105 protein-coding genes, 1 tRNA gene and 1 pseudogene (1 of these 107 cut by a window edge) are annotated in these 111,957 nt (G+C 63.4%); 68 read left to right on the forward strand and 39 right to left on the reverse strand.

Annotated features, from left to right (window positions below):
• Positions 1-13 precede the first annotated feature (13 nt).
• Positions 14-487 (reverse strand): rhodanese-like domain-containing protein, encoded by a 474-nt coding sequence (locus AC0IPL_RS03620; protein WP_474272258.1) that lies wholly within the window; start codon positions 485-487, stop codon positions 14-16.
• 291 nt (positions 488-778) lie between these two features.
• Between AC0IPL_RS03620 and AC0IPL_RS03625 the strand changes: the two genes are divergently transcribed.
• Genes AC0IPL_RS03625 through selD form a run of 7 tightly spaced genes read left to right on the forward strand, consistent with a single transcriptional unit; the run spans position 779 to position 8,891 of the window.
• Positions 779-3,640: a monovalent cation/H+ antiporter subunit A gene (locus AC0IPL_RS03625; protein WP_474272260.1), complete on the forward strand. Its 2,862-nt coding sequence runs from the start codon at positions 779-781 to the stop codon at positions 3,638-3,640.
• A gap of 1 nt (position 3,641) precedes the next feature.
• Positions 3,642-3,995, forward strand: coding sequence for a Na+/H+ antiporter subunit C (locus AC0IPL_RS03630; protein ID WP_474272262.1), 354 nt, complete (start codon positions 3,642-3,644; stop codon positions 3,993-3,995).
• On the forward strand, positions 3,995-5,527 hold the full coding sequence (locus AC0IPL_RS03635; RefSeq protein WP_474272584.1) for a monovalent cation/H+ antiporter subunit D: 1,533 nt from the start codon (positions 3,995-3,997) through the stop codon (positions 5,525-5,527). Before AC0IPL_RS03630 ends, AC0IPL_RS03635 begins: the two co-directional genes overlap by 1 nt.
• On the forward strand, positions 5,524-6,021 hold the full coding sequence (locus tag AC0IPL_RS03640) for a Na+/H+ antiporter subunit E (protein WP_474272263.1): 498 nt from the start codon (positions 5,524-5,526) through the stop codon (positions 6,019-6,021). Before AC0IPL_RS03635 ends, AC0IPL_RS03640 begins: the two co-directional genes overlap by 4 nt.
• Positions 6,018-6,287 (forward strand): K+/H+ antiporter subunit F, encoded by a 270-nt coding sequence (locus AC0IPL_RS03645; RefSeq protein ID WP_474272264.1) that lies wholly within the window; start codon positions 6,018-6,020, stop codon positions 6,285-6,287. The genes AC0IPL_RS03640 and AC0IPL_RS03645 overlap by 4 nt, the downstream gene beginning before the upstream one ends.
• A 9-nt stretch (positions 6,288-6,296) precedes the next feature.
• Positions 6,297-6,695 (forward strand): Na+/H+ antiporter subunit G, encoded by a 399-nt coding sequence (locus tag AC0IPL_RS03650; protein WP_474272265.1) that lies wholly within the window; start codon positions 6,297-6,299, stop codon positions 6,693-6,695.
• A 30-nt stretch (positions 6,696-6,725) separates the two neighbouring features.
• The gene (selD, locus tag AC0IPL_RS03655) at positions 6,726-8,891 is read left to right on the forward strand and encodes a selenide, water dikinase SelD (RefSeq protein WP_474272266.1); all 2,166 of its coding nucleotides are present in this window, start codon (positions 6,726-6,728) and stop codon (positions 8,889-8,891) included.
• 140 nt (positions 8,892-9,031) lie between these two features.
• On the opposite strand, the gene mnmH is transcribed toward selD, so the two are convergent.
• On the reverse strand, positions 9,032-10,084 hold the full coding sequence (mnmH, locus tag AC0IPL_RS03660) for a tRNA 2-selenouridine(34) synthase MnmH (protein WP_474272267.1): 1,053 nt from the start codon (positions 10,082-10,084) through the stop codon (positions 9,032-9,034).
• 165 nt (positions 10,085-10,249) lie between these two features.
• Here mnmH and AC0IPL_RS03665 point away from each other — a divergent pair, with 165 nt between their 5' ends.
• Positions 10,250-10,771, forward strand: coding sequence for a MarR family winged helix-turn-helix transcriptional regulator (locus tag AC0IPL_RS03665; protein WP_474272269.1), 522 nt, complete (start codon positions 10,250-10,252; stop codon positions 10,769-10,771).
• A gap of 47 nt (positions 10,772-10,818) precedes the next feature.
• On the opposite strand, the gene AC0IPL_RS03670 is transcribed toward AC0IPL_RS03665, so the two are convergent.
• The 3 genes from AC0IPL_RS03670 to AC0IPL_RS03680 all read right to left on the reverse strand — a co-directional run bounded on the left by AC0IPL_RS03670 (position 10,819) and on the right by AC0IPL_RS03680 (position 13,640).
• A complete protein-coding gene (locus tag AC0IPL_RS03670; protein WP_474272270.1) occupies positions 10,819-11,508 on the reverse strand; it encodes an SOS response-associated peptidase in 690 nt (229 codons plus the stop codon).
• A gap of 61 nt (positions 11,509-11,569) precedes the next feature.
• Positions 11,570-11,878: a DnaJ family domain-containing protein gene (locus AC0IPL_RS03675; RefSeq protein WP_474272271.1), complete on the reverse strand. Its 309-nt coding sequence runs from the start codon at positions 11,876-11,878 to the stop codon at positions 11,570-11,572.
• 181 nt (positions 11,879-12,059) lie between these two features.
• The gene (locus AC0IPL_RS03680; RefSeq protein ID WP_474272272.1) at positions 12,060-13,640 is read right to left on the reverse strand and encodes a bifunctional metallophosphatase/5'-nucleotidase; all 1,581 of its coding nucleotides are present in this window, start codon (positions 13,638-13,640) and stop codon (positions 12,060-12,062) included.
• Positions 13,641-13,846: 206 nt separating this feature from the next.
• Here AC0IPL_RS03680 and AC0IPL_RS03685 point away from each other — a divergent pair, with 206 nt between their 5' ends.
• The 3 genes from AC0IPL_RS03685 to arsC are packed head-to-tail and all read left to right on the forward strand — an operon-like array spanning position 13,847 to position 15,584.
• Entirely contained in the window at positions 13,847-14,185 is a 339-nt protein-coding gene (locus AC0IPL_RS03685) for a DUF952 domain-containing protein (RefSeq protein WP_474272273.1), read from the forward strand.
• A complete protein-coding gene (locus AC0IPL_RS03690) occupies positions 14,182-15,240 on the forward strand; it encodes a quinone-dependent dihydroorotate dehydrogenase (RefSeq protein ID WP_474272274.1) in 1,059 nt (352 codons plus the stop codon). The genes AC0IPL_RS03685 and AC0IPL_RS03690 overlap by 4 nt, the downstream gene beginning before the upstream one ends.
• Positions 15,237-15,584, forward strand: coding sequence for an arsenate reductase (glutaredoxin) (gene arsC, locus AC0IPL_RS03695; RefSeq protein ID WP_474272275.1), 348 nt, complete (start codon positions 15,237-15,239; stop codon positions 15,582-15,584). The genes AC0IPL_RS03690 and arsC overlap by 4 nt, the downstream gene beginning before the upstream one ends.
• Before the next feature lie 29 nt (positions 15,585-15,613).
• On the opposite strand, the gene AC0IPL_RS03700 is transcribed toward arsC, so the two are convergent.
• The 3 genes from AC0IPL_RS03700 to AC0IPL_RS03710 are packed head-to-tail and all read right to left on the reverse strand — an operon-like array spanning position 15,614 to position 17,878.
• The gene (locus tag AC0IPL_RS03700; RefSeq protein WP_474272276.1) at positions 15,614-16,936 is read right to left on the reverse strand and encodes an MATE family efflux transporter; all 1,323 of its coding nucleotides are present in this window, start codon (positions 16,934-16,936) and stop codon (positions 15,614-15,616) included.
• 4 nt (positions 16,937-16,940) lie between these two features.
• A complete protein-coding gene (locus AC0IPL_RS03705; RefSeq protein WP_474272277.1) occupies positions 16,941-17,459 on the reverse strand; it encodes a PaaI family thioesterase in 519 nt (172 codons plus the stop codon).
• A complete protein-coding gene (locus AC0IPL_RS03710; RefSeq protein ID WP_474272278.1) occupies positions 17,456-17,878 on the reverse strand; it encodes a PaaI family thioesterase in 423 nt (140 codons plus the stop codon). The genes AC0IPL_RS03705 and AC0IPL_RS03710 overlap by 4 nt, the downstream gene beginning before the upstream one ends.
• A gap of 125 nt (positions 17,879-18,003) precedes the next feature.
• Here AC0IPL_RS03710 and AC0IPL_RS03715 point away from each other — a divergent pair, with 125 nt between their 5' ends.
• The 8 genes from AC0IPL_RS03715 to AC0IPL_RS03750 all read left to right on the forward strand — a co-directional run bounded on the left by AC0IPL_RS03715 (position 18,004) and on the right by AC0IPL_RS03750 (position 26,779).
• Positions 18,004-18,372 carry a MerR family transcriptional regulator gene (locus AC0IPL_RS03715; protein WP_474272279.1) on the forward strand — a complete coding sequence of 123 codons (369 nt, stop codon included), beginning with the start codon at positions 18,004-18,006 and terminating at the stop codon, positions 18,370-18,372.
• 325 nt (positions 18,373-18,697) lie between these two features.
• Positions 18,698-19,099 (forward strand): MerR family transcriptional regulator, encoded by a 402-nt coding sequence (locus AC0IPL_RS03720; protein ID WP_474272280.1) that lies wholly within the window; start codon positions 18,698-18,700, stop codon positions 19,097-19,099.
• Between the two features lie 60 nt (positions 19,100-19,159).
• Complete coding sequence (locus AC0IPL_RS03725) at positions 19,160-20,941, forward strand: acyl-CoA dehydrogenase C-terminal domain-containing protein (RefSeq protein WP_474272281.1); 1,782 nt, start codon at positions 19,160-19,162, stop codon at positions 20,939-20,941.
• 73 nt (positions 20,942-21,014) lie between these two features.
• Positions 21,015-21,227 (forward strand): hypothetical protein, encoded by a 213-nt coding sequence (locus AC0IPL_RS03730; protein ID WP_474272282.1) that lies wholly within the window; start codon positions 21,015-21,017, stop codon positions 21,225-21,227.
• A gap of 31 nt (positions 21,228-21,258) precedes the next feature.
• A complete protein-coding gene (locus AC0IPL_RS03735) occupies positions 21,259-22,407 on the forward strand; it encodes an acyl-CoA dehydrogenase family protein (RefSeq protein ID WP_474272283.1) in 1,149 nt (382 codons plus the stop codon).
• A 278-nt stretch (positions 22,408-22,685) separates the two neighbouring features.
• A complete protein-coding gene (locus AC0IPL_RS03740; RefSeq protein ID WP_474272284.1) occupies positions 22,686-23,318 on the forward strand; it encodes a glutathione S-transferase family protein in 633 nt (210 codons plus the stop codon).
• Positions 23,319-23,328: 10 nt separating this feature from the next.
• Entirely contained in the window at positions 23,329-24,540 is a 1,212-nt protein-coding gene (locus AC0IPL_RS03745; RefSeq protein WP_474272285.1) for an acetyl-CoA C-acetyltransferase, read from the forward strand.
• A 40-nt stretch (positions 24,541-24,580) separates the two neighbouring features.
• On the forward strand, positions 24,581-26,779 hold the full coding sequence (locus tag AC0IPL_RS03750; RefSeq protein WP_474272286.1) for a 3-hydroxyacyl-CoA dehydrogenase NAD-binding domain-containing protein: 2,199 nt from the start codon (positions 24,581-24,583) through the stop codon (positions 26,777-26,779).
• Between the two features lie 87 nt (positions 26,780-26,866).
• On the opposite strand, the gene AC0IPL_RS03755 is transcribed toward AC0IPL_RS03750, so the two are convergent.
• The 3 genes from AC0IPL_RS03755 to AC0IPL_RS03765 form a co-directional block, all read right to left on the reverse strand.
• Positions 26,867-27,532 (reverse strand): Hint domain-containing protein, encoded by a 666-nt coding sequence (locus AC0IPL_RS03755; RefSeq protein ID WP_474272287.1) that lies wholly within the window; start codon positions 27,530-27,532, stop codon positions 26,867-26,869.
• Between the two features lie 199 nt (positions 27,533-27,731).
• A complete protein-coding gene (locus tag AC0IPL_RS03760) occupies positions 27,732-28,397 on the reverse strand; it encodes a sulfotransferase family 2 domain-containing protein (RefSeq protein ID WP_474272288.1) in 666 nt (221 codons plus the stop codon).
• Positions 28,398-28,539: 142 nt separating this feature from the next.
• Positions 28,540-29,496, reverse strand: a complete 957-nt coding sequence (locus tag AC0IPL_RS03765; protein WP_474272289.1) for a DMT family transporter — start codon at positions 29,494-29,496, stop codon at positions 28,540-28,542.
• Between the two features lie 79 nt (positions 29,497-29,575).
• Between AC0IPL_RS03765 and AC0IPL_RS03770 the strand changes: the two genes are divergently transcribed.
• The 3 genes from AC0IPL_RS03770 (at position 29,576) to AC0IPL_RS03780 (ending at position 32,870) form a co-directional block, all read left to right on the forward strand.
• A complete protein-coding gene (locus AC0IPL_RS03770) occupies positions 29,576-31,204 on the forward strand; it encodes an AMP-binding protein (RefSeq protein ID WP_474272291.1) in 1,629 nt (542 codons plus the stop codon).
• A gap of 103 nt (positions 31,205-31,307) precedes the next feature.
• The gene (locus tag AC0IPL_RS03775; protein WP_474272292.1) at positions 31,308-32,318 is read left to right on the forward strand and encodes a hypothetical protein; all 1,011 of its coding nucleotides are present in this window, start codon (positions 31,308-31,310) and stop codon (positions 32,316-32,318) included.
• Positions 32,319-32,426: 108 nt separating this feature from the next.
• Positions 32,427-32,870, forward strand: a complete 444-nt coding sequence (locus AC0IPL_RS03780) for a PACE efflux transporter (protein WP_474272293.1) — start codon at positions 32,427-32,429, stop codon at positions 32,868-32,870.
• Positions 32,871-32,965: 95 nt separating this feature from the next.
• On the opposite strand, the gene AC0IPL_RS03785 is transcribed toward AC0IPL_RS03780, so the two are convergent.
• From AC0IPL_RS03785 to AC0IPL_RS03805, 5 genes are all read right to left on the reverse strand, one after another.
• On the reverse strand, positions 32,966-34,300 hold the full coding sequence (locus AC0IPL_RS03785) for an SPOR domain-containing protein (protein WP_474272294.1): 1,335 nt from the start codon (positions 34,298-34,300) through the stop codon (positions 32,966-32,968).
• 185 nt (positions 34,301-34,485) lie between these two features.
• Positions 34,486-35,118, reverse strand: a complete 633-nt coding sequence (gene upp, locus AC0IPL_RS03790) for a uracil phosphoribosyltransferase (RefSeq protein WP_474272295.1) — start codon at positions 35,116-35,118, stop codon at positions 34,486-34,488.
• Between the two features lie 75 nt (positions 35,119-35,193).
• Complete coding sequence (locus tag AC0IPL_RS03795) at positions 35,194-36,405, reverse strand: phosphopentomutase (protein WP_474272297.1); 1,212 nt, start codon at positions 36,403-36,405, stop codon at positions 35,194-35,196.
• Positions 36,405-37,715: a thymidine phosphorylase gene (locus AC0IPL_RS03800; RefSeq protein WP_474272298.1), complete on the reverse strand. Its 1,311-nt coding sequence runs from the start codon at positions 37,713-37,715 to the stop codon at positions 36,405-36,407. Before AC0IPL_RS03800 ends, AC0IPL_RS03795 begins: the two co-directional genes overlap by 1 nt.
• Positions 37,715-38,107 carry a cytidine deaminase gene (locus AC0IPL_RS03805; RefSeq protein ID WP_474272299.1) on the reverse strand — a complete coding sequence of 131 codons (393 nt, stop codon included), beginning with the start codon at positions 38,105-38,107 and terminating at the stop codon, positions 37,715-37,717. Before AC0IPL_RS03805 ends, AC0IPL_RS03800 begins: the two co-directional genes overlap by 1 nt.
• A gap of 572 nt (positions 38,108-38,679) precedes the next feature.
• Between AC0IPL_RS03805 and AC0IPL_RS03810 the strand changes: the two genes are divergently transcribed.
• Entirely contained in the window at positions 38,680-40,953 is a 2,274-nt protein-coding gene (locus AC0IPL_RS03810) for an NADP-dependent malic enzyme (RefSeq protein ID WP_474272300.1), read from the forward strand.
• Between the two features lie 73 nt (positions 40,954-41,026).
• On the opposite strand, the gene AC0IPL_RS03815 is transcribed toward AC0IPL_RS03810, so the two are convergent.
• Positions 41,027-42,010 (reverse strand): Hint domain-containing protein, encoded by a 984-nt coding sequence (locus tag AC0IPL_RS03815; RefSeq protein ID WP_474272301.1) that lies wholly within the window; start codon positions 42,008-42,010, stop codon positions 41,027-41,029.
• A gap of 357 nt (positions 42,011-42,367) precedes the next feature.
• Between AC0IPL_RS03815 and prpE the strand changes: the two genes are divergently transcribed.
• Positions 42,368-44,257 carry a propionate-CoA ligase PrpE gene (prpE, locus tag AC0IPL_RS03820; RefSeq protein WP_474272302.1) on the forward strand — a complete coding sequence of 630 codons (1,890 nt, stop codon included), beginning with the start codon at positions 42,368-42,370 and terminating at the stop codon, positions 44,255-44,257.
• 103 nt (positions 44,258-44,360) lie between these two features.
• Here the strand turns inward: prpE and AC0IPL_RS03825 are convergent, their stop codons facing one another.
• Positions 44,361-44,567 (reverse strand): CsbD family protein, encoded by a 207-nt coding sequence (locus AC0IPL_RS03825; RefSeq protein WP_474272303.1) that lies wholly within the window; start codon positions 44,565-44,567, stop codon positions 44,361-44,363.
• Between the two features lie 193 nt (positions 44,568-44,760).
• Here AC0IPL_RS03825 and AC0IPL_RS03830 point away from each other — a divergent pair, with 193 nt between their 5' ends.
• Positions 44,761-46,200: an amidase family protein gene (locus AC0IPL_RS03830; protein WP_474272304.1), complete on the forward strand. Its 1,440-nt coding sequence runs from the start codon at positions 44,761-44,763 to the stop codon at positions 46,198-46,200.
• A 331-nt stretch (positions 46,201-46,531) separates the two neighbouring features.
• Here AC0IPL_RS03830 and AC0IPL_RS03835 read toward each other — a convergent pair whose 3' ends face one another.
• Positions 46,532-47,293 (reverse strand): NAD kinase, encoded by a 762-nt coding sequence (locus AC0IPL_RS03835; protein WP_474272305.1) that lies wholly within the window; start codon positions 47,291-47,293, stop codon positions 46,532-46,534.
• A 170-nt stretch (positions 47,294-47,463) separates the two neighbouring features.
• Here AC0IPL_RS03835 and glyA point away from each other — a divergent pair, with 170 nt between their 5' ends.
• From glyA to AC0IPL_RS03850, 3 genes and pseudogenes are all read left to right on the forward strand, one after another.
• Positions 47,464-48,759, forward strand: coding sequence for a serine hydroxymethyltransferase (gene glyA, locus AC0IPL_RS03840; RefSeq protein ID WP_474272306.1), 1,296 nt, complete (start codon positions 47,464-47,466; stop codon positions 48,757-48,759).
• A gap of 291 nt (positions 48,760-49,050) precedes the next feature.
• Complete coding sequence (locus AC0IPL_RS03845) at positions 49,051-49,206, forward strand: hypothetical protein (protein ID WP_474272307.1); 156 nt, start codon at positions 49,051-49,053, stop codon at positions 49,204-49,206.
• A 35-nt stretch (positions 49,207-49,241) separates the two neighbouring features.
• A pseudogene (locus AC0IPL_RS03850) lies at positions 49,242-49,382 on the forward strand (DUF817 family protein); the annotation flags it as partial.
• Between the two features lie 201 nt (positions 49,383-49,583).
• Here AC0IPL_RS03850 and AC0IPL_RS03855 read toward each other — a convergent pair.
• A complete protein-coding gene (locus AC0IPL_RS03855) occupies positions 49,584-49,949 on the reverse strand; it encodes a hypothetical protein (RefSeq protein ID WP_474272308.1) in 366 nt (121 codons plus the stop codon).
• A 100-nt stretch (positions 49,950-50,049) separates the two neighbouring features.
• Between AC0IPL_RS03855 and AC0IPL_RS03860 the strand changes: the two genes are divergently transcribed.
• On the forward strand, positions 50,050-50,808 hold the full coding sequence (locus tag AC0IPL_RS03860; RefSeq protein ID WP_474272309.1) for an alpha/beta fold hydrolase: 759 nt from the start codon (positions 50,050-50,052) through the stop codon (positions 50,806-50,808).
• Here AC0IPL_RS03860 and AC0IPL_RS03865 read toward each other — a convergent pair.
• Complete coding sequence (locus AC0IPL_RS03865; protein ID WP_474272310.1) at positions 50,805-50,993, reverse strand: hypothetical protein; 189 nt, start codon at positions 50,991-50,993, stop codon at positions 50,805-50,807. The genes AC0IPL_RS03860 and AC0IPL_RS03865 overlap by 4 nt on opposite strands.
• Before the next feature lie 209 nt (positions 50,994-51,202).
• Here AC0IPL_RS03865 and AC0IPL_RS03870 point away from each other — a divergent pair, with 209 nt between their 5' ends.
• Positions 51,203-51,889: a hypothetical protein gene (locus AC0IPL_RS03870; RefSeq protein ID WP_474272311.1), complete on the forward strand. Its 687-nt coding sequence runs from the start codon at positions 51,203-51,205 to the stop codon at positions 51,887-51,889.
• Here AC0IPL_RS03870 and AC0IPL_RS03875 read toward each other — a convergent pair.
• Positions 51,866-52,597 carry a helix-turn-helix domain-containing protein gene (locus tag AC0IPL_RS03875; protein ID WP_474272312.1) on the reverse strand — a complete coding sequence of 244 codons (732 nt, stop codon included), beginning with the start codon at positions 52,595-52,597 and terminating at the stop codon, positions 51,866-51,868. The genes AC0IPL_RS03870 and AC0IPL_RS03875 overlap by 24 nt on opposite strands.
• Positions 52,598-53,385: 788 nt before the next feature.
• On the opposite strand from AC0IPL_RS03875, the gene AC0IPL_RS03880 reads away from it, so the two are divergent.
• From AC0IPL_RS03880 to AC0IPL_RS03890, 3 genes are all read left to right on the forward strand, one after another.
• The gene (locus tag AC0IPL_RS03880; RefSeq protein WP_474272313.1) at positions 53,386-55,134 is read left to right on the forward strand and encodes an ATP-binding protein; all 1,749 of its coding nucleotides are present in this window, start codon (positions 53,386-53,388) and stop codon (positions 55,132-55,134) included.
• A 395-nt stretch (positions 55,135-55,529) separates the two neighbouring features.
• A complete protein-coding gene (locus AC0IPL_RS03885) occupies positions 55,530-56,171 on the forward strand; it encodes an acyl-homoserine-lactone synthase (RefSeq protein ID WP_474272315.1) in 642 nt (213 codons plus the stop codon).
• Between the two features lie 643 nt (positions 56,172-56,814).
• Positions 56,815-58,908: a DUF6851 domain-containing protein gene (locus AC0IPL_RS03890; RefSeq protein ID WP_474272317.1), complete on the forward strand. Its 2,094-nt coding sequence runs from the start codon at positions 56,815-56,817 to the stop codon at positions 58,906-58,908.
• A 241-nt stretch (positions 58,909-59,149) separates the two neighbouring features.
• Here AC0IPL_RS03890 and AC0IPL_RS03895 read toward each other — a convergent pair whose 3' ends face one another.
• Positions 59,150-60,544 carry a pyridoxal phosphate-dependent decarboxylase family protein gene (locus AC0IPL_RS03895; RefSeq protein WP_474272318.1) on the reverse strand — a complete coding sequence of 465 codons (1,395 nt, stop codon included), beginning with the start codon at positions 60,542-60,544 and terminating at the stop codon, positions 59,150-59,152.
• A gap of 413 nt (positions 60,545-60,957) precedes the next feature.
• On the opposite strand from AC0IPL_RS03895, the gene AC0IPL_RS03900 reads away from it, so the two are divergent.
• Both AC0IPL_RS03900 and AC0IPL_RS03905 read left to right on the forward strand, forming a co-directional pair.
• The gene (locus tag AC0IPL_RS03900; protein ID WP_474272319.1) at positions 60,958-61,992 is read left to right on the forward strand and encodes an IS110 family RNA-guided transposase; all 1,035 of its coding nucleotides are present in this window, start codon (positions 60,958-60,960) and stop codon (positions 61,990-61,992) included.
• 325 nt (positions 61,993-62,317) lie between these two features.
• Positions 62,318-62,566: a hypothetical protein gene (locus tag AC0IPL_RS03905; protein WP_474272320.1), complete on the forward strand. Its 249-nt coding sequence runs from the start codon at positions 62,318-62,320 to the stop codon at positions 62,564-62,566.
• 95 nt (positions 62,567-62,661) lie between these two features.
• On the opposite strand, the gene AC0IPL_RS03910 is transcribed toward AC0IPL_RS03905, so the two are convergent.
• Positions 62,662-62,747, reverse strand: a tRNA-Leu gene (locus tag AC0IPL_RS03910).
• A 157-nt stretch (positions 62,748-62,904) separates the two neighbouring features.
• Positions 62,905-63,375, reverse strand: a complete 471-nt coding sequence (locus AC0IPL_RS03915; RefSeq protein WP_474272321.1) for an Lrp/AsnC family transcriptional regulator — start codon at positions 63,373-63,375, stop codon at positions 62,905-62,907.
• 123 nt (positions 63,376-63,498) lie between these two features.
• Here AC0IPL_RS03915 and putA point away from each other — a divergent pair, with 123 nt between their 5' ends.
• The 3 genes from putA to AC0IPL_RS03930 are packed head-to-tail and all read left to right on the forward strand — an operon-like array spanning position 63,499 to position 68,125.
• Positions 63,499-66,912, forward strand: a complete 3,414-nt coding sequence (gene putA / locus AC0IPL_RS03920) for a bifunctional proline dehydrogenase/L-glutamate gamma-semialdehyde dehydrogenase PutA (RefSeq protein WP_474272323.1) — start codon at positions 63,499-63,501, stop codon at positions 66,910-66,912.
• Positions 66,913-66,965: 53 nt separating this feature from the next.
• Entirely contained in the window at positions 66,966-67,736 is a 771-nt protein-coding gene (locus AC0IPL_RS03925) for a rhomboid family intramembrane serine protease (RefSeq protein WP_474272324.1), read from the forward strand.
• An 11-nt stretch (positions 67,737-67,747) separates the two neighbouring features.
• The gene (locus AC0IPL_RS03930) at positions 67,748-68,125 is read left to right on the forward strand and encodes a GFA family protein (RefSeq protein ID WP_474272325.1); all 378 of its coding nucleotides are present in this window, start codon (positions 67,748-67,750) and stop codon (positions 68,123-68,125) included.
• A gap of 106 nt (positions 68,126-68,231) precedes the next feature.
• Here the strand turns inward: AC0IPL_RS03930 and AC0IPL_RS03935 are convergent, their stop codons facing one another.
• A complete protein-coding gene (locus tag AC0IPL_RS03935; RefSeq protein WP_474272326.1) occupies positions 68,232-69,017 on the reverse strand; it encodes an inositol monophosphatase family protein in 786 nt (261 codons plus the stop codon).
• A gap of 200 nt (positions 69,018-69,217) precedes the next feature.
• Between AC0IPL_RS03935 and AC0IPL_RS03940 the strand changes: the two genes are divergently transcribed.
• Entirely contained in the window at positions 69,218-70,237 is a 1,020-nt protein-coding gene (locus AC0IPL_RS03940; RefSeq protein ID WP_474272327.1) for an NADP-dependent oxidoreductase, read from the forward strand.
• 97 nt (positions 70,238-70,334) lie between these two features.
• Here AC0IPL_RS03940 and AC0IPL_RS03945 read toward each other — a convergent pair whose 3' ends face one another.
• Positions 70,335-71,240, reverse strand: coding sequence for a LysR family transcriptional regulator (locus AC0IPL_RS03945; protein WP_474272328.1), 906 nt, complete (start codon positions 71,238-71,240; stop codon positions 70,335-70,337).
• A gap of 99 nt (positions 71,241-71,339) precedes the next feature.
• Here AC0IPL_RS03945 and metF point away from each other — a divergent pair, with 99 nt between their 5' ends.
• From metF to AC0IPL_RS03960, 3 genes are all read left to right on the forward strand, one after another.
• On the forward strand, positions 71,340-72,209 hold the full coding sequence (gene metF, locus AC0IPL_RS03950; protein ID WP_474272329.1) for a methylenetetrahydrofolate reductase [NAD(P)H]: 870 nt from the start codon (positions 71,340-71,342) through the stop codon (positions 72,207-72,209).
• Between the two features lie 62 nt (positions 72,210-72,271).
• Positions 72,272-72,751 (forward strand): PaaI family thioesterase, encoded by a 480-nt coding sequence (locus AC0IPL_RS03955; RefSeq protein ID WP_474272330.1) that lies wholly within the window; start codon positions 72,272-72,274, stop codon positions 72,749-72,751.
• Between the two features lie 90 nt (positions 72,752-72,841).
• Positions 72,842-73,360: a DUF2867 domain-containing protein gene (locus AC0IPL_RS03960; protein ID WP_474272331.1), complete on the forward strand. Its 519-nt coding sequence runs from the start codon at positions 72,842-72,844 to the stop codon at positions 73,358-73,360.
• Positions 73,361-73,422: 62 nt separating this feature from the next.
• Here AC0IPL_RS03960 and AC0IPL_RS03965 read toward each other — a convergent pair whose 3' ends face one another.
• The 3 genes from AC0IPL_RS03965 to AC0IPL_RS03975 are packed head-to-tail and all read right to left on the reverse strand — an operon-like array spanning position 73,423 to position 77,989.
• A complete protein-coding gene (locus AC0IPL_RS03965; RefSeq protein ID WP_474272332.1) occupies positions 73,423-74,502 on the reverse strand; it encodes a DUF2235 domain-containing protein in 1,080 nt (359 codons plus the stop codon).
• A complete protein-coding gene (locus AC0IPL_RS03970) occupies positions 74,480-76,777 on the reverse strand; it encodes a xanthine dehydrogenase family protein molybdopterin-binding subunit (RefSeq protein WP_474272334.1) in 2,298 nt (765 codons plus the stop codon). The genes AC0IPL_RS03965 and AC0IPL_RS03970 overlap by 23 nt, the downstream gene beginning before the upstream one ends.
• Before the next feature lie 54 nt (positions 76,778-76,831).
• Positions 76,832-77,989 (reverse strand): type III PLP-dependent enzyme, encoded by a 1,158-nt coding sequence (locus AC0IPL_RS03975; RefSeq protein WP_474272335.1) that lies wholly within the window; start codon positions 77,987-77,989, stop codon positions 76,832-76,834.
• A 106-nt stretch (positions 77,990-78,095) separates the two neighbouring features.
• Between AC0IPL_RS03975 and AC0IPL_RS03980 the strand changes: the two genes are divergently transcribed.
• The 15 genes from AC0IPL_RS03980 to AC0IPL_RS04050 all read left to right on the forward strand — a co-directional run bounded on the left by AC0IPL_RS03980 (position 78,096) and on the right by AC0IPL_RS04050 (position 94,046).
• Positions 78,096-78,533, forward strand: a complete 438-nt coding sequence (locus AC0IPL_RS03980; protein ID WP_474272336.1) for an Lrp/AsnC family transcriptional regulator — start codon at positions 78,096-78,098, stop codon at positions 78,531-78,533.
• 372 nt (positions 78,534-78,905) lie between these two features.
• A complete protein-coding gene (locus tag AC0IPL_RS03985) occupies positions 78,906-81,971 on the forward strand; it encodes a valine--tRNA ligase (RefSeq protein WP_474272337.1) in 3,066 nt (1,021 codons plus the stop codon).
• 193 nt (positions 81,972-82,164) lie between these two features.
• The gene (locus AC0IPL_RS03990) at positions 82,165-82,458 is read left to right on the forward strand and encodes a DUF1330 domain-containing protein (RefSeq protein WP_474272338.1); all 294 of its coding nucleotides are present in this window, start codon (positions 82,165-82,167) and stop codon (positions 82,456-82,458) included.
• A 46-nt stretch (positions 82,459-82,504) separates the two neighbouring features.
• Entirely contained in the window at positions 82,505-82,966 is a 462-nt protein-coding gene (locus tag AC0IPL_RS03995; protein WP_474272585.1) for a tellurite resistance TerB family protein, read from the forward strand.
• Positions 82,966-83,406, forward strand: coding sequence for a tellurite resistance TerB family protein (locus AC0IPL_RS04000; protein ID WP_474272339.1), 441 nt, complete (start codon positions 82,966-82,968; stop codon positions 83,404-83,406). Before AC0IPL_RS03995 ends, AC0IPL_RS04000 begins: the two co-directional genes overlap by 1 nt.
• Positions 83,403-84,176 carry a phosphate/phosphite/phosphonate ABC transporter substrate-binding protein gene (locus tag AC0IPL_RS04005; protein WP_474272340.1) on the forward strand — a complete coding sequence of 258 codons (774 nt, stop codon included), beginning with the start codon at positions 83,403-83,405 and terminating at the stop codon, positions 84,174-84,176. Before AC0IPL_RS04000 ends, AC0IPL_RS04005 begins: the two co-directional genes overlap by 4 nt.
• Positions 84,177-84,309: 133 nt before the next feature.
• On the forward strand, positions 84,310-85,089 hold the full coding sequence (locus AC0IPL_RS04010) for an ABC transporter ATP-binding protein (protein WP_474272341.1): 780 nt from the start codon (positions 84,310-84,312) through the stop codon (positions 85,087-85,089).
• 38 nt (positions 85,090-85,127) lie between these two features.
• Positions 85,128-85,838, forward strand: a complete 711-nt coding sequence (locus AC0IPL_RS04015) for a transporter substrate-binding domain-containing protein (RefSeq protein ID WP_474272343.1) — start codon at positions 85,128-85,130, stop codon at positions 85,836-85,838.
• 133 nt (positions 85,839-85,971) lie between these two features.
• Complete coding sequence (locus AC0IPL_RS04020) at positions 85,972-86,853, forward strand: ABC transporter permease (RefSeq protein WP_474272586.1); 882 nt, start codon at positions 85,972-85,974, stop codon at positions 86,851-86,853.
• Positions 86,850-87,656, forward strand: coding sequence for an ABC transporter permease (locus AC0IPL_RS04025; RefSeq protein ID WP_474272344.1), 807 nt, complete (start codon positions 86,850-86,852; stop codon positions 87,654-87,656). Before AC0IPL_RS04020 ends, AC0IPL_RS04025 begins: the two co-directional genes overlap by 4 nt.
• A 190-nt stretch (positions 87,657-87,846) precedes the next feature.
• Positions 87,847-89,166 carry a glutamine synthetase family protein gene (locus AC0IPL_RS04030; protein ID WP_474272345.1) on the forward strand — a complete coding sequence of 440 codons (1,320 nt, stop codon included), beginning with the start codon at positions 87,847-87,849 and terminating at the stop codon, positions 89,164-89,166.
• Between the two features lie 85 nt (positions 89,167-89,251).
• Positions 89,252-89,932 (forward strand): type 1 glutamine amidotransferase, encoded by a 681-nt coding sequence (locus tag AC0IPL_RS04035; protein WP_474272346.1) that lies wholly within the window; start codon positions 89,252-89,254, stop codon positions 89,930-89,932.
• Positions 89,932-91,290: a glutamine synthetase family protein gene (locus AC0IPL_RS04040; protein WP_474272347.1), complete on the forward strand. Its 1,359-nt coding sequence runs from the start codon at positions 89,932-89,934 to the stop codon at positions 91,288-91,290. The genes AC0IPL_RS04035 and AC0IPL_RS04040 overlap by 1 nt, the downstream gene beginning before the upstream one ends.
• Positions 91,291-91,394: 104 nt before the next feature.
• Positions 91,395-92,705, forward strand: coding sequence for an NAD(P)/FAD-dependent oxidoreductase (locus tag AC0IPL_RS04045; protein ID WP_474272348.1), 1,311 nt, complete (start codon positions 91,395-91,397; stop codon positions 92,703-92,705).
• Between the two features lie 135 nt (positions 92,706-92,840).
• Complete coding sequence (locus tag AC0IPL_RS04050; protein ID WP_474272349.1) at positions 92,841-94,046, forward strand: DegT/DnrJ/EryC1/StrS family aminotransferase; 1,206 nt, start codon at positions 92,841-92,843, stop codon at positions 94,044-94,046.
• Between the two features lie 123 nt (positions 94,047-94,169).
• On the opposite strand, the gene phaR is transcribed toward AC0IPL_RS04050, so the two are convergent.
• Positions 94,170-94,727, reverse strand: coding sequence for a polyhydroxyalkanoate synthesis repressor PhaR (phaR, locus tag AC0IPL_RS04055; RefSeq protein WP_474272351.1), 558 nt, complete (start codon positions 94,725-94,727; stop codon positions 94,170-94,172).
• Positions 94,728-94,921: 194 nt separating this feature from the next.
• Here phaR and AC0IPL_RS04060 point away from each other — a divergent pair, with 194 nt between their 5' ends.
• Positions 94,922-95,791, forward strand: coding sequence for an NAD-dependent epimerase/dehydratase family protein (locus AC0IPL_RS04060; RefSeq protein ID WP_474272352.1), 870 nt, complete (start codon positions 94,922-94,924; stop codon positions 95,789-95,791).
• Between the two features lie 143 nt (positions 95,792-95,934).
• Here the strand turns inward: AC0IPL_RS04060 and AC0IPL_RS04065 are convergent, their stop codons facing one another.
• Both AC0IPL_RS04065 and AC0IPL_RS04070 read right to left on the reverse strand, forming a co-directional pair.
• Positions 95,935-96,384 (reverse strand): phasin, PhaP, encoded by a 450-nt coding sequence (locus AC0IPL_RS04065; protein WP_474272354.1) that lies wholly within the window; start codon positions 96,382-96,384, stop codon positions 95,935-95,937.
• Positions 96,385-96,517: 133 nt separating this feature from the next.
• Entirely contained in the window at positions 96,518-98,323 is a 1,806-nt protein-coding gene (locus AC0IPL_RS04070; RefSeq protein WP_474272355.1) for a PHA/PHB synthase family protein, read from the reverse strand.
• 131 nt (positions 98,324-98,454) lie between these two features.
• Here AC0IPL_RS04070 and phaZ point away from each other — a divergent pair, with 131 nt between their 5' ends.
• Complete coding sequence (phaZ, locus tag AC0IPL_RS04075) at positions 98,455-99,741, forward strand: polyhydroxyalkanoate depolymerase (protein WP_474272356.1); 1,287 nt, start codon at positions 98,455-98,457, stop codon at positions 99,739-99,741.
• 4 nt (positions 99,742-99,745) lie between these two features.
• Positions 99,746-100,324 (forward strand): DUF6151 family protein, encoded by a 579-nt coding sequence (locus AC0IPL_RS04080; protein WP_474272357.1) that lies wholly within the window; start codon positions 99,746-99,748, stop codon positions 100,322-100,324.
• Here AC0IPL_RS04080 and AC0IPL_RS04085 read toward each other — a convergent pair.
• From AC0IPL_RS04085 to AC0IPL_RS04095, 3 genes are all read right to left on the reverse strand, one after another.
• Positions 100,290-101,132: an alpha/beta fold hydrolase gene (locus AC0IPL_RS04085; RefSeq protein ID WP_474272358.1), complete on the reverse strand. Its 843-nt coding sequence runs from the start codon at positions 101,130-101,132 to the stop codon at positions 100,290-100,292. The genes AC0IPL_RS04080 and AC0IPL_RS04085 overlap by 35 nt on opposite strands.
• A gap of 122 nt (positions 101,133-101,254) precedes the next feature.
• A complete protein-coding gene (locus tag AC0IPL_RS04090; RefSeq protein ID WP_474272587.1) occupies positions 101,255-101,680 on the reverse strand; it encodes a VOC family protein in 426 nt (141 codons plus the stop codon).
• A gap of 46 nt (positions 101,681-101,726) precedes the next feature.
• Positions 101,727-102,476 carry an alpha/beta hydrolase gene (locus AC0IPL_RS04095; RefSeq protein ID WP_474272359.1) on the reverse strand — a complete coding sequence of 250 codons (750 nt, stop codon included), beginning with the start codon at positions 102,474-102,476 and terminating at the stop codon, positions 101,727-101,729.
• Positions 102,477-102,609: 133 nt separating this feature from the next.
• Between AC0IPL_RS04095 and AC0IPL_RS04100 the strand changes: the two genes are divergently transcribed.
• From AC0IPL_RS04100 to AC0IPL_RS04125, 6 genes are all read left to right on the forward strand, one after another.
• Positions 102,610-103,641 carry an Lnb N-terminal periplasmic domain-containing protein gene (locus AC0IPL_RS04100; RefSeq protein WP_474272360.1) on the forward strand — a complete coding sequence of 344 codons (1,032 nt, stop codon included), beginning with the start codon at positions 102,610-102,612 and terminating at the stop codon, positions 103,639-103,641.
• A gap of 156 nt (positions 103,642-103,797) precedes the next feature.
• A complete protein-coding gene (thrS, locus tag AC0IPL_RS04105) occupies positions 103,798-105,744 on the forward strand; it encodes a threonine--tRNA ligase (RefSeq protein ID WP_474272361.1) in 1,947 nt (648 codons plus the stop codon).
• A gap of 231 nt (positions 105,745-105,975) precedes the next feature.
• Entirely contained in the window at positions 105,976-106,281 is a 306-nt protein-coding gene (locus tag AC0IPL_RS04110; RefSeq protein WP_474272362.1) for a BufA1 family periplasmic bufferin-type metallophore, read from the forward strand.
• A gap of 70 nt (positions 106,282-106,351) precedes the next feature.
• Positions 106,352-107,206: an MNIO family bufferin maturase gene (gene bufB, locus AC0IPL_RS04115; protein WP_474272364.1), complete on the forward strand. Its 855-nt coding sequence runs from the start codon at positions 106,352-106,354 to the stop codon at positions 107,204-107,206.
• Positions 107,203-107,958: an HvfC/BufC family peptide modification chaperone gene (locus AC0IPL_RS04120; RefSeq protein WP_474272366.1), complete on the forward strand. Its 756-nt coding sequence runs from the start codon at positions 107,203-107,205 to the stop codon at positions 107,956-107,958. The genes bufB and AC0IPL_RS04120 overlap by 4 nt, the downstream gene beginning before the upstream one ends.
• A gap of 4 nt (positions 107,959-107,962) precedes the next feature.
• Complete coding sequence (locus tag AC0IPL_RS04125) at positions 107,963-108,526, forward strand: DoxX family protein (protein WP_474272367.1); 564 nt, start codon at positions 107,963-107,965, stop codon at positions 108,524-108,526.
• Between the two features lie 73 nt (positions 108,527-108,599).
• Here AC0IPL_RS04125 and AC0IPL_RS04130 read toward each other — a convergent pair whose 3' ends face one another.
• Positions 108,600-108,917 carry an ArsC/Spx/MgsR family protein gene (locus AC0IPL_RS04130; RefSeq protein WP_474272369.1) on the reverse strand — a complete coding sequence of 106 codons (318 nt, stop codon included), beginning with the start codon at positions 108,915-108,917 and terminating at the stop codon, positions 108,600-108,602.
• A gap of 187 nt (positions 108,918-109,104) precedes the next feature.
• On the opposite strand from AC0IPL_RS04130, the gene AC0IPL_RS04135 reads away from it, so the two are divergent.
• On the forward strand, positions 109,105-109,311 hold the full coding sequence (locus AC0IPL_RS04135; protein ID WP_474272371.1) for a cold-shock protein: 207 nt from the start codon (positions 109,105-109,107) through the stop codon (positions 109,309-109,311).
• Between the two features lie 231 nt (positions 109,312-109,542).
• Here the strand turns inward: AC0IPL_RS04135 and AC0IPL_RS04140 are convergent, their stop codons facing one another.
• The gene (locus AC0IPL_RS04140; RefSeq protein WP_474272372.1) at positions 109,543-110,034 is read right to left on the reverse strand and encodes a dihydrofolate reductase; all 492 of its coding nucleotides are present in this window, start codon (positions 110,032-110,034) and stop codon (positions 109,543-109,545) included.
• A gap of 61 nt (positions 110,035-110,095) precedes the next feature.
• Positions 110,096-110,929, reverse strand: coding sequence for a thymidylate synthase (locus AC0IPL_RS04145; RefSeq protein WP_474272373.1), 834 nt, complete (start codon positions 110,927-110,929; stop codon positions 110,096-110,098).
• Positions 110,930-111,176: 247 nt separating this feature from the next.
• On the opposite strand from AC0IPL_RS04145, the gene AC0IPL_RS04150 reads away from it, so the two are divergent.
• Positions 111,177-111,957, forward strand: the 5' portion of a protein-coding gene (locus AC0IPL_RS04150) for a thymidylate synthase (protein WP_474272375.1). 128 nt of this gene lie beyond the right edge of the window; 781 of the gene's 909 nt are visible here — the first part of the coding sequence; the start codon lies at positions 111,177-111,179; its stop codon lies beyond the right edge, outside the window.

The following is a 111,957-nucleotide window of genomic DNA, read 5'->3' on the forward strand; positions in this document are numbered from 1 at the left end:
CGCCCCCGGCTATTCACCCTTGCCACCGTGCCACCGGCAGGTTGCTGGCGATCCAGCCACTTCCGTAGGCGGAGCCCAACATGCCTTCCGCGACATCGGCCACATTGACGAATCCCGCATCTGCCAGGGCCCGCGTCAGTCGCGCCGACCGCACCCCGCGGGCACAGATCAACGCCACCGGCGCGCCTCTGTCACCTGCCAGGGCCACCAGCAGCGCATCCGCGAAATCGGGGCGCCGCATATCAATCGCATGGCTGCCAACCGGCACGCCCGTGGCCCGCCACTCCTGCGGCGTGCGTATGTCCACCAGGACCAGATCCCCCGCACGCACAGCGGCAAATGCCTGCGCCGCGCTCAGTCGTGGCTGGTCATGCGGCGGCGGGCGGCGGCGATGCCACCACAGGCCCGTGCCGACAATTGCCGCACTGCCGCCCAGCAGCAACCACCGCCGCGACAACCCTTGCCCTTGCCAATGCGCACCTTCCATCACGACCTCCGCTGCCGGATCCGGCGGTCGCCTCACGGACCACCCGCAACACGCCCGGATCGAGACATAGCATCCGCCGCCCCCTCAATCACCAGAAACGGTGATTCTCCGCCGGTCAAGTTCTTGTTATTGCGCCAACGCTGCCCAATTATGCCGGTGACAAGCGTCCCGCTTGCGCCCCTGCCTGCGGCATTCCAACCGCAGCATGGGCAGCAAGGCTGGTTCTGAGCGCGAAAATCGCTTAGCACTGAGCAAAAACAAGACGCGCGAAAACCGACAGGAGACCTGCACGTGTCCCTTTTCCTGATTGCGGCCCTGCCCTTTCTCGGAGCCGTTTTTCCGGCGCTATTGATCCGCGCCGGACGCAATGCCGCGGCCTCTGCCGCCGGATTCACCACGTTATTGGCCTTTGTCGGCCTGATGCTTCACATCCCGGCCGTGTTCCGCGGCGAGACCGTGCAGGCCAGCGTCGACTGGCTGCCTGCTCTGGGGCTCAATGCGAATTTCTTCCTCGACGGGTTGGGCTTCCTGTTTGCAGCGATGATCCTCGGGATCGGCCTGCTGATCATCCTCTACGCCCGTTTTTACCTCTCGCGCGAAGACCCTATGGGCCAGTTCTACTGCTATCTACTGCTGTTCCAGGGCGCGATGGTGGGCATCGTTCTGTCTGATAACATTCTGCTTCTGCTCGTCTTCTGGGAGTTGACCTCGCTAAGCTCCTTCCTGCTGATCGGATATTGGAAACACCTGCCCGAGGGCCGCCAGGGCGCGCGGATGGCGCTGGCCGTCACCGGGTCCGGCGGGCTGGCGATGATTGCAGGCATGTTGATACTGGGCCATATCGTCGGCTCCTATGACCTGAGCGTGATCCTGCAAAACAAGGACGCCATCCAAGCCTCGCCGCTGTACCTGCCCGCCCTGATCCTGATCCTGCTGGGGTGTTTCACCAAATCGGCGCAGTTTCCGTTCCATTTCTGGCTACCGCACGCGATGGCCGCTCCGACGCCGGTGTCGGCCTATCTGCATTCCGCCACCATGGTGAAGGCCGGTTTGTTCCTGATGGCGCGCCTCTGGCCCGTCCTCGCTGGCACGCCGGAGTGGTTCTATATTGTTGCCACCACCGGCCTTGTCACCATGCTGCTGGGCGCGGTGATTGCGTTGTTCAAGGATGATCTCAAGGCGCTTCTCGCGTTCTCCACCGTCAGCCACCTGGGTCTTATCACGATGCTTCTGGGCTTTGGCACCAAGCTGGCGGCCGTGATCGCGGTGTTCCACATCATCAACCACGCCACATTCAAGGCGGCCCTTTTCATGACCGCAGGCATCGTGGATCACGAGGCCGGAACCCGCGACATAAAGCGTCTCGGGGGCCTGCGCCATCTGATGCCGGTCACATTCGCTATTGGCACCGTCGCGGCGCTGTCGATGGCTGGCATTCCGCCGCTCAACGGTTTCCTGTCCAAGGAAATGATGCTGGAGGAAGCCGCCCACACTGCCTGGTATGGCTCCCCCTTGCTGGTGCCCGTGCTGGTCACCGTGGCGGCGTTGTTCTCAGCGGCCTATTCTTTCCGGTTCATTGCCCATGTCTTCCTCGGAGCCAAGCGCAAGGATTATCCCGGCCATCCGCATGACCCCACCACCGGCATGTGGATCGGCCCCGCCTTCCTGGTGCTGCTGGTGGTGCTGATCGGTCTTGCCTCGGCCAAGATCGCGGGGCCGCTGGTGGCCACCGCCGCTGGCGCTGTCACCGGCGGTGGCGCCTTGCCCTATTATTCGCTGAAGCTGTGGCACGGGCTTACGCCTGCCCTGTACATGTCGATTGTGGCCATCCTTGGAGGTCTAGCACTGCTGGCGCTACATGCTCCGCTGACACGGGTTTGGAACCGTCTGCCGCGCCCCGAGGCCAAACAGATCTTCGAAGCGCTGCTTGATGCGCTGACCAAACTGGCCCGGATGCTGACCGACGGTCTGCACAATGGCGCGCTGACACGCTATGCGGCGATCATGGTGACCTTTACTGTCATCATCGGCTACGTCGCGTATCTGGGCGGCACCCTCGGGGCAGCAACCCGCGAGATGCAGACCGCCGGAATTCTTCCGGTGGTCGGCTGGTTCGCACTGGTTGCCTCCACCCTGTTCATCGTCGCCAAACACCGCAACCGACTGGTGGCGCTGGTTTTGATCGGGGTGATCGGCCTCGTGGTCTCGATGGCGTTCAACTATCTTTCGGCGCCCGACCTGGCGCTGACGCAGATTTCGGTCGAGGTGGTGACGATCATCCTGTTGCTGCTGGCGCTGAATTTCATGCCCAAGGAAACGCCCGTTGAGACGCCATTGCTGACCCGGCTGCGCGATGGCGCGATTTCCGTGGTGGCAGGCCTTGGCGCGGGCGGGCTGATCTACGCGCTGATGATGCGGGATTTCGCCTTCCCGACGATTTCGGATTTCCACCTCGCCAACTCCTACAAGGGCGGTGGCGGCACCAATGTGGTGAACGTGATCCTGGTGGATTTCCGCGGCTATGACACCTTTGGCGAGATTATCGTGCTGGGCATCGCTGCCATGGTCATCTTTGCGCTGACAGAGGCTGTTTTGGCCACCCGTGTGCGTGCCTATCTGCTGAACCGCAAACCCGATCTGCCGCAGGCGGGCGATGCGCATCCGCTGATGATGGTGGTCGCGACGCGGGTGATGATGCCGCTGGCGCTGATGGTTGCCGCCTATATCTTCTTTCGAGGCCACAACCTGCCGGGCGGCGGCTTTATCGCGGGCCTGGTGGCGGCGATCGCCATCATCATGCAGTACATGGCCTCGGGCTTTGGCTGGGCGACGGAACGCCAACGGTTTCATTACCATGCCATCATCGGCTCCGGTGTGTTGATCGCCGCCGCCACCGGCATGGGCGCCTGGTTCAATGGCATGCCGTTCCTGACCAGCGCCTTTGGCTATCTGCACTGGGCACCGCTGGAGGAATTCGAGTGGGCCACCGCGGCGCTGTTCGATCTGGGCGTGTTCCTGGCGGTGGTGGGCGCAGTGCTGCTGGCCCTGGAAAGCCTGTCGCGCTTTGCCTGGCAGCCGGGCATCAGCTCCGAACACGCAATGGACATCAACCCGGCGCGCGACGAAGCGGCCAAGACCGGGACGGAGGCATAACATGGAACTTCTCGTCGCCTCGGCCGTGGGCATCCTGACCGCGGCCGGTATCTACCTGATCCTGCGTCGTCGCAGTTTCCCGGTGATCCTGGGACTGTCGCTGCTGACCTATGCGGTCAACGTGTTCCTGTTTGCCTCCGGTCGGTTGCTGTCTGGCGCGCCGCCGATCCTTAACAAATACGCCGAGGTCATCTACACTGATCCGCTGCCGCAGGCACTGGTGCTGACGGCCATCGTGATCTCCTTCGGCATGACGGCGGTGGTGGTGATGATCGCGCTTGGCGCCTATCTGTCGTCGCGCGATGACCGCACGGCGCTGAACGCGGAACCCGAAGGCGCCGGAGAGGACACATGATCGACCATATGCTGATCGCTCCGGTGGTGCTGCCGGCCCTCGTTGCGCCCTTTATCATCATGGCATTGCGCCACCATCTGGACCTGCAACGGATCTTCTCCGTTGCCAGCACGGTGCTGCTGGCCGCGATCTCGCTGACGCTGGCGGCCCAGGCCATGGATGGCAGCGTGCAGGTCTATGAGTTGGGCAACTGGCCCGCACCGTTCGGCATCGTGCTGGTGCTGGACCGGCTGTCCGCGATGATGATCGTGCTGACCGCGCTGCTGGCGCTGCCGGTGTTGCTCTATGCCATTGGCTCTGGCTGGGACCAGCGTGGCAGCAACTTTCACGCGCTGTTCCAGTTCCAGCTGATGGGCATCATGGGGGCCTTCCTGACCGGCGACGCATTCAACCTGTTTGTGTTCTTCGAGGTGCTGCTGATCGCGTCTTACGGGCTGATGATTCATTCCGGCGGCACCCGCAGGCTCCAGGCAGGCGTGCAGTATGTGGTGTTTAACCTCCTTGGCTCCACCCTGTTCCTGTTTGCGCTTGGCACGCTCTATTCCGTCACCGGTACGCTGAACATGGCAGATCTGGCCGTCAAGGTGGCGCAGATTCCAGCCGAAGACACGGCGCTGCTGCGGGTTGCCGCGGTGCTGTTGTTGCTGGTCTTTGCCATCAAAGCCGCGCTGCTGCCGCTGCATTTCTGGCTGCCTTCGGCCTATGCCAATGCGCCGATGCCGGTTGCGGCGCTGTTCGCCATCATGACCAAGGTCGGCGCCTATTCGATCCTGCGCATCTATACGCTGGTGTTCGGACCAGAGGTTGCCGCCACCGACGGGTTGACCCAGGGCTGGCTGCTGCCTGCTGCACTGTTGACGCTGCTCGCAGGGTCCATCGGTGTGCTCGGCTCGCGCAAGCTGGGGCGGCTGGCAGCCTTTGGCGCCATCTCTTCCATGGGCACGCTGTTGATCGCAATTTCGCTGTTCACCCCCGCAGCTACGGCTGCCGCGCTGTACTATCTTGTACACTCCACCCTGGCGGCGGCGCTGTTGTTCCTGGTCGCGGATCTGGTGATCGAACGCCAGGGCCGCTGGATCCTGCCGCAGCTACCGATGCCGCAGACCGGTCTCATTGCGGCGCTGTTCTTTGCCGCGGCCATCGCGCTGGCGGGCATGCCGCCGCTGTCGGGCTTTCTGGGCAAGCTGCTGGTTCTGGACGCCACCCGCGATGATGCGCTGGCCACCTGGATCTGGGCGGTCATCCTGATCGGTTCGCTGATCACCATTCTTGGTATGGCCCGCGCGGGCTCGCATCTGTTCTGGAAAGGCCACGGCCTGCCGCAGGAAACCGCGGATGAGCCGGGCGAGGTGGCCGTGCTGGTGGCTCCGGTGGCCCGGCTGCCCTTCGTCGCCTGCTTCGGGCTGCTGTTTGCCCTGGTGGCGCTGACCATATTTGCCGGCCCTGCCACCCGCTACGCCGAGGCCACCGCCGCGCAGCTGTTCACACCCACTGCATATATTGAAACCGTCCTTGGCAAGGAGGCCGAATGACCCTTCTGCGACGCCTGTTTCCGCACCCGCTGCTGACACTTCTGCTGACCGTGACCTGGCTGCTGCTGGTCAACGGCTGGTCGCTGAACTCCCTGCTGTTCGGCCTGGCACTCGGCATCCTCATTCCGTTTGTCACGCAGCCCTATTGGCCAAACCGGCCGCGTCTCAGGCGCCCGCTCAAGATCGTGGAATACGTGCTGGTGGTGCTGGCGGACATCGTGCAGGCCAACATCATCGTTGCGCGCATCGTGCTGTTCAAACCCAATGCCGAACGGCGCCCCAACTGGATCACCATACCGCTGGATCTGAAGACGCCCGAAGCCATCACCGCCCTGGCTGGCACGATCACGATGACACCGGGCACCTTGTCAGCAGATGTCTCCGACGGAGGCCACACTTTGCTGGTTCATTGCCTCGACGCCCCCAACCCCGACGCGGTCCGCGACGAGATCAAAGAGCGTTATGAACGTCGGCTGATGGAGATTTTCGAATGATCGGCATTGCCACCTACTTCGCTTTTGGCTGTTTTGCGCTGGCCATGCTGATGAACCTCTGGAAGGTCGCCACGGCCCCCGATGTGGCCGATCGCATTCTGGCGCTGGACACGATGTTCATCAACGCGATCGCACTGATGGTGCTTTATGGTCTGGCACTGGGCAGCGCGATCTTCTTCGAGGCTGCCATGATCATCGCCATGCTGGGGTTTGTCTCAACCGTGGCTTATGCGCGCTTTATCCTGCGCGGCAACATCATCGAATGAGGGACCGATATGGAAAGCCTGTTTGAAATCCTGGTCTCTGCCTGTCTGGTGATTGCCGGCGTCTTCGGCATCGTCGGCTCCTTCGGGCTGCTGAAACTGGATGACCCGATGTCGCGACTGCATGCGCCCACCAAGGCGACAACGCTGGGGGTCGGTGGTGTGCTCCTGGCCTCGATGCTGAATGCAGCTGCGTTCGGCGATTATTTCTCGATGCATGAGCTGATGATCACGCTGTTCCTGTTCCTGACAGCGCCGATCACCGCGCATTTCATCGCCAAGGTACATATCCACCGGCAGGAAAGCCGCGAGACCATGCCGGCCCCGGGCGAGGACGATCACTGGGCCACCCATGACACGGTCGAGGACGAACAGCGCCGCAACGCCACTGCGGATCCCGCAGAGCTTTGACCGTACAGCGCAGCAAAGGCCATTTCCGACATGCATGCTCCTCCTCTCCCCCTGACCCGAGACCTGGTGCTGATCGGTGGCGGCCACAGTCACGCCTTGGTCTTGCGCAAATGGGGCATGAAACCGCTGGCTGGCGCGCGCCTGACACTGATAAATCCTGGTCCCACCGCGCCTTACTCCGGCATGTTGCCGGGGTACGTCGCGGGCCATTACGCGCGCGATGAGCTGGACATCGACCTGATCCGCCTTGCCCGCTTTGCCGGTGCCCGTGTGGTCCTCGGCGCCGCCACGCATGTCGACACGGCGGCTCAGCGGGTGCATGTTCCGGGGCGGCCGCCGATCGCCTATGACGTGGCCTCCATCGACGTTGGCATCACCTCGGACATGCCTGATCTTCCTGGGTTCTCCGCCCATGCAACCCCGGCAAAACCACTGGGCGACTTCGCCGTTCGCTGGCAGGCGTTTTGCCAGGGCGGTGGTGCGGCACATGTGGCGGTGATCGGCGGCGGCGTCGCCGGGGCAGAGCTGATCCTGGCGATGGCATATGCCTTGAAGTCGCGCGGCCGACTGGCGCAAGCGACCCTGATCGACAGCGACCGGGCCTTGGCCACTGTCAGCGCCCCTGCCCGCGCCACCCTGCGGCGGGCCATGACCGAGCTGGGCGTGCGACTTGAAGAACACGCTGCGGTCGCCCGGATCGAGGCCGACCATATCCTGTTGGAGGACGGCCGCGAGATCCTGTCCGACTTCACAACCGGCGCCGCGGGCGCGCGTCCTTATGCGTGGCTCGCGGACTGTGGTCTTGATCTGCACGATGGGTTTGTCCGCGTCGATAGCACGCTGCAAAGCTCCGTGGCCAATGTCTTTGCTTCCGGCGATTGCGCCCACATGCAGCACGCGCCACGCCCCAAGGCCGGGGTCTATGCCGTGCGTCAGGCCCCGGTGCTGTACCACAACCTGCGCGCCAGTCTGACTGGCGATCCACTGCGCCGCTACCATCCGCAAAAGGATTACCTGAAGCTGGTCTCACTTGGAGCCCGGGAGGCCCTGGGCGAACGCCTCGGTCACAGTTTCAGCGGCCCGCTGATGTGGCGCTGGAAGGACCGCATCGACCAGGCGTTCATGGAGAAGTTTCGCGACTTGCCCAGCATGGACCCTCCGGGCCTGCCCGCTGAAACCACATTGGACATGGGCGAGGCCTTGGGCGACAAGCCATTGTGCGGCGGGTGCGGCGCCAAAGTCGGGCGCGGCGCCCTGCTGCCGACGCTTGGCGGGCTCGGCGATGCAGGCCGGGACGACATCACTCCGCTTCCCGGCGATGACGCGGCCCTGCTGACCACGGGCGGCGCGCGGCAAGTCATCACCACCGACCATCTGCGCAGTTTCTGCAATGACCCGGTCATGATGGCCCGCATCGCCGCAGTGCATGCGCTGGGAGACATCTGGGCCATGGGAGCCGAACCGCAGGCCGCCACCGTGACCCTGATCCTGCCGCGGATGTCGCCCCGGCTTCAGGCCCGCAGCCTGGCAGAGATCATGACGAGCGCCTCTGGCGTTCTCACCGACGCGGGTGCCGCAATTGTGGGCGGACACACCTCGCTGGGAGATGAGCTGACGGTGGGCTTCACCATAACCGGCCTGTGCCCAAGGCCACCCGTTTCCCTCGCAGGCAGCCGCCCCGGTGACGCGCTGATTCTGACCAAGCCGCTCGGCTCCGGTGTGTTGCTGGCCGCGGAGATGGCCGGACAGGCCGATGGCGCCTGGATCAACGCCGCGTGGGAGCAGATGTGCCAACCCCAGGGCGCCGCCGCCCGCATCCTCGGCCCGGTGGCTCACGCAATGACAGATGTGACCGGCTTCGGTCTGATCGGGCATCTGCTCGGCATCTGCGAGGCCTCTTCGGTGGGGGCCGAAGTTTTCACTGGTCGCGTGCCGCTGATGCAGGGGGCCGCCCGTCTGGCGGAGGCCGGCGTCCGCTCCTCCCTGTTTGCGGCCAATCAGGTGACAACGCCGGAACTGAGTACCAGCGGATGGCAGGATCTGCTGTTTGATCCGCAGACTGCTGGTGGGCTGCTGGCAGCGGTACCGGGCGAGCAGGCCGAAACGCTGCTGCGCCAATTGCAGGATGCCGGCTATCCGGCTGCCATCATCGGCCGGACCAATCAGGTGTCGGGGGCGATCACGCTCAGCAGCTGACCCGTCCCCGGTGGCGGCAGGGGCAAGGGGCCAGCCCCTCTTGGCCAAGCGGCCAATTCACCCCAGAGTATTTCGGACCAGAAAGAAACCGGACCCGCGCGGCGCATCAGCGCCGGGCGGGAGATCCGCCGGTGGCAAGACTAGACGGCGGCAAGCAGGTCTGACACCTGACGCGCCATCCTCTCTTGGCCGGATTCGTCCAACGTGGCGGCCTCGATGGTCGCGATCACCTCCGCACCGATCGCGGCACGGGACTTGCGATAGGCGGGATCGTAATGGTCGATCATCAGCGCATGGGTCAGTGCGGCTCGGTCACCGGCGGCGATGCTGTCAAACCAGCCGTCCACCACCGGACCGGACCGATGCGCGCGCAACGGAGCGAGCTTTTCGCGCAGGCGGTCGGCGTCGGACAGGATGTCATCGTAGGCCTGCACCAGATAAGAGCTGCGCGCTGCCACCGGTGCCTGGATCTCAATCCGGGGCGCCTGTTTCATCGCACTCCACAGAGTTGGCGGGATGATGCGCTGACCAATCTTGCTGGACTCCGCCTCTACCAGCACAGGTCGCGCCGGGTCCAGCCGCATCAGTGCGCCGGCGACGGCTGATTCAAAACCTTTTTGCGAAGGCTGCGGCGTCGGCATGTCGCCCAGCAGCGACCCGCGGTGATTGGCCAGACCTTCGAGATCCAGCACTTGGGCGCCGTGACGCCCGGCGCGTTGCAGGATCTCCGTCTTGGCGGAGCCAGTATAGCCGTCTAGCAAAATCAAGCGATACGGCAGCGGCGAGTCGTACATCGCGCTATGGACCAGCCGGCGATAGCTCTGATAACCGCCTGCGACGACCTCGGCCCGCCAGCCGATTTGCTGCAACATCCAGGTGAACGAGCCAGAGCGCTGGCCGCCGCGCCAGCAGTAGACCAGCGGCTTCCAGCTGCCCTCGTGGTGGCTGAGCCGCTGTTCGATGTGATTGGCCGCGTTGCGAAACACCATCGCTGCGCCCAGTTTGCGGGCCTTGAAGGGGCTGTCCTGCACGTAGATCGTGCCGACGTGCGCGCGTTCCTCGTTGTTCAGCACCGGCAGGTTGATCGCGCCGGGCACATGGTCTTCGGCGTGTTCAGCGGGGCTGCGCACATCGATCACCGCATCGAAGCCGTGGGCATAAAACTCTTGCAGGGATGTGAATGTCAGCGCCATGTCCCCGATGTAACCTGCGTCCGGACACGGGGAAAGCGACAAATGCCGGGCCTTTGGCAATAAACCTTGCATGGCGCGCGTGGCGGGCGCTATGGCAGGGAAAACCAAAACTCCACATACCCCGCGGGACGAGATCCGCGGACTTGGACCGGGGAAACAACTGCAATGGACACCAACCCGCTGGACACCGCCCCCCTGGACACCGACCCCCTGGACATCCACGCCCTGCCCGGCCACCTGATCCGGCGGCTGCACCAGATCTCTGTTGCCCAGTTCATGGATCGCATGGCCGAAGAGGACATCGACCTGACGCCGGTGCAATTCTCCGCCATGACTGCGATCCGCCGCCATCCCGGGATCGATCAGGCCTCTGTGGCCGGACTAATCGCCTATGATCGGGCCACCCTTGGCAAGGTCGTGGACCGCTTGGTGGACAAGGGATTGGTGGCGCGGCGGATCTCCGCGGCCGATCGGCGCGCCCGCGAGGTGCGCCTGACCAGTGCCGGCACCGCGTTGCTGGACCGTGTCCTGCCAATCGTAAAGGCAGCGCAGGCCCGCTTTTTATCCGGACTGAGCGCCGAAGAGCGGGACCAGTTCATTGCCTTGTTGCAAAAAGCCACGCTCGCCGCCAATGACCTGAGCCGCGCACCGCAACGGGATCTGCCCGACATTCAATCTGCAGGCTAGGGCACCTGCGCCCGGCGTCTGCTTTGCACGGGCTAATAAGCCCAGGGTCAGATCAGCTGGGTCGGCGGCTGCTCCACCGCGTCAAACGGCTCGATCAGCGCCTCGCCTTCTGCCCGATTGGAGTTTACTTTCGGATCGACCCGGTGATAGCGCAGCAGGTTCTCCGCGCCGGGCTGCATCAGGCTGGCGGCGCCATGCCCCTCCTCGCCCAGCCATTTTGCCCAGTCGTCAGTCTCCAGCACCAGCGGCATCCGGTGATGGATGGCGCTGACCGATTTGTTGGCGGCCGTGGTGACGATGGCGCAGGTCTGCACCGGGCTGGCCTGCGCCCAAGACTGCCAGATTGCCGCAAAGGCGATGGGAGCGCCGTCGCTGCGCTGAAGATACCAGGGTTGGCGGCTGCCGTCCGTTGCCTTTGTCCACTCGTAAAAGCCGCTGGCGGGGATCAGGCAGCGGCGCGTGCGGCAGGCCTCGGCAAAGGCGGACTTGCGCGCCAGCGTCTCCGCGCGGGCGTTGATGAGCAGCGGACCATCGGTTTCACTGCTGTACCAATGAGGCAGAAAGCCCCAGCGCATCGAGACCAGCCGACGGCCGCCTTCTGCGGCCTGTACCACATGCACCCGGCTCGTTGGGCAGACGTTGTAATCCGGCACCTTCGGCAGGTCATTGGCAGGCTGCGCCGCAAACAGTTGCGCCATGGCGTCGCTGGGCAGGGTTATCGCAAATCGTCCGCACATGGTATGTTCCCTGGCAGATTGCCTACGGCAGGCGGGTACAGGCGCAGCGACCGCGCCGTCGCTATTTCATATAGGCCTTGCGGGCCAGATCCAGCCGCGCGTCCATCATCGAGATCTGTTTCAGAATATCCTGACGACGACTGCGGTCACCGGCCTCCCGGAGTTCCTGCCGCAGGCGTTGCAGCTCTCGCGACAGGCTGACGAATTCCGGCACCCCGCCGCTTTCGCGGATCAGCCGGTTCACCATCTCGTTCTCCGGGTCATCGCAGGCTGGCAGAGGTCGCCCCGCGCCCGGCAGGTTTTCGAACTCGCCGTCTTTCTCGGCGGCTGCGATGCGGGCGTTGATGAGGTCAATCAGCGGATGGTCCATGTGGCAAGAATAGATAAGGCCGCGCGCCGCTTCAATGGCATTGGCCCAGCCGCCCGACGGCGGTCCACCCGTCGGCCCAGAAGGAAACGCCCGGCGGGTTGCACCGCCGGGCGAAAGCTTCGCAAATGGTCGCCCGGTTGCCCGTGCAGGCAAAGAGCTGACCGGTCAGCCCTGTGCGGGCTTATTTCTTGGTGATACGGCCGTCGGTATAGGCGCTGTAGGGGCCGGCCTCTGCCAGATACTCTGCTACGACATCCGCCAGGTCGGGGCCAAAGTCATAGGCGTTCTTGTCGTCGCCTGCGAACACCTTGTAGCCGTCGCCGCCATTACGGACATAGTTGTTGGACACCACACTGTAGGTCTTGTCCGGGTCGATCGCGGTCCAGGCATCGCCCTCCATGACCATCACGTCCGACACCCGCGCGCCCGCTTCCTTGGAGGCGTCGAAGGCAAACTTCATTCCCGCCACTTGCGGGAAACGCCCGGCGCCGTCCTCGATCTGGCTCACCCCGTTTTCCAAAGCATCGATCATGGTCTGGCCGCTCACCTGGAAGGTCGACAGCGTGTTTTGGAACGGCAACACCGACAGAACCTCGCCCATGGTCACCTCCCCCTGATCGATCGAGGCACGCAGCCCGCCGCCGTTCTGGATGGCGATGGTCACCCCCTGATCCTTGACCCGGGCCAGCATGGCATCGGCCACCAAGTTGCCCATCGCACACTCGCCCGACCGGCAGGCCTCGCGCGAACCATCGACCGCTTCGGAGGTCTCCGCCACCACGCGGGTTTTCATTTCCTCAATCGGAGCGCCCATTTCCGCGACCCGTGCCGCCATGTCCGCGTCCGGCGTGACCGAGGCGTCCAGCAGGATCGGCTCCCCCTCGGCGGCCGTGACATTGCCGTCATCGTCAAAGGTCACCGTCAGCTCGCCCAGATACTTGGAATAAGCATAGGCCTGCACCACCGGCACATCCCCCACCATGGTCGGATACGGTCCGGCTGCCTTGTCAGAGGTGTTGGACAGCAGCGTGTGCGAATGGCCGCCAACCACCAGGTCGATACCCGGAACCTTGGCGGCGATATCCAGATCCTTGGACAGGCCCACGTGGGTCAGCGCGATGATCTTGTTGACCCCCTCTTCCTCCAGCGCTGCAACATCGGCCTGAAGGCTTTCGATTTCATCCTGAAATACCACGTTCGGCCCCGGCGATGAGGTCTCGACCGTGTCGGTGGCCAAGGCTGAAATGATGCCAATCTTTTCGCCGCCCACCTCCAGCACCACGTGGTTGCCGACCTTGCCCTTCAGCGCAGGTTCGGACGTCAAATCCAGATTGCCAGAGATCACCGGGAAGGACACAGCATCAGTAAATTTCTCCAGCCCAGCAGGACCATCGTCAAATTCGTGGTTGCCAACCGCCATCACGTCATAGCCGATCGCCTCCATGAACTCCGCCTCGGCCGCGCCCTTGTAGGTGGTGTAGAACAGCGACCCCTGGAATGGGTCGCCCGCATCCAGCAGCAGCACGTTCTCCCCCTCCAGCGCTGCGCGACGCTCTGCGACCTTGGTCATGACGCGCGCAACCCCACCGAAGCACTTGCCCTCAGTCTCATCCTCGGCGCCACAGGTGGAATCGTATTTGTTGATCGACTCGATCCGGCTGTGGATGTCGTTTGTGTGCAGGATCGTCAGCTTGAACTCCGCCGCGGCCGCCCCCGCCGTCAGGGCCAGCACCGCAACCGATGTGAGAAATTTCCCAGTCATACAATATACTCCCGTTGTTTTGTTTTGCGTTGATCGTGCGCCCAAATCCCCCATCCGTCAAAGGGGAAAAGCGGCACCGGCACGACTTTTGCCCCCGTCTCCCTGGCTGACGGCGCGTAACTACGCACCAAGCGTTGAACCAGCCGCCAGCGGACACAACCGCCTTGCCTCTTGATTCAGCGCCCCGTGCAGGGCATCAGACCGCCATGCTGATCTACAAGATATTCCGCGCGGACGAATGGGCCGCCCTGCAAGCCGACGGCGAGACCCAAGGCGCGCCAATTGATGTAAGCGATGGATATGTGCACTTTTCGACCGCCAGGCAGGCGGCAGAGACCGCTGCCAAACATTTTTCCGGAGCAGAGGGGCTGGTGCTGCTGGCCTGCGATGCCGGGTCTATGGCGGATGACCTGAAGTGGGAGGTATCCCGCGGGGGGGCCGAATTCCCACATTTGTACCGCAAGCTACGCCTGTCGGATGTGGTCTGGTCCAAACCGCTACCCCTGGTTGATGGTGTGCATCAGTTTCCGGAGGGCATGGCGTGAAGCTGGTCGAGAGACTGGGCGTCGCGGCGCTGCACCGGCTGGACCCTGAGGCCGCGCATGGGGCCTCGATCAAGGCTTTGAAACTGGGGCTGGCCCCGGCGCCCGGCCCGATCACCTCTGCCAGGTTGCGGACCTCTTTGGCCGGGATCGAACTGCCCAATCCTGTGGGGCTGGCGGCGGGCTATGACAAGAACGCCGAGGCGCTGGCGCCCCTGGCAAAATCGGGTTTCGGCTTTATCGAGGTCGGAGCCGCCACGCCCCGCCCGCAGCCGGGCAACCCAAAGCCGCGCCTGTTCCGCCTTACTGAGGACCGCGCCGCGATCAACCGGTTCGGTTTCAACAACGAAGGCATGGAGGCAATTGGCGCCCGGCTGGCACAGCGGCCGCGCGATGCGGTGATCGGGCTGAACCTGGGCGCCAACAAGGACAGCGAAGACCGCGCTGCAGATTTTGCCCGTGTGCTGGCTCATTGCGGCGCGCATCTGGATTTTGCCACGGTGAACGTGTCCTCACCCAACACGGAGAAACTGCGGGATTTGCAGGGCAAGGCGGCGCTGTCGGCGCTGCTGTCGGGTGTGATCGCGGTGCGCGACGGTTTGGACCGCCGGGTGCCGGTGTTTCTGAAAATCGCACCCGATCTGGATCGCGACGGGATAGAGGATATCGCCGCCGTGGCACTGGACAGCGGCATTGATGCGGTGATCGCCACCAACACCACACTGTCGCGCGACGGTTTGCACAGCGCGCACAAGGACGAAGCAGGCGGCTTGTCCGGTGCGCCGCTGTTCGAACGCTCCACCCGTGTTCTGGCACAGCTGTCGCAGCTGCTGGACGGTCAGGTGCCGCTTGTCGGCGTTGGCGGCATCAGCACAGCTGCGCAAGCCTATGCCAAGATCTGCGCCGGTGCGAGCGCGGTTCAGTTGTACACGGCCATGGTCTATGGCGGGCTGTCGCTTGCGGCGGACATTGCCCGCGGGCTTGACGTGCTGCTGGAACAGGACGGCTTTGACACCGTCGCGCAGGCAGTTGGAACCAAACGAGAGGACTGGCTGTGATCACCTATTGGCACAATCCGCGCTGTTCGAAATCCCGTGCCGGTCTGGCGCTGCTGGAGGACCGCGGCGCAGAGGTTGCGGTGCGGCTATACCTCAAGGACGCGCCCACGGTGACAGAGCTACAAGAGGTTCAGGCAGCTCTGGGCCTGCCCGCGCTTCAAATGATGCGTCGCGGCGAGACGAAGTTCAAGGAGCTGGGGTTTGGCCCTTACACGCCGGAAAACGCGCTGTTTCAGGCCATGGCCGACCATCCGATCCTGATCGAGCGACCGATTGCAATCTCTGCGACCAAGGCGGTGATCGGCCGCCCGACTGAGGCCATCGAAACCGTCTTGCAGCCATAGCCGACGTCGTCCGGCGCAACCGGTCGAGATCAGGCCGCCACCTGCGCCTCCAGCCTGGAATAGCGCAATCCCAGGGTCACACCGCGGGCCAGGTTCAGCACCATCAGTGCCGCCCACAGCCCGTGATTGCCAAACATCGGCACCAGGACCAACAGCGCCACCACATAGGCCGCAACCGCCTGAAGCATCGCGTTGCGCATATCGCGGGTCCAGGTGGCGCCAATGAAAATCCCGTCGAACATGTAGCTTGCAACGCTCAGCACTGGCGCCACAATCACCCAGATCAGATAGACACGCCCGGCCTCGCGCACGGCGGGGGCGGTGGTCATCACGTCGATGATCGCAGGCCCCGCCAGCGCAAACCCCAGCCCGAGCAGCAGCGCACCGCCCAGACTCCATTGTGCGGCAACGATTGCTGCACGGCGCAGTCGCCCGCGGCTCCCGGCACCAACGGCCCCGCCCACCAGCGCTTCGGCGGCAAAGGCAAACCCGTCCAGACCAAAAGCTGTCACCGACACGAATTGCAGCAGGATCTGGTTGGCCGCCAGGTTTACGTCCCCCACCCCGGACCCGATGAATAGAAAGGTGGTGAAAGAACCGGTCAGCAGCACCGAGCGCAGCATGATGTCAGCATTGACCTGCATCATTCGGTGCAATCTGGCGCGGTCAAACACCCGCGCCCAGTTGCGCCATTGCTTGCCACCAAAAGCATCGCGGCAGAGGTACAGGCCCAGCGCGAGACCGCTCCATTCTGCAATCAAGGTGGCCGCCGCCACGCCTTCGACACCCCAGCCCAGCCCCAGCACAAACCACAGATCCAGCAGGATGTTCAGCCCGTTCATCCAGATTTGCAACACGAACACCCCGCGGGTGCGCTCCATCGCAATCAGCCAGCCGGTCACCGCATAAAGCGCGATGGTGGCCGGCGCGCCCCAGATGCGCACCTCCAGATAATCCCGCGCCAGGCGCTCGACCTCGGCACTGGCCGGGGCGATGGCAAAGGCAGCCCAGAACACCAGGACCTGCAACAGGATGAACGAAACCCCCGCCGCCAGCGCCAGCAGCAGCCCACGCATCAGCAGAGCGCCGGTTTCGGCCTGGTCGCCAGCCCCCCGCGCCTGTGCTGCCAACCCGGTGGTGCCCATTCGCAAGAAACCAAAGATCCAGTAGATCGAGGAGAGCACAACCGCGCCGATCCCGACGGCCCCAATCGGCGCCGCGGCGCCCATCTGGCCCACCACGCCGGTATCCACCGCCCCCAGGATCGGCACTGTCACGTTGGACAGCACGATCGGCAAGGCAATCCTGAGCACCCGAGAATGGGTGATGGGAGCGGATGTCTCTGTCGTCAACGGGTCAGCCTTTGGCGTCGGTGTCCTGGGGCATCAGGAAATGGCCGGTGGCCTGCGCAAACAGCTTGTCCTTGTGGTCCTGCCAGCTTTCCACATGAACCGAGGCATAGCGGCGTCCCGACCGGTTCACCCGGGCCCGCGCATAGGCGTCGCGCGGCAGGCCGGAGCGCAGGTAGTCCACCGTGAAGTCAATCGTCTTGGGCTGGCGCGGCAGATTGCCCAGCGCCATCTCCGCCGGGTCCAGATCGCCGGATTCGATACGCGGCCACAGGTGCGACCAATTCAGCGTGATCACCGCCGTGATCTCAAGAAAGGCCGCCGTGACACCGCCATGGATGGCCGGCAGAAACGGGTTGCCGATCAGCTTGTCGTCAAAGTTCAACTGCGCCGTCAGCTCATCGCCGCGGCGGTCAAAGGTCACGTTCAGAAACCGGATGTAGGGCACGGAATCGACCAGCGCCGACAGGGCCATGTCGCGGCGCTGCTTGATGACCTGAATGGGTTCGGGGCGGGGGCGGCTCAAAACTTATCCTCCACGGTAAAGGCACCAGCGGCGGTGGCGACGGGGCGGTCTTCATCCTCGTCCATGGCGACGGCCCGCACGAAGGCCACTGACCGGGTGATGTGGTGGCAGGTGGCGCGGGTGGTGATCGCTTGGCCGGGTGTGGCGGGCCGCATGTAGTCGATGCGCAGGTCGATGGTCGCGGTGCCGCCGGGCGCGGCCGGGTGGCTCATCACCGCAGCGCCGCAGCACGTGTCCATCAGCGCCGAAACCGCGCCGCCGTGAATCACACCGGTGGTCGGATCGCCGATCAGCTTGTCATCATAGGGCATGCGGATTTCGGCCGTGCCATCGCCGATCTGGGTCAGCGTCATGCCCAGCTGCCGGGCATGGGGAATGGCTTCGATGAATTGCCGTGCGAGCCGGGTCTGATCGGCCATGAAAATGCTCCCCTTTGGATGTTTCACCATCTTTGGCCGCGCATTCGTCAAAGCGCAAGGGCCGCGCAGCAGGCGCTTGCACTGGTTGCTGCAAGTGCATAGGTTCCCCGCAAGGGAGAAGCACGATGAGCGGCAACAGACTGTCATTCAAGGAAATGTGCGCCGAGTTCGAGGTCACGCCCCGAACCCTGCGCTATTACGAATACATCGAACTTTTGCAGCCTGACCGCGAAGGGCGGGCTAGGTTCTACGGCCCTCGGGAGCGTGCCCGCATGAAACTGATCATGCGCGGGCGCAAATTCGGCTTCCCGCTCGAAGAAATCCGCCAGTGGCTGCTGATCTACGAAGAACAGGGCAATGACGTGCAGAACCAGGCCTTTGTCGAAATGGCTGACCGTCAACTCGTCGAACTGGAAAAACAGCGCGAGCAGATCGACGAGGCGATCTCCGAGTTGGCCGATCTGCGCAAAGCGACCAAGGCGATGCTGAAGTAAGTGCGCTATCCGCGCGGCGCTGATGACGCCGCGCACCCCTCTGCCCCCCCTCTAACATCAAATGACCGCGCAGGCTCCGCGGGCCGCTTTCGGCCGCCGCGGCCGTTTCGGATTCGCCCAGCAGCCAACCAGCGCGCGGGACCGCGCGATCCGCGCGCCCTGTGACGCGACGCGGGACGTTGCGTCATTTTTCGCTTAATTTGTGATCGCCCCAGAGCGGCCGTAAGTGACGCAACGTAGAACTTACGTCAACGTCAAGTTCCCCTTGCAAGATGCGCGTCCTGATCCCAGCCTAATGGGGAACCAAGCCGCAAGAGTGACATCAATGACCGACAGAACCATGACCATCCGGGAAATGTGCGAGGCCTTTGACGTGACCCCCCGCACGCTCCGATTTTACGAAGCCAAGGAACTGTTGTTCCCGATCCGCGAGGGGCAGAAACGTCTGTTCACGTCGCGCGACCGCGCCCGGCTGAAGCTGATCCTGCGTGGCAAGCGGTTTGGCTTCAGCCTTGAGGAGATCCGCCAACTGCTGGACCTGTACCACGTTGGCGACCAGCAGCTGACCCAGCTGAGCCGCACCTATGAGATCGCCCAGGATCGACTGGCCGACATGGAGCGGCAGCGCGAAGAGCTGACCGAAGCCATCGAGGATCTGAAGGAACAGCTGGCCTGGGGCGCGCGGATGATCGCCTCCATGAAGGCAGACAAGAAAGCGGCGGAATAGCCCGCCTGCCCCCCTGCCACGGCACCCCAGTTTTTGACATAACCCAAGACGAGGACGACAATGCCTTCTTACACAGCCCCTGCCAAAGACGCACAGTTTATCCTGCATGATGTCCTGAAAGTCGCAGAGAGCGCCATCCCCGGCTACGCCGAACTGGAACCGGATTTCACCAATGCGGTGCTGGAAGAGGCCGGCAAGGTGGCCAGCGGCGTGTTGCATCCGCTGAACGTCGTCGGCGACACCGAAGGGTGCCGTCTGGAGAACGGTATCGTTCACACCCCCAAAGGCTTCCGCGAGGCATTTGAGCAAGTCAAGGAAGGCGGCTGGCCCGGCATCGACATGCCCGAGGAATTCGGCGGCCAGAACATGCCTTATGTGATCGGCACCGCGGTGGGTGAGTTCTTCTCAGCTGCCAACCAGGCCTTCACCATGTACCAGGGTCTGACCCATGGCGCGGCCTCGGCCATCCTGGCGCATGGCACGGATGCGCAAAAGGCCACCTATCTGCCCAATATGGTCAGCTGCCAGTGGACCGGAACCATGAACCTGACCGAACCGCATTGCGGCACCGACCTGGGCCTGATGCGCACCAAGGCAGAACCGCAGGACGATGGCAGCTTCAAGATTTCCGGCCAGAAGATCTTCATCTCTGCCGGCGACCATGACATGGCGGAAAACATCGTTCATCTGGTGCTAGCGAAGATCCCCGGCGGCCCTGAGGGCATCAAGGGTGTCAGCCTGTTCATCGTGCCCAAGTTCCTGGTCAACGAAGACGGCTCGCTGGGCGCACGCAACGGCGTTTCGGTCGGCAAGATCGAAGAGAAGATGGGCATCCACGGCAACTCCACCTGCGTCATGAACTATGACGAGGCCACCGGCTATCTGCTGGGTGAGGCGCACAAGGGCATGCGCGCCATGTTCACCATGATGAACGAGGCCCGTGTCGGCGTGGGCATGCAGGGTTTGGCCCAGGCTGAGGCCGCCTATCAGAACGCGGTGGAATACGCCAAGGACCGGCTGCAGGGCCGCGACGTGACCGGCGCCAAGAACCCCGAAGGCCCGGCCGATCCGCTGATCGTGCATCCGGACATCCGCCGCTCGCTGATGGATCAGAAAAGCTTTGCCGAAGGCGCACGCGCGTTCCTGCTGTGGGGTGCCACGCTGATCGACCAGGCCCACCGGGCCGAGGATGCGGACGCCGACGGGCTGATCTCGCTGATGACACCGGTGATCAAGGGCTTCCTGACAGATCAGGGCTACGACATGACCGTGCAGGCTCAGCAGGTCTATGGCGGCCACGGCTACATCGAGGAATGGGGCATGTCGCAATACACCCGCGACGCCCGCATTGCAATGATTTACGAAGGCGCCAACGGCGTGCAGGCGCTGGACCTGGTGGGCCGCAAGCTCGGTCAGCACGGCGGCAAGTATGTCCTCGCCTTCTTTGACATGGTGAAAACCTTCTGTCAGGAAAACAAAGATATTTCCGAGGAATACACCAAGGACTTCATCAAGCCGCTGCAAGCGGCATCAAAGGATCTGCAAGCGGCCGGCATGTTCTTCATGCAGCAGGGCATGAAGAACCCCAACCAGGCGCTGGCCGGCTCCTACGACTTCATGCACCTGTTCGGCCATGTCTGCCTTGGCCTGATGTGGGCGCGCATGGGCAAGGCCGCACAGGAAGCGCTTGACGCCGGGGCCACTGACGCGGCGTTCTATGAGACAAAGCTGGCCACCGGCCGCTACTACATGGCGCGACGCCTGCCTGCGACCAAGCTGCACCTGGCGCGCATCGAAAGCGGCGCCGAGACAGTGATGGCGCTGGACGCGGAGGCCTTCTGATATTGCTGGGGTGCGCCCGCGCGGCGCACCCCGTCGGCCCTGACGGTGACATTCGAACGCAAAGGAGCAAACCATGCCAAAGCGCTTTCGCCTGACCCGCCGCCTGCCCGTCGCCATGACCGAAGACGGCTACAGGCGGCTGAGGAAGTTCGCCCTGGAGGCCGGTCTGGACGAAGGCGAAGCGCTGTCCTTTCTGTTCGAGAATTTCGACAGCGTGACCAATCACGACAACCTGACCCACCGGCTGCGGCTGTTCAACGCCGAGCTGGAAAGCCGCAAGACATAAGCCCCACAAGGGGCAGCACGGGGAGAGAGCCATGACCAGTAACACATCCGCATGGATGACGCCTGAACACCAGATGCTGGCCGACATGACCGCCCAGTTCATCACCAATGAATGGGCGCCGAAGTTCGAGATCTGGCGCAAGCAAGGTATGATGGATCGCGAGACCTGGGAACAGGCAGGCGAACTCGGCCTGCTCTGCCCGTCGGTCCCCGAACAGTACGGCGGCGCGGGAGGCGATTTCGGCCATGAGGCGGTGATCCTGATGGAAGGCAGTCGGGCCAATCTTGCCAGTTGGGGCCACGGCATCCATTCCGGCATCGTGGCGCACTACATCCTGGCGTACGGCACCGAAGAGCAGAAACAACGCTGGCTGCCAGACATGGTGAGTGGCAAGCTGGTCGGCGCGCTGGCGATGACCGAGCCCTCCACCGGCTCCGACGTGCAGGCGATCAAGACCAAGGCATTGCGGGACGGAAACGGCTACCGGCTGTCAGGGCAAAAGACCTTTATAACCAACGGTCAGCACGCCAACCTGATCCTCGTGGCAGCCAAGACGGATCCTGCGGCAGGCGCCAAGGGGGTGTCGCTGGTGGCAGTGGAAACAGATGGCGCCGCAGGCTTCAGCCGCGGTCGCAATCTCGACAAGATCGGCTGCCATGCGGCGGATACGTCAGAGCTGTTTTTCGACAACGTCGAGATCCCGCCGGAGAACATTCTCGGCGGCGCGGAGGGCCAGGGGTTCTACCAGATGATGCAGCAGCTGCCCCAGGAACGTCTTATCATCGCCTGTGGCGCGGTCGGGGCGATGGAGGGTGCGACTGCTGGCACCGTCGCCTATTGCAAGGAGCGGGAGGCGTTTGGCGGGCCGCTCATGCAGTTTCAGAACACCCGTTTCAAACTGGCCGAATGCCTGACCAAGACCACGGTGGCACGCGCCTTCCTGGACGAATGCATCGCCGAACACCTGGCGGGCCGCTTGAGCGTTGAGAAGGCAGCGATGGCGAAATACTGGATCACTGACACCCAAGGCGAAGTGCTGGACGAGTGTCTGCAGTTGCATGGCGGCTACGGCTACATGCAGGAATATGCGGTGGGTGAGATGTGGGCCGACGCGCGCGTGCAGCGGATCTACGGCGGCACCAATGAGATCATGAAGGAGCTGATCGCGCGGGCGCTATAATCGCAGGAGCCGCGGCAGCACCGCAGGAGGTTGAGGATGGGTTCTCAGTATTTCGGGATAGATGAAACACAGACAGCACCCCTGCCCACAGGTTCTCGCCAAATGAGCGGGGACACCATCACCTTTTACGGCCATCGGCTCTCCAGCCTATACCGCAAGAAAAATCTCGAAAACTTCAGAAGGGTGCGGGTCAACGCCCCATCATCTGTCCAAAAATACGCCACGGGGATGCGGTGGTGTGACCCCCCCACTCCGCCATCCGACACAGGGAGAAACACATGACAATCAAACTGCATTGTTTTGGCGAAAGCGGCCATTCTTACAAGGCCGCCCTGGCGCTGGAACTCTCCGGTCTGGAGTGGGAGCCGATCTTTGTCGATTTCTTCAGCGGGGCGCATCGCACCGACGATTACCGCCGCCTCAACCTGATGGGCGAGGCCCCGGTGCTGATAGATGGCGACATACACCTGTCGCAATCCGGCGTAATCCAGCAGTACATTAGCGACAAGACCGGCAAGTTCGCAGGCCGCCCGGAAGACAAGTACGAGGTTCTGCGCTGGATCCTGTGGGACAATCACAAGCTGTCCAGCCAGGCCGGGATGACGCGTTTCCTGATGAACTTCATCCCCGAGGACAAACGTCCACAGGAGGTCATCAGCTTCATGCAGGGGCGCCTGCGGGCGGCCTTCAAGACGCTGAATTCCCATCTGCAGGGCCGCACGTGGATGGTCGGTGATCAGTTGACCAACGCTGACCTCACCTGTTGCGGCTACCTGTTCTACCCCGAGCCTTTCGGCTTTGACCGTGCCGACTGGCCCCATATCGACGCCTGGCTCTCGCGCATCAGCGCGGTGCCAGGCTGGCAACACCCCTATGACCTGATGCCCGGCAAACCGTCGGACCGGACTTGAGGAGACCAACATGACCGAAGCATATATCTATGACGCCCTGCGCACGCCGCGCGGCAAAGGCCGTAAGGATGGCGCCCTGCACGAGGTGACCTCTGTGCGGCTCAGCGCCCTGACGCTGAACGCGCTCAAGGAGCGCAACAACCTCGAAGGCCATGCCGTCGAGGACGTGATCTGGGGCAACGTGACCCAGGTCAAGGAACAGGGCGGCTGCCTTGCGCGCTCTGCCGTGCTGGCCTCGGACCTTGATGAGCGCATTCCGGGCCTTGCGATCAACCGCTTCTGCGCCAGCGGCATGGAAGCAGTAAACCTCGCCGCGAACCAGGTGCGTGGCGGCGCGGGCGATGGGTACATCGCAGGTGGCGTCGAGATGATGGGGCGCGTGGCCATGGGCAGCGACGGTGCGGCAATTGCTGTCGACCCGACCCTGGCGATGGACACCTACTTCGTGCCGCAGGGTATCTCGGCCGATATCATCGCCACCGAATACGGCTTCACCCGCGACCAGGCGGATGCGCTGGCAATGGAATCCCAGCGCCGCGCGGCCAAGGCCTGGGAAGAGAAGCGTTTTGACAAATCCATCATCACCGTGCGCGACCAGAACGGCCTGCCGATCCTGGACCACGATGAATACATGCGCCCCGGCACCGACATGCAGGCGCTGGGTTCGCTGAACCCCGCGTTCCAGATGATGGGCGAGCAGATGCCCGGCTTCGACAAGATCGCGATGATGAAATACCCGCATCTGGAGCGGATCAACCACATCCACCACGCGGGCAACTCCTCCGGTATCGTGGACGGCGCTGCGGCGCTGCTGATCGGCAACAAGGAATTTGGCGAAAAGCACGGCCTGACGCCGCGCGCGCGCATCAAAGCCACCGCCAAGATCGGCACCGATCCCACCATCATGCTGACCGGTCCGGTCCCGGTCACCGAAAAGATCCTTGCCGACAACGGCATGTCGATCGGCGACATCGACCTGTTCGAAGTGAACGAAGCCTTCGCCTCCGTCGTGCTGCGGTTCCAGCAGGCGTTCGATGTCGATCCGGAACTGGTCAACGTCAACGGCGGCTCCATCGCCATGGGCCACCCGCTGGGCGCCACCGGCGCGATCATCATCGGCACCCTGCTGGATGAGCTGGAGCGGCAAGACAAGCAATGCGGTCTTGCCACCCTGTGCATCGCATCGGGCATGGGCGCCGCCACTATCATCGAGCGCGTCTGAGCGCCGCAGCCTCACCTGAACAGGGTTGGAGACACAAAGAATGACTGATTTCAAATACGACGTAGACGCAGACGGCGTCGCAATCATCACCTGGGACGCGGAAGGCAAGTCCATGAACGTCCTCACCCGCGAGGCCTTTGGCCTGGTTGAGGAATACGTAGACCGCGCCCTTGCGGACGAAGCCGTCAAAGGCATCGTCATCACCTCCGGCAAGAAGGACTTTGCCGGCGGCATGGATCTGAACGTGCTGGCCACCATCCGCGAGGAGTCGGGCGACAACCCGGCGCAGGGCCTGTTCGACTTCACCATGAGCGGCCACCGTATCCTGCGGAAGCTTGAACTTGCCGGCATGGACCCGAAGACCAAAAAGGGCGGCAAGCCGGTGGCCTGCGCCATCAACGGCACCTGTGCGGGCATTGGCACCGAGATTGCGCTGGCCTGCCATCACCGGGTGATGACCGACAACCCGAAGGCCAAGATCGGCCTGCCGGAAATCATGATCGGCATCTTCCCCGGCGGCGGTGGCACCACGCGCTATTCCCGTATGGTGGGGGCCATGGCGGCAGCGCCTGTGCTGCTCGAAGGCAAGATGATGGACCCGAAAAAGGCCAAGGGCGCGCAGCTGGTGGATGCCGTCTCCGACGATCCGCTGACCGCGGCCCGCGAATGGGTTCTGAACGCCAAGGACGCCGACCTGGTGAAGCCTTGGGATGCCAAGGGCTACAAGATGCCCGGCGGCGCGCCCTATCACCCGGCGGGTTTCATGACCTTTGTCGGCGCCTCGGCAATGATCAACGGCAAGACCCAAGGCGCCTTCCCGGCGGCCAAGGCGCTGCTGTCGTCGATCTATGAAGGGGCCATGGTCGACTTCGACACCGCGCTGAAGATCGAGGCGCGCTGGTTCACCCATGTGCTGATGAACCCGTCGTCCTCGGCGATGATCCGCAGCCTGTTCCTGAACAAGCAGGCGCTGGAAAAAGGTGCGGTTCGGCCCAAGGACGTGGCGGACCAGACGGTCAAGAAAATCGGCGTGCTGGGCGCCGGCATGATGGGTGCGGGTATTGCGCTGGTGTCGGCCCAGGCAGGCATGGACGTGGTCTTGATCGACCGCGACCAGGCCGCGGCAAACAAAGGCAAGGCCTATTCCGCCGACTACATGGACAAGGGCATCAAGCGCGGCAAGGCGACGGCGGAGAAGAAAGAGGCGCTGCTGGCGCAGATCACCGCCACCGCCGATCTGGACGCGCTGAAAGGCTGTGATCTGATCATCGAAGCCGTGTTCGAGGATCCGGGCGTCAAAGCCGAGATGACCCGAAAGGTCGAGGCGATCATCCCCGAAGACTGCATCTTTGCCTCCAACACCTCGACCCTGCCGATCACCGAACTGGCCAAGGCGTCCAGCCGTCCGGAACAGTTCATCGGCATCCACTTCTTCTCTCCGGTTGAGAAGATGCTGCTGGTCGAGATCATCAAGGGCAAGGGCACCGGCGACCGTGCGGTGGCCAAGGCGCTGGACTACGTGCGCCAGATCCGCAAGACCCCGATCGTCGTGAACGACGCACGTTTCTTCTACGCCAACCGCTGCATCCTGCCCTACATCAACGAAGGGCTGCGGATGATCACCGAGGGCGTCTCGCCCGTGCTGATCGACAATGCCGCGCGGCAACTGGGCTTCCCCGTGGGGCCGGTGCAGCTGACCGATGAGACCTCGATTGATCTGGGCGCCAAGATCGCCCGTGCCACCAAGGAAGCGATGGGTGACGCCTACCCCCAAAGCCCCGCGGACGATTTGATCTTCTGGATGGAAGACCAGGGCCGCTTGGGCCGCAAGGCCGGTGCGGGCTTCTTCGACTATGATGATAAGGGCAAGCGGGTTGAGTACTGGAAAGGTCTGCAGGAGAAATACCCGCAGGCAGCAGAGCAGCCGGATCTGATCGAGGTGCAGGAGCGGCTGATGTTCGCACAGGTGCTGGAAGCGGTGCGGGCGCTGGAGGAAGGCGTGCTGATGGACATCCGCGAGGGTGACGTGGGCGCAATCCTGGCCTGGGGCTTTGCGCCCTGGTCCGGCGGGCCGCTCAGCTGGTTGGACATCCTGGGCACGCCTTACGCGGCAGAGCGCTGTGACGCGCTGACCGAAAAGTTCGGCGCGCGCTTCACCTGCCCGGCGTTGCTGCGGGACATGGCAGACAAAGGCCAGAGCTTCTATGGCCGGTTCGCACCGGAAAAATCCGCCGCCTGAATGGAACGCTGAAATAAAAACTGCGGCCGGGGGTTTCCCTGGCCGCAGACTGCGCTGAGTTTTGATTCCTGCGAAGACGCTCGCAGATCAGATCATCGGCGCCCGGTTTTCGCCCGCACCTGCGATGCTGGCGGCACCCGCCCAGCAATCTTCTTCGGCGATCATCGCCAGAACCAGTCCGCGCGCATCTTCCGGAGGCAGCAGCCGATAGGCGCTTTCTTCGGCGAAGACCCGCCCGCACATCAGATTGCGCGGCGCCGCGGTGAAACCCAGCATGCCAGCTTCCAGGTAGATCACCTGGTCCTGCGCAAAGCGGGGAATGACCAGTTCCAGCTCGGCGCCCGGATGCATCCGGCGAATGCCGCGATAGCCCTCCAGCGTGCAGGCAGGCACCACCGCGAAGGGGTCGCCTTGGGAATCTTCAACCAGATCGCTCTCCAGAAGCACCCCCTGATCCGGCATAAGCCACACCGGCAACCGGTTCATCAGCGCATCGCGCGGAACAAACAACGGGCAGCAGGCCGGGGCCAGCGCGCCTTCAGGTAGCCGGATGGTCTCGCGATGCAGCTCCGCGATCACCTGCATGCCATGGTCAAAGGTCAGAACCGTGTCACCGGGCGTCAGCGCCTCCACCGGACGCCAGCCCAAGTTCGACGCCACGTGGGTGCCTGCCAGAAACCCGCCCTCTGCCACCGGAACCAGCGGCAAGCCGCCGCGCTGCAAACGATCGATCGGGTTCTGTCTGTTCTTCATCAGCCAATCCAGCATCCGTGTTCCTTTCCCGCGTTTGCGGATGTCACCGTCGCAAAAACGTCCGCCGATGTGCTGCCTGCAATCAGGGCCTTCACGGCACATGTTTGCGGCAGAACCCGGGCATTGATCCCATTTCGGCATCAGCTTGCCCAGTCGTCGCGGATTAGATCTAGTCCGACGGGCAGTGCGCCATGTCCTGCTACCGGGATAGGGAATAATCGTTAAAAGAGTATTCAAATTGCGCAATGTCCTGCGCGCAGGCGGTGGCAATGGTCTCGGCACTGGCGTCGTCGTAATAGCTGCGCCAGTCACGTTCCCTGTCGCTCTCATTGACGCGCGGCAGCTCCAGCCCAAAGCCGAGATGACGGAACAGCGGCTGGGCATCTGCCGCAAAATGCTCCAGCCGGATAAATAGATGACACTGCTGCTGGCCGTCGGCGTGGCGCACATAGGCGGTCGCCGGGTGCCGTTTCAGCGACTGGATGATGCGCGGATGCTGTACAAAGGCGTGGAACTCCAGCTGCTGCGCCAGTGCCACAGCCGGGTGGTCGAACCGCTGGCTGCGCAGCCAGTGGAAATAACTCACCATCCGGTCCCAAGGATTGCGCACCATCGTAAAGACAAACAGGCTGCGCAGCTCTGCCTGCGGCAGCAAGCCCTCGATGTCGGCCAGGGTCGAATGTTTCCACAGGCGTCCGCGCGTCCGCACAGCCTTCACCCGACGGCGCCGCCTCAGCGCCTTGGGCGTATCGCCCAGCATCATGTCGTCGGCCATGGCGCGCGACTCCAGCGCCAGGGCCAGCGCGGTGCCGCCGGTCTTGGGAATATGCACAAACAGGTATTTTCGGCCCGGCGACAGGATCATGCCCCGACACTAGGCAATTGAGCCGACAAAGAAAACGACGGACATGCCACGCAAGGACCGGACGTTTCATTCTGGTCAGAAATACGCCGGGGTGAATTGGACCGCAGGGCCAAGAGGGGCCGCGCCTTTGCCCGCCCCGCCCTCAGCCTGAGCGCCGCGAAATCGTGATCCCCGCCGCCATGATCAGCCCGATGCCAAGGACCTGCCAGCCATTCAGAACCTGGCCGTACACCAGCCAGGCCACAGCAGGGCCGACAATCATCACCGAATACTCAAACACCGCAACAAACGACGCCTCGCCCAGCTGATAGGCGCGGGTAATCAGGAACACACCGCCCACTGCAGCAAGACCCTGCAGCATGAGGAGATGCGCAATGCCCCACATGTCCCACACCCAACCGCGGGTCAGAAAGCCATCCGCGCCCGCCGCCACCTCCTGCGGCCACAGGCTCAGCCCCGCCAGCGCCGCCGCCCCCAGCGCCCCCTGCACCAGCAGGTACACCAGCAGCATCGACACGGTGCTTTCGCCCTGACACAGCCGCCCGGTGGCAATTGAGCCGAGCGCATAAAACACACCCCCCGCCACCGGCAACAGGATCAGCGTATCAAACGCCGCCGGGTTCGGTTGCAACACCAGCATCACCCCGGCAAAGCCCGCAAACACCGCGCAGATCCGCACCCAGCCGATCCGCATCCGCAAAAACAGCACCGACACCAGGACAATGATGATGGGAGAGGTGAACAACCCCGCCAGCGCTTGCGCCAGCGGCATCAGCGCCACCGCCGAGAAATAGAACACCATCGACACCGCCAACAGCAGCGCGCGCAGAATAACCGCGCCCAGGTGAACCGGTCGCAGCCCGCCCAAACCGGCACGCGCCATCAGCAACAGAAGCGGCAATGCCACCACCGTGCGCATGACATAGAACTGCCCCAACCCGATGTGCTCCGCCATCAGCGGCACCGCATTATCGGTGATCCCAATGATCAGCATCGCGGCAAGCATGGAGTGCGCCGCCCGTGTCTGGCGCAGATTCCCAATATGAAGAACGGCGGCCGGGCTTGCAGTCGGCAGTGAATAGGTTGGTGAATGTTTCATGCTCTTCCCATAGCCCGCAACTTTCCGCAGTATCTGTTCTCAAAACGACATCAAAACGATTCAAGCCGGGAGGAATGCAATGGGGTGGATGGCGGATGAGACCGGACTGGAGAGGACAGCCGCGAACTTTGTGCCGCTGACCCCATTGTCGCACCTGCAACGGGCGGCACAGGTGTTTGCGGACCGAACCGCGGTGGTGCACGGCAGCCACCGGGTGACCTATGCACAGTATCATGCGCGTTGCACCCGGCTGGCCTCGGCGCTGGTCGGCCTGGGGGTGGCACCCGGCGACGTGGTCGCCACGTTGCTGCCCAATCTGCCCCCCCAGGCAGAAGCACATTTCGGCGTGCCCGCCTGCGGTGCGGTGCTGAACACCATCAACACCCGTCTGGACCCGGACACCGTCGCCTATATCCTGGATCACGGCGGTGCCAAGGTCCTGCTGGCCGATCCGCAGTTTCTGGCGCTGGCAGAGGCGGCGGTCAGCCGCATGGATGGCCCCGCCCCCATTATCGTCGAGGCCGCCGACCTGCACTCTGGCTTTCCGGTCAGCGGCAAGCATCTGGAGTATGAAACCCTGCTGGATCGCGGCGACCCGGATTTCGACTGGATCATGCCGCAGGACGAATGGGAAAGCCTCGCGCTCAACTACACCTCCGGCACCACCGGTCGGCCCAAGGGTGTGGTCTATCACCACCGCGGCGCGTATCTGATGACCATGGGTACGGTGGTGTCCTGGCGGATGGTGCTGCATCCAGTCTACCTGACCATCGTGCCGCTGTTTCACTGCAACGGCTGGAACCACACCTGGATGATGCCGCTGGTGGGCGGCACCTTGGTCTGCTGCCGTGACATCAGCGCCGAGAACATCTTCAACGCCATTCGCACCGAGGGTGTCACCCATTTCGGCGGCGCGCCGATCGTACTGAACATGCTGGTCAACGCCCCCGAGGAGTTGCGCGAGGGGTTCGAGCACCCCGTCGAGGTCTTTACCGCAGGCGCCCCGCCCGCTCCTGCGACCCTCGCCAAGATCGAGGCGCTCGGCTTCAACGTCACCCATGTTTACGGGCTGACGGAGACCTATGGCCATGTCACCGAATGCTATTGGAACGCCGACAGCTGGGATGATTTGGACCCCGACCAGACCGCCGCGATCAAGGCGCGTCAGGGTGTTGCCATGCCGATGCTGGAACCGGTGGTGATCCGCGACAGCAACCATGCCCCCTTGCCAATGGATGGCAAGACCCAAGGCGAAATCGCCCTGCGCGGCAACGTGGTAATGAAAGGCTACCTGAAAAACCCCGAGGCCACGGCAGAAGCCTTCCGCGGTGGGTATTTCAACTCCGGCGACATCGCGGTGCAGCATCCCGATGGCTATGTGCAGATTGCCGACCGGGCCAAGGATATTATTATCTCTGGCGGAGAGAACATCTCCTCGGTCGAGGTTGAGGGCGTTTTGATGGGCCACCCCGACGTGTCGCTGGCGGCAGTAACCGCAAAACCGGATGACAAATGGGGCGAAGTGCCATGCGCCTTTGTCGAGCTGAAGCCCGGGGCCACCACGGATGAGGCCGCACTGATCGCCTTTGCCCGCGAACGGCTGGCTGGGTTCAAGACTCCCAAGCAGGTTGTGTTTGCCGAGCTTCCGAAAACCGCAACCGGCAAGATCCAGAAGTTCGAACTGCGCAAGATTGCCAAGGATCTCTAGCTTTTTGCCCTTTCCGGGTCGTTGTAGGGGCAAAGCAATTTGCCGCCCCCGTCTTATGTGATTAATCTGCCCCGAACACACGATTGGGGACCGGGCTGGCTGCATGACGGCACTGAAGGAATTTGAACGGCTGGAGGCCGCAGGGTTGTGGCGCGCGGCGCCCGACGCGCAGCGGCGCGACGTGATCATCTCGCTCGGCGATGCGACGCTGACCATCACCGACATGAACGACCGGCCGCTGGCGCATTGGTCGCTGGCAGCGGTGGAGCGCGCCAACCCCGGCGTCTTTCCGGCCCTGTTCCACCCCGATGGCGACCCCGGAGAAACCCTGGAAGTTGCCAGCGACGAGACTGTCATGCTGGAGGCGATCCAACGGGTGCAGGCCGCGATCGGACGCACCCGCAGCCACCCCGGTCGCCTGCGCACCGTTGGCCTTCTGGGCGCGCTGGCGCTGGTCATGGCGCTGGTTTTTGTCTGGCTGCCGGGCGCCATCACCCGCCACGCGGTCAGCGTGGTGCCGGATATCAAACGCAAGGCCATCGGGCAGGCGCTGCTGGGTCGCATCGAGCGGGTCTCCGGCCCGGCCTGTGCCACCCGCGAGTCAGGGCCGATCCTGACCAAACTGGCTGAACGCACCGGCGTGCGGCAGCTGGCGATCCTGCGCTCCGGCATTCCCGGCAGCCTGTATCTGCCCGGCGGCATTGTTCTGCTGAACCGCAGTTTTGTCGAGGGTTTCGAAGACCCCGCAGTGGCGGCCGGCGCAATTCTGGCCGAACGCGCCCGTGCCGGGGTCACCGACCCGATGGCAGAGCTGCTGGAGGCGGGCGGTTTCTTGTCCGCGTTGAAGCTGTTGACGACCGGCGATCTGGACCGCAGCACGCTGGACGCCTACGCCGAGACCACATTAGGCAAACCGCGTCCGCAGCTGCCGGACGAAACAATACTGGCAGAATTTGCCCGTGCGGCCCTGCCCTCCACCCCTTATGCCTATGCGCTGGACGTGACCGGCGAGACCGTGCTGGGGTTGATCGAGGCCGACCCGATGGCAGGCCGCGAGCTGAAACCGGTGCTGAACGACCGCGACTGGGTGCAATTGCAAAACATCTGCGGCTGACGCCTCTTGCATCCCTCGCCCGCGCCCATAGATTGGCGCCTGGCGAGGACGGCCTCCGACCATTTTCACACCTGCCGGGACGGCCCGGCCAACCTGAGGAGAGCGGCCATGCGCAGCACCAAGGACCGTATCCGCCATGCCCTGTCATTTGAAATCATCGGCCTGTTGATGGTGACCCCGCTGGGGGCCTATATCTTTCACATGCCAATGGAGCACATGGGCGTTGCCGCGCTGGTCGGCGCCACCATCGCCACGCTGTGGAACTACGTCTACAATCTGGCCTACGACCGGACGATGCTGCGCCTGTTGGGGCATGTGCGAAAGTCGCTCCGCCAGCGCATCCTGCACGCCACGCTGTTCGAACTGGGTCTGCTGCTCGCGCTGATGCCGTTCTTTGCCTGGTACTTGCAGATTTCGCTGCTCCAGGCCCTGGTCATGGATCTCGGCTTTGCCGGATTTTATCTGGTCTATGCCTTCGTGTTCAACTGGGCCTACGACGTGGTCTTTCCGGTCCCCAGCCTGCCGTCGCAAAAGTTGGCAGAGGCCGACTGACCCGCCCCCCAAAATGGCCGCAACACAAGAATGGCCGGGGAAATTCCCGGCCAAACATGTTCCTGTCGAATATCGCCTTAGGCCGTACGCTGCGCCTAGCGGCTGAGCCGGGCTCCGGTGAAACCGGCCCTCTGAACCTGCGCCAAGGTCGCCTTGGCCTCTGCGGGGTCCCGGAATGGCCCGGCCAGCACCACGCTGTGGGTCTTACCACCACGGCTGAGCCGTCCTAACCGCACCGGCACACCTGTTGCGGCCAGCTTCCGGGCCGCGGCCTTGGCGGCTGCTGCCTCCGTGAATGTGGCGGCGCGCACATAGCGGTTGCCAACCTGCGCGTAGGCCGGCGCCGCGGCGTCTGGCGCCGAGCGTGTGGACAACCGCATCGTCTGCGCCTGTGTCTCAGCCGGGCTCCGGCTGGCCCGGCGCGGCACCGTCACCGTGCGGCGGTCCAGCGGCTTTTTTACGAGGCGGCGCGGCAGTCCGTCGGACCAGACCTGCGCCATTTGCACATCGCCCACGGCGGTGCGCTGGCCCCGCATCGGGTTCATGCGGCCATCCTCCCGCTCCACGACCTCATACCCCGCAGGCGCGCCCGAGACCGGGGCAACCATTGCCGGTCGTATTGTGCGTTCGGCGCGATGCGGGTTCAGCCGCCCGTCCTCCCACACCGCGCGATAGCCTTTTGGTACCGGGAACCCATTGGCCAGCCGCCGTTTCTGATAGATATGGGCCTGAACAACCCGTGTGTTCGGCGTCAGCAGAACCGAAGATTGCGGGCCAAAGTTTACCGGCGCCATCTCCTGCGGCCCACAGCGCGCGCCCGGCCCGCTGCTGTACTGGCGACTGATGTCCGACAGCCCGGCGCAGCCACCCACACCGGTGGCAGCAGGCGCGGTCGCCTTGGGACGCGCGACGGTGACCGGTTTCGGAGTGACCCGCACCACAGGCTTGGTCCGTGCCGCAGGGGCTGCCTTCGCAGTCGATGCCGTGGCGGCTGGTGGGGCTGGCCGGGCGCTGGTGGTCTGCGCGGTGCGACGTGGTTTGGCCGTTGTCACCACTTTGGGCGGTGCGCTTGCGGCAGGTTTTGCCGCTGCCGGCACCGTCGCCTTGGCGGGCTGCTGCCCGGGATCCAGCGTGATCAACTCTGGTGCCGGAGCGCGTTGCGGCTGCCGGGTGGCGCCTGCCACCTGCGTCGGTTCATAGCCGCATATTTGCTTGCGCGATCGCGTGACCCGCGGCACCCAGGTCACATTGCCGTCGATGCCTGCCCGTACATAGATGCACCCACGGCTGTCGACGTATTGCTTGCCCTTGTATGCGGCTGGCGGGAACTCCGCCGGAGGGCTGGTTGGGCGCAGGGTCTGTGCCTGTAGTCCTGCAGCGCCGGTCGCCCCCGCAATGAAGGCCAGTGCAATAATTCTAGTTATTTTCATTCCTGCACCCCACAAAATATGGGCACACGATGCCTGAAACAGATTTGCGAGTAAAGATTCTGCGGCAACAATAAGGCGCCGCCGGTGACATTTTTGCGTCTTCCACGTCACGCGCGGGCGCTGCTGTCTATGTCCAGCCGCAACGCCCCTCGTCACGGCTGGAGTACTGGTCGGCGCCGGATGGCTTACTTGGTGCCGAACATCCGGTCACCCGCGTCGCCAAGCCCCGGCAGGATATAGCCCTTGGCATCAATTTCACGGTCGAGAGAGGCTGTCACGATTGGCACATCCGGGTGGGCCTCCTTCATCCGCGCCACCCCTTCGGGCGAGGCCAGAAGACACAGGAAGCGGATGTCGTTGGCGCCCGCTTCTTTCAACAGGTCGATCGCCGCGGCTGAGCTGTTGCCGGTGGCCAGCATTGGATCCACCGCGATCACCAGCCGGTCCTCCAGCGCTTCGGGCGCCTTGAAGTAGTATTGCACCGGTTCTAGGGTTTCCTCGTCCCGATACAGGCCGACAAAGCCGACGCGGGCCGAGGGGATCAGCTCCAGCACCCCGTCCAGCATACCATTGCCCGCCCGCAGGATGGACACCAGCGCCAACTTCTTGCCAGCCAGGATAGGCGCTTCCATTTCCTCCATCGGGGTGTCGATGGTGGTGGTGGTCAGCGGCATCTCGCGGGTGATCTCATAGGCCAGAAGTTGGGTGATTTCGCGCAACAGGCGGCGAAAACCGGCGGTGGAGGTCCCCTTGTCCCGCATCAAGGTCAGCTTGTGCTGCACAAGCGGGTGATCAACAACGGTCAGGTGGTCGGTCATGGGGCTCTCCTAAATTCTGTTTGCAGCGCTTTTATGGGTTTGGCCGGGACTGGCAAGCGCGTTTTGACCACAAGGTCAAATAAATGACTTGCCTGCCCCTTGGGCCGGAACATTCAGATGTGCCGCAACAGAGGCGGCCACATCGGTGAATTTGACCTGCCCGAGGCTACCCGCGTCAAGCCCCGCAACCAGAACCGGCACTTGCTCGCGGGTGTGGTCAGAGCCCGGCCAACTGGGATCATTGCCATGGTCGGCCGTTAACAGCAGCATATCGCCGGGGCGCAATCGCGGCAGCAGACGGCCCAGCTCAGCGTCGAACCATTCCAGCGCACGGGCATAGCCGCTGATGTCGCGCGTATGGCCAAAGAGGCTGTCGAACTCGACAAAATTGGCAAAGGTCAGGCTGCCGTCCTCCGACGCGTCGACGGCTTCAAAGAGATGCTCCATCAACTTGGCATCGCTACCCTTTTTCAAAGTGTCGATACCCGACATGGTAAAGATGTCGCCGATCTTGCCGATGGCGTGCACCTTGCCACCTGCCTCTTGCACCCAGTTGGTCAGCACCGGCGCGGGGGGCGCTATGGCATAATCACGACGGTTGGTTGTCCGGCTGAAGCCCTGTTCGACAGTCCCCACAAAGGGCCGCGCGATGACCCGGCCAACCTTCATCGCATGAAGCTGCGGCGCGATGTCTTCACAGAGCTTCAGCAGCCGGTCGAGGCCGAATGTCTCCTCATGGGCGGCGATCTGAAACACGCTGTCGGCAGAGGTATAGCAGATCGGCCAGCCGGTCCGAACGTGCTCCTCGCCCAGATCGTTGATGATCTTGGTGCCGGAGGCGTGACAATTGCCCAGAACCCCATCCGTTCCCGCCAATTCCGCCACCCGCGCGACCAGTTCTGCCGGGAAAGACGGCGCCCGATCGGGGAAATAATGCCAATCCCACGGCACCACCAGCCCGGCCAGCTCCCAATGGCCAGAGGGCGTGTCCTTGCCGGGGCTGGCCTCTGCCGCGCAGCCCCACCGACCTTGCGGCGTAGCCGTCAGACCGGGGAACGGCACCGCCGACGCCAAGCGCATCGCCGCCCCCAACCCCAGTCGGTCAAGGTTTGGCAGATGCAGCGCGCCGCTGCGCCCTTGCTCGGCCCGGCCCGCCGCGCAGGCCTGGGCGATATGGGCCAGCGTATTGGCGCCCAGATCGGGCAGGTCGCCGTTGAAGAACCGCCCGGCGTCTGGTGCGCCACCGATGCCAACCGAATCCATCACCACAACAAAGGCGCGGGGCATCAGGTGATCCTCTCATGCACCAGTGGCGGCAGCTCTGTCGGCGTCTGTGACAGCGCAATCGCGGCAAGGATGGCGGTTTCGGCCACCTCTGCGGCCTCGGTGCTGGCGGCATGAATGCGGACCAGCGGTGCGCCCTTGGCCACCTTCTGCCCCAGCCGCACCAGATCGGCCAGGCCGACACCGGGGTGGATCCGGTCGCCTTCGACCATGCGACCACCGCCGAGGCTGACAACGGCCAGACCCAGCGCCTCGCCGTTCATCGCGGTCACATACCCCGCCTCGGGTGCGGCCACGTCGCGGATCACCTCAGCGCCCGGCAAATGTGCCTGCCAACAGCTGGCAAAGTCCGCCGGACCGCCCATCAGGGCGATCATACGTTCGAAACGGTCCGCCGCGCGACCGTCGCGCAGGGTTGCCGCGATCATCTCGCCCCCCGAAGCCGCATCCTGCGCCAGCCCCGCCTGGAGCAGCAGCTCCGCACCCAAAGCGACCGTGATCTCTGCCAGCGGCCCGGTGGCAGCCGCACCGCCGGTCAGCAGTCGCATCACCTCAGCCACCTCCAGCGCGTTGCCGAGCGCTGGCGCCAGCGGCTGGTTCATGTCCGTGATCAACGCCGCGGTCCTGCAGCCCGCCGCATTGGCCGTATCGTACAGCGAGGTCGCCAGCGCGCGTGCCTGATCGGCGGTTTTCATAAAGGCGCCGGAGCCGATCTTGACGTCGAGCACCAGCGCATCCGGACCCGCCGCCAGTTTCTTGGACAGGATGGACGCCGTGATCAGGTCGATACTGTCCACCGTCGCGGTCACATCGCGCACCGCATATAGCCGCTTGTCCGCCGGGGCGATCTGCGCAGTGGCGCCGACGATGGCGCAGCCTGCCTGATCCACCATCTGCCGCAAAAGTTCCTCGCTGACGCTGGTGGAGACACCGGGAATCGCCTCCAGCTTGTCCAGGGTGCCGCCGGTGTGGCCCAAACCACGGCCGGAGATCATCGGAACGTAGGCACCACAGGCCGCCAGCGCAGGCGCCAGCAGCAGCGACACGCAATCGCCGACCCCGCCGGTGGAGTGTTTGTCGAGCACCGGCCCGTCCAGATCCCAGTCCAGGACATCGCCGGTGTCCCGCATCGCAAGGGTCAGGGCGCGGCGGCCCTGTACCGTCAGCCCCTGCAGGCACACCGCCATCGCAAATGCCCCCGCTTGCGCATCGGTCACGACACCACTGGCCAGACCCTCGGCGAACCAGCCAAGCACGTCATCCGCGGGGGTTTGCCCTCGCCGCAGCTGTGCGATGATCCCGCGGGCATCCATCAGCTGCGCTCCATGTGGTCCGCGTCAAAGGCGCCAGGCAGAAGCGCGCCAATGGTGGTTTCGCGTTCCGCGCCATCGGTGGTCCCCATGGTAACCCGGACTTCCCCCGCGCCGAATTCCTTCAACTTCTGGCGGCAGCCGCCACAGGGCGGCACCGGCGACGGGCTGTCGGCGATCACATAGACCTCCGCCAGCTCTGTCTCGCCCGCCGCAACCATGGCGGCGATGGCCCCGGCTTCGGCGCAGGTGCCCTCGGGGTAGGCCACGTTTTCAACGTTGCAGCCAACGTAGACCTGCCCAGAGCCGGAACGGATCGCCGCCCCAACCTTGAAGTTGGAATAGGGCGCGTGGGCGTTTTCACGGACAGCGGTGGCGGCGGCCTTCAGGCTCATGGCGATTCCCTGTTTTTGATCATCCGGTCAAGATGCCGCAGGATAGCGGGTCGCGACCGCAAAGGTGAAGCCCCTTTGGCGCAGCATCCCCCTGCCCCGCCGTCATGCCGCCCGACCCCGGTCGCACCTTCCATTGACGGGTTGCCGCCTGGCCGCCGGGTATGGGCCGCGAACGGGTCGGTGCCATGATCGGTCCCACCGTGGAGCCGCCGCGTTCGGGAATGCCAAAAGGATCCTTCGGAAAAATGAGCATAGTACTGCCGATCTCTCATTGCATGGCGTTGGGGCCGCCAAGTTGGGGCTTGAACCCTTCTTCAAGAAACGCCGTCTGCTCCAGCGTTTCACCGCGGAAAAAAGTTACAGCAAGATGCTGAAATAGCGTTCAAATTCGCTGTGATCCGGGGGGCTGCCTGCCGTACTGCGCTCCGCGTCGACCCGCCGCGCGCCAACGCCTACGAAACGCATTTCCGCCAGACAGGACGCCCCTGTGCCGCGACAGATCAGTTTGGGCTAGGTTTCCCGCGACAGAAATGGTTTAATACTAAACAATACCAGTTTCAAAGGAGCGCAAGATGTCCGATTCACAGAACCTGCGCCAGGCCGCACTGAACTACCACGAGTTCCCGCGACCCGGTAAGCTGGAGATCCGCGCGACCAAGCCGATGGCCAACGGTCGCGATCTGGCACGCGCCTATTCGCCGGGCGTGGCCGAAGCGTGCATCGAGATCAAGGCGGATACGGCCAATGCTGCCCGCTATACCTCCCGCGGCAACCTGGTGGCGGTGGTCTCCAACGGCTCAGCCGTGCTGGGGTTGGGCAACATCGGCGCGCTGGCCTCGAAACCGGTAATGGAGGGCAAGGCGGTCCTGTTCAAGAACTTCGCCGGTATCGACTGTTTCGACATCGAGGTGAACGAGAGCGACCCGGAAAAGCTGGCCGAGATCGTCTGTTCGCTGGAGCCGACCTTTGGCGCCATCAACCTGGAAGACATCAAGGCGCCGGATTGCTTTGTGGTGGAGAAGATCTGCCGCGAGCGGATGAACATCCCGGTGTTCCATGACGACCAGCACGGCACCGCCATCGTGGTCGGTGCCGCCGCCAAGAATGCGCTGCACGTGGCAGGAAAATCGTTCGAGGACATCAAGATCGTCTCCACCGGCGGCGGCGCGGCGGGGATTGCCTGCCTCAACATGCTTGTGAAGCTGGGGGTGAAGCGCGAGAACATCTGGCTGTGCGACATCCACGGGCTGGTCTATGAAGGCCGGTCCGAAGACATGAACCCCGAAAAAGCCGCCTTTGCCCAGGCCTCGGACCTGCGCACGCTGGATGAGGTCATCGACGGGGCCGACCTGTTCCTCGGGCTCTCCGGACCCAATGTGTTGCAGCCGGACATGGTCGCCAAGATGGCCAAACGACCGATCATCTTTGCGCTGGCGAACCCTACGCCGGAAATCATGCCAGAGGCCGCGCGCAAGGTCGCACCGGATGCGATCATTGCCACCGGGCGCAGCGATTTCCCCAATCAGGTCAACAACGTGCTGTGCTTCCCGTTCATCTTCCGCGGGGCGCTGGATGTGGGCGCAACGGAAATCAACGACGCGATGCAGATCGCCTGCGTCGACGGCATCGCCGAACTGGCCCGCGCCACCACCAGCGCCGAGGCCGCCGCCGCCTACAAGGGCGAGCAGCTGACCTTCGGCGCCGATTACCTGATCCCCAAACCCTTTGATCCGCGGCTAGTCGCGGTGGTGTCCTCTGCCGTGGCCAAGGCCGCGATGGAGAGCGGGGTTGCCACCCGGCCTATTGAGGACATCGCCGCCTACCGCCAGAAGCTGAACCAGACGGTGTTCAAATCCGCGCTTTTGATGAAGCCGGTCTTCGAGGCCGCCCGCGCCGCCGCCCGGCGCATCGTTTTTGCCGAGGGCGAGGACGAGCGGGTGCTGCGCGCCGCCCAGGCCATACTGGAGGAAACCACCGAAACGCCGATCCTGATCGGCCGCCCCGAGGTGATCGAGCGGCGCTGCGAAAAGCTGGGTCTCGATGTGCGGCCCGGACGTGACTTCCAGCTGGTGAACCCGGAGAACGACCCGCGCTATTATGATTACTGGAACAGCTATCACAAGCTGATGCAGCGCCAGGGCGTCACCCCCGATCTGGCCAAGGCGATCATGCGCACCAACACCACCGCCATCGGCGCCATCATGGTGCATCGCGGCGAGGCCGACAGCCTGATCTGTGGCACCTTTGGCGAATACCGCTGGCACATGAATTATGTGGAGCAGGTGCTGGGCGGCAACAGCTATTCCCCGCATGGCGCCCTGTCGATGATGATCCTCGAGGACGGGCCGCTCTTCATCGCTGACACCCATGTCCGCATCGAACCGACGCCCGAACAGATTGCCGAAACCGTTCTGGGCGCCGCCCGCCATGTGCGCCGCTTCGGGCTGGAGCCGAAGATTGCCCTGTGTTCCCAGTCGCAGTTCGGCAACATCGACTGCGACACTGGCAGTCGACTGCGCGCGGCGCTGGAGATCCTCGACGACAAGCGCCGCGATTTTGCCTATGAGGGCGAAATGAATATCGACAGCGCCCTGGACCCTGAACTGCGGGCGCGGATCTTCCCCAACTCACGCCTGGAAGGCTCCGCAAACGTGCTGATCTTCGCCCATGCCGATGCCGCATCCGGCGTGCGCAACATCTTGAAAATGCGCGCAGGCGGGCTGGAGGTCGGCCCGATCCTGATGGGCATGGGCAACCGCGCCCATATCGTGTCGCCCTCGATCACCGCGCGTGGGCTGCTGAACATGGCCGCCATCGCCGGCACGCCGGTCACCCATTACGGCTGACGCCAAGCGCCCGTTTCGCCCTACCCGCTGCTGCGGCGGGAGGGCGCGGGACGCCAGGCCGTGCCGGGCGCTGTCAGCACGTGGGAAACCCTGACACCCCCCGCGCCACATAAGACGGCATCTCCGGCACCCCCATCTGCATCGGCAAGCTATCCTCGCCAAACAGCGCCCGAAGCTCCTGAAACAGGTCGTGATGCTCCGGATTGGCCGGGTTCGCCTGCACAAGCAGGCTTTCGGCTGGCATGCCATTCGCCACCAGGATGACGTGACGCGGGCAGAGGATGTGCCAGTACTCAACCTCTTGTTGCTCCCTGTCGAGACAGATTGCCCTGCCATCAATCAGGTGTTTGGCCGGGGCCAGGGCCGCTTCTTCGCCAAAGCACATCGCCACGCGCAGCCCTTCGAGATAGATCCGGTGTTGCTGAGACACCCAAGTGTCGCAATAAGGCTTGCCTCCGCCGAAAGCGCCGGCCGCGATGCGAACCGGGCGCAATTTTTCAAACCGCTCAGACCGGGGCAACGGAAGCCGCTTGGACCCGATCCACAGCACGTCGTGCTGCACGCCAAACCAATCCAGAACCGTGTCACCGGGTCTTATATGCTCAACCGGCACGTCGCCCGTAATGGTGCGAATGGCTGTGCCGGACGCAAAACAAACCGGGGTGAATACAGTGCTGCTGACCAGTTTGATGTCTACAACCAGCGCCACCGCTCCCAAAAGGTTGGGTTCGCCGTCCGGAAAATGGAAGTAGACAGAACCGTTCGCCTCAAAGGCGAGTACGGCCTTGGATGGCCCCAAGGGGACTGTCGCGCCTGCCACGTCCACCCCGGGTGTCGCGGAGCCACTTCCTAGATAACTGATGGGGTGGCCATTGTAGGTGGACAGCCCATCGTCCTGTTCCGACAGTACACCATCATCGTCCGACAGCGTACCGGTTTCACGCGGCCCAAAGTCGCTGAGCACAAGCGTTTGCTTTTCAGAGAACAGCTCTGTCGTTAAAGCAGCGCCATGATAGGGTGAAACACTAATTTCTCGACTTTGCATCACAAGCCTCATCACTAAAAACAACCAAAACGTGTAATGCGATTCATTAATTGGGAGTTAGCCTTTAAATAAATAAACGTAAATTCACATTACTGAAAACAAGCAGGCCGAAGAACGCTTTCTCACCTCACGGCCCTGCGAACCCGGAGTTTGCAAAATTCCCCCAAGTTTTCAGCCACCGGACACAAGGCGCACGGTTTGCAAATAAGTTAGCCAAGCGCACCCGCACTCTTTGTAAAAACTGTAAATGTGACGCCCACCCAGCCACGAAAGCGGTAAATTGCTTGACCAACCTCGCGCGCCGTTAGCGTAAAACTTGCCCATTTGCCGCCAAGTCGCCTAGGCAGGATGCCAGGAGGAGAACAAAACATGGGATATCAGGATATCTATTCAGCCTGGCAGCAGGACCCCGAGGGTTTCTGGATGCAGGCCGCAGAGGCGATCAGCTGGGACAAACCGCCGACTAAGGCGCTGTTCGACCGCGCCGACGGGCTGCACGAATGGTTTGCCGATGCGCGCGTCAACACCTGTTACAACGCCGTCGACCGCCACGTCGAACAGGGCCGCGGCGAGCAGACCGCGATCATCTATGACAGCCCGCTGACCCAGACCAAACGGCAGATCTCCTATGTCGAGCTGCGCAACCGGGTGGCCAGCCTGGCGGGGGCGCTGCGCGCCAAAGGGGTCGAAAAAGGCGACCGGGTTATCCTCTACATGCCGATGATCCCCGAGGCCCTGGAGGCGATGCTGGCCTGTTCGCGCATCGGAGCGATACATTCGGTGGTGTTTGGCGGCTTTGCCTCCAATGAACTGGCGGTACGGATTGACGACGCCAAACCCAAGGCGATCATCGCCGCATCCTGCGGGATCGAACCGGGCCGCATCGTGCATTACAAGCCGCTTCTGGACGGTGCCATTGACCAGGCCGAGCACAAGCCGGATTTCTGCGTGATCTTTCAGCGCGAACAGGAAGTCGCAGAACTGGTGCCGGGCCGCGATGTGAACTGGCACGGCTTTCAGTACGGTGTGGAACCTGCGGAATGCGTCCCGGTAGAGGGCAACCACCCGTCGTATATTCTGTACACCTCCGGCACCACCGGCCAGCCCAAGGGGGTGATCCGCCACACTGCCGGGCAGCTGGTGGCGCTGAACTGGACGATGAAGAACATCTACAACGTCGATCCCGGCGACGTGTTCTGGGCGGCCTCGGACGTGGGCTGGGTCGTCGGGCATTCCTACATCTGCTATGGCCCGCTTATCCACGGCAACACCACCGTGGTGTTCGAAGGCAAGCCGGTGGGCACCCCGGACGCGGGCACGTTCTGGCGGGTGATCGCGGAACATAAGGTCAAAAGCTTCTTCACAGCCCCCACCGCATTCCGCGCCGTCAAACGCGACGACCCCAAGGGCGAGCAGGTCAGAAAGTATGATCTCAGCAGCCTGCAGCAGGTCTACCTGGCCGGTGAGCGTGCTGACCCCGACACCATCACCTGGGCACAACAGCAGCTGAAGGTGCCGGTGGTCGACCATTGGTGGCAGACGGAAACCGGCTGGGCGATTGCCGCCAATCCACTGGGAATCGAGGAACTGCCGACCAAGCTCGGCTCCCCGGCGGTGCCAATGCCGGGCTATGCCGTGGATATTCTGGACGAGGGCGGCAACCCGCTGCCAAACGGCGAACTGGGGGCCATCGCAGTCAAGTTGCCCTTGCCGCCGGGCACGCTGCCAACCCTGTGGAACGCCGAAGAGCGCTACCGGAAAAGCTACCTGACCACCTTCCCCGGCTATTACGAAACGGGCGATGCGGGAATGAAGGACGAGGACGGCTATCTGTACATCATGGCGCGCACCGACGACGTGATCAACGTGGCCGGCCACCGTTTGTCCACCGGCGCCATGGAGGAGGTTCTGGCGAGCCATCCTGATGTGGCCGAATGCGCGGTGATCGGTGTGTCGGACAGCCTCAAGGGCCAGATGCCCGTCGGGTTTCTCTGTCTCAACTCCGGCGTCGAGCGGGACCACACAGAGGTGACCTCGGAGGTGGTCAAACTCGTGCGCGACAGGATCGGTCCGGTTGCTGCCTTCAAACTGGCAGTGGTGGTCGAACGCCTGCCCAAGACGCGCTCAGGCAAGATCCTGCGCGGCACCATGGTAAATATCGCAGACGGCACGCCGTGGAAGATGCCTGCCACCATCGACGACCCCGCCGTTCTGGACGAGATCACCGAGGCGTTGCAAGCGATCGGCTACGCCAAGTGAAACCAGCCTGTTTCACCACCGCATCTGCTGTGGTTCGAAAATTCTGAAACTAAAAAAGCGGCCCCCAAGGGGGCCGCATATCGTTCCGCACCGGTTTGCGGTGTCAGTGCTTGTCCTGCCGCGCTGCGAAGTCGTCGATCTGGCGGTCGGCCTCATCCTTGGCCATACCATAGTGTTCTTGCAGCTTGCCGGACAGACGCTCGCGATTGCCGTCGATTTGCTCGACTTCATCGTTTGTCAGCTTGCCCCACTGCTTTTGCACTTCGCCCGTCATCTGCTTCCACTTGCCTTCGATCTGGTCCCAGTTCATGATTTCCACTCCTTGGTTTTCAATTGTACCACAGGGCGCGTTCAGCGCGAGCTGCTGAGAGATAAACGCGGTTTGCCAGCGAATGTTCCCACCCGGCGCATAATACCCGAAATCCGCTGATGCCATGCGCTGCCTTGCCCTCTTTCAAGTGCTGAAGCGCCGCACTACACTCTGCCGCAAGGAGAGTCTTATCATGTCAAAAAATGAACTCTGGCGCCTCGATGCGCATGAGCTGGCCGCATTGACCCGCAGCGGCCAGGTCAGCGCCCGCGAGGCCGTGCAGTCGGCGCTGGCGCGCATGGACGCCGTGAACCCTGGCCTCAATGCCGTGGTCGAGGACCTGCGCCAATCGGCGCTGTCCCGCGCCGACATGCTGGACCAGCAAACGCCGGATCTGCGCGGCCCGCTGCACGGGCTGCCTGTGACCATCAAGATCAACGTCGACCAGGCGGGCCAGGCGACATCCAACGGGGTCGTGGCGCTGAAAGATCTGATCGCGCCCGCGGATGCCCCGGTGGTGACCAATCTGCAAAAGGCCGGCGCGGTGGTGATCGGGCGGACGAACACGCCGGAGTTCTCCTTTCGCGCCGATACCGACAACCCGCTGTATGGGCGCACGCACAACCCCTGGGGGGCCCACGTCTCCGCCGGTGGCTCCTCCGGCGGAGCTGGCGCGGCCGTTATGGCGGGTATTGGCGCGCTGGCGCATGGCAATGACATCGGCGGCAGCCTGCGCTTTCCCGCCGCCGCAAACGGCGCGGTGACGGTGAAACCGGGGCTGGGCCGGGTGCCTGCCTGGAACCCCAGCCAGAGCGCCGAACGCGGATTGCTGGCACAGCTGATGTCGGTGCAGGGGCTGATCACCCGCAGTGCGCAGGACCTGCATCTGTCGATGCCCAGCCTGATTGCGCCCGATCCACGCGACCCCTTCCATGTGCCACTGCCCTGGCGCGGCGCCGCGCCCGAGGGCCCACTGAAGGTCGCATTCACTCGCAACACCCACGGCTATGATCTGCACCCGGAGGTGGAAGCGGCACTGGAAACCGCCCGTGACGCGCTGCGGGACGCAGGCTATATCGTCGAGGAGGTCGAACCACCCAATGTGTTTGACGCCGGACGCAGCGGCTACCGTGCCCTGATGGGCGAAATTCACGCGCTGATGAAGGCGGATGTGGACGCGGCCGGCTCCGATACCGTGCGCGACATCTTTGCGGTCTACTTCCAGGAGTTCCCCCCCTTTACCGGGGATGAGCTGCTGCAAGTGATGGCCAAGCGGACCCATTTCGCCCGGCAATGGTCGCTGTTTCTGCAGGACTATCCGCTCGTGCTGTCGCCCTTCCTGCCACAGCCCTTCTTCCGCCCCGACCGCGATACCGAAGGCGCCGAAGGCGTGCAGGAGGTGCTGGGCTGTGCGGTTTACTCCTATGCGATGAATTTCCTCGGCCTGCCAGCGGCCTCGGTTCCGGCGCGTCTGGCGGAAATGCCGCAGGGGCCACAGCCGATCAACGTGCAGATTGCCGCGCAGCGCTGGCGCGAGGATTTGGCGGTGGACGCCTGCGCGGCCATCGAGGCCCGCGTCGGCCGCATGTGCCAGCCGCTTTGGGAGCGGATGCAGCTCTTTGAGCAAACATAGGCTTGCGCTGTTGGCGTTTCACCCGGGGACCAGACCAGCCCGTCCCCGGGGCATTGCCGCACCAAGTTCACTTGCTACCGCTGGCACGTCCCCATCCGACGCATCGCGCCTTGCCTGGATACGGCGCTTGACCGTAGTGCCAGATTCCGCAGGCGCCGCCAGCAAACAAGGAACCCCAAAGACCAATCACAACACCAGTGCCGCATGTGGTACTACCATTCCGCACAGGGGCCATCGGCCACTGCACGGTGATCTATAATCGCACGAGATTATTACCAAATGGTTCACGCGCTCAACCACAGCGCACCTCAAGGCGAAAGCGACGCAGCGTTTAGGTGAACTGTTCCGAGATCAACCGCTCCTCCAGCCCATGGCCGGGGTCGAACAGGATCTTGTGGCGGATGTCCAGATCGGTGCGGATTTCGACCCAATCGATGTCGGCCACCGAGATTGAATCCGCGTCCGCCATCACCGGGCGCTTGTCCGGCTCCAGCACGTCGAACCGCACCATCGCATTGCTGGGCAGCAACGCCCCGCGCCAGCGACGCGGGCGAAACGCGGCGATGGCGGTCAGCGCCAGCACATCCGCGCCGATCGGCAGGATCGGCCCATGCGCCGAGTAGTTATAGGCGGTGGAACCCGCAGGTGTCGCCACCAGCGCACCATCGCAAACCAGCTCCGGCATGCGCACGCGCCCATCGACCGATATCTGCAATCGCGCCGCCTGCGGACCTGCCCGCAGCAACGACACCTCATTGATGGCCAGCGCGCGGTGCTCCCCCCCCCGCCGGTCCATCGCCGTCATCGACAGCGGGTTGATGATCTCCTGCACCGCTTCTTCCAGACGTTCGGCCAGGCCGTCCTCGCGATATTCGTTCATCAAAAAACCGACGGTGCCGCGGTTCATGCCGTAGACCGGAGCTGGGTGATCGACCATGGTGTGCAGTGTGCGCAGCATGAACCCGTCCCCTCCCAAGGCGACGATCACATCCGCCTGCTCTGGTGGCACATGACCATAGCGGCCTTCCAGCTCGGCCAGGGCCTGCTGTGCAGCGTCGGCCCTGCTGGCAAGAAAGGCGATTCTCAAAGGCATGAAATCTGTTTCCGGTGTTAGCCATGTGGTTCCGAAACAATCACAGCTTTCCACCGAAGACCATAGTTGCCGTTCTGTCGCAGGGAAATGTCGCTTTACAGGCTTTCTGACAGGGCAAGTTTCCGATAGGAAATCCCTCAAATCTGACCCCCTACTCCAACGGAGCCACCATGACTGAAGCGACCCGTGACCCCGGATTTTTCACCCAATCGCTGGCCGAGCGTGACCCTGAACTGCACGCCTCGATCACGGCAGAGCTGGGCCGCCAGCGCGACGAGATCGAGCTGATCGCCTCGGAGAACATCGTCTCTGCCGCGGTGATGGAAGCACAGGGCTCCGTGCTGACCAACAAGTATGCCGAAGGCTACCCGGGCCGTCGCTACTATGGCGGCTGCCAGTATGTGGACGTGGCCGAAAACCTCGCCATCGACCGCGCCAAGCAGCTGTTCGGCTGCGAGTTCGCCAACGTGCAGCCGAACTCCGGCAGCCAAGCAAACCAGGGCGTGTTCCAGGCGCTTATCCAGCCCGGCGACACCATCCTGGGCATGGACCTCGCCTCCGGTGGTCACCTGACCCACGGCGCCGCGCCGAACCAGTCCGGCAAATGGTTCAACGCGGTGCACTACGGCGTGCGCGAAAGCGACTGCCTGATCGACTATGACCAGATCCAAGCGCTGGCCAGCGAGCACCAGCCCAAGCTGATTATTGCAGGCGGCTCCGCCATCCCGCGCCAGATCGATTTTGCCCGCTTCCGTGAAATCGCGGACAGCGTCGGCGCCATCTTCATGGTCGACATGGCCCACATCGCCGGTCTGATCGCGGCCGGAGAGCACCCCTCGCCCTTCCCGCATGCGCATGTGGCCACCACCACCACCCACAAGACCCTGCGCGGCCCGCGCGGCGGCATGATCCTGACCAACGACGCGGCAATCGCCAAGAAGGTGAACTCGGCGATTTTCCCCGGCATCCAGGGCGGCCCGCTGATGCATGTCATCGCAGGCAAGGCGGCAGCCTTCGGCGAGGCGCTGAAGCCCGAGTTCAAGACCTACCAGAAGCAGGTGCGCGCCAATGCGGTGGCACTGGCCGACCAGCTGGTCAAGGGCGGTCTGGACATCGTCACCGGCGGCACCGACACCCATGTGATGCTGGTCGACCTGCGCCCCAAGGGCGTCACCGGCAACATCGCTGACAAGGCACTGGGTCGCGCCCATATCACCGCCAACAAGAACGGCATTCCGTTTGACCCGGAAAAGCCCACCGTGACGTCCGGTCTGCGCCTCGGCACCCCCGCTGGCACTACCCGCGGCTTTGGCGAGGACGAATTCCGCCAGATCGCCGACCTGATCATTGAGGTGATCGACGGGCTGGCCACCAACGGTGAAGACGGCAACGCCGAGGTCGAAGCCTCCGTGCGCGCCAAGGTGGCGGATCTCTGCGGTCGCTTCCCGCTGTATCCGAACCTGTAAACCGGTTTCCAGGATCAAAAGACAGATCCCGCCGCGGCCCCTGCAGCCGCGGCGGTTTTTTTGTCTGCCCCCCGTGACGCTCCCGCGCCCCGCGGTCGCCTAAAGGATTCGCCCCCATGGGCCTTGGGCCCTGCAGCGCCCCCTGTTGGGGGCACTGACCGCGTCGTGCCGCAAGCACGGCGCGCCGCCCAAGCGTCTTGGGCTGTCTGCGAGGCAGCCCTGATGCACGGGAGCAGCACGCCGCACAGCTTGGTGTTTTACAAAAGCAGGGTGAGTTGGTCTGAACGCTCCATGCGCAATGCACATTCGAACCGCACCCGCCGACTGGAGCGACACCTTGACGATTGGACGCGCGCGCGCCCGCAGTTGGCGGCTGCCGAATGCGTGATGTTCCCCCTGAAGCAGGGCTGGGCGGCGCTCTTTGATACGCCGCTGCTGGCAGGGTAATCGTCACCGGCTGGATCTGGCAGCCGGGCTGGGCGGTGGCCCGCTACGATGCGCTGCTGGTCTATGCGCTGACGGTGCGAGACATGTTTCTGGCCACCGGCGTGGAGAGCTGGCGCGAGGTGCGGGTCATCCTGTTGTTTCAGCTGACCGGAACCGCCATGGAGATCTTCAATGTCCAAGCGGGGAGTTGGGCCTATCCGGGCGATGGGCTGGTCAAACTGTCCGATGTGCCGCTGCCTCCGGTTTCATGTATGCCGCGGTCGCCTGTGCCGCGGCCGAGCCCCCTTGTGCTGTCTCGCCACCAAAGAAGATCCCGACCGAGCGCTGCTGAACGCCACCGCAGCACACGCCCGGGGCCGTGTACGCTCAGCGCAAACTCAGACCAGACCACGCCAACGCAGCACCACCACCAGAAGCGCTGCCACCACCAAAAGCGAAAACCCCATGCTGCCAAGGATACCCAACCACAGCCCCCGGCGCCGGTCGGCAAGGTCGATCTGTTCCAGATGCGCCCGCACCTCGCGTGCGGCACCGCGCAGCGGCTTTTCGTCGACGGTCAGTCGCAGCTTGGGATGCTCCAACAAGGGCAAGGCCGCGGCCAGTTTGCACCCTTGTCGGTAGATACGTCGCGGCAGGCGACGACGAGCCCGCTTCAACGCAGCCGCCAGATCGCCCGCGGCATGCTCGCGCTCCTTCAAAAGGGTACGGATCTCTTCAATGTCCTGTTCCAGGCTGGCGACCATTGCACGCTCCATCTGCTGCGGATTGGCGCTAGCCTACCCTGCGACCGTTGCGGTCTCAATGGGGCTGGCGCAACGCCGGACAGGCCGTTATCAAACACCCATGCTGAACACGATCACACATGGCCCCGCCACCGACAAACCCCCGCTGCTGATTGCCCACGGGCTCTATGGCTCCGCCCGCAACTGGGGCGTCATTGCCAAGCGTCTTTCGGATCAACGTCAGGTGGTTGCCGTGGACATGCGCAACCACGGGGACAGCCCGCGCATGGACAGCCACAGCTACCCCGAACTGGCCGCCGACCTGGCCCAGGTCATCGCCGCCCATGGCGGTCAGATGGATGTGATCGGCCATTCGATGGGCGGCAAGGCGGCGATGATGCTGGCGCTGAACCATCCGCAAACGGTGCGGCGGTTGCTGGTGGCCGACATCGCGCCGGTGGCCTATGGGCACACGCAGATCCACTACATCGAAGCGATGCGATCCGTCGACCTGGACAAGGTGCAGCGCCGCCCCGACGCCGCGGCTCAGCTGGCCGAGGCCGGAGTGGAACCCGCGCTGCAAAGCTTTTTCACCCAATCGCTGGACCTGACCAATCGGCGCTGGAAGCTGAACCTGGACGCTCTGGCGGATCAGATGCCCAACATCATGTCCTTCCCCGAAGCCACAGCCAGCTGGCCCGGACCGGCGCTGTTTCTGTCGGGCGCGAAATCCGACTACGTGCTGACCGAACACCGCCCGGCGATCCGCGCCCGATTCCCGGCAGCACGTTTTGCCAAACTGCCCGAGGCAGGCCATTGGCTGCACGCTGAAAAACCGCGCGAGTTCGAAGCGGCAGCGCGGGTGTTTCTCAGCGCCTAAGTGCGGCGCACATAGAGCCGACGCGCGACCATCCAGGCCAGCGGCAGCCCCAACAGCGCGCCGCTGCCTGCGGCCCCCACGATGGCCTCAACCGACAGACGTCCCGCCACCAAGACGGCGATCACCCCCGCCCCCGCCAGGCTGGGGCCAATCAGTGAATACAAAAGGGTTGCAAGTCGCAGCATCAGGTCGCTCCTCAGGTGGCTGGTGTCTTTCGCCTCCTGTGTGCCCCCAGCGACCTACCGCTGCTTTGATCCGGATCAGAATGCCGCGAACAATGGCAAGACCCCACCAGTCCCGCCCAGGCGTCAGCCCGGCGAGACAGCTTGCGCGAAATCAGCCTCAAGGAGAATTTCACTGAGCTCTGCAATCACACGATATCTAGGGGACACTTATGAATTCACTTGAACTGGGAAAGTCACTCAGCGGTTATCTGAACCGGCTGGCGGACAACGGCCTGCACATCGACATGGTCACCGATTTCGAGAAAATTCCCGAAATCGCAATGGAAACCGGACGCCTGTTCCAAATGCCGGGGTTTGCGATCGACCGCGCTGATCACACGGAAAACGCCGCTTTCTGGCTGTTTCTGAAACAGGGCGACAGCATCATCGGCGGCGCCGCCGCGATGTTGCAGGACCTGGGCCGCGAAAGCCTGGCGGATTACCTGATCCGCACCTCGCGGCATCAGTTTCCCAATGCAGCCGGGGGCGGCGTCGAACAGGTCGCAGCGCCGCTGGCCCGCGATTTCGGTGGACGTCTCGCCTATATCGGAGAGCTGGCATTCCAGCCCGGCCAGCGCGGCCGCAGGGCGGAGCGACTGGAACCGTTCATGCGGATCTTCCAGATCCTCACGATCCAGCAATGGGATGTCGACGGCATCTACGCCTTCATTCCGGATCGCCACATGCGCGCGCGTCTTGACCTGGTCTATGGTTTCAGCCGCGCCCTGCCACGGGCACAGACATGGCGCAAACCAGAGCCGGAGGTGCGCAGCAGCAGCGAATGGTTTGTCGGCTCCTCTCGGCTGGAGATGGAACACATGCTGAAAAGCGACTTAACCGCGCTTGATGTCCTGTGAGAAATTCACCACCTGCAATTTGCCATCCGGCAGGTAGACCGGCGCCAGCACGCGCCGGTACTGGCGGGTGAAGCGGCGGCCGTTCAACAGCTTAACGTCGATCGACGGATGGGTAATGACAGGTTCGCCGCGGCTGATGGCCTCACTGTGGGCCATCACCAGATCCGCGTTCAGACGGTCGCTGAACCCGTTCAACGTGTCGCGCAACTGGCCGCTGCTTGAGACCTCGAAACAGACCGAGGCAAGGCTGTGCGGCCCGGAGCGGATCGGCTGGATCCGGTTGTTTTCCGCCGAGGGCGGATTGAACATGTCCACATGCGGCTGGATCTGGTCGAACCCTTCCAGCCGACCGCTGTTGGCAAACCACCAGTCCAAGAAATCCTGAAGCGACACATCGCAGCCGCTGTACTGTCGCATGCGCGCGGCTGCCTGCATGCGGGCGTCCAGAATTGCAAAGGCCGCCGACTCCGCGACGTTTGCATCTGGGTCCGGCAGCACCGCCACTTTTGCAGTATCGGAGGCAAAGTAGCTGAACGAAACCCCAAGCCCACGCGCCAGCGCGTCCAGCATGCTCCAGCCGATCTCCCGCTCGTGCTTCAGGGCGCTGTTGAAGGTGCCATAGGGGATGCCACATTGCAGCGCGGCCTGCCGATTGGACAGGTTCCGGTCGCTCAGCAGAGCAATGATCCTTTGATGAATAAGCGCCATCTATCCAAGATCTTTCACATTGTGTGAAACATCTGACACAGACCGCATCAAACAGCAATATGTCGCTAGATCCACTGGCGCCGAGGCCACTCAGCGCTTGAGACGTGGCGCCCCGTTACGCCTTCGTTGCGCAGTGCGGCCAGGCCGGGCACAATGGCGCGCGCCTTGCAGGGGACGCTGGAATCACTCCCATGCAGCAGGCATTCGCACACGGAATACAGGATCAGGAAGTATGAAAGCAGAGCGGCTTGAGAACGGTCTTATCCGGCTATCTGGCCCCATTTGGAAGGACGAGTTCTCCGAAGACCGTTTGAAGCCTTGGATAACTTGGTACGAAAAGATGTACGAGGACCATGGCCATCATACCTACAAGACGGCCGCTGACGCACTCAAAGCGCTGGACAAGTAGCCCATCGCCATTCGACAAAGGGCGGCGTTGGCTCGCCCCGTGCAAATCGACCCCTCCAGTTCCTGCCCTGTCGCCGTCTACGGGGCAGACACTGGCTGCGCTGCGCCAGACGGAAGAGCCGCCATCCGAAAGTCGATCCGAAAGCCGGGCCCGCGCGACCGAGCGGCGGACCACACCGCTATCCAAGTGCGCCGCAGGCGGATTTACTGAGCGCCAGGCCTGACATTTTTCAACATTCGCCGGAGCGGTCATTTTCTGGCCTCATTTCCAAGCCACACTCTGAGCCAACTGCCCGCATCGAACAGCGGCGAGTATTTATCTCCGGCCTTGTTTCGCGTCAGAAAGGAGCGGCGCGGTCGGCAACGCAAGGAGGACGCGCGTGCTGTCTCTATCGGAAAGCCTTGAAAGCTCCGTTGACGCCCAGAATAAGCTCGTGCGCGCAGACCTTCCTTCGCGGTTTGCGTCGATCACACTCGTCTCCTTGCTGTCGCTCTATTACTTGCCGCTGCAAACGATCGGGATCGTTTACTTCGCTTATGTGCTGGTCGAAATAGTGGGCCTTTTTGTGTACAGGTCGCTGGCACGGAAGGTCACCATAGCGGGTATAGTCCTTTTCTTGCTCTCAGCGTTTGCTGGCGTTTGGGTCTTCAACTCGATCCCCTTGCTTCTCTTCCATCAGGCGGAGCCATTCCCAAAGCTGGTTGGCGCAATGCTGCTTATCATCGCGCTCAATCACTCTGTGGTCGCACGCACTGCCTGGATGCTCTTCGGGCTCCTTACCGCGGTCCCCATCATTTGTGCCACCGGTTACATGGTCCTCAGCTTTCTCAGGACCTTTGCAAGCCCGACCGAGAATGTCATCGCCGCCGTGATCCTGATCCTCGGAGCATCCTACGTGGCCCATAGCATGTGGGCCCTCAACCAGCTGACCAGCCAACTGCGCACAGCTTTACGGGATGCAAAGGCCGGCAGCCGCGCCAAGAGCCGCTTTCTTGCCGCCATGAGCCACGAAATCCGAACCCCTCTGAACGCCATATGCGGGATGTCGGAACTCATCGATGAAGACGGGGCTGACCCTGAAACTTTGCGAGAACGCACCTCGTTGCTGCGCAAGTCTGCTCAGGCGTTAACTGGTATCCTGGACGATGTCCTGGATCACGCCAAAGTGGAAGCCGGGCAATTTGAGCTCAGCCTCGCGGCGGCCGCGCCCCGGCTCGAGATCGTAAGCGCCGTCGAGATGTTTCGGGCCTCTGCCGATGAAAAAGGGCTGAGACTGGATGTCAGCATCGGACAGGGGTTGCCGGCCTATGCCGAGTTTGACGCGTTGCGCTTGCGCCAGGTGATTGGAAATCTTCTCTCCAATGCGATCAAATACACCGAGGCCGGGCACGTGTCTGTGGTGGTAAACAGCGAACAGAATGGCGACCAATCGGTGCTCAGGGTCGACGTTTCCGACACTGGGCGCGGCATGACGGCCGAGCAGGTTTCGCACTTGTTCACGGACTTCTACCGCGTTGAGGACAAGAACGCCCCAAGCGTTCCAGGCACCGGACTTGGCCTCGCGATTGCCCGTCGGTTTGCGCAGATGATGGACGGCGATATTACCGTTCATTCCGACCCGGCGACAGGAAGCTGCTTCACGTTCACCTGTCAGCTGCGCGTTTTGGAAGCATCCGAGATCCAATCAGAACCGTCCCAAACAGACGTTCAGGATTTCGCTGGCGACGGTCTGGACCTGGGCGTTCGCTCAATTCTGCTGGTGGACGACACCAGGTCCAACCGGATGGTGGTCAGCGCTTTTCTCAAGAACGGCGATTTCGAGATCATTGAAGCCACCAACGGCGCCGAAGCCTTGGCGTGTCTTGAGGAGCGGCACGTGGATCTCGTTCTGCTCGACATGAAAATGCCTGTGATGGATGGCCGTGAGACTCTGACCCAAATGGCCCTGCGGGGCGGCCGGATTGGCGCGACGCCGGTCATCATGTTGACGGCCAACGCAGCGCCCGAGGACCGAGCCAGGTATCTCGCCCTCGGCGCCGCGGGATACATCGCCAAGCCGGTGAAGAAATCCGTTCTGCTGTCCGAGATTCGCAAAGTCGCCGTAGGCGGGACGACCCGGGCGGCCTGATGGGGCGCCCCAATATCTTTTCACGCACCTCAGGTTGTATACAGGCGGGTCAGGACGGGCCCAGCCCCTCACCCCTAGGGTGAACGAGCCCGGACCGGTGAAAACCATTGCCTCAGCGCAGCAAGTCCTGCGGTGACGCGTCAAACAGCCCCCCTCGTCCAGCTGCGTTTGGGTGCCGCCATGTGCAACCGCCAGGCTACACACGGCGCCGCGCAGTTGACCTTGTGGTCTGCCGCCTCTGCGCCTCGGTTGGCTCTCTCGCTGAGACCTATCTGCTCCGCCGCACAGCCATCGTTAATCTAAAATTTACCTTTTTTCTTCAATATTTTCTTTAAATTTTCAGAAAATACCCCGATACTTTCGTCAAGAAAGCACAGCAGGCGGTCGACCCCTAAATGCAATCGACAGAAATCACCTTCGACGATCTACACAGGACCGGGGGCCTGTTCACCGAGCTTATGCGGGCTCGGTATCACCACTTCATCGAAGCTAGGGGCTGGGATTTACCGAATGCCCGAGGGCTCGAATTCGATCAGTATGATACCCCGCAAAGCGTCTACTGCGCGATCCACGATGGGTTGAACGTGCATGGTGGCTTCCGGGTGACACCCACAACCGCACGCTGTTTTAACGCAAGCTACATGCTGCGGGATGCACAGCTGGGATTATTGCCGGACCTGCCGTCCGACATCCTCGATGCCCCCGCTCCGCAGGAACCGAGGATTTGGGAGGTCAGCAGGGTTTTTGTTGATGATTCGTTGAGCAGCCGCGACCGAATGCGTGTCCGGCGGGAATTGGGCCTGAACTTTGCACGCCTCTCGCAGGAGCGGGATATCGACAGTTTCCTGTGTCTCACGTCCGTGACCGCCGCGCTGCTGACGCGCCGAGCCGGTTTGACCATGACCCAACGAGGCCCACGTTTTGAAGTTGGCGGCGAGACCTGCCAAGCCTATCAGATCACGGTGAATGCCACGCGTCTTCACACCCAGGCTTCCAGTCTGGTGGACAGCACGGCACCCTTGCGGGCAAGTCGTTAGCAGGGTTGCACAACCAGCGACAGGCCTGCCCTGCGGGTCAAACGCGTCCAGGAAAAACGTGAAGGGCCCAGAGGTCTGCCGCTTCTTCGCACACTGACGGGTCGCGTCCGGGGCATCTCTATTGGTTCTCACAGTGCGTCTTGGCTAGTGAATATGACGCGCACTTTGCATGAAACACGTGCTCGCTCAAACAATGCGCGTGTCTTTGAGAGACGGATGACCAGTCGCCGAGGTGGTGCGGACCGCGCCGGCCGGGGTGGAACAACACAACTGGCGGCCTATGCAGGGAAGTTCATGGGCCGAATAATACGCTTCCCCAACACGGATACTGCTTTGCGCAGCCGGTGGCATTTCTGGATGGTTGCAACACGGCCGGGGCCGACCGGCCGCCCCTTCCGGCCGGTCCGGACCCTGGGATGACGGCGGCCCGCGCCCGGCCCTCGCCGCCGCTGAGGCCTTAGGTCCACAAGGCCGCGGCACGGGGCGGGTCGGAAATTCCTTGAGCCGGACCGGAACGGCCCCGTCCGAATGTCCCCAAACGGGGATAGTGCCGCCTCCGCCGCATCGCCAAAATGGGGATCTCACGATTTCTTGAGCGGCCCGCTACCGGGCCGCCGCTCCTGCGTCAGCGAGGACCATGTGCATGTCCGAAGAACAATCCATTGTCGCCCAGTGGAACGAGGTGATGCTTGAGGCGATCCGTGCCGGGGACGCCAAGCCTACCGCCACAACCTACGAACTCTATCTGGTCTCGGCCGCGGTGTATGATGCCTGGGCCGCCTATGACAGCGCCGCCTATGGCCAGTACAGCGCCATTTCGCGCCCGGCGGAGGAACACACCGAGACCAACAAGGCCGAAGCGGTGAGCTATGCAGCCTACCGCATGCTGAGCACTCTGTTCCCGGACCGGACGGAAAATTTCGCCGATTTCATGGAGGAGCTGGGCTATGATCCGGCGCAGACCGCAACCGATCCCGCCACCGCCGCCGGACTGGGAAACCGGGCGGCCGCCGATGTGCTCGCGGCCCGGGATGGCGACGGGTCGAACCGCGAGGGTGGCTGGGCCGACACCACGGGCTTTGTGCCGGTGAACAGCCCCGACGACAGCGCTCCGGGTGGCGCCGGCGGGCCGGAATTTGACCCCAACCAATGGCAGCCCCTTCGGGTGCCGAACGGGACGCTGACCGACGCGGATGGCGTGCCGGTCTATGACAACGGCGATCCCTCCACTTATGCTGATCAGACCGCGCTGACCCCGCATTGGGGGGGCGTTACCCCCTTTGCGCTGCGCTCGGGGGATCAGTTCCGACCGCCGCCGCCGCCGCAGCTGGGGGATCATGGCCTCTACACCGACAGCCTGGGCAGGGTGACCACCGGCGACCAGGCCTGGCGGGACCAGATCGCGCAGGTGCTGGAGATGAGCGCCGCGCTCAGCACCGAGCAGAAGGTGATCGCGGAATACTGGGCGGACGGACCGCGCACGGAATCGCCGCCGGGCCACTGGAACCAGATTGCCCAGGACATCGCCCTGCGCGAAGGTCACGGTCTCGACGAGGATGCAAAGCTGTTCTTTGCGCTCAATGCGGCGCTGTTTGATGCCGGCATCGCCACCTGGGAGGCAAAGTACCACTACAACTACATCCGTCCGCAATCGGCCATCCGCCACCTTTACATGGATCAGGAGATCGAGGCCTGGGGCGGGCCGAACCGGGGCACGGTCACCATGCCGGGGCAGGACTGGCAGCCCTACCAGAATGTCACCTTCGTGACCCCGCCCTTCCCCGAGTTCGTCTCGGGCCATTCCACCTTTTCTGTGGCGGCGGCGCAGACCATCGCCAGTTTCGTCGGCTCGGACCGCTTCTATGACGGCAGCAGCTACGGCAACTACGATCTGGACGGCGTCGCCGGGACCGACCTGATCGGCCAGTATGTGGCCACCAGCCTGTCCTTCGAGGAGTTCGGCAGCGGCGAAAACCCGGTTGTGCTGCAATGGGCGACGCTGACCGAGGCCGCGGCGGAGGCCGGGGAAAGCAGGCTGTACGGCGGCATCCACATCATGGACGGCAACCTGCGGGGCCAGGATATGGGCGAGGAGATTGCCGACCAGGCCGAGTCGCGCTGGCTGGCGCTGTTCAGCCGGGCCGGCGATGACCGGCTTACCGCCACCGCTGAGGGCGGGCTGCTGGTGGCCGGGCCCGGCGATGACGTGGTGCGGGGACGCGCAGGCGCGGATCTGGTCGAAGGGGGCGCCGGCGCGGACCGGCTGCGCGGCGCCCGGGGCGAGGACACGCTGGCCGGCGGCAGCGGCCACGACACGCTGCAGGGCGGCGGCGGTGCAGATGTCCTGCGCGGCGGCAAGGGCCGCGACACGCTGATCGGCGGCCGCGGTGATGACCGGCTGAACGGCCGTCGCGGCGAGGATACGCTGGAGGGGGGCGCCGGCGCGGACCGTTTCGTCCACAGCGGCCCGCCGGAGCAGGGACCGGACTGGATCCGGGACTTCAGTTCGGTGGAAGGAGATGAGCTGGTCTTTGGCGGCGCAGAGGCGGCGCAAGAGGATTTCGAGCTGGTCTTCGCCCATGCCGAAGGGTCGGCGGGCGATGAGACGGTAGCCGAGGCCTTTGTGTTTCATCGCCCCAGCGCAGAGCTGCTCTGGACCCTGGTGGACGGGGCCGATGCGGCGCAGATCAGCCTGCGGGCTGCCGCCACGGGCGAAACCTTCGACTTGCTCGGCTAGCCGGGGGGGGGGCGGCTGTTTCCGCCCGGTGCGCCGCGGCACAACGGATAAGCGGGCCCGCAAAGAGGTCCTTGGCAATAAGACCAGCTGAAGCCAGCCCGCCCTGCGACAGAGCCGGATCAGTTCGTGGGGTGGTGCCACATCGTCGTCGGTCTTGGTGACATTCCTGCTTTGCGCAGCCGGTGACATTTCGGGATGGTCGCAACACGCCATTAGAAAGGCCGGCGCTCTTCTCTCCGCCTCAAGGCGTCGTCAGGAAATCAGTAAGCTGGTCAATGGTCGCTTCGTCTGTGCGCCCATTCGTGACGCAGGCGCGCAGTACCGGTTTTCCCTCAAACATTGCCTTGGAAATCCAGAACCGCCCATCCGCGTGAACCGCATCAATATATTGCTGCACGGAGTCGTGCCCTTCCGGCGGAACCATGCAACTCACTCCAATGAGAGACCCGTTTGCCTGCGACCACCCCGCCTTCTTCAAGTTTTCCGTGAACCTATCGGTCAGTCGAATTGAGCGTTTTACATGATCCGCGTAGCCGTCCCATCCGGCGGCGCCAAGGGCGAGGAACAAGCGCAACCCCACGAAGCGGCGTGACCACTGATTGGAATTCACGTAGAAATCCTTGGCTGCCTCGCTTTCTGGCATGTAGCTTGCCGAGATCCGGAAAACCTGTGCCGGTATGTCAGGGCGAGAGGTCAGGAACATGCCAGCACCCATCGTGGTGGCAAACCATTTATGCGCGTCGATCGTGATCGAATCCGCCTGTTCGATGCCATCCAATACTGACTGCCCTGCCGTACAGGCAATCATCGCGCCACCCCAAGCCGCGTCAACGTGAAACCACAGGCCATGCGCTTGCGCCAGAGCGCTACACCCTTTGAGAGGATCAATCATCCCGGCATTTGTGGTGCCAGCCGTGGCCACGATCAGGACCGGGACACACCCGCTTCCCAAATCCTCATCAATGGCGGTCGCCAGGCAACCAGCGTCCATCTGCCCATTGCCGTCTGTTGCGATCAATCGAATGGCGTTACGCCCGATTCCTGCTGAATGCGCGATCTTCAACCAAGCAAGGTGGCTTTCCTTGGAGACGTAAACCGTAGGCTGTCCGCCGAACTCATAGATGCCTCTGTCGCTGTATTCTGGACATTTGGCCTGCAACGCAGATAAAACAGCTGTCGAATTGGCCTCGGCACCACCACTGGTAAAATGCCCTCCGGACCCCTCTGGAAGCCCGGCACGCCGGGCCATTTCCTTGATGACATGCCGTTCGATTTCAACGGCGGCAGGTGCGTGGGAATACACGCAGATTTGAGGATTGAACGCCGATGCGATCCGGTCTGCACATTCTGCGGCAAACGTAGGTGCCGGATTAAACAGGCCGAGGTACCCCGGATGTGTCATCTGCACACTGCCGGTATCGAGTGCGTCGATTACCCATTCCATCAGGGGTTCGAGGTCTTCCGCCTGTTCAAACCGTTTCGCTTTCAACTCTCCCAACCAACCAGGCGTTAACTCAGCCGAGGTCGCATTGCGCGTGGCGTAGTCGCGGCGCACCCTGCTCAAACGTTCTGTCAAGGCGTTCTCGGCGTCCGTCAGTTTATCAAAATTCGGGAAGAGTGCGTCGCGTCCATGCATCGGAAATTCCTGTTTTTGCTTGGTGTGAAATTACCTGTGCGGAATAGTTGCATCGACCCGAAACATGCGTTTTTTCAGCGCAATTTTGCCAAGGCCCCGAACCCGAACCGGATCAATGACGGCTTTGTGCGCATCTCTGCAAAATGTTCGACGTCCAGCATCAGTCAATATGGGCTCAGAGCTGACATGCGTCTCTGCAACAGAAGTTCCGTAGTCTCGGAGCAGCTTGGCTGACCACCAGATGACTGCCCCAAGCCCAAACGCGACACTTGTACTAAGCGCAGCGCGCACTTCGCCGCAGGCGCGAAATTCCGGGGCCGCCTTCCCGAAAGCATGCGTAATTGGGCGGACCCTGAACTGAGGTCGAGCTCCCGATAGGATCACAATAGATCTGTGAACATGGGAGATTTCGAATGGAGTATTTCGCGGGCTTGGACGTTTCGCTGCGGTCCTGCGCGGTCTGTGTTGTCGATGGCAAAGGCACGGTTCTGCACGAACAAGAACTGCCTTGTGAGATTGAGGAGATCTCCGGCTATCTGACTGCGCTTCGTTTTCCGATTGAGCGTGTTGGCTTTGAAGCCGGTACGATGTGTCAGCACCTGTACTACGGCTTGATGGCTGAAGGGTTTGAAGTTGTCTGTATGGAAGCGCGTCAGGTGAGCGCCGCACTATCGGCGATGCGCAACAAGACGGATCGGAACGATGCTCGGGGAATTGCTCAAGTCCTGCGCACGGGGTGGTTCAGCCCCGTTCATATGAAGAGCCGGGAGGCGCACGGCATTCGGGCGCTTCTGAGCACACGGAAAGCTCTGCTGAGCAAGACCATTGATCTGGCCAACGAAGTGCGCGGTCTTCTGAAGATCTTCGGTATCCGCCTGCCCAAAACAGTGCAGCAAGGCAGCTTTGACGATATGGTCCGGCCAATTGTCGAGATGGATGAGGTGTTGGCCCATGCCTTGCTGCCGCTGCTTGATGCCCGGTTGGTGCTGCACCAACACTTCCTGGAACTGGACCGGAGGGTCAAACGCGCGGCCCGCCAGGATGAGGTCTGCCTGCGCCTGATGACGGCCCCCGGCGTGGGCCCGGTTACAGCATTGACCTTCAAGGCTGCGGTTGATGACCCCGCGCGTTTCAAACGATCTCGCACCGTGGCCGCTCACTTTGGTTTGACGCCCCGAAGATACCAGTCCGGTGAACAAGATAATCCCGGTCGAATATCCAAGGCCGGGGATCGAGACGTGAGGGCGACACTTTGCGCCGCCGCCAACTCCTTGCTGGTACGAACCAAGGCGGGCTCTCAGATCAAATCATGGGGAATGCGGTTGATGCGCGCCAAGGGGCGCCGCCGCGCTGTCGTGGCTGTCGCCCGCAAACTGGCCGTTCTGCTCCATCGCATGTGGGTAGATGGCGCCGAGTTCCGTTCAGGGACGGTGGAGGGCATGGCATGACCTAATAGCCCAATACCAAAACTGAACGGGATCGTCCTCACCGGACGAGGTTCGTGGAAGAAGCCGAAAGTGTCTGCTGCGCAACGAGAAGCGCGTCCGAAAGCGAGGCTCTCCACAACCAATCCGACACATGCGTGCAGCGATGCCTCACCCGGCATCACCCAGACTGCGAAGAGAAGCGTGACCCGGATGAGCGACAATGATCCCGTACAAGGAGGGAAAACGAGCTTGACCCAAACGCCCAATTAGAGAAGCGGACCTTCAGTGAGGCGATGCGGCATCTTTTGATGCTGCGGCGTGCAGCGGCGTCAGCGAAGCGCAGGAAGTGCCCTTTGCAAAGTTCGCGAACCTATCCACGGCGCTTCGAACGTGGCGCACCAGTCTCGGACCCAAGGCCGAGAAATACGTGCTGCACGGTCTTCGCAAGCTCGCGATCATCCGCCTTGCCGAGGCCGGGTGCAGCGATGCCGAGATCCAGGCGGTGACAAACCAGAGCGCCGAAATGGTCGCCTACCACCGCGCACGCGCAAGCCTCAAGGCCCCGTCCCGCTCTGCCCAGCTGGGCCGAAAATAACCTGGACCAGAACAGGAACGAAACTCGACTGCGTGAGTAGCGCAGGTCGCACAAATTCCCCAAACCGACGTGGGAGCAATTTTCTTTAAAATCAATGGTGCGGACGGCGGGACTCGAACCCGCACGGCCATAAGGCCAGGAGATTTTAAGTCTCCGGTGTCTACCATTCCACCACGTCCGCGGGGTGGCGCCGGACGGCTGTGCCACGATGCTTGGTCTAGCCTTGCGGAACGGTGGCGACAATCTCTTTTCGCCTGAACCAGGCGCATTTTTCGCGACTGTGACGATGGTTGCGCCCGACCTGCGACGAAGCTGCGCCGGGGCCGCGGGGGGGCGCCTCACAAAGGTGCCAGCGCCTCATCCTCCTTGACCGCCTGCATCGCCACATAGGTGGAGGTCGAGGCCACATGCGGCAAGGCAGAGATCTTTTCGCCCAGCACCGCGCGGTAATCGCTCATCGAGCGGGTGCGCACCTTCAGCAGGTAATCGAAATGCGAGGCCATCAGATGCGCTTGTTCCACCTCCGGCAGCCGGGTCACGGCGGCGTTGAACTTGGCCAGCGCGGCCTCGCGGGTGTCGGTCAGCTTCACCTCGACAAAGGCGACGTGATCCAGCCCCAGCCGGATCGGATCCACCAGCGCCCGGTAGCCAGTGATGATGCCCTCCGTCTCCAACCGTTTCAGCCGTGTCTGGGTCGGCGTCTTGGACAGGCCGATCCGGCGCGCAAGATCGGCAATGGAAATGCGCCCATCGGTGCTCAGCTCGTTCAGAATCGCAATGTCGTAACGGTCCAAGTCTGAAAAGTTCATTTGCACTCCATTTACCCCCAATAGTTCCCGCACGAACCGTGATTACTTGATTTTTGGGCGATTGTCCTGCCAATTTGCAGATAGAACTCACGAAAGACCTGCACCTTTGTGGAGTTTCCGCACATGACTGCCAACACATCTCTGCGCCACCGAATTGACGCTGGCACCTATGTTGACCACACCGCCATCCGCGACCAGCTGGTGGCACAGGCCGCGCTGAGCGAAGACGACCGCGCCCGCATCAGCGCCCGCGCTGCGGCGCTGGTGCGCGACATCCGCGGCCATTCCGCCCCCGGCCTGATGGAGGTTTTCCTCGCTGAATACGGCCTGTCCACCGAGGAAGGCGTGGCACTGATGTGCCTGGCCGAGGCGCTTCTGCGGGTGCCGGATGCCGACACCATCGACGCGCTGATCGAAGACAAGATCGCGCCGTCCGACTGGGGCAAACACCTGGGCAAATCCACCTCCTCGCTGGTCAATGCCTCGACCTGGGCCTTGATGCTGACCGGCAAGGTGCTGGATGAGGAGCGCAGCCCCATTGGCGCACTGCGCGGCGCCATCAAACGTCTGGGCGAGCCGGTGATCCGTACCGCCGTCAGCCGCGCGATGAAGGAAATGGGGCGCCAGTTCGTGCTGGGCGAGAGCATCGAAAGCGCGATGAACCGCGCCGCCGGCATGGAGGCCAAGGGCTATACCTATTCCTACGACATGCTGGGCGAGGCGGCGCGCACCGAAGCGGACGCCGCCCGTTATCACCTGTCGTATTCCAAGGCGATCTCGGCCATTGCCGCCGCCTGCCACAGTGATGACATCCGCAAGAACCCCGGCATCTCCGTCAAGCTGTCAGCGCTGCATCCACGCTATGAGTTGGCGCAGGATGCCAGCGTGATGGAACATCTGGTGCCGCGTCTGAAGGCGCTGGCGCTGCTGGCCAAGGCCGCCAAGATGGGGCTTAACGTCGACGCCGAGGAAGCCGACCGCCTGTCCCTGTCGCTGGAGGTAATCGAGGCTGTGGTCTCGGATCCTGCGCTGGCGGGCTGGGACGGTTTTGGCGTGGTGGTGCAGGCCTACGGCCCCCGCACCGGGTTGGCGCTGGACGCGCTGCACGAGATGGCCGAAAAATACGACCGCCGCTTCATGGTGCGGCTGGTGAAAGGCGCCTACTGGGACACCGAGATCAAGCTGGCCCAGGTCGAAGGTGTCGACGGCTTCCCGGTCTTCACCTCCAAGGCGCTGACCGATGTCTCCTATATCTCCAACGCGCGCAAACTGCTGGGGATGACCGATCGGATCTACCCGCAGTTTGCCACCCACAACGCCCATACAGTTGCTGCAATCCTTCACATGTCTGAAGGCATCGACAAGCAGCTGTTCGAGTTCCAGCGCCTGCATGGCATGGGGGAAACGCTGCACCAGATGGTGCTGGAGCAGAACAAGACCAACTGCCGGATCTACGCGCCCGTCGGTGCCCATCGCGACCTGCTGGCCTATCTGGTGCGCCGCCTGCTGGAAAACGGGGCCAACTCCTCCTTCGTGAACCAGATCGTGGATGAGAACGTCCCGCCCGAGGTGGTCGCAGCCGATCCCTTTGCCGAAATCGGCGACATCAGCCGAAAGATCCCCACCGGCCCCGAGCTTTATGCGCCGGAACGCCCGAACTCCAAAGGGTTCGACCTTGGTCACGCCCCGACGCTGGCCCGGATCGAAGAGGCGCGCGCGCCCTGGCGCGACCATCACTGGCAGGCGGCCCCGCTGCTGAACGGCGAGGCGCAGCCAGAACCGGCCAAGGATGTCACCAGCCCATCCGACCTCAGCGTTGTGGGCAGCGTCAGGCAGTGCAGCAAGGCCGACATCGATCTTGCGCTCAGCGCCGCCGCACCCTGGGACGCCCCAGCCGAGGAACGGGCCGCCGTGCTGAACCGCGCGGCCGACCTCTATGAGGAAAACTTCGGCGAGCTGTTTGCCATCCTGGCGCGCGAGGCGGGCAAGACCATTCCCGATGCGGTAGCCGAACTGCGCGAGGCCGTGGACTTTCTGCGCTATTATGCGGCCCGCATTCCCGCGGCGCCGCCTGCGGGCATCTTCTCCTGCATCTCGCCCTGGAACTTCCCGCTGGCGATCTTCACCGGCCAGGTGGCGGCCGCACTGGCCGCGGGCAACGCTGTGCTGGCCAAGCCGGCTGACCAGACTCCGCTGATCGCCCATCGCGCCGTGCAGCTGATGCACGAGGCCGGGGTGCCGCGCGCCGCGATGCAGCTGGTGCCGGGCCGTGGCAGCGTGGTGGGCGCCGCCATCACCTCGGACCCGCGCGTGGCCGGCGTTGCCTTTACAGGCTCGACCGCCACTGCGATGCGCATCCGTCGCGCCATGGCCGAACACCTGAAACCCGGCGCGCCGCTGATTGCGGAAACCGGCGGGCTGAACGCGATGATCGTCGACAGCACCGCCTTGCCGGAGCAGACCGTGCAGGCGGTGATCGAGAGCGCCTTCCAGTCAGCTGGCCAGCGCTGCTCGGCGCTGCGCTGCCTGTATTTGCAGGACGACATTGCCGACACCGTGCTGAACATGCTGAAGGGCGCGATGGACTGCCTGCATCTGGACGATCCCTGGCATCTGTCCACCGACAGCGGCCCGGTGATCGACGAAACGGCGCGCAAAGGCATTCTGGCCCATATCGACACGGCCCGCGCCGAAGGCCGCGTGTTGAAGGAGCTGCGCGCACCGCAGGGGGGCACCTTCGTCGCCCCGACGCTGATCGAAATTCCCGGCATCAGCGCCCTCGAGGAAGAAATCTTCGGCCCGGTCCTGCATGTGGCGCGGTTCAAGTCCCGAGACCTGGACAAGGTGATTTCCGACATCAATGCAACCGGTTACGGGTTGACCTTCGGGTTGCACACCCGCATCGACGACCGCGTCCAGCATGTCTGCGACCGCGTACACGCTGGCAATATCTATGTGAACCGCAACCAGATCGGTGCGATTGTCGGCAGCCAGCCCTTTGGCGGCGAAGGTCTATCGGGCACCGGCCCAAAGGCAGGCGGCCCGCTGTACCTCAGCCGGTTCTGCGCGCCGGACCGACAGCAGACAGACGCCCGCTGGGACAGCACGGTCTCCGACCTGCCGCCCGCCAGTGGCACCCCTGCACAGCCGGTGACCACTACGCTGCCCGGCCCGACCGGTGAATCCAACCGCCTGACCGTCTCTGCCCGCCCGCCGCTGCTGTGCATGGGTCCAGGGGCGCAGGCGGCCGCCGAACAGGCCCGCGCAGTCATCAGCCTCGGCGGCACCGCGATCGAGGCCCAGGGCATGCTGGAGCTGGACAAGCTGGAAACCGTGCCGGGCATAGCCGGCGTTCTGTGGTGGGGCGACGAGGCCACCGCCCGCCAGATCGAACAGCGGCTGGCACAGCGCGACGGTCCGATCATCCCGCTGATCCCCGGCACGCCCGACCACGCCCGCGTGCTGGCAGAACGCCATGTCTGTGTCGACACCACCGCCTCGGGCGGCAATGCCGACCTGCTCGGCGGCATGGCCTAAGCTGCGTCGCATAAGCGCTTGACGCTGGGCCACATTCGGCCCAGCGTTCCCCCATGTTTCCGTTGCGCGACCACAACCCCTCCGGCCGGACGCCCTATGTCGTCTACCTGCTGATGGCGGTGAATATCCTGGCCCATGTCTACTACTCGGCCAGCTATGCCAGCCCGCGCGCGCTGGCTTATTTCTATGACGCCTACGCGATCGTGCCTGCCGAAATCAGCCACGGTTACGCGTTGGGGACATTGTTTACCTCAATGTTCATCCATGGCGGCTTGATGCATCTGGGCGGCAACATGCTGTTCCTGTGGATCTTTGGCGACAATCTCGAGGATGAGATGGGCCACCTGCCCTTTTTGCTTTTCTATCTGGCCAGCGGCATCGGGGCCGGGGTGATCCATGTGATCTCTGCCCCTGGCTCTATGGTTCCCACGGTGGGTGCATCGGGGGCCATTGCCGGGGTGATGGGCGGCTATTTGCTGATGTTCCCGCGCGCACGGGTCGACATCCTGCTGGTGCTGGTGGTCTATTTCCGCATCTTTACCATTCCTGCCTTCGTGATGCTGGGCGTGTGGCTCGCGATGCAGTTCCTGGGCGGGCTCAACGCCGATCCCAACCTGGGCGGCGTCGCCTATTGGGCCCACGCAGGTGGGTTCGCCGCCGGGCTGGTGCTGTGCCTGCCCCTGTGGCTGCGCCGTGGCGGTCCGGCGTTCTGGAACAGGACCCACGGGCTGCCGCCCCACCCTGAAGCCAGGGACCGATACGCCCCCAGCCGCGTCCCCAAGCTGCCGCGCAAGCCGCGCAATCCAGGGCCTTGGGGCAAATAAAGGATCATGCAATGCCGCGACTGAAAGCCAGCTGCCACTGCGGCGCCGTTGAAATAGAGGCGACGTTTCCCCAGGGGCTCGCTTCAGCCGCGCGCTGCGATTGTTCGTTTTGCCTGCGGCGCGGGGCGGCGGCGGTCACCGCCATCACCGCCAGTCTCAAGGTGGTGAAAGGCGCTGAGAACCTCAGCCGTTACACCTGGGGCAGCCATACGGCGAAGCACTACTTCTGCAAGACCTGCGGCATCTACACCCACCACCAGCGCCGCTCGGATCCGCGCGAATGCGGCGTCAATCTCGGCTGTATCGACGGCGGCAATCCGCGAACCCACCCAGAGACATATGGCGAGATCCCTTGGAACGACGGTGTCAACCATCCGGCGGACCAGTAGCCTATTCCGGGCGGCCCGCCAGGGGGGCGACCCTGAACGGGTCAATCGCGCACAAAAAACGCGACCCGAAGGCCGCGTTTGATCTCGCAGAATAATCTCGGCCAGTTCAGCCGCGGATCACCTTGGCGAAACTCTCAAAGATCGGCTCATTCGAGCAGACAACCGAGCCGCTGTCGATGATTCCAGCATCTGCATCAATCGCTTCGGCCAGCCCGCCGGCTTCCTGAACGATGATGATGCCCGCGGCCAGATCCCACGCATTCAGGCGGCGCTCCCAGAAGCCCTCGTAGCGGCCCGCGGCCACATAGGCCATGTCCAGCGCGGCAGAGCCCCAGCGGCGGATACCCGCACAGGCAGGCGCCAGACGCGCCAGATCCTGCAACGTCAGCGGCAGATCGGCCCGGCCACCAAACGGCACGCCAGTTGCAAAGATGGACTCGATCATCCGGTGACGGCCCGACACCCGGATGCGGGTGTCGTTCATCCAGGCGCCAGCGCCCTTCTCGGCAAAGAACATCTCGTCCTTGGCCGCGTCATAAACCACCCCAGCGACAATCTTGCCCTTGTGCTCCAGCGCGATGGAGATCGCCCAATGCGGCAACCCGTGCAGGAAGTTGGTGGTGCCGTCCAGCGGGTCGACGATCCAGCGTCGGGTCGGATCCTCGCCCTCTTCCTCGCCGCCCTCTTCGGCAATCCAGCCATAGGTCGGACGGGCGTTGCGCAGCTCTTCCTTCAGGATTTTCTCGGCGGCAATGTCGGCCTTGGACACAAAGTCGCCCGCACCCTTCATCGATACCTGCAGGTTTTCGACCTCGCGGAAGTCTTTTACCAGAGAGCGGCCTGCCTTGCGGGCGGCCTTGATCATCACGTTGAGGTTTGCACTGCCAATCATGTCGGTTCGGTCCTGTCAGGTCGGGTCGGGTCGCGGAGATGCCGGGTCAAAGCGTGCCTATACGCGCCCTGCCCCCGCTTGCCAAGGGGCTTTGCAGCAAAGCAGCGAACCGGCTGTGGTATCGTTACCCACAGCAAAGCGGTTGAAATCACCGCCCGACATTCCCAATGTCTCACCGACACTACAAAGGAAGATCCCCAATGTCCGATCAGATGCAGCGTATCGTGCTGGCCAGCCGCCCCGAAGGCCAGGCCAGCGAAGAGAATTTCCGCCTCGAAACCCGTGACCTGCCACAGCCCGGCGACGGCGAAGTGCTTGTCAAGGTTCACTATATGTCGCTGGACCCCTATATGCGCGGGCGCATGAACGCAGGCAAATCCTATGCTCCGCCAGTCGAGATCGGCGAAACCATGACAGCGGCGGGCGTCGGCGAGGTGATCGCCTCGGGCAGCGACAGCCTGCACCCCGGTGACTTTGTGCTGGGCATGTTCGGCTGGGCCAGCCACGGGGTAGCACGCGCCGAGGAGGTCCGCAAACTGGACCCGGATATGGCACCGATCACCACCGCGCTTGGCGTTCTGGGCATGCCGGGGTTTACCGCCTGGCATGGCTTGCAGGCCTATGGTCGCCCGCAGGCGGGCGAAACCCTGGTGGTTGCCGCGGCGACCGGGCCGGTCGGCTCTATGGTGGGGCAGTTGGCCAAACAGGCCGGGCTGCGCGTGGTCGGCGTCGCGGGTGGCGACGAAAAATGCAAGTTGGCGGTCGATACCTTCGGCTTCGACGCCTGTCTTGACCACCGCGCCTATGCGGACGCCGCCGCGCTGAGCGAGGCGCTCGCCGCCGAATGCCCGGACGGCATCGACATCTACTACGAAAACGTCGGCGGCAAGGTGCTGGAAGCGGTTCTGCCCAACATGAACAGCTTTGGCCGCATCCCCGTCTGCGGCATGATCGCCTGGTACAACGGCGCCGAGACCGGCCTGACCGCGCCGGCGGTCTGGCGCGACGTGCTGACCAAATTCCTGTCGGTGAACGGCTTTATCATCTTCAACCACTACGACCGCTACCCGGAGTTCCTCAAGGAGGTCGCGCCTCTGGTTGCCTCCGGCGAGATCAAATACCTGGAAGACACGGCCCAAGGACTGGAAAACGCGCCAGCGGCCTTCCTGTCAATGATGCAGGGCGGCAATACCGGCAAGCAGATCGTCAAACTGGTCTGAACCGCGCGCCGACCTCGGCCGGATTGCGCAACCGCGCGGAGCGGGCACAGGCGCCGGAACGGCGCCCGGCCGCTCCGCGCCTCCCTGCCTGCGGCACCTATCGGTGCTGCAGCTTGCGCGCTTCGACCTTGGCGAGGCGGATCAGCTCCTGCATGAAAGGCTTTTCCCGGTCCTCGCGGCGGATCGCGGCATAGAGCCGCCGGGTGATGCCATCCTTGGTCAGTGGCCGCGTCACGTAGTCGGAGGAGTATTTCACCTCCCGCACCACCCAGTCCGGCAACACCGACACGCCGCGATTCGACGCCACCAGCAGCAGGATCACCGCCGTCAGCTCCACCTGGCGGATCGAGGCCGGCTCAACCCCCGCGGGCAGCAGCAACTGGCTGAACACATCCAGCCGCGATTTCTCCACCGGATATGTAATCAGCGCCTGACCGCGGAAATCCTCCGCCTCGACATATGGTTTTGCCGCCAGCGGATGCTGCGCCGAGGCAACAAAGACAGGATTGTAATCAAACAGCTCGATGAACTCGACCCCGGCGATGTCCTCGGGATCGGAGGAAACCACCAGATCCACCTCCTCCTTTTGCAGCGCCGGAAGCGCGTCAAAGGCAAGGCCGGGCCGGATGTCCACATCCACGTCGCCCCAATTCTTGCGGAACCCCTCCAGCACCGGGAACAGCCATTCGAAACAGGCGTGGCACTCGATGGCGATGTGCATGCGCCCGGTATGCCCATCCCGCAAGGAGGAAAATTCCGCTTGTGCGGCCTCCAGTTGCGGCAGAACCTGCTCTGCCAACCGGAGCAGCCGCTGACCTGCGGGAGACAGCTTCATCGGCTTGGACCGGCGGATGAACAGCTCGACGCCGGCCTGTTCCTCCAACCCCTTCACCTGGTGGCTCAGCGCACTTTGCGTGATGTTCAGCTGGTCCGCTGCGCGGGCCAGCCCGCCGGCTTCATGGATGGCCTTGATGGTGCGCAGGTGACGAAATTCGATGTGCATCCTGTGGTGTCGCTCATGTTGTTCTTGAGAATTATGAAATTGTCTCACAATGCTGCACATGCAACAAGGGATGAAATTACAACAAGCGAGTGACCTGAGATGCCGACGCCCAAGATTTCCTTTGAATTCTTTCCGCCGAAAAATCTCGAAGCTTCCTTCCGGCTTTGGGATACCGTTCAGGTGCTTGCTCCGATGGGACCGCGGTTTGTGTCGGTGACCTATGGTGCCGGCGGCACCACCCGTACGCTGACCCGCGACGCGGTGGCAACGCTGCACAAATCCTCCGGCCTGGACGTTGCGGCGCATCTCACCTGCGTCAACGCCTCCAAGGCGGAAACCCTGGAAATCGCCGACCAGTTCGCCGAGGCCGGGGTGAAGGAAATCGTCGCCCTGCGTGGCGATCCGCCCAAGGGCGAGGGCAAATTCACCCCGCATCCCGAAGGCTTTGCCCATTCGGTCGAGTTGATCGAGGCGCTGGCGGACCGTGGCACCTTCAACATCAAGGTGGGCGCCTACCCGGATCCGCACCCTGATGCGACCGACCCCCACGCCGATGTAGAGTGGCTGAAGCGCAAGCTGGACGCCGGCGCCGACGAGGCGCTGACCCAGTTCTTCTTCGAGGCCGAGACCTTCTTCCGCTTCCGCGACGCCTGCGAAAAAGCCGGTATCGACGGCAGCAAGCTGACCCCCGGCATCCTGCCGATCGAAAACTGGAAAGGTGCCCGCAACTTCGCCCGCCGCTGCGGCACCGTGATCCCGCAATGGGTCGAGGATGCCTTTGACAAGGCCGTGCGCGACGGCCGCGAGGAACTGCTGGCGACCGCCATGTGCACCGAGCTCTGCTCGGACCTGTTGGAGGGCGGCGTGAGCAATCTGCATTTCTACACCCTGAACCGCCCGGAACTGACCCGCGACGTCTGCTTCGCGCTGGGGGTCACCCCCAAGGTGGCGCTGGAGAACGTAGCGTAAGCGTTGCACAGATCCCCGCGCGGCCCCTAATGGACGAAAAACTTCATCAGGGACCGCGCGCCATGTTCTACGCCGAAACCCCCGCCGATCTGCTGACGATCGATCAGACCGCCCGGATGTCCGGGCTGGAGTTCATGCAAGGCATACTGGCAGGCGATCTGCCCGGCCCACCGATTGCGCGCACGCTCGGCTACCATCTCCACGCGGTCAGCGAAGGCGAGGTCGTGTTCCGCGGCACCCCGGAATTTCACGTCACCAACCCGATGGGCACCGTGCATGGCGGCTGGTACGGCACATTGCTGGACAGCGCGATGGCCTGCGCGGTGATGACCCGCGTGCCACAGGGCTCAGTGTACACCACGCTTGAGTACAAGATTAACATCCTGCGCCCGATCCCGCTCGGCACCGAGATCGACTGTACCGGCACCGTGGATCATGCTGGGCGCTCCACCGGGGTTGCGCACGGCGAGATCCGCGGCACCGCCGACGGGCGGCTTTACGCGACCGGCTCCACCACTTGCATCATCATGAAGATAGCCTAGCGCAGCACCTGCTACTTTCGCGCCCTTGTCTTTACGAATCCGTAGCTTATCTTGCGGTCATCACCCGAGAGCATCACGGAAGGGGCGAGAATGCCGCCAAACTCCCTCGCGCGGGCAGCCACCGCGCGCATCCAGGTTCTGGCCCCGCCGGCTGAGCTCGATTTTTTCGATACCCGCTCCACCGATCTGCCCCGTCCGATCCCTCCGCTGGAGGCTTGGCGCCGGATGCACGCACGCCCCTTGCCTGGTCTGCGACTCGCGTTCCGGCTGCGGGATGCGATCTCGGCCTGTTTTGGCGTCCGCCGGATCGGCAACATCACGGGCCAGGTGCCCGAGAACGTCCAGACCGGAGACAAGCTGGATTTCTTTGTGGTTGAGGCCATCTCGGAACGTATCCTGACCCTGGCGGTGCGGGACCGCCACTTGGATGTGATGACCTGTCTCAGCTCGCATGACGGCGTGCTCACGGTGACCTCTTCAGTCAAGACCCATACCCTGTTCGGCCGCGCCTACATGCTGCCCGTGGGCCCTGCGCACAAACTGATCGTGAGCCTCTCCCTGAAACGGTTGCGGCAGACAATGGAGCAGGCACCGCAGCTGCGGCGCTGAGGACAGGCCCTGCACTCGGCGACACGCACCAGCCCCACGCCCGCATGTGAGGTTTCCTGCGTTCAGGTCTTGGAGAACATCGCCCGCCAGCCTGCGGCGGTCGCCGTCTTGGTAGGCCGCGCCACCTCGACGCTGCTGTGCAGACGTTCACTGGGATCCAACCCGACCCGGCGGCGGCTGCGCAGCAGGAAAATCTTGCCCCAGCCGCGCCAGGTGCCAACCGATGGCGCATTGGGGTCCACCGAAAACCGCATCCGCCAGTCCAGCGGCAACGGCAGTCCGCGTTCCTCGGCCTTTTCCAGCATCCACACCAGGGAGATGTTGGCAAGCGGCCGCGCGACCTCATAGCCGCCCAGTTGGCCACCCACATCGCCATGGGCACCGCGAAACCAGACCTGCTCCACATGCCCTTCCCAGTCGGTGGGAGTGTCCCACATCACCGGGTGGAAGACATCGCGCGTCTCGTCCAGCGCCAGCGCGTGATAGCCGCTTTTGACGTGGTGGCCCAATTCGTGGTTGTGGAAATTATGTTGCTTCTCCGCCCAGCGCCACAGCAGCGGCAGCCGCAACCCCAGTGCCTTGACCGTGTCCCAGACCCCGACCATCTCGATTTCAACCGTCTCATGGCAGTAGGCCCGGCTGAAGGCGGCGCCGGTCTTGCTGCGCCCGTTCAGCCGGTAATGGCGATAGGCCGTGCGGATGTTGCGCACCGTGGCGTGCTCCGCCTCCAGCAACCCGATCCGATCGATCACGCCCGCCAGCGAGCGCACGGCATAGGCGCCACGCGAATAGCCAAACAGATAGATCTGGTCACCGGGGCGATAGCGCGAGGCCAGGTAGCCATAGGCGCGGCGGATCTGGCGGTTGATGCCGCGCCCCAGCATCACATCGGGCGCGCTGCCCCAGCCGGTCCACTGAACCCCGGATTCGTAATAGACCGACACCGGGCCGGACATTTCGCGACACAGGTGGTACAGCTTGCCCGCGTGGGTTTCGCGCCCCTCGTCCAGCGTCGACATGGTGCCATCAAGGATGATCACATGGGCCTGCGGCCCACGCAGCCGGGTTTCGCCCGAATGTTCCGAGCGCAGCGGCCGTCCCAGCCACTCAAGAACCCTGTTACTCAGCTGCTTTAGAAACATCCCTCAGCACTTTCCACACTCTCTGCGGGGTGAACGGCATATCCATCTGCCGCACCCCCTGGTCCCAGACCGCGTCCTGCATCGCGTTGGCCACCGCGGCCAATGCGCCCACCGTCCCAGCCTCGCCACAGCCCTTCATTCCCATCGGGTTCTGGGTTGAGGGCACCGGCTGTGAGGTGAAGCCAATCATGGGAACGGAATCGGCCCGCGGCATGGCATAATCCATGAACGTCGCGGTCAGCAGCTGGCCGTCTTCGTCATAGACGACCCGCTCCAACATGGCCTGTCCCAGCCCCTGCGCCACCCCGCCATGCACTTGGCCTTCGGCCAGCATCGGGTTGATCAGATTTCCGAAATCGTCGACTACAGTGTAGCGCTCCACCGTGGATTGCCCAGTCTCCGGGTCGATCACCACCTCGGCCACATGGGCGCCGTTCGGAAACGAGCGCCCCGGCAACTTGGCCCGCGCCGCGTGACGCATCAGATCAAGCCGCCCTTGCGCGCGGGCCATCTCTGCGGCGTCCAGCAGCGTCGGCGTCAGGTTCGACCCCGGCGCGCGGAAACTTTCACCGTCAAAAGAAATCGCGTCCGCGTCAACGCCCATCTGTTCCGCTAGGAACGGGGTGAAGGCCGCCACCATGGTGTCGACCGTTGCCAGCGTGGCATTGGCCTGGGTGGTCACCGAACGCGAACCGCCGGTGCCGCCACCTTGGGCGATGCGGTCGCTGTCGCCCTGAATGACCTGGATATTCTCTGCCGGAATGCCGCTCTGGTCAGCCAGAAACTGTGCATAGACAGTTTCATGCCCCTGTCCGTTGCTTTGCGTGCCGACATAGATGTTCACACGGCCATCCTCCAGAAACTCCACTTCTGCGCCTTCCGAAGGATCACCCAAAATACTTTCGATATAGTAACACAGGCCAACGCCCCGATACTTGCCGCGTTTACCATCTGCGGCGCGGCGGGCTGCGAATCCTTCGAGATCTGCCTCTTCAGCGGCGCGGTTCAGCACCAGATCGAAGTCGCCGACGTCATATGTCTCCCCGGTCACGGTGCCATATGGAAACGCGGCGGGCTTGATAAAGTTCCTCCGCCGCAGCTCCAGCGGGTCCACCCCCAACTGGCGCGCGGCGCGGTCCATCACCCGCTCCAGCACATAGATCGCCTCTGGCCGACCGGCGCCGCGATACGCGTCCACCTGGGTGGTGTTGGTATAGATCCCCTCCACCTGCAACCAGGCGGTCTGGATGTCATAGACCCCGGCCAGCACCCGGCTGAACAGCTGGGTCTGGATCGGTTGGCCAAAATGCGAGTTGTAGGCACCGAGGTTGCAGCGCGTCGTCACCCGGTAGGCGGTGATCTTCAGGTCCGCGTCAAAGGCCAGCTCTGCCAAGGACGTCAGATCCCGCCCGCCGTTGTCGCTGAGCATGGATTCGGTGCGGTCTGCGACCCAGAACACCGGTCGCCCCAGCATCCGGGCGGCATGGGCCACCACAAAATACTCCGGGTAGGGCATTGCCTTCATGCCAAAGCCGCCCCCCACATCCGGCGTGGTGACCCTGACCGCAGCCTCCTCCAGCCCCAGCTTGGCGGCCATCTGGGATTTCATCGCCCAGACCCCTTGCCCGCCGTAGCAGAAATGCAACCGCCCATCCTGCCATTCGGCAAAGCAGCCACGCGGCTCCATCGCGTTGACGATAATGCGGTTGTCTTCCACTTGCAGGGATACGGTATGCGCCGCCGCGCTGAACGCCTGCTCCGTCGCGGCCTCGTCGCCCATACCCCAGTCAAAGGCGCGGTTGTCCGGCACCTCCGCGTGCAGCGGCGCGCCGCCGGGAAACAGATCCAGCTTGGCAGGCAGGTCGTCGATGTCCAGCCCGATCAGTTCGCCTGCGTCGCGAGCCTGCTCCAGCGTGTCGGCGACAACCACCGCCACCGGCTCCCCCACGTATCGCACCCGGTCCCGGGCCAGCATCGGCCGTTCCGGCGCAGCCCCCTCGCTGCCGTCCCGGTTCTTGACGGTGGTGCCGTCCAGCCCCACGTCCAGCCCTGCGGCTTCCAGATCCGCGAGGGTCAGCACCGCATGCACGCCCTCGCTCGCGCGCGCATCCGCCACCTCCAGCGCGGTGATGGTGCCATGCGCCACCGGACTGCGCAGCACCCAGGCTCGCAGCGCATCCGCAGGGGCGGCATCTTCGATGTAATTGCCCTGCCCGGTCAGGAACCTCGCGTCCTCGACCCGCTTCACCGGCTGGCTTTTTCCGAACTTGTCCATGCTTGCCCCCTGTCCGCACGGCCTGGCCGCGCTGGTGTCATTCAGGGCAGGAGACTACCGCTCAGCGGGCGGTTGTCCAGTGAGCTCGATCACCGTGGCCACATCCGACAGCCCATAGCCGTTGAACTGCGTGCTCATGGCCGAGGAATAGGCCCCCAGCCCCGGAAACAGCACGTAATCGCCGGTGCCGCAGTCCGCAGGCAGCGGCAGCCCGTCCGGCAGCCGGTCCAGACTGTCGCAGGTCGGCCCGAACACCACCCGCGGCTGACGCGCGCCCGTGCGGCGGACGCCATCGGGGGCGACCACCTCAACCCGGCCCGGCAGGCCCATGTCGCGCAGATCCACCAGTCCGCCATAGATGCCGTCGTTCAGAAACACCACTGCGCCGCTTCGGCGGATCCCCTTGATCCGGGCCGCCAAAGTGAAGCATTCCGACACCATGGCCCGGCCCGGCTCGCAGATCAGCTCCGGCTTCTCGGCGCCAAAAGCCTGTTGAGCGGCCGCATCAATGGCGTCGAACACCCGCTCCAGATCAGGCGCAACGCCATCCCGGTTGGCCGCAAAACCACCGCCGACATTCAGCCGGGCAATGCTCACGTCGGCGGCATCGACGATCTTGCGGGCAACATGGATGTATTCGACCCAGGCCGCCTCATCCTCGCATTGGGTGCCGGGATGAAAGCACAGCGCCGGTACCCAGCCCCGCGCCGCGACCTGCTGCAACAGCTCGACGGCTTCCTTGGGCCCGGTCCCGAACTTGCTCCCAAAATCATAGGCCGCACCGGACACGGGCAGGGCAAAGCGCACCGCGATTTCGCAGGTGCGCGGCACCGCATCCAGCTTGTCCAGTTCGCTGAGCTCGTCCACCGACCAGCTGGCCACCCCCAGCCGGATCCCGGCCTCGATTTCGGCGGCAGAGCGCATCGGGTTGTTGTAATGCATTACCGCATCGGGGCTGGCTGCCCGCACGGCCTCCATCTCGGCCGGGGAGGCGACATCAAAGGCGGTGACGCCCGCAGCCACCAGATTGGACAGCACCGCCGGATGCGGATTGGCCTTCACCGCATAGGTGACAAGGCCGGGGAACCCCCGCTGAAACCGCCCCGCCACCTCATGCAGGACTCGCGGCGAGAAATAGAGGATCGGATGATCCGGCGCAGTGCGGGCCAGGTGGGATTCGGGCGAGAGCCACAACGGGGAAATTTGCTGCATCGATCTAAACCTCTGTCTGTTAAATTATTCTCGGCTGAAGAGTCGTCGATTCCTCCCTTCATTTCGACTAAAACAGCGTTAACAATCGTCAAAATGCGGAAAGAATATGAAATCTGACGACACTGATCAGCGTCTTGTCGCCCTGTTGCGGGAAAACGCCCGCCGCCCTGTGTCCGAGCTCGCGCGCCTGCTGGGTCTTGCGCGGACCACTGTCCAGGCGCGGATCGAGCGGCTGGAGGCCAGCGGCGTGATCACCGGGTACACGTTGCGCACCTCTGCCGCGGCGCGGCCACCGTTGCAGGCCACCGTGCTGATGTCGATTGAGCCGCGCTCCGGCCCCGAGGTTCTGTCGCGGTTGCGTGCCCTGAGCGGCGTCGAGGTGGTGCACACCACATCCGGGCGGTTCGACCTGTTGGCACAGGTCGTCGCACACAGCACCACCGAGCTGGACGACACCATCGACCGGATCGCCGACGCGCGCGGTGTGCGGTCCTCGGAAAGCCTGATCCATCTGGCCACCAAACTGGACCGCACCGGGTCATAACGGTGCGCGCCCTGCGCGCGCAGGCTTCAGCGCCTGCAGCGCAGGTTTTGAGTAATTCGGACCGGAAAGAGGCGGTAAGGTTTTGTTAACCATCTGGGTGCACTCTACCTATGCGGTACTGACTGCAGAGCCGATGACCGCGACAGGAAGAGACCGCCCCTGATGCAGGCAGGATTATCCCGGGCCACCTCCCGACGGACGGACGGCCTGCGCCAGGGGCGTGTCCGCGCGGCATCTTTCTGGTCAAAAATACTCAAAATCCCGCCCATTGCCCCCGGCGCCCCGCCATGCGGACAAAGAAATCCCGCGATCTGCCTTCCCCTTCCCTGTGCCATTGGGTAATTGATCCGCAATTGCATGAGGGATGTAGTGATGGCGATGGAAAAGACATTCAACGCGGCGGAAGCGGAAAGCCGCCTGTACAAAGCCTGGGAAGAGGCTGGCTGCTTCAAGGCCGGGGCCAATGCCAAACCCGAGGCCTCGACCTATTGCATCATGATCCCGCCGCCGAATGTCACCGGTGTGCTCCACATGGGCCATGCCTTCAACAACACGTTGCAGGATATCCTGATCCGCTGGAAACGCATGCAGGGGTTTGACACCCTGTGGCAGCCCGGCTGCGACCATGCGGGCATTGCGACACAGATGGTGGTGGAGCGCGAGCTGGCCAAAGAGGGCAAGAAACGTACCGATTTCTCCCGTCCCGACTTCCTGGCCAAGATCTGGGAGTGGAAGGAAAAATCCGGCGGCACCATTGTCGAACAGTTGAAGCGCCTTGGCGCCTCCTGCGACTTTGACCGCACCGCATTTACCATGGCCGGCGCCCATGGCGACACCCGCACGGGCCACGAAAACTCCCCCAACTTCCACGACGCGGTGATCAAGGTGTTTGTGGAGATGTACAACAAGGGGCTGATCTACCGCGGCAAGCGGCTGGTCAACTGGGATCCTCATTTCGAGACCGCGATTTCCGACCTTGAGGTGGAGAACATCGAGGTTGCGGGCCACATGTGGCACTTCAAGTACCCGCTGGCAGGCGGCGAGACCTACACCTACGTCGAAAAAGACGAGGACGGCAACGTCACGTTGGAGGAAGAACGCGACTATATCTCCATCGCCACCACCCGCCCCGAAACCATGCTGGGCGACGGCGCGGTGGCTGTGCACCCTTCGGACGAGCGCTATGCGCCGATCGTGGGCAAATTGGTCGAAATCCCGGTCGGCCCCAAGGAGCATCGCCGCCAGATCCCGATCATCACGGATGAGTACCCGGACAAGGACTTCGGCTCGGGTGCTGTGAAGATCACCGGCGCGCATGACTTCAACGACTACCAGGTGGCCAAGCGCGGCGGCATTCCGATGTACCGGCTGATGGACACCAAGGGGGCGATGCGCGCGGACGGTGCGCCCTACGCGGAGGAGGCCGCCAAGGCCCAGGCGCACGCCAAGGGGGCCGCGTTCACCGAGAATGAGGTGGACGCCATCAACCTGGTGCCCGATCACCTGCGCGGGTTGGACCGGTTCGAGGCACGCAAGAAAGTGGTTGAAGAAATCACCGCCGAAGGTCTGGCCGTCATGGTGCCCGCGCCGCCGAACGAGGATGGCGAGGTCTGCTTTGACGGCGGCATGATGCCCCTGGTCGAGAACAAGCCGATCATGCAGCCCTTCGGCGACCGTTCCAAAGTGGTGATTGAGCCGATGCTGACTGACCAGTGGTTCGTGGACGCGGAAAAGGTGGTCGGCCCGGCGCTGGATGCGGTGAAGAACGACGATGTGAAGATCCTGCCGGAGAGCGGCGAGAAAACCTATTACCACTGGCTGGAAAACATTGAGCCCTGGTGCATCTCGCGCCAGCTGTGGTGGGGGCATCAGATCCCGGTTTGGTACATTCCGGGGGAGGACGACTGGTACGCGATCTGTGCCGCGACTGAGGAAGAGGCCCTGGAAAAGGCCCGGCTTCAGTCCGCCGAAGGGTCTGAATTCCGCATCGTTGCTGACCAGCAGGAAGCGGTGGAAGTCCTGGCCGAGCAGCGCAAGCTGATGGACGTGCAGGACGAGGGCGCGATCCGCAGCTTTGAAGGCCCCATGCAGGTGCCGATGTTCCGCGACCCTGACGTGCTGGACACCTGGTTCTCCTCCGGTCTCTGGCCGATCGGCACGCTGGGCTGGCCCGACGACACGCCCGAGATGCAGAAATACTTCCCAACCTCGACCCTGGTCACCGGTCAGGACATTCTGTTCTTCTGGGTTGCCCGGATGATGATGATGCAGCTGGCGGTGCTGGACGACACCCTGCCGGTCAAGGACCGCATCCCCTTCGACACCGTCTATCTGCATGGGCTCGTGCGCGACGCCAAGGGCAAGAAGATGTCGAAATCCACCGGCAACGTCGTCGACCCGCTGGAGATCATTGAGGAATACGGCGCCGACGCGCTGCGCTTCACCAATGCGGCCATGGCCTCTCTGGGCGGGGTGCTGAAGCTGGATATGCAGCGTATCGCGGGCTACCGCAACTTTGGCACCAAGCTGTGGAATGCGGTGAATTTCGCCCATTTCAACAAGGTCTATGACGCAGAACAGCCCGCCTATGACATCCCCGATGCGCAGGCGGCCGTGAACCAGTGGATTATCGGTGAGACCGCCAAGGTCCGGGTCGAAGTCGACGCCGCGCTGGAGGCTTTCCGCTTCAACGACGCCGCGCTCAGCCTTTATGGGTTCGTCTGGGGCAAGGTCTGCGACTGGTATATCGAACTCAGCAAGCCGCTGTTCGGCTCCGAGGATGAAGCGGTTATCGCCGAGACCCGCCAGACGCTGGGCTGGGTTCTGGACCAGTGCATGATCCTGCTGCATCCGATCATGCCCTTCATCACGGAGGAGCTGTGGGGCAACACCGCCAAGCGCGACAACATGCTGGTGCATCAGGACTGGCCAACCTATGGCACGGAACTGGTCAATGCCGAGGCCGATGCCGAGATGAACTGGGTCATCACCGCGATTGAGAACATCCGCTCCACCCGCGCACAGATGCATGTACCGGCAGGCGCCAAGATCCCGATGGTGGTCACGGAATTCTCCGATCAGGCCCGCGCCGCCTGGGAAAAGAACGAGGCGATGATCCAGAAGCTCGCCCGCATCACCACGCTGGAGCAGGTGCAGACCTTCCCCAAAGGCTGCGCCGCCGTGGCCGCCCCCGGCGCTTCCTTTGGCCTGCCGCTGGCGGATGTGATCGACGTCGATGCCGAAAAGGCGCGTCTGGAGAAAACCCTGGGCAAGCTGTCCAAGGAATTGGGCGGTCTGCGCGGACGTCTGAACAATCCCAAGTTCGCCGCTTCCGCCCCCGAGGACGTGGTGGCCGAGGCCCGCGCCAACCTCGCCGCGCGTGAGGAGGAAGAGGCCAAGGTCAAGGAAGCCCTGGCGCGTCTGGCCGAAATCGGCTGATCCGCGAGACGCAGCCCAGCAACGCAACGACGCCCGCCGCTCATCCCGGCGGGCGTTTTACCTTGGCACACATGCGGTTGCGCCGCCCACGCTGTGCGGTTTCGGGAAAATTCCCCCTGATCGCCCCATTGTCTTTGTCGGCAAATTGTACCAGCGTGCTTGCAACCTGGACAACAAGCGGAGACGCCCGACCATGCCCAAAGGATACTGGGTGGCCCATGTCGATGTAGAGGACATGGACCGTTACAAAGACTACGTCAGCGCCAACGCCAAACCCTTTGCCGAGCACGGTGCCCGCTTCTTGGTCCGCGGCGGCCACAAGGAAGTGCGCGAGGGCAAGATGCGCGCGCGCACGGTGGTGATTGAATTCGATGATTTCGCAACCGCCAAAGCATGTTATGATTCCGTTGCCTATCAGGACGCCAAGGCCTTGCGCGATCCGGTGTCTACAGGTGATATGGAAATCATCGAAGGTTACGGCGGCTGACCCCGCAGCCTCTATTGCGCCCGCATCCCGAGGACCCAGAATGCCCCTGCTCAAGAAATTCTTTCAGGCCTTCCGCCCTTCCGAACCGCCCGCCCTGCCAGACCCGGATGCTGAACTGGCGCTGGGGGCGCTTTTGGTGCGGGTCGCACAGTCGGACCGTGACTACCAGTTGGAAGAAATCAGCCTGATCGACCGGATCCTTGCGCGGCTCTATCAGCACAACGCGATCGAGGCCGCAAAGGTACGCGCCACCTGCGAAAAACTGCATGCTGCCGCCCCGGAAACCGATACCTTTGGTCGTCTGATCCGCGAGACCACCGGGTTGGAAGAACGCATGGCAGCACTGGACGCGCTGTGGGAAGTGGTGCTGGCCGATGGCAATGTCCACGCGGGCGAAGTCACCATCGTCGAAGAGGCCCGCAGTGCCATGGGGCTTTCCTATGCCGACAGCCAGGCTGCGCGCGCCCGCGCGGCAGAGAAACTTGCCAACGCCGCGGGCGACAGCTGATGTTCAAGGAGCTGTTGAACCGATTGCTGGACCCCGCACCCGCGCAGCTGGACGACGAGGGCGCCCGTTTGGCGCTGACGGCCTTGCTGGTGCGGATTGCCCGCTCCGATCACAATTATTCCGAGGTCGAAAAAGATCGCATCGACCGCATTCTGGGCACCCGCTACGGGCTGGACACCGGCGGTGCGCTGATCCTGCGCGAACAGGCCGAGGCGCTGGAGGCAGAGGCGCCAGACACGGTGCGCTTTACCCGCGCCATCAAGGACGTCGTGGCCTATGAGGACCGTATCGCAGTGATCGAGGCCCTGTGGCAGGTGGCCCTCGCCGATGGCCAGCGCGACGCGAATGAAGACGCGCTGCTGCGGCTCTCGGCCAGCCTGCTGGGGGTGAGCGACATGGACAGCGCCCGCGCGCGCCAACGGGCGGAGGCAGCGCAGTGATCGCGCATCTGGGCATGTACGACCGGCCCGAGACAGCTGACGCCAACGACCGGTTCTGGACCCTGATCCGCGGCCATCTCGACACCGGCCCGGACCAGCTGAGCCGCGATCCGGACCCCTGGCCGATCTGGACCTCGCCGGAGCTGTTGCTGGCGCAGACCTGCGGCTGCCCCTACCGCACCCGCCTGTACGGCGAGGTCGATCTGATCGGCACGCCCGATCACGGGCTGCCCGGCTGCGCGCCCGGCTTTTACAACAGCGTCTTTGTCGCCCACGCGGACCGCGCCGGACAGCCGCTGAGCGTCTACGACGGCAAGACCTTTGCCTATAACGACGGGCTGTCTCAATCTGGCTGGGCGGCGCCGATGATCCACCTGCACGACCGCGGCCTGCTGCCCGGCGCCTTGCTGGAAACCGGCGGCCATCAGCACTCTGCCAGGGCTGTGGCAGAGGGGCGCGCCGATTTTGCCGCGTTGGATGCGCTGAGCTGGCAGATGATCCGCAAATACGACGAATTTGCCGCCGACCTCTGCGAGGTGGAGCACACCAGCCCGACCCCGGCCCTGCCCTATATCACGGCGCTGGGTCGCAACATCAACGCGCTGTTCGCGGCGATAGAATCAGCCATTGCCAGGCTGTCAGACGCGGACCGGGACACCCTGCATCTGCATGGTCTGGTCCAGTTTGAGCCCAGCGATTACCTGGCCATTCCGACCCCGCCGGGCCCGGTTCTGACCGGGCAGCGCATCCGGCTGGGCAACCGCGCGTAACGTCACTTCCGTTTTGCACGCTTTGGCCCGCCAATTTGCAACCTCAGCCGTCAGATCTGCGGTTTGAACATTGCAATCAGGCGTTTTTTCGGTCCAATAAGAACGAATTTCCATTCACAGGGACCTGCACACCTTGACCGATACATCGCCCGTTCTGCAAATCCGCGACCTGCATAAATCCTATGGTGAGCTGGAGGTGATCAAAGGTGTGGACATCACCGCCCGCAAGGGTGACGTGGTTTCGCTGATCGGGTCGTCGGGCTCCGGCAAATCCACGCTGCTGCGCTGCTGCAACCTGCTGGAAGACAGCCAGCAGGGCGAGATCCTGTTCAAGGGCGAGCCGATCACCTGGACCGGAAGCGGCCTCGCGCGGCGCCCCTCGGACGCCAAACAGGTGCTGCGGATCCGCACAAACCTCAGCATGGTGTTCCAGCAGTTCAACCTGTGGGCCCATATGACCATCCTGCAGAACGTGATGGAGGCCCCCGTCACCGTGCTGGGCCGCGACAAGGCCGAGGTCGAGGAGAAGGCCCGCCACTACCTGGACAAGGTCGGCATCGGCGACAAATGCGACGCCTACCCGGCGCAGCTGTCGGGCGGCCAGCAGCAGCGTGCTGCCATCGCCCGTGCGCTGTGCATGGAACCCGAGGCGCTGCTGTTCGATGAGCCGACCTCGGCGCTCGATCCCGAACTGGAGCAGGAAGTGGTCAAGGTCATCAAGGACCTCGCCGCCGAAGGCCGCACCATGATGATCGTCACCCACGACATGAAAATGGCGGCGGATGTCTCCAGCCACGTGGTGTTTCTGCACAAGGGGCTGATCGAGGAAGAGGGCACGCCGGACGAAGTGTTCGGCGGCACCCGTTCGGAGCGGTTGCGCGGCTTCCTGTCGTCGACCCGTCACGAACAATAACAACGAAATCAATAACCAACCAAAATGGGAGTACTTTCATGAAATCTCTGTTTCTTGGCACCGCCGCACTGGCGCTGACCGCCTCCATGGGCCTGGCCGAAACCGTTCGCCTGGGCACCGAGGGCGCCTACCCTCCGTACAACTTCCTGAACGATGCAGGCGAAGTGGACGGGTTCGAGCGCGAGCTGGGCGACGAGCTGTGCAAACGCGCCGAGCTGACCTGCGAATGGGTCACCAACGACTGGGATTCGATCATCCCGAACCTGCTGTCGGGCAACTACGACGCGATCATCGCCGGCATGTCGATCACCGACGAACGCAAGGAAGTCGTGAACTTCACCACGGGTTACACCCGCCCGTCGCCGTCCGCCTTTGCGGCGCTGTCGGATGACGTGGATCTGGAAGGCGGCGTGATCGCGGCCCAGGCCTCGACCATCCAGTCCTCGCATGTGGCCTCCACCGGCGCCACCCTGGTCGAATTCCCGAACCCCGACGAAACCGTTGCGGCCGTAAACGCCGGCGAAGTGGACGCGGTGATGGCGGACAAGGACTTCCTGATCCCGATCGTGAACGAGACCGAGCTGCAGTTTGTTGGCGAGGACGTGTTCCTGGGCGACGGCATCGGCATGGCCTTCCGCCAGTCCGACGACGAACTGCGCAGCAAGTTCGACGCTGCCATCGCCAGCATGAAGGACGACGGCTCGCTGAACGCGCTGCTGGACAAGTGGGAAATCGAGGGCAAATTCTAAGCCACCCGCGTTTCCAAAATCACGCAAGGGGGGCGTTTTTGCCCCCCTTCGCCCCTGACCGGACGCCCTGAGAGGCCCGCGGCCCCATTCGCAACCCGCCGCGCCCCAGGCCCAGACCACCACGAGGCCCGCCATTTTCGCCCATTGCCTAGACCCGGACAGCCTGGAGGGGATCCAGTGGCTGACCTGCTATCTGACCACCGGAAAGCATATGTCTTTCTACCTGTCCTTCGGCACGGTGCTGCTGCTGCTGGCGGTGACGGCTCCGGCGGCGCTGCTGCTGGGCTTTGGCGGCGCCATTGCCGCGCGTTCGCCGCTGGCGCTGCTGTCCTGGCCCGGCAAGGCCTATATAGCGGTGGTGCGCGGCGTACCGGACATCGCCTTTTTCCTGTTTTTCGTGATCGCGCTGGACCAGGCCATCGAATGGCTGCGCCACCAGGTGAAATGCCCGGACTGGAGCGAACCTGTCCGTCAGGGCAACGACTTCGTGGTTTGCGAGCTCGCCAAGATGCCGCTGGGCAGCGCGCCGCAGTGGATCCATGAAATCTACGGTTTCAGCCTGGCCGTGGTGACCTTTGCCATCGTCTTCGGTGCCTTTGCCGCCAATGTGCTGTATGGCGCCATGCAGGCGGTGCCACGCGCCCAGATCGAAACCGCCGAGGCCTACGGGCTGAGCCGACGCCAATCCTTCTGGCGCATTCTGGTGCCGCAGATGTGGGTCTATGCGCTGCCCGGTCTGTCGAACCTGTGGATGGTGCTGATCAAGGCCACGCCGCTGTTGTTCCTGCTGGGGGTTGAGGACATCGTCTATTGGGCGCGAGAGCTGGGCGGCTCGAAAACTGCCCGCTTTACCGACTATCCGCATCCCGATTGGCGCATGTGGTATTTCCTTGGCCTGCTGGTCTTCTACCTGGCGTTCACCAAGGTCTCCGAACTGGTGCTGGTGCGCATCAGCCGCCGCCTGTCGCGCGGCCAGGCCACCGTTGCAGGCGAAAAGCAGAGGAAAGCGGCATGAGCTGTCTTCAGACCATTCAGGACTATGGCCTGCGCGCGCTCGGCTTTGGCGAGCGGCTGCTGCCGCGCAGCGATTTCACCCTGTGCGACCAGTTCACCCTGATCGGCTCGGGGATGATCTGGAACATCTACTTTGGCACGCTTGCCGTGCTTGCCGGTTTTGTCTTTGCCAATGCGCTGGCGGTGACCAAGGCCTCCGACAACGCCATGCTGCGCAAACCGGCGGACTGGTTCATCTTTCTGTTCCGCGGCTCGCCGCTGTTCATCCAGTTCTTCTTTGCTTACTTCCTGTTTCTCAATCTCAAAAGCGTCCACCCGATCTTCGATCAGTTTACCTCCGCCTGGCTGGGGGCGCTCATCGTGCTGTTCTTGAACACCGCCGCCTATTCCGCCGAGATTTTCTATGGCGCGCTATGCTCTATTCCCAAGGGCGATGTGGAAGCCGCGGACGCCTATGGCATGACCGGTTGGAACCGGTACCGGCGGATCACCTTTCCAACCATGCTGCGGCTCGCCTGGCCCGCCTACACCAACGAGGCGATCTTTCTGTTCCACGCCACCACGCTGGTGTTCTTCTCGGGGTTCCCTGCCTGGCGACAGAAGGGCGATGCGCTGTATTACGCCAATTATTTCGCGGACAAGACCTTCAACCCGTTTATCCCCTACCCGATCCTGGCCTTCTATTTCATCCTGCTGACCCTGGTGATCATCGGCATCTTCGGGATGGTGAACAAGCGACTGAACCGCCATCTGCCCAGCGAAAAGCGCGCCAAGACCAAGATCCGGCTCAACCTGATCCGCTGACCGCTGGCGCCGGAACATCAACACAACCATCGAAATGGCTCCTGCGGGAGCCATTTTTTTGGCCGATCGCGGCGTGAAAAAGCGGCATCAGGACATCGGCGGAAACCTCCAACACAGTTTTTGATCAAATTTTCTTGGCGAATGGTTTTTGCTGCGCTAGGGTCGGGTCACCGAAAACATGGAGCCCCCAATGGACCTGTCCGCTTTGAAGACCATCCGCATCGCTGCCTGTGACATGAACGGTCAGATGCGCGGCAAGCGCCTGCCTGCGGATATGGCGGGAAAGCTGGACAAGGGCGCGGCTCGGATGCCGATCTCGACGCTGAACGTCGACCTCTGGGGCCGTGATGTCGAAGACAACCCGCTGGTCTTCGAGACCGGCGATGCCGACGGGGTGATGTTGCCGACCAACCGCGGCGCGGTTCCGATGCCCTGGCTGACCAGCCCCTCTGCCCTGGTACCGATGGCCATGTACTGGGAAGACGGCAGGCCTTTCCTGGGCGATCCACGGCATGTGCTGGGGGACGTGCTGGCGCGCTATGCCGCCCGCGGCTGGACCGTGGTTGCGGCAACCGAAATGGAATTCAGCCTGCTGGACGACAGCGGCGCCCAGCCCGCCCCGCCGATTGATCCGCAGACCGGCCGCGTGCTGGACCAGCAGTCGGTGCTGTCGGTGGCAGAGCTGGACGCCTTCGATGCCTTCTTTACCGATCTCTACGACGGCGCCGAGGCGATGGGCATCCCGGCACAATCGGCGATCTCCGAGGCGGGTCTGGGCCAGTTCGAAATCAACCTGAACCATCAGGAGGCGATGCGCGCCGCCGATGATGCCTGGCTGTTCAAGGCGTTGGTCAAAGGGTTGGCGCGCAAGCATGGTTTTGCCGCCACCTTCATGGCCAAACCCTATGCCGAAGAAGCCGGCAACGGCATGCACGTTCATTTCTCGGTCGAAGATCAGGACGGCAACAACGTCTTTGACGACGGCGGCGAGAAAGGCTCGGACCTGCTGATGCACGCGGTGGCCGGCTGTCTGACGGCGATGCCCGCCAGCTCGCTGATCTTTGCCCCGCATGGCAATTCCTACCAGCGGCTGGTGCCCGGCGCCCATGCGCCGGTCAGCGCCGCCTGGGCCTATGAAAACCGCACCGCCGCCATCCGCATTCCCGGCGGCAGCCCGCGCGCGCGCCGGATCGAACACCGGGTGGCCGGCGGTGACATCAACCCCTATCTGATGCTGGCCACGGTGCTCGGCGCCGCACTCGTCGGGATCGAGGACGCGATGCAACCACCCGCGCCGTCAACCGGCAACATCTATGAGCTGACCGGCCTGCCGCAGCTGGCCGCCGACTGGGAAACTGCGATCAACTGGTTTGAAACTGACCCGCTGATTGCCCGCATCCTGCCCGGGCTCGCCATTCGGAACCTTGTGATGACCAAACGCCAGGAGATGAAAGGCTTTGCCGAACGTCCGCCCCAGACCCATTGGCTGTCCTGGCTGGAGGCCGTATAGGTCCAGCCAATGGCAAGCGGCCCACCCGGCGCTTGTCACCGAGTTCCGCCTCGGTTACGCTCAATTTGATCATATCTGGTGACACATGAAAATCGGCATCCTGCAAACCGGCCACTCCCCCGAAGATCTCTACGACGATTTTGGCGATTATGACGCGATGTTCCGCGATCTGCTGGGCGGCAAGGGTTTCGATTTCCAGACCTGGGCGGTGGTCGATGGCATCTTCCCCGACGGGCCAGAGGCCGCGGACGGCTGGCTCATTACCGGCTCCAAACATGGTGCCTATGAAGACCACCCTTGGATCGCCCCGCTGGAGGATCTGATCCGCGCCATCGACGGGCGCAAGCAGCCCCTGGCGGGGATCTGCTTTGGCCACCAGATCATCGCCCAGGCGCTTGGCGGCCGGGTAGAGAAATTCACCGGCGGCTGGGCCATCGGACCGGTCACCTACCAGGTCGGCGACAAGGAACTGACGCTCAACGCCTGGCACCAGGACCAGGTGACGGCGCTGCCAGATACCGCCCGTGTGCTGGGCGGCAATACTTTCTGCCGCAACGGGGTGCTGGCCTACGGCGACCACATCATCTCGTGGCAGCCCCACCCGGAATTTCCCAGCGCCTTTGTCGGCGGCCTGATCGAAAAACGCGGCCGCGGCGTGGTGCCCGACCAGCACCTTGATGCCGCCGCCGCGCGGCTGGACACGCCGGTGAACAATACGGACATCGCAACCTTCCTCGCAGATTTTTACAGGAAAGAGAGGACCTAATGTCAGCCTGGCTCGACGCCCTTCCCGATGCAGCGAAATCCTATCTGGAGGGCCGTCGTCTCGACGAAGTTGAATGCGTCATCTCGGACCTGCCCGGTATCGCCCGAGGCAAGGCGGTACCGGCATCAAAATTCGCGCGGCAGGATTTTTTCCACCTGCCCGACAGCATCTTCTACCAGACCATCACCGGCGACTGGGCCGATGCCGCGGATGAGGACGGCTGGATCGAGAAGGACATGACGCTGAAACCCGACATGTCCACAGCCACCGCGGCCCCCTGGACCGGCGACTGGACCCTGCAAGTGATCCACGACGCCTATGACCGCGACGACAAGCCGGTGCCCTTCAGCCCGCGCAACGTGCTGAAACGGGTGGTGCAATTGTATCACGACCGTGGCTGGGATCCCGTCGTGGCACCGGAGATGGAGTTCTTCCTGGTCGCGCGCAACATCGACCCCGCTCATGGCATCAAGCCGATGATGGGCCGGTCCGGTCGCCCGGCGGCGGCACGCCAGGCCTACTCGATGACCGCGGTGGATGAATTCGGCCCCGTCATCGACGACATCTATGATTTTGCCGAGGCGCAAGGGTTTGAAATTGACGGCATCACCCAGGAGGGCGGCGCCGGCCAGCTGGAAATCAACCTGCGCCACGGCGACCCGGTCAAGCTGGCGGATGAGGTGTTCTATTTCAAGCGCCTGATCCGCGAAGCGGCGCTGCGGCATGATTGCTTTGCGACCTTCATGGCCAAGCCGATCGAAGATGAACCTGGCTCGGCCATGCACATCCACCACTCGATCATCGACCGCGAAACCGGCGAGAACATTTTCTCCGGCCCGCAGGGTGGTGAGACGGACGCCTTCTATCACTTCATTGCCGGGCTGCAGAACCACCTGCCTTCGGGCCTTGCGGTGATGGCGCCATATGTAAATTCCTACCGCCGGTATGTGAAGGACCACGCGGCACCGATCAACCTGGAATGGGCCCGCGACAACCGCACCACCGGTATCCGCATCCCGCTGTCCAGCCCCGCCGCGCGCCGGGTGGAGAACCGCATCGCGGGCATGGACTGCAACCCCTATCTGGGCATCGCGCTTTCCCTGGCCTGCGGCTATCTGGGCCTGACGCAGGAAGAACGTCCGCGCAAGCAGTTCAAGGGCGACGCCTATGAAGGCGAAGGCGATATCCCCCAGGTGATGGGCCAGGCGCTGGACCTGTTCGAGGAGGCCACCGCCCTGCACGAGGTTCTGGGGCCGGACTTTGCCCGCGTCTATTCGATCGTCAAACGCACGGAGTACGAGGAGTTCCTGCAGGTAATCTCCCCTTGGGAGCGTGAACATCTGCTGTTGAACGTCTGATCTCTCTGACGCTGCGCCCGGACGCAGCGTCAGCGCTATTGAGAATTTTTGGGAAGATGAAGCGCAGGTTGCCCGCAGGCGCCCGCCTTCACATGAGGTGCGCGATGGGGATGAACCTTCTCTATTCCAATGACAGCAAGGGTAATTATCCAAACAGCTGGTATGCAGCCACGGCCACGCCGCTGCCCACCTTTCCGGCGCTGTCACAGGACACCCGTGCAGATGTCTGCATCGTCGGCGGCGGCTACACCGGCCTGTCAGCGGCGCTGCACCTGGCCGAGGCAGGCCTGTCGGTGGTGCTGTTGGAGGCGCAACGGGTCGGCTTTGGCGCCTCCGGGCGCAACGGTGGCCAGCTGGGCAGCGGTCAGCGTATGGAACAGGACGGGCTGGAAAAGCTGGTCGGCGCGGAGGATGCGCACAAGCTGTGGCAGCTGGCTGAAAACGCCAAGGAACTGGTGAAATCCCTGATTGCCCGTCATGGGATCGACTGCCACCTGAAGCCCGGCGTTGCCCATGCCTGTCTGTCCAAGGCCGAAGTACGCCATGAGCACGCCTATACCGCGCACCTGCAAGACCGCTATGGCTATGACCAGATCGCGCCGCTGGACCACGACGAAATGCAGGCCCTCTGCCCCTCGCCCGCCTATGTCGGTGGCTCTCTGGACATGGGCGCCGGCCATCTGCACCCGCTGCCCTATGTGCTGGGACTCGCACGCGCTGCCGACGCGGCCGGGGCACAGATCCATGAAGCCAGCGAGGTTCTGGGTATCGAGGAAGGCAGCCCGCTGCGCATCCGCACGGCGGGCGGCACTGTCACGGCCGACCACCTGATCCTCGCCTGCAACGGCTACCTCGGCGGGCTCAACGGTCAGGTGGCAGCACGGGTGATGCCGATCAACAACTTCATCGTTGCGACCAAACCGCTGGGGGACGAGGCCGCCCAGGTGCTGACCCGTGACGTCGCCGTGGCGGATACCAAATTCGTGGTCAACTATTTCCGTCTCAGCCATGACAAGCGGCTGCTGTTCGGCGGCGGCGAGAGCTACGGCTACCGGTTCCCCGCCGACATTGCCGCCACGGTGCGCAAACCCATGGCAGAGATTTTTCCGCATCTGCGCGATGTGGAAATCGACTACGCCTGGGGCGGCACGCTGGGCATTACCATGAAGCGGATGCCCTATCTGGCACGGCTGGCCCCCAACGTGCTGACCGCCTCCGGCTATTCGGGCCACGGCGTTGGCACTGCCACCCATGCGGGCCAGCTGATGGCGCAGGCGGTGCAGGGTCAGGCAGACGGCTTCGACACGATGGCCCGTGTTCCGGCTCCCCGCTTTCCCGGCGGGCCGCGGATGCGAACGCCGCTTCTGGCACTGGCGATGACCTGGTTTGCCCTGCGCGACCGGCTGGGGGTCTGACGCCGCCCGCCACGCGGCATGACGCAACAGTAATGTGAAAAATGCGCCCGGACAGCGGTTTCCGTCACCGCCCCTCTTGGCATGGACGTGCGATAGTTTTAGCTTTGCCACAGCAACCATTCAGGATTTCGAAATATGGCCCAGCCGCCCAACGTGCATGATGCCGAACCCATCCCCGCCGCTGCCCGCGACGCCATCGACGCGCTGATGCAATCGGGCGACCTGTTTCGCTATACCGCGCCAGACAGCGCGCCGGTCACGCTGCTGGAACAGGAATACGCCGCACTTCTGGGCAGCAAATACGCGCTTGCGGTCTCGTCCTGCTCCGCGGCGCTGTTCCTGTCGCTGAAGGCGCTTGGCCTGCCCCGGGACGCACGGGTGCTGATCCCGGCCTTTACCTTTGCCGCCGTGCCCTCCTCTGTCGTGCATGCCGACTGCGTGCCGGTCCTGTGCGAGGTCGGCGACAACTACCGCATCGACTTGGACGATTTCGCGGCCAAGCTGGACAGCGTGCAGGCGGTCATCATCAGCCACATGCGCGGCCACACGTCGGATATGGATGCGATCATGGCCCTGTGCGACGCCCGCGCCATCCCGGTGGTCGAGGACGCGGCCCATTCGCTGGGCACCACCTGGAACGGGCAAAACATCGGCACGCTGGGCAAGGTGGGCTGCTTCTCTTTCCAGTCGTACAAAATGGTGAACGCCGGCGAAGGCGGCATCCTGATCACCGACGATGCCGACCTGATCGCCCGCGCCGTCATCATGTCCGGCGCCTATGAGCACAACTGGCAAAAGCACAAAGGCCCGCACGGCGAGAACGCCCCGGATCTGGAGCAGGCTTTTGCCAAATGGCAGAACCAGCTGCCGCTGTACAATCTGCGGATGAGCAATCTCTCCGCCGCGGTGATCCGCCCGCAGCTGCCAGAGCTGGCGCGCCGGGTGCGTGACGGCTTGAAAAACCACGACTATGTGGCAGCGCGGCTGAACGGGTCGGCCTATTTCCACGTCCCCGCGCCGCTGACGCCAGAGCGCCGGGCGCCGGATTCGATCCAGTTCAATCTGGTCGGCATGGATGAGGCCGCAACCCGCGCCTTTGCCGCCGCCGCTGCTGAGAAAGGCGTGAAGGTTCAGGTGTTTGGCCTGTCCCAAGACAATGCGCGCGCGTTCTGGAACTGGCAGTTCCTGCGCGACCTGCCAGAGCTGCCGCAGACTCGCGCCATGCTGATGAAGGCCTGCGACGTGCGGCTACCGGTGCGTCTCAGCCGCGCGGAACTCGATGTGATCGCCGATATCCTGCTGTCCGCTGCCGAGGACACGATGGGCAAGGCCGCCGCCTGAACCCCGGCAGCCGACCGAAAGCCCCCTGCGCAAAAGGACTGGCACCGCCTTGGCGGTGCCACGCCCAACAGGGAAGGCCATTCGCCAGAATGGCGCTGAGCTGGCGGGAGCGACCCGCGCGGCTCACTTCATTTTTGACAGTTTTTCCTGCAACTCGGCCAGCTGCTTCTTGATCTGATCCAGATCTTCGCCGCCGCCCTCTGTGCTGGTCTCGTCGCGGTTGCCGCCGGTCCAGCCCTGGCCGCCAAGACCACCCGTCATCGCTTTCAGGAACGCCTCCTGCTGCGCTTTCATCGCCTCGAACCCGGGCATTTTTGCCATCGGGTTCATCGCGCTCATGTTTTCCATCATCTGCGACTGGCTCTCGCGCAGCATGTCGAACGACGATTGCAGGAATTGCGGCATCACCCCGCCGCCGGGCACCATATAGCTGCGCACCAGGTCGTTCAGCACATTGACCGGCAGCACGTTTTCACCGCGGCTTTCGTGCTCGGCGATGATTTGCAGCAGATACTGACGGGTCAGGTCGTCACCGGTCTTCAGGTCAACAATCTGCACCTCGCGGCCATCCCGGATAAAACCGGCGATGTCCTCCAGCGTGACGTAGTCGCTGGTCTCCGTGTTGTACAACCGGCGACTGGCATACCGCTTTATCAGCAGGGGTTTTTCCTGTTCTGCCATCTACTTCCTCCCCGGTCATGACGCATTGCAGCAAAGCCTATGCCAGCGCAGAACAAAAGGGAAGCCTTCGCACGAAATGCGCAACATCCCTGTCCCTAGCGTCCCTGTGGCGCAAGGGGCGCGCTTGACCTGAAGTAGACTTCAGCTTTTACAGATCACTCCGGAACAGAATCGACAGCAGGAGATTTCCGGACATGAAAGTATTGATACTCGGTGGCACCGGTACCATCGGCACCGCCGTCACCCAGGATTTATGCCGCAAGGGCCATCAGGTGATCGGCCTCAGCCGCTCCAATGCCGCAGACCGCACGCTGCGCGGAATGGGCGCCGAACCGCTGCGCGGGGATCTGCGCCAGCCCGACACGTGGGCGCGGCAGGTGCAGGCCGTGGATGCCGTGATCCAGCTCGCCGCGACCTTTGACGCCGACATGGCAGAGGCCGACACCACCACGGTCGATGCGCTGCTGCGTCAGGCGGCGCTGCGGGCAACGCCGCTACGGCTTCTGTATACTGGCGGCTGTTGGCTCTACGGCGCGACCGGGCAGCGCGTCGCGGATGAGACCAGCCCGTTGCATCCGATCAAACCCTTTGCGTGGATGCAGCAGAACGCCGCCCGCATCCTGGCCGCGCCCGGGATATCGGCCGCGGTGATCCACCCCGGCATGGTCTATCATCAGGGCGGCGGCGCCTTCGCCGATTTCCTCGCTGCGGCGCGCGCGGCCCGACCGTTCGAGATTTGGGGCAGCATCCGCACCCGCTGGCCGCTGGTACAGCGCGACGACCTCGCACGCGCCTACCGCCTGCTGCTGGAACGGCCAGAGCTGACCGGCCATTTCAATGCCGGCGCCGAAACCGGCGTGCCGTTGGCCGAGGTGACGGAGGAAATCGCCCGCCGCCACGACCATCCGGGCGATTACGTGGTGCGGACGCTGAAACATGTGCTGTTTGCGTATGGCGACTGGGCCGAGGGGCCGACGCTGGACCAGCAGATGGCCTCCGAGAAGCTGCGCCGCACGACAGGCTGGCAGCCGCGTGTGCCCGATTTCCGCGCGGCCGCCTTCTGATCCCGTCCCCCCTGCCCGTTAGCCAGCGCAAGCCGCAAACGGCAAAAAGGCAGGCCATATGGCCTGCCTTTTCTCACGGTGCGGCACCTAAGGGGGAGGAGAACCGGCGCCGACGCCCGTGGTCGTCTTGCGACAACAGCCGCTTATTTGGCTGCGGTCGACGCTTTCTTGGCGGCGCTGGACACCTCGGCGGTGGCCTTCTTGACAGCAGCAGAGGCTTCCTCAGTCATGTCCTTGCCGGTTGCCATCATCAGCTCGACCGTGTCCATCTGCACTTTCTTTGCCACTTCGGCAAAGGCGGCCATGTTCTCGGCAGCCACTTCAGCAGAGGCCGACGCGAAGTCGGTCGCCACTTTGGCATAATCGGCAGGCTCTGCCTGGACCTTGGACGCGTCGCCCAGCTTGGCCAGGGTTTCCTTGGTCCACTTGTTGGAGATCTCGGCGGATTTACCAGCCGCGTCCAGCGCAACGGCGGACAGTTTCTCGTTCAGGGCGGCGGTGTTCTTGAACATGTCTTCCATCGCCTTGGTGTCGACGGGGAATGCGCCCATGAAGTCTTTCATCATCGCGGTAAAATCTTGGGTCTTTGCCATTGTTCTAATTCCTCAGAAAGTTGCGGCAGGACCATCCTGCACTCTTTAGCATGACCTGAATATCGTTTCTGCACCGCAGCATTTCAAGATTTTTCTTGCTGCAATGCAGAAAAAAATTGCGAACCCCCTGAAATCAACGGTTTGCCTTTACCCGCACATAGGTCCCCGGCGCCGGAGCCAGCGGCTCGACCCCCGACTCGCCAACTTTGCGGGCGGGCACCTGCTCGCCGGAGCGGGACTTCAGCCAGTCGTGCCAGCGCGGCCACCAGGAACCTGCGTGGAACTCGGCGTTCTGCATCCAGGCCGCGCTGTCCCCCTTCAGGTCACTGTTGGTGTAATGCCCGTACTTCTTCTTGCTCGGCGGGTTGACGATCCCCGCAATATGACCTGACTGCGACACCACGAAGGTCTTGCTGCGCGATCCCATCTGCTGCACGCCGCGATAGCAATCCTTCCAGCGGGCGATATGGTCCGTTTCGCAGGTGATCGCCATCAGCGGCACCTCGACGTCGCGCAAGTGCAGCCGGTGCCCGAGCAGGTCGAACCCATCGGCGGCAAATTCGTTACGCTGGCACAGGCCGCGCAGATACTGCATAGCCATGCGTCCCGGCAGGTTGGCCCCATCACCGTTCCAATACAGCAGATCAAAGGCGGGCGGGGTTTCGCCCATCATGTAGCTTTTCACGGCCGGCCCGTAAACCAAGTCCTTTGAGCGCAGGAAGGACATGGTGCGCCCGACCACCCAGGCCCGCAGCAGCCCGTCCTCGGCCACCTGCGCCTCGATCCCGTCAACGAAATCATCCTGCAGGAACGGAGTGAACTCCCCCTGATCGCCGAAATCCGTCAGCGTCGTGAAAAAGGTCGCCGACTTCACCGACGTGTCCCCGCGCTGTTTCAGCAGCGACAGGGTCAGCGCCAGCGTGGTGCCCGCAATGCAATAGCCCACCGCATTCACCTGGCTGACGTCGCAAATCTCCTTGGCGGTTTCAATCGCGGTCAGGAACCCCTCCTGGATGTAGTCCTCCATCCCCACCTCGGCGTGGCTTTCATCCGCGTTGACCCAAGAGACCACAAACAGCGTGTAGCCCTGCTCAACCACCCATTTGATCAGGCTGTTCTGCGCCTTCAGATCCAGGATGTAGAATTTGTTGATCCATGGCGGGAACAGCACGATCGGCGTTTCATGCACAGTTTCGGTGCTGGGTGTGTACTGGATCAGCTCCATCATCCGGTTGCGATAGACAACCTCTCCCGGTGTGGTCGCGATATTGCCGCCCAGCTCGAAGGCGCTCTCATCCGCCAGTCGCACCACCAGCTCGCCGTTATTGGCCTCCAGGTCGCTGACAAGGTTCTCCAACCCGTCGATCAGCGATTGCCCCTCGGTCGCCACCGCCTTCTCCAGCGCGTCGGGGTTGGTGGGCAGGAAATTGGTCGGCGCCATCATCTCGATGATCTGGTCCGAGAAATAGGCCAGGCGCTGCTTGTCGGTCTCGTCCAGATCGGCTGCGTCCCGCACCGCGGCGCGGATGGTTTCGGCGTTGGTCAGATACTGTTGCTTGACGAAATTGAAATAGGGGTTGCTGTCCCACAGCGGGTTGGCAAAGCGTCGATCGCCACCCTTGTCCTGCGCATCGTCGCCCTCCGCCGCGCCGCTCAGCGCCTGCTGGGCCTCTGCAAAATTCATCACCGATTTGCCCCAATAGGCGATCTGCTGCTCCACCAGTTTGGCCGGGTTTTGCATGATTTCTGACCAATAGGCGCTTGCTGCACGTGCATAAAGCTCCTGATTCGGACCGTCCAATGCCGGGTTGCGCGGCGCCTTTTGCGCCATGACATCCGCCAGACGCTTGCTCAACTCCTCCACACGGGCCATATTTTTTTGTATCTTTTCAATACTCTCAGAATTGGCCGCTGCGGAAAATTCGTCACCAGTTGTCATGTATATGAATCCCTCATAGGCTTTCTGCTATGCAGAATAAGCATCTGCACATCTTGGGGCAAAGCGGCGAAAAGTCCGGCGTTCCAGTATGTACAGATCCCGACGCCAGGGCAGAGCCGAAGGAGCCCCGCATGCGCTACATGATGACCTACGACCTTATGGAAACCGTCCGAAACACCAACCAATGGCTGGGCGCGACCGCCCTCTCCATGGCATCCTACCCTGTCTTCTCCGCCTTGCCAAATCCTGCGCTCAGCTGGATGGCCGCCTGGGGCGAAGTGACCGAACGCACCTACCAGCGTATGGTTGTGAAACCCGATTGGGGCATCCGCACCTTCACCTGCGAGGACGGCAAGGACCATCTGGTCGACATTGCCACCGTGGTTGAACGCCCGTTCGGCGACCTGATCCACTTCAAGGTCAATGACCGCGAGGAACAGCCCCGCAAGGTGCTGCTGGTTGCCCCGATGTCCGGCCATTACGCGACCCTCCTGCGCTCCACCGTGCAGAGCCTGCTCGTCAACTGTGAAGTCTATGTGACGGACTGGCACAATGCCCGCGACATTCCTGTTTCCGCTGGGAAATTCGACGTCGAGGATTACACGCTCTACCTCGCCGACTTCATGCGCGAACTGGGCCCGGCGTGCCACGTGATCGCGGTCTGCCAGCCCGCGCCGCTCGCCCTTGCTGCCACCGCCTATCTGGCCGAGCAGGACCCCAAGGCGCAGCCCTCTTCGCTGACGCTGATCGGCGGGCCGGTGGATCCGGACGCGAGTCCCACCGAGGTCACCGACTTCGGCCGCCGCGTTACCATGGGCCAGCTTGAGGAGACGATGATCCAGCGCGTCGGCTTCAAGCACAAGGGCGTCGGCCGCATGGTCTACCCGGGCCTTTTGCAGCTCGCCTCCTTCATGTCGATGAACGGCGAGCGCCACTCCAAGGCCTTCATGGATCAGATCCAGCGGGTGTCGCGCGGCGAGGCTTCGGACCATGACGCCCACAACCGGTTCTATGACGAATATCTGGCGGTCATGGACATGACGGCCGAATTCTACCTGTCGACGGTCGAGCGGGTGTTCAAGAACCGCGAGATCGCGCGCAATGAATTTGTGGTCAACGGCCACAAGGTGGACATCGGCAAGATCACCGATGTGGCGGTTAAAACCGTCGAAGGCTCCAATGACGACATCTCCGCCCCCGGCCAATGCGTCGCGGCGCTGGATCTGTGCACCGGTCTGCCGGACAGCAAGAAAGCCAGCCATGTGGAGCCGGGCGCAGGGCATTACGGCATTTTTGCGGGCCGCAGCTGGCGCGACAACATCCGCCCGCTTGTGATTGATTTCATGACGGAAAACAGTCGCCACCCGGTTGCGCCCAACACCTCGCGCAAGCCCGCGCGCAAGGCCGTCCCCGCCTGAGCTGATGGCGTCGGCGCAACAGCTCTCCTGCCGGTGCGGAGCCGTGCAGGGCACCGTGTCGGAGGCCGGTATCAAAACCGGCCTCCGCCTGGTGTGCCACTGCGCCGACTGCCGCGCGAATGAGCTGTACCATGGCCAGCCAGATCCGGCGCCCGAACCGGTGGAGCTGTTCCAGCTCACCCCTGACAGTCTCACCCTTACCAGTGGTACCGAACATCTGAAGGCGATCCGACTGGGCCCGCGTGGCCCATTACGCTGGTACGCCGCCTGCTGCGGCACGCCTTTTGCCAATACGCTGGCCCGGCCGGGGCTTCCGTTTGCGGCCCTGCGCGCCAATCTGTTTCAGGACGCATCCGCCCTTGGCAAGATCCGCGCCCGCGCCTTCATACCAGCCACCGCCCCCGGCAAGCCGCCGCAGACCAAGGGCGGCGCCGTCATGGCTTGGGGGATCCTCAGCCGCATGATCGCAGCGCGCCTATCCGGGCGTTGGCGGCATACGCCGTTCTTTGACAGCGCCACCGGTCAGCCCGTGGCCACGCCAGAGCAGATCAGCAAGACGCGCCGCGCGCAGCTCTACCCATAGACCCACCCCCGGACGGTGCAATCCCAGATGGCGAGGTCCCGGATGGCGCAACTCCTGTCGCTGCCGCCGGGGGTGCTGCGACCTCAGCCGAGGGCAACGCCAGCCAATGCAGCAGCGCCCGGTTCACCGCGGCGGGTTGCTCCAGCACCGGCAGATGGCCCGCCTCCGCAATCACCTCCAGCCGCGCATTCGGCAACATCTGCGCCAGCAGCTCATGCTTGCAGACCGGAGTCAGACTGTCCTCGGCGCCGCACAGTGCCAGCGCAGGCACCTGCACCCGCCGCAGGACCGCCTGCTGATCCGGCCTGCGCTGCATCGCACGCGCCTGCGCGACAAAAAGGTCCGGCCCCAACTCCTGCCCCATCCGACACCATCGGTTGTGAACCTCCAGCCGCCGCGGTCCCGGCGCCAAGGCCTCCAGCGGCAATACCTCGGGCAACACATCCGCCAGCCGCCCGGCACGCGCCGCAACAATATGGGGCTCGCGGTCGGCCGCTTGCGCAGGGGTATCCGCCAAAGGGCTCACCGCCATCAGGCACAGGCGGCTGATCCGCTCCGGCGCGCGGCGGATCAGCTCCAGCGCCAGCACGCCGCCCATGCCATAGCCCGCCAACGCAAAGCGCGGCGGCAAGTGCATCAGCATCCGCGCCGCGATCGTTTCGACCGTGTCGCCGCCCGCCAGCGGCACCACCATCACCGGCATGCTGCCAGAGAACGTCCTGATCAGATCCTCAAAGATCCGGCCATCGCACATCATCCCCGGCAGCAGAACCAAAGGTTCGCGGCACGGCTGCTGATTGTCAGGCATCCTCTGCCCTCGCGGTTTGCCCGTCCACCTGTCCCATCATCCTGTGCAGCCGCCTCCTGCGGGTCAACTCAAACCGGTTTTGCCACACCGGTTTTCTCGCACATGCCGCTCTGCGGCCACGCTCAATACCCGTTCCAACGAAACGCGCCCTCTGGCGACAGGGCGGAAAACGGGTTGAAGGCAATCTCCCACAGATGCCCTTCGGGACAGCGGAAATAGCCATGATGCCCGCCCCAGAACACATCCTGCGCCGGCTTCAAAATCTCCGCCCCCGCCGCCTCGGCGGCGGCCAGCAGCTGCGCCACTTCCTCCTTGGACCGGGTGTTGTGGCTCAGCGACACCGCCCCGGTGCCCAGCGTGTCTTCGGCCAAGCCGATGTCTTCGGCCAGCGCCGACAGCGGATACAGCCCCAATGTCTGCGAAATAAGGTCAAAGGCAATCACCCCGTCCGGACTCTGCGCCCGCTGCCAGCCCAGCGCTTCATAGAAGGCCGCCGCCCGCTCCATGTCCCGCACACCCAGTGTAATCAGACTCACCCGCTGTTCCATCATGCCCCCTTTCCATAACTCGGTCGTACCGGTGGCATTGCCGCGCTCAGGCGGCGCCCAGCACATCCAGCACTGCGTCCTCGATCATCTTCAGGCATGGCCCGTCCGAGAACCGGTGGTCGGCATCCTTGACCAGGTTCAGCCGCATGTCCGGGCAGGTCGCATGCGCCATCAACCGCAGCGCGGTCTCGGTCGATACGGCCGTGTCGGCAGTGCCTTGCAGGCAGCGCACCTTGAACGGCAGGAACAGCGGCGAGCGCAGCACCAGATGCTTGCGCCCGTCCTCGATCATCCGCTTGGAGATATGATAGGGCTCCATGTAGTCGCTCGGCAGCTCGACATAGCCGCGGCTGTCCAGCTCCGCCTTCTGTGCGTCGCTGAAATTGGCCCAATAGCCATCCTCGGTGAAATCCGGCGCGGCGGCAATGGTCACCATGCCCTTGATCCGCTCCGGGATCTCCCGCGCCAGCAGCAGCGCCTGCCACCCCCCCATGGAGGAGCCAACCGGCACGATCTCGCCCTCTGTCAGCTCCTGCACCGCCGCCAAGGTGTCCGCATGCCAGTCGCCGATACAGCCTTCCTCAAAAGTGCCCGAGCTTTCGCCATGACCGGAATAGTCGAACCGCAAAAACGCCTGCCCGCGCGCCTTGGCCCAGGCCTCCAGATGCACCGCCTTGGTGCCTTCCATATCGGACTTCAACCCGCCCAGAAACACCACGCACGGCCCCTGCCCCTCGCTCTTGTGATAGGCAATCCGGCGTCCCTGCGCGGTCTCGAGAAAGTCTGTGGCGGGCATGTCTGTGATCTCCTGTCGCTTTGCCAAGATGTGGCACGCCAGCGCCTGCGCGGCAAGCGGCACGACGCATGGCTTGCATGCCCCCCGCCGCCCTCCTTATGGTCCGCGCAAAATCGCACAAGGGATCAGGGGCATGTTCAGGATCATCAAGGCCACCGCGCTTGCCGCCGTTGCGCTCGCCGTGGCGCTGGCCACCATCTGGGCGGCGCTGGCGCTGTGGTACCGGCTGCCGCTGGACAGCCTGCCGCGCGGGCTGCTGGCGGGCGGCTTTGCACTGCTGGGGCTGGCGGTGATAATCGGCCTGTTCCGCCGCGCCGCCCTGCGGGGGCTGACCACCTTCACGCTGGCGCTGGCCGCGGTGATCCTGTGGTGGTCCAGCCTCACCCCGCCCGCAACCGGCGACTGGGCGCCGGACGTCGCCCGCCAGGTCACCGGCACGTTGGAGGGCGACCAGCTGACCCTCACAGGCGTGCGCAACTTCACATGGCAGACCCCCACAGATTTCACCGAATCCTGGGAGACCCGCACCTATGATCTCAGCCGGATCGAGACCGTCGATCTGTTCATGTCCTATTGGGCCGGGCCGCAGATGGCCCATATGATCGTCAGCTTCGGCTTTGAAAGTGGCGACCATGTCGCCTGGTCGGCCGAGGTGCGCCGCCAGCAGGGCGGCGGCTTCTCGCCGGTGGCCGATCTGTTCAAATCAAACACCCTGGTGCTGATCGCCGCGGATGAACGCGACGTGGTCGCCACCCGAACCAACGCCCGTGGCGAAAACGTTCAGCTGTTCCGCATCAACGTCAGCCCCGACACCGCGCGCACCCTGCTGCTGGAATATGTCGCTGCCGCCAACGCGCTGGCCGCGCAGCCGCAATGGTACAACTCGCTGACCACCAACTGCACCTCCGTGGTGATGGCGCTGATCCGCCAGTTCGCCGACGACGTGCCGCTGGACTGGCGGCTGCTGGCGAACGGATACCTGCCCGACTACGCCTGGGAACAGGGCGTGCTGCACCAAGGCCACGACATCGACGATCTGCGCGCGCTCGGCAGCATCACCCCGATTGCCCAGGCCCATGGCGTCGGCCCGGACTACTCCGAAGTGATCCGCCAGGGCGTTCCCGCTCCGGCCCTGCCCGCTGCTGTGGAGCAAGCCACCAACTAAGCCCGTGTCTTTCTGGTCAGAAAATACACCGGGGGTCCAGGGGCAGCGCCCCCGGCCGTCTTGACACCCCGCGCCGCGCCTGCCAAATCGGGCGGACACCATAACCCGCAACCGGGCGTTCTGTGGGCGCCAAACCGACGAGGAGCAGCCAGCAGCATGGCCCAAGTCTCTCTTACATTCCCCGATGGCAACGCACGATCCTATGACGCAGGCATCACGCCCGCGCAGGTCGCATCGTCCATCTCCACCTCGCTGGGCAAAAAGGCGATCTCGGCCACCGTGAACGGCCAGCACTGGGATCTGCAGTGGCCGATCGACAGCGACGCCAGCATCGCCATCCATACGCTGAAGGACGAAGACCAGGCCAATGAGCTGATCCGCCACGATCTCGCCCATATCATGGCCCGCGCGGTGCAGGAAATCTGGCCCGACACCAAGGTCACCATCGGCCCGGTGATCGACAACGGCTGGTATTACGATTTCGACCGCGCCGAACCCTTCACCCCCGAAGACCTCGGCACCATCGAGAAAAAGATGAAGGACATCATCAACAAGCGTGATGAAGTCCGCACCGAGGTCTGGGACCGCGACCGCGCGATCCAGCATTACACCGACAACAACGAGCCCTACAAGGTCGAGCTGATCGAGAGCATCCCCGGCGACGAGCCGCTGCGCATGTACTGGCACGGCGACTGGCAGGATCTGTGCCGCGGCCCGCATCTTCAGCACACCGGCCAGGTGCCGGGCGACGCTTTCAAGCTGATGTCGATCGCCGGCGCCTACTGGCGCGGTGACAGCGACCGCGCCATGCTGCAACGGATCTACGGTGTGGCCTTCACCGGCAAGGAGAAGCTCAAGGCGCATCTGACCATGCTGGAGGAGGCCGCCAAGCGCGACCACCGCAAGCTGGGCCGGGAGATGAACCTGTTCCATATGCAGGAAGAGGCCCCCGGCCAGATCTTCTGGCACCCCAACGGCTGGAAGATCTACACCACCCTGCAAGACTACATGCGCCGCATGCAGGAGCGGGATGGCTACGTCGAGGTGAACACCCCGCAAGTGGTCGACCGCAAGCTGTGGGAAAAATCCGGCCACTGGGACAAGTACCAGGAAAACATGTTCATCGTGGAGGTGGACGAGGACCACGCCCGCGAAAAGGCAGTGAACGCGCTGAAACCGATGAACTGCCCCTGCCATGTGCAGGTGTTCAACCAGGGTCTCAAATCCTACCGCGATCTGCCGCTGCGCATGGCCGAATTCGGCTCCTGCGCCCGTTATGAACCCTCGGGCGCGCTGCATGGCATCATGCGGGTGCGCGGCTTTACCCAGGACGATGGCCACATCTTCTGCGCCGAGGATCAGATCACTTCTGAGACCGCCAAGTTCATCGCCTTCCTGTCCAAGGTCTATGCCGACCTCGGCTTCCACAACTGGACCATCAAGCTCTCGACCCGCCCGGAAAAGCGGATCGGCTCGGACGAGACCTGGGACCACATGGAACAGGCGCTTGGCGATGCCTGCAAGGCAGCCGGCTACGACTTCGAGGTGCTGGAGGGCGAAGGCGCTTTCTATGGTCCCAAGCTGGAGTTCACCCTGACCGACGCAATCGGCCGGAACTGGCAGTGCGGCACGCTCCAGGTGGATGCCAACCTCCCCGAACGGCTGGACGCAACCTACATCGGTCAGGACGGCGGCAAACACCGCCCCGTCATGCTGCACCGCGCCACCCTTGGTTCCTTCGAACGCTTCATCGGCATCCTGATCGAGGAACATGCCGGCAAGCTGCCGTTTTGGCTGGCGCCGCGTCAGGTGGTGGTGGCCTCCATCACCTCCGAGGCGGATGACTACGTGAATGAGGTGGTCGAGACCCTGCGCGCCGCAGGCGTGCGGGCTGAGGCCGACATCCGCAACGAGAAGATCAACTACAAGGTCCGCGAACATTCCGTGGGCAAGGTGCCGGTCATCCTTGCCGTTGGCCACCGCGAAGTCGAGGAGCGCACCGTCTCCGTTCGTCGGCTTGGCGAAAAGCGCACCAGCGTGGAGAGCCTCGAGAATGTTACAAAGGCGCTGGCGACGGAAGCCACCCCGCCTGACCTTCTGTAACATTTTCCTCCGCAAACATCCAAACGGCCCCCATCCGGGGGCCGTTTATCTTTTTGAGCCCGAAGGTTTCCAGTCTTATCAATGACTTGAGCGCGCCCATCTTCAAGACGTCCGTCACGACCTCTGACGCAGGCGTGAGACACGCCCTCGTGACTTAAATTCGTCAGAACCTCGGGTTAGAGTTTTCCTGTCACAAGACACCGGATGCAGACACCGAAAGGACTTAACCAGATGTCGAACACCGCAAAATCCCTGGCCGTCGCAAGCGCCGTCGCCGCTGCGCTGACTGCTGCTTCCACCGTGCCCGCCGCCGCCGCCACCAAGGAAAAATGCTACGGTATTTCGCTGGCCGGTGAAAATGACTGCGCCGCCGGCCCCGGCACCACCTGTGCCGGCACGTCGACCACCGATTACCAGGGCAACGCCTGGACCCTGGTTGATGCTGGCTCCTGCGAAAGCATCGATCTGCCGGCCATGGCCGACGGCACCGAGCGCAAGGGCGCGCTGGAGCCGCTGGAACGCGACCTGCCGGCATAAGCCACGCGACACTTTGGGGGCGGGTGTCGGACTTTCCCGCCCTTTTTGTATCCTGACGACGGGGAACACCATGCGTGACGCCACCGCACAGACCCACCTGCCCACCGCGCCCGGTGTTGGCTACAAACCGCAGCATTTTGCGCAGGTCATGGAGGATCCCGGCTGCGTCGCCTGGCTGGAGATCCATGCAGAGAATTACATGGGCGACGGTGGCCGCCCCCTCGCGCAGCTGCGCCATCTGTCAGAGAAATTTCCAATGTCGGTGCATGGCGTCGGCCTGTCGATCGGCGGCGAAGGACCGCTGGATGCAGACCACCTGGCGCGGCTGAAACACCTGACGGGCTGGCTGAACCCGGCCAGCTTCTCCGAGCATCTGGCCTGGTCGACCCACGACAGCCATTTTTACAATGACCTGCTGCCGCTGCCCTATACCAACAGCAGCCTGACCCGCATCTGCGACCATATCGACCAGCTACAAGACACCATCGGCCGCCGGATGCTGCTGGAAAACCCGTCCAGCTATCTCGCTTTTGCCGAAAGCACCTGGTCCGAGCCCGCATTCCTGGCCGAGATCACCCGCCGCACCGGCTGCGGGCTGCTTCTGGACGTGAACAACGTCTTTGTCTCCGCCACCAATCTCGATTTCTCGCCGCAGGGTTACATCGACGCCTTCGCGCTGGATCAGGTGGGCGAAATTCACCTCGGCGGTCACGACACGGACGCGGATGAACACGGCCAGCCCCTGCTGATCGACAGCCACGGCCGTGCGGTGGCCGATCCGGTCTGGGCCTTGCTGGATTACACGCTGGACCGCTGCGGCCCCAAAGCTGTGCTGGTTGAATGGGACACTGACGTGCCCGACTGGCCGGAGCTGGAGGCCGAAGCCGCCCGCGCCGCCACCGCGCTGGAGCGCGTCCCGGCATGACAGTCACGCAAAAGGATATCACCCGCGCCCTGCTGGATGCGACCCAGCAGGTGCCGGACGGGTTGCTGGACCAGCACGCCCGCCCCGCAGGCCGCCGCTTTGACGTCTACCGTAACAACGTCGCCGCCTCGCTGACAGAGGCGATGCACACCGCCTTTCCGGTGATTGCCAAGCTGTTGGGCAAGCAGAACATGGATGGTCTGGCGGGGCTCTACCTGCGCCGCCATCCGCCGACCTCGCCGCTGATGATGTTCTACGGCCAAGACTTCCCGGCGTTTCTGGAGGGCATGGAGCAGCTCAGCCACCTTGGCTACCTCGGCGATGTGGCCCGGCTGGAACTGGCCCTGCGTCATGCCTATCACGCCGCCGACGCAGCCCCCATCGCAGCCGATGCGTTGGCTGCGCTGTCGCCGGAGGCGCTGATGCAAACAAGGCTGACCCTGGCCCCGGCGGTGCAGATCCTGCGCTCGCCCTGGCCCGTGCACGCGATCTGGCGGTTCAACACCGAACCGGACGCGCCCAAACCCGAGCCCGAAGCGCAGGACGTTCTGATAACTCGCCCGGACTTTGACCCGGTTCCCCAGCCGCTGCCGCCCGGCGGTGTCGACTGGATTGCGGCGCTGATGTCGAGCCAGACCATCGGCACCGCGCTGGAGACGGCCACCGCCGCAAACGAAGATTTTGACCTGGGCGCAACGCTGACCCTGCTGTTGCAGGGCGCTGCGATCACGGGACTAGACCACAAAGGGTAACGCCATGCACGCACTTGTCTCCATTCACGACACATTCTTCGACCTGGTAGAGCGCACCGGGCGCTGGCTGATGCCGCTGCTCGCCCGGCTGGTCTTTGCGTCCGCACTGCTGCTCTATTTCTGGAATTCCGGGCTGACCAAACTGGGCGATGGCCTCCTCGGCCTGTTCAGCCCCTCCATCGGCGCCTACAGCCAGATCTTCCCCAAGCAGTTGGAGGCGGTGGGCTATGACGTGTCCCAGTTCGGAGCGTTGCAGAAACTGGTGGTCTTGGCAGGCACCTACGCCGAATTCATCCTGCCGCTGTTGATCGTGCTGGGGCTTGCCACCCGGTTGGCGGCCCTGGGCATGTTCGGCTTCGTGGTCGTGCAGTCGCTGACGGACGTCATCGGACACGGTGCCACCGACGCCAAGACTCTGGGTGCGATGTTTGACCGCTTTCCCGACGCAGTGATCCTGGATCAGCGACTGTTCTGGTTGTTCCTGCTGGCCTATCTGGTGGTGCGCGGTGGCGGGGCGCTGTCGCTGGACGCGCTGCTGCGCCGCCGCATGTCGCCCGCCGCAGACTGACCGGGACAGCCCCCCGCCCCTTGCCTTGCAAAGGCACCCTGCCCCGGCAGCGGTGCCTTTCCTTATGCCACTGTCAGCCCAGACCCAGCGCCGCCTGTACGGACTTGTCCCAGCCCAGATACAGCGTGCCCTCGCGCTCGATTAGCGGCCGTTTCATCAGCGTGGGATGCGTCCGCAGCAGCGCCAGCGGCTCCGCGCCACGCTCTTCCTCGCTCAAACCCCGCCATGTGGTCGAGCGCGTATTGACCAGTTTGGCGCCAAATTGCGCATGTGCCGCCTGTAGCAGCGGTTCTGGGACGCCGTCGGCACGGACATCAACCATTGTGTAATCTGGCAGCTGTTTCAGCGCCTTACGACACGTGTCACAGTTTTTCAGCCCGTAGATCTTCATTCTATCCCCCTCACGGTCGGCAAAAATCTTCAGAATTGATGGTAGAATTCATCGGTTTTTCTTGATTTTCGTCCGACCCGTGCAAAACTCTAGGTTGTTCGACCTTGTCCGCGGCATATTCTGCCGGGGCGGCCGGATGCCTTGGGAGGCCCCAAGGCAAGATGCAAACTAGAAGGAGACACGGGAAATGCCAAGCGGCACCGTGAAGTGGTTCAACACCACCAAAGGCTACGGGTTTATTGAACCTGACGGAGGCGGAAAGGATGTGTTTGTGCATATTTCCGCGGTTGAGCGGTCCGGCATGACCGGGTTGGCCGACAACATGAAAATCGCCTATGAGCTGTCCGAGGGGCGCGATGGGCGCCAGATGGCGGCAGACCTCAAAGCGCTTTGATCCAGCGGCCGCGGCCCACGCGGCCCCGGCCCCCTGAACGCGGTCCCTTGAACCCGCACGCCCAGGCACCCGGGGCAGACCAGCTGTCCGCGGCAGGGTCGCTCAGTGGCGCCCGCCCATGGACCACTGCTGGGACAACTGCTGGCCAAGGCCGCAGCCGCATCACACGGCAGCCCCTGCGCCCTGCACCAAAACCGGCCGGGGCGCACTGACAAGCGGGTGTTGCCCGCGTCAGTCGCGGCGCGGCGCCTGGCGCAGATATTCCACCATCACGCAGGCCGGATCCTGCGCGCGCAGCACCTGCTGTCCCAGCTCGCGCCACTCTTGCGCCGTGAACTCGGGGAAATAGGCGTCCGCATCGGCGACCGTCAGGTCCACCTCGGTAATCAGAAGCCGGTCCGCCAGGCCCAGCATCTCGCGGTAGATACCCTCGCCGCCGATCCCATAGATCCGCCGGTAGCCCTGCGCCTGCGCCTCCACCACGGCCGCCGCCACCGAGGGCAGCACGGTTTCCGCGGCGTCCGGGTTTGACGACACGACCAGGTTCAGCCGGTTTTTCAAAGGCTTCACCGGCAGGCTGTCCCAGGTGTTTCGCCCCATGATGAGCGCACCGCCCAGGGTTTCGCGTTGAAACGCCTTCAGATCCTCTGGCGCGAACCAGGGGATGTCATTGTCCTTGCCAATGGCCCCGTTGCGCGCCCGCGCAGCGATCAGGGTAATCATCTGCTGTCTTCCTTGTTCCTCAGACCCGTTGCCTCAGACCTGTTGTCCCAGTCGTGCTGCCTCAGACCGCAACCGGTGCCTTGATGGCTGGGTCCGGGTCATAATTCACGAACTCGAAATCCTCATACTTGAAATCGAAGATCGAGCTGACCTTTCGCTTGATCCGCAGCTGCGGCAGCGGTTTGGGCTGGCGCGACAGTTGCAGTTTCACCTGCTCCACATGGTTGGAGTAGATATGCGCGTCCCCCATGGTATGCACAAAATCGCCGGGCTCATAGCCGGTAACATGCGCCAGCATCGCCTGTAGCAGCGCATAGGAGGCAATATTGAACGGCACGCCAAGGAACATGTCGGCCGAGCGTTGATACAACTGTAGATGCAGTTTGCGACCGATGATCCGCACCTGCCACAGCGTATGGCAGGGCGGCAGCGCCATCTCCGGCACATCCGCCGGGTTCCAGGCCGATACGATCAGACGGCGGCTGTCCGGGTTCTTGCGGATCATCTCGACCAGATCGGCAATCTGGTCAACGCGGCCCGCACGGTACAAGGGTTCATCCCCGGTGGTGCCCGCCACCGGCTCCAGCCGCGGAAACGCGCGCCACTGGTGGCCATAAACCGGCCCCAGATCGCCATTCTCATCCGCCCATTCGTCCCAGATCGACACCCCATTGTCCTTCAGATAGCCAATGTTGGTGTCGCCCGACAGGAACCACAGCAGTTCATGAACGATGGAACGCAGGTGCAGCTTCTTGGTGGTCACCAGCGGAAACCCATCCGCCAGCGAATAGCGCGCCTGCATGCCAAAACAGCTGAGCGTGCCGGTGCCGGTGCGGTCGTCCGACGCCTCTCCGTGGTCCAGAATGTGGCGAAGCTGGTCCAGATATTGCTGCATGGCGGCTCCCTGTCGTGACTGCGTTTGCCTCCCCGCATAGCCTTTGCCCGGCGGCAGGCCAAGTCAAAAATCCGCACGGGAACCGGGCGACCTCCACTACATTTACGGCCACACCCTGCGGAACCAACAACATGCAGGTATCCCATCCGCCACGGTTGCAGCCGACCGGCGAAGGTTCAATTGACTTTGCCGCCCCTGCGCATGATTGTGGCACAAAACGACAAAACATATTTTGAGGTACAGGCAGATGAGGCGCTATTGGTTAGGGCTCGCGGCGGCGTCCGCGCTGTCGGCATGCAGCGGTGGCAACCCCTTTCTGGAGGACGGCACAACCACCCCGGACCCGGACACCGGCTTCACCATCCCCGAGGATTTGGCCGGGGATGTCGAAAGCGTCAGCTATGACCCCGTCAACGAGACCTTGACCGTGACTGGCGTCGGGCTGGATTCCACGCCCGTCACCGCCGAGTACACCCGCAACCCGGCGCTCGACCGGGCAGGCTATGAGGCCTATACCACCCAGCAAAACGGGCTGACCGAACATTCCACCGCCTACATTCGTCAAAGCGAAGGCGGCTATGCCACCGTGGTGATGACCGGCGGCCAGTTCGGCTACTTCCAGGGCGGCTCGAGCTATGGCAACGACGGCAGCTTTTCCGCCCCCGAGGTCAACCCCGGCGACGAAGGCATCGTCAGCTATGCCGGCACCTATGTCGGCCTGCTGAACATGGACGGCGACGGCGGCGATCTGAAGCCCGCACCGCCCGGCAGCGACCCCGCTATCATTCCTGGTCAGGCAGCCGAGGTGACTGGCAACGCCTTCATCAACGCCGACTTCTCCGACATGGTGGTGAAAGGCGGCGTGTATAACCGGGCCATCACCGATTCGCCCGCCACCACGGTTGAAAATCTCGCCTTCGAAAACGGGGCAATTGCCAGCGACGGCTCCTTCACCGGCAACGTCACGGTGGACGGTGGCGGCGTCGGTGAATACGGCGGCGTCTTCAGCGGCGCGGATGCGGCCGCCG

The organism is Leisingera sp. SA32 (genome assembly GCF_056033425.1).

Excerpts from the sequence above, each read along its gene's own strand:
- AC0IPL_RS03640 (WP_474272263.1), top strand. The coding sequence starts at position 5,524 with ATGACCCTTCTGCGACGCCTGTTTCCGCACCCGCTGCTGACACTTCTG.
- AC0IPL_RS03985 (WP_474272337.1), top strand. The coding sequence starts at position 78,906 with ATGGCGATGGAAAAGACATTCAACGCGGCGGAAGCGGAAAGCCGCCTG.
- AC0IPL_RS03745 (WP_474272285.1), top strand. The coding sequence starts at position 23,329 with ATGACCGAAGCATATATCTATGACGCCCTGCGCACGCCGCGCGGCAAA.
- metF (WP_474272329.1), top strand. The coding sequence starts at position 71,340 with ATGCCGACGCCCAAGATTTCCTTTGAATTCTTTCCGCCGAAAAATCTC.
- AC0IPL_RS03675 (WP_474272271.1), bottom strand. The coding sequence starts at position 11,878 with ATGGACCATCCGCTGATTGACCTCATCAACGCCCGCATCGCAGCCGCC.
- AC0IPL_RS03900 (WP_474272319.1), top strand. The coding sequence starts at position 60,958 with ATGGAGTATTTCGCGGGCTTGGACGTTTCGCTGCGGTCCTGCGCGGTC.
- upp (WP_474272295.1), bottom strand. The coding sequence starts at position 35,118 with ATGACCGACCACCTGACCGTTGTTGATCACCCGCTTGTGCAGCACAAG.
- phaR (WP_474272351.1), bottom strand. The coding sequence starts at position 94,727 with ATGGCAGAACAGGAAAAACCCCTGCTGATAAAGCGGTATGCCAGTCGC.
- AC0IPL_RS03915 (WP_474272321.1), bottom strand. The coding sequence starts at position 63,375 with ATGAACTTTTCAGACTTGGACCGTTACGACATTGCGATTCTGAACGAG.
- AC0IPL_RS03805 (WP_474272299.1), bottom strand. The coding sequence starts at position 38,107 with ATGAGCCTGAAGGCCGCCGCCACCGCTGTCCGTGAAAACGCCCACGCG.
- AC0IPL_RS03835 (WP_474272305.1), bottom strand. The coding sequence starts at position 47,293 with ATGCCTTTGAGAATCGCCTTTCTTGCCAGCAGGGCCGACGCTGCACAG.
- AC0IPL_RS03815 (WP_474272301.1), bottom strand. The coding sequence starts at position 42,010 with ATGAGGCTTGTGATGCAAAGTCGAGAAATTAGTGTTTCACCCTATCAT.
- AC0IPL_RS03945 (WP_474272328.1), bottom strand. The coding sequence starts at position 71,240 with ATGCACATCGAATTTCGTCACCTGCGCACCATCAAGGCCATCCATGAA.
- AC0IPL_RS03730 (WP_474272282.1), top strand. The coding sequence starts at position 21,015 with ATGCCAAAGCGCTTTCGCCTGACCCGCCGCCTGCCCGTCGCCATGACC.
- AC0IPL_RS03800 (WP_474272298.1), bottom strand. The coding sequence starts at position 37,715 with ATGGATGCCCGCGGGATCATCGCACAGCTGCGGCGAGGGCAAACCCCC.
- AC0IPL_RS03980 (WP_474272336.1), top strand. The coding sequence starts at position 78,096 with ATGAAATCTGACGACACTGATCAGCGTCTTGTCGCCCTGTTGCGGGAA.
- AC0IPL_RS03785 (WP_474272294.1), bottom strand. The coding sequence starts at position 34,300 with ATGAAAATAACTAGAATTATTGCACTGGCCTTCATTGCGGGGGCGACC.
- AC0IPL_RS03935 (WP_474272326.1), bottom strand. The coding sequence starts at position 69,017 with ATGATTGGCAGTGCAAACCTCAACGTGATGATCAAGGCCGCCCGCAAG.
- AC0IPL_RS03720 (WP_474272280.1), top strand. The coding sequence starts at position 18,698 with ATGACCGACAGAACCATGACCATCCGGGAAATGTGCGAGGCCTTTGAC.
- AC0IPL_RS03740 (WP_474272284.1), top strand. The coding sequence starts at position 22,686 with ATGACAATCAAACTGCATTGTTTTGGCGAAAGCGGCCATTCTTACAAG.
- AC0IPL_RS03650 (WP_474272265.1), top strand. The coding sequence starts at position 6,297 with ATGGAAAGCCTGTTTGAAATCCTGGTCTCTGCCTGTCTGGTGATTGCC.
- AC0IPL_RS03645 (WP_474272264.1), top strand. The coding sequence starts at position 6,018 with ATGATCGGCATTGCCACCTACTTCGCTTTTGGCTGTTTTGCGCTGGCC.
- AC0IPL_RS04025 (WP_474272344.1), top strand. The coding sequence starts at position 86,850 with ATGAGCTGTCTTCAGACCATTCAGGACTATGGCCTGCGCGCGCTCGGC.
- AC0IPL_RS03765 (WP_474272289.1), bottom strand. The coding sequence starts at position 29,496 with ATGAAACATTCACCAACCTATTCACTGCCGACTGCAAGCCCGGCCGCC.
- AC0IPL_RS03685 (WP_474272273.1), top strand. The coding sequence starts at position 13,847 with ATGCTGATCTACAAGATATTCCGCGCGGACGAATGGGCCGCCCTGCAA.
- AC0IPL_RS03970 (WP_474272334.1), bottom strand. The coding sequence starts at position 76,777 with ATGGACAAGTTCGGAAAAAGCCAGCCGGTGAAGCGGGTCGAGGACGCG.
- AC0IPL_RS03665 (WP_474272269.1), top strand. The coding sequence starts at position 10,250 with ATGGACACCAACCCGCTGGACACCGCCCCCCTGGACACCGACCCCCTG.
- selD (WP_474272266.1), top strand. The coding sequence starts at position 6,726 with ATGCATGCTCCTCCTCTCCCCCTGACCCGAGACCTGGTGCTGATCGGT.
- AC0IPL_RS03755 (WP_474272287.1), bottom strand. The coding sequence starts at position 27,532 with ATGAAGAACAGACAGAACCCGATCGATCGTTTGCAGCGCGGCGGCTTG.
- AC0IPL_RS04045 (WP_474272348.1), top strand. The coding sequence starts at position 91,395 with ATGGGGATGAACCTTCTCTATTCCAATGACAGCAAGGGTAATTATCCA.
- AC0IPL_RS04035 (WP_474272346.1), top strand. The coding sequence starts at position 89,252 with ATGAAAATCGGCATCCTGCAAACCGGCCACTCCCCCGAAGATCTCTAC.
- putA (WP_474272323.1), top strand. The coding sequence starts at position 63,499 with ATGACTGCCAACACATCTCTGCGCCACCGAATTGACGCTGGCACCTAT.
- AC0IPL_RS03925 (WP_474272324.1), top strand. The coding sequence starts at position 66,966 with ATGTTTCCGTTGCGCGACCACAACCCCTCCGGCCGGACGCCCTATGTC.
- AC0IPL_RS04130 (WP_474272369.1), bottom strand. The coding sequence starts at position 108,917 with ATGAAGATCTACGGGCTGAAAAACTGTGACACGTGTCGTAAGGCGCTG.
- AC0IPL_RS03680 (WP_474272272.1), bottom strand. The coding sequence starts at position 13,640 with ATGACTGGGAAATTTCTCACATCGGTTGCGGTGCTGGCCCTGACGGCG.
- AC0IPL_RS04030 (WP_474272345.1), top strand. The coding sequence starts at position 87,847 with ATGGACCTGTCCGCTTTGAAGACCATCCGCATCGCTGCCTGTGACATG.
- bufB (WP_474272364.1), top strand. The coding sequence starts at position 106,352 with ATGCGTGACGCCACCGCACAGACCCACCTGCCCACCGCGCCCGGTGTT.
- AC0IPL_RS03965 (WP_474272332.1), bottom strand. The coding sequence starts at position 74,502 with ATGTTTCTAAAGCAGCTGAGTAACAGGGTTCTTGAGTGGCTGGGACGG.
- phaZ (WP_474272356.1), top strand. The coding sequence starts at position 98,455 with ATGCGCTACATGATGACCTACGACCTTATGGAAACCGTCCGAAACACC.
- AC0IPL_RS03810 (WP_474272300.1), top strand. The coding sequence starts at position 38,680 with ATGTCCGATTCACAGAACCTGCGCCAGGCCGCACTGAACTACCACGAG.
- AC0IPL_RS03870 (WP_474272311.1), top strand. The coding sequence starts at position 51,203 with ATGAATTCACTTGAACTGGGAAAGTCACTCAGCGGTTATCTGAACCGG.
- AC0IPL_RS03955 (WP_474272330.1), top strand. The coding sequence starts at position 72,272 with ATGTTCTACGCCGAAACCCCCGCCGATCTGCTGACGATCGATCAGACC.
- AC0IPL_RS03710 (WP_474272278.1), bottom strand. The coding sequence starts at position 17,878 with ATGGCCGATCAGACCCGGCTCGCACGGCAATTCATCGAAGCCATTCCC.
- AC0IPL_RS03855 (WP_474272308.1), bottom strand. The coding sequence starts at position 49,949 with ATGGTCGCCAGCCTGGAACAGGACATTGAAGAGATCCGTACCCTTTTG.
- AC0IPL_RS04050 (WP_474272349.1), top strand. The coding sequence starts at position 92,841 with ATGGCCCAGCCGCCCAACGTGCATGATGCCGAACCCATCCCCGCCGCT.
- AC0IPL_RS03975 (WP_474272335.1), bottom strand. The coding sequence starts at position 77,989 with ATGCAGCAAATTTCCCCGTTGTGGCTCTCGCCCGAATCCCACCTGGCC.
- AC0IPL_RS03760 (WP_474272288.1), bottom strand. The coding sequence starts at position 28,397 with ATGATCCTGTCGCCGGGCCGAAAATACCTGTTTGTGCATATTCCCAAG.
- AC0IPL_RS04085 (WP_474272358.1), bottom strand. The coding sequence starts at position 101,132 with ATGCCTGACAATCAGCAGCCGTGCCGCGAACCTTTGGTTCTGCTGCCG.
- AC0IPL_RS03630 (WP_474272262.1), top strand. The coding sequence starts at position 3,642 with ATGGAACTTCTCGTCGCCTCGGCCGTGGGCATCCTGACCGCGGCCGGT.
- AC0IPL_RS03770 (WP_474272291.1), top strand. The coding sequence starts at position 29,576 with ATGGGGTGGATGGCGGATGAGACCGGACTGGAGAGGACAGCCGCGAAC.
- AC0IPL_RS04090 (WP_474272587.1), bottom strand. The coding sequence starts at position 101,680 with ATGGAACAGCGGGTGAGTCTGATTACACTGGGTGTGCGGGACATGGAG.
- AC0IPL_RS04065 (WP_474272354.1), bottom strand. The coding sequence starts at position 96,384 with ATGGCAAAGACCCAAGATTTTACCGCGATGATGAAAGACTTCATGGGC.
- AC0IPL_RS03960 (WP_474272331.1), top strand. The coding sequence starts at position 72,842 with ATGCCGCCAAACTCCCTCGCGCGGGCAGCCACCGCGCGCATCCAGGTT.
- AC0IPL_RS03860 (WP_474272309.1), top strand. The coding sequence starts at position 50,050 with ATGCTGAACACGATCACACATGGCCCCGCCACCGACAAACCCCCGCTG.
- AC0IPL_RS03825 (WP_474272303.1), bottom strand. The coding sequence starts at position 44,567 with ATGAACTGGGACCAGATCGAAGGCAAGTGGAAGCAGATGACGGGCGAA.
- AC0IPL_RS03670 (WP_474272270.1), bottom strand. The coding sequence starts at position 11,508 with ATGTGCGGACGATTTGCGATAACCCTGCCCAGCGACGCCATGGCGCAA.
- AC0IPL_RS04100 (WP_474272360.1), top strand. The coding sequence starts at position 102,610 with ATGTTCAGGATCATCAAGGCCACCGCGCTTGCCGCCGTTGCGCTCGCC.
- AC0IPL_RS03885 (WP_474272315.1), top strand. The coding sequence starts at position 55,530 with ATGCAATCGACAGAAATCACCTTCGACGATCTACACAGGACCGGGGGC.
- AC0IPL_RS03845 (WP_474272307.1), top strand. The coding sequence starts at position 49,051 with ATGCGCAATGCACATTCGAACCGCACCCGCCGACTGGAGCGACACCTT.
- AC0IPL_RS03930 (WP_474272325.1), top strand. The coding sequence starts at position 67,748 with ATGCCGCGACTGAAAGCCAGCTGCCACTGCGGCGCCGTTGAAATAGAG.
- AC0IPL_RS03775 (WP_474272292.1), top strand. The coding sequence starts at position 31,308 with ATGACGGCACTGAAGGAATTTGAACGGCTGGAGGCCGCAGGGTTGTGG.
- thrS (WP_474272361.1), top strand. The coding sequence starts at position 103,798 with ATGGCCCAAGTCTCTCTTACATTCCCCGATGGCAACGCACGATCCTAT.
- mnmH (WP_474272267.1), bottom strand. The coding sequence starts at position 10,084 with ATGGCGCTGACATTCACATCCCTGCAAGAGTTTTATGCCCACGGCTTC.
- AC0IPL_RS04140 (WP_474272372.1), bottom strand. The coding sequence starts at position 110,034 with ATGATTACCCTGATCGCTGCGCGGGCGCGCAACGGGGCCATTGGCAAG.
- AC0IPL_RS04125 (WP_474272367.1), top strand. The coding sequence starts at position 107,963 with ATGCACGCACTTGTCTCCATTCACGACACATTCTTCGACCTGGTAGAG.
- AC0IPL_RS03830 (WP_474272304.1), top strand. The coding sequence starts at position 44,761 with ATGTCAAAAAATGAACTCTGGCGCCTCGATGCGCATGAGCTGGCCGCA.
- AC0IPL_RS03895 (WP_474272318.1), bottom strand. The coding sequence starts at position 60,544 with ATGCATGGACGCGACGCACTCTTCCCGAATTTTGATAAACTGACGGAC.
- AC0IPL_RS03940 (WP_474272327.1), top strand. The coding sequence starts at position 69,218 with ATGTCCGATCAGATGCAGCGTATCGTGCTGGCCAGCCGCCCCGAAGGC.
- AC0IPL_RS03725 (WP_474272281.1), top strand. The coding sequence starts at position 19,160 with ATGCCTTCTTACACAGCCCCTGCCAAAGACGCACAGTTTATCCTGCAT.
- AC0IPL_RS03735 (WP_474272283.1), top strand. The coding sequence starts at position 21,259 with ATGACCAGTAACACATCCGCATGGATGACGCCTGAACACCAGATGCTG.
- AC0IPL_RS03795 (WP_474272297.1), bottom strand. The coding sequence starts at position 36,405 with ATGCCCCGCGCCTTTGTTGTGGTGATGGATTCGGTTGGCATCGGTGGC.
- AC0IPL_RS04095 (WP_474272359.1), bottom strand. The coding sequence starts at position 102,476 with ATGCCCGCCACAGACTTTCTCGAGACCGCGCAGGGACGCCGGATTGCC.
- AC0IPL_RS04000 (WP_474272339.1), top strand. The coding sequence starts at position 82,966 with ATGTTCAAGGAGCTGTTGAACCGATTGCTGGACCCCGCACCCGCGCAG.
- AC0IPL_RS04135 (WP_474272371.1), top strand. The coding sequence starts at position 109,105 with ATGCCAAGCGGCACCGTGAAGTGGTTCAACACCACCAAAGGCTACGGG.
- AC0IPL_RS03890 (WP_474272317.1), top strand. The coding sequence starts at position 56,815 with ATGTCCGAAGAACAATCCATTGTCGCCCAGTGGAACGAGGTGATGCTT.
- AC0IPL_RS03990 (WP_474272338.1), top strand. The coding sequence starts at position 82,165 with ATGCCCAAAGGATACTGGGTGGCCCATGTCGATGTAGAGGACATGGAC.
- AC0IPL_RS03620 (WP_474272258.1), bottom strand. The coding sequence starts at position 487 with ATGGAAGGTGCGCATTGGCAAGGGCAAGGGTTGTCGCGGCGGTGGTTG.
- AC0IPL_RS03875 (WP_474272312.1), bottom strand. The coding sequence starts at position 52,597 with ATGGCGCTTATTCATCAAAGGATCATTGCTCTGCTGAGCGACCGGAAC.
- glyA (WP_474272306.1), top strand. The coding sequence starts at position 47,464 with ATGACTGAAGCGACCCGTGACCCCGGATTTTTCACCCAATCGCTGGCC.
- AC0IPL_RS04015 (WP_474272343.1), top strand. The coding sequence starts at position 85,128 with ATGAAATCTCTGTTTCTTGGCACCGCCGCACTGGCGCTGACCGCCTCC.
- AC0IPL_RS03715 (WP_474272279.1), top strand. The coding sequence starts at position 18,004 with ATGAGCGGCAACAGACTGTCATTCAAGGAAATGTGCGCCGAGTTCGAG.
- AC0IPL_RS04120 (WP_474272366.1), top strand. The coding sequence starts at position 107,203 with ATGACAGTCACGCAAAAGGATATCACCCGCGCCCTGCTGGATGCGACC.
- AC0IPL_RS04060 (WP_474272352.1), top strand. The coding sequence starts at position 94,922 with ATGAAAGTATTGATACTCGGTGGCACCGGTACCATCGGCACCGCCGTC.
- AC0IPL_RS04145 (WP_474272373.1), bottom strand. The coding sequence starts at position 110,929 with ATGCAGCAATATCTGGACCAGCTTCGCCACATTCTGGACCACGGAGAG.
- AC0IPL_RS03780 (WP_474272293.1), top strand. The coding sequence starts at position 32,427 with ATGCGCAGCACCAAGGACCGTATCCGCCATGCCCTGTCATTTGAAATC.
- AC0IPL_RS03750 (WP_474272286.1), top strand. The coding sequence starts at position 24,581 with ATGACTGATTTCAAATACGACGTAGACGCAGACGGCGTCGCAATCATC.
- AC0IPL_RS04110 (WP_474272362.1), top strand. The coding sequence starts at position 105,976 with ATGTCGAACACCGCAAAATCCCTGGCCGTCGCAAGCGCCGTCGCCGCT.
- AC0IPL_RS04080 (WP_474272357.1), top strand. The coding sequence starts at position 99,746 with ATGGCGTCGGCGCAACAGCTCTCCTGCCGGTGCGGAGCCGTGCAGGGC.
- AC0IPL_RS04040 (WP_474272347.1), top strand. The coding sequence starts at position 89,932 with ATGTCAGCCTGGCTCGACGCCCTTCCCGATGCAGCGAAATCCTATCTG.
- prpE (WP_474272302.1), top strand. The coding sequence starts at position 42,368 with ATGGGATATCAGGATATCTATTCAGCCTGGCAGCAGGACCCCGAGGGT.
- AC0IPL_RS03865 (WP_474272310.1), bottom strand. The coding sequence starts at position 50,993 with ATGCTGCGACTTGCAACCCTTTTGTATTCACTGATTGGCCCCAGCCTG.
- AC0IPL_RS04070 (WP_474272355.1), bottom strand. The coding sequence starts at position 98,323 with ATGACAACTGGTGACGAATTTTCCGCAGCGGCCAATTCTGAGAGTATT.